Origin of the sequence: Anaerostipes butyraticus, from assembly GCF_016586355.1 — a bacterium.
GTDB classification, from domain to species: domain Bacteria; phylum Bacillota; class Clostridia; order Lachnospirales; family Lachnospiraceae; genus Anaerostipes; species Anaerostipes butyraticus.
Window position 1 is genome coordinate 1 of record NZ_BLYI01000003.1, and the last position, 106410, is coordinate 106410.

Genomic DNA, 106410 nt, shown 5'->3' on the forward strand with positions numbered 1-106410 from the left:
AAACAGAAAAATTGACATAAAAAATGCAGGTTTTATGCGGCCTGCAAGGTATTTTTCTATTATTCAACTGTCAAACTCCCGTAAAAAAAGTAAAAGAAGTTTTGAAAAATCAAATTTCTTAGTTGACGAAACGCAAAAATATGGTATAATAATCTAGTGCAGTAAATTAATACCCAAACAGTCCTCTGCACAAGTATGAGACTGGAGGGGAGGTCAGGAATTAAGAATGTCTAACGTAATCGTTAAAGAAAATGAATCTTTAGATAGCGCTCTTCGCAGATTTAAGAGAAATTGTGCAAAAGCTGGAATTCAGCAGGAAATCCGCAAGAGAGAGCATTACGAAAAGCCAAGTGTAAGACGTAAGAAAAAGTCTGAAGCTGCTCGTAAAAGAAAATCAAAATAATCATGTGGAGCATCCTACACCATTATTGGTATAGGATGCTTTTTTTCTGCATATATTAAACCAAATGCCGCCGGGAGAAATTTCGATATGAAAAGAAAGCCAGGAGAAGCGATAGCAAAAGGCCTTTCACTTCCGCGGGATGTGATCTTTGGAGATTTTATCATCACATTAACGGGAAATCAGGAAGTGCTCGTGGAAAATTACAGAGGCATCTTGTCTTATGATGATGACCATATCTGCGTTCAGGGAAACCGCGTGGTGCTGAAAATCTGCGGGAGAAGGCTGGCCATTGCCTATTATTCCCAGGATGCCATGAAAGTGACGGGAAGAATCGAGCGGCTGGAATATATGTAAAGGAGCAGAAATTGGTAAGGATTTTTCATTTTATCTTTGGACGTTTGTTTTTCCGGATTTCAGGACAGCATGTTGAGCGGTTTTTGAACTTATGTGCAAAACATCAGATGATTCTCTGGGATTTAAAACCGGATGGACAGGGATATTCATTTTACATACGCAGAAGCGCAGATAAGGAGCTTCAGGATCTGGCATCTAAAACAAACGTGAAGCTTCAGCTGGACGGCCAGTATGGTCTGCCTTTCTTCCTTCGGGAACACAGGAAGAGAAAGGCTTTTTTCTTTTCTGCCGGTCTGGCAGTTCTGATCATTTTTGTATTAAGTCAGTTTTTGTGGGAAATTACGGTTTCCGGCAGTGAAGTATATTCAGAAAGTGATATCTTAAAATATGTCACTGCGAATTTTTACCGTCCGGGAACCTGGAAGGGCAGCGTGGACTGCGATCTTTTGGAGGAACATTTAAGGGAAGATTATGATGAAATCGCCTGGGTTTCGTGCTCTCTGACAGGAACCAGACTCCATGTGGAAATCAAAGAAACCCTGGACCGCAAAACGAAACAAAATCCAAAAACACCCTGCGATATTGTGGCCAATAAAACAGGAATTGTTACGGCTTTGTCTGTAAAGAGCGGAACACCGCTGGTTTCTGTAGGAGATCGGGTGAAAAAGGGCAGCACATTGATTTCCGGACTGATCTATTATTACAGTGATGATTTTCAGGTCACAGAAACGGATCAGATCAAAGCAGATGGAGAGATTACCATGAAGACAGAGGAAACTTATAAAGAGACCATTCCGATGGAATACTATGAGAAAAAATTTGGAAAAGAAAAGATCAGGCTGAAGAGCATTTATGCCGGACCGTGGGAATGGAAGCTCCCATTTGGAAAAGAAGAAGGCCGCACAGATGTGATGGAAAAGAGATACCCGCTGAAAATCGGGAAATCATTGTATTTTCCGGTGGGTATTTATATGAGGACGTACCGCCCCTATCATGCTGTGAAAAAAACGTATACAGACGCCCAGGCGAAAAAGAAATTATCAGACCGCCTGCAGCGTTATATTAAAAAGAAAGAAGAGAAGGGAATTCGAATCCTCCATAAAGAAATAAAGTATAAAAAGAGCGGGGAGTCGTATACGGCATCAGGAACAATCACTCAGGAAGAAAAAGCAGGCAAAATCCGAAGCATTAAGGCCCTCACAAAAGAACAGGAAGAAAAAATAGCACCGACAACAGCAGCGCCATAGGAAGGCTTGCTTTACAAAAAGAAAGGCGGATGTTAAAATAGTGGGGAATATACAGCAAAGGAGCAGCGGAATATGAACCCAGTAGAAGTTGAGATGGACTTTCCTGCAGAACATGGAGGAAATGTCTTTGGGCAGTTTGACGCCTATATGAAGAAGATTGAACAGACGCTGCATGTCAGCCTGATATTAAGAGACGGAAGGTTAAAATGCATTGGACAGCAGAAAGCAGTCCAGCAGGCAGTATCTGTGATCGAAGAACTTTTGGAATTATCCAAAAGGGGTAATATAATTACAGAGCAGAATGTAAATTATACATTATCTTTATCAATGGATGACCAGCCGGCGCACCTGATTGAACTGGATGAAGATGTGATCTGTCATACAGTTCAGGGCAAGGCAGTGAAGCCAAAAACACTTGGTCAGAAAAAATACACGGAAAAGATCCGGGATAAGATGATCACTTTCGGAGTCGGACCGGCAGGAACCGGAAAGACATATCTTGCCATGGCCATGGCAATCACAGCCTTTAAGAATGATGAGGTTCAGAGGATCATTCTGACCAGACCGGCCATCGAGGCAGGAGAAAAACTTGGATTTCTTCCGGGAGATCTTCAGAGCAAAGTGGATCCGTATCTGCGTCCACTGTATGATGCTTTGTATGAGATCCTTGGGGCGGATGCTTTTATGAAAAATATGGAAAAAGGGCTGATCGAGGTGGCGCCGCTCGCTTATATGAGAGGACGCACCCTGGATAATGCCTATATCATATTAGATGAGGCTCAGAATACGACACCGGCGCAGATGAAGATGTTTTTGACAAGAATCGGTTTTGGATCCAAGGCGGTTATTACCGGGGATCTGACACAGAAAGACCTTCCATTTGATCATATTTCAGGTCTTGAGGAGGCGCTGAAAGTGCTGGAAAAAGTAAAAGACATCGGCATCTGCAGGCTGACAAACAAGGATGTGGTCCGTCATCCTCTTGTACAGCAGATTGTCGCGGCTTATGATAAATATGAAGCTTCTAAAAATTCGGGAAAAGGAAAGAACGGGCGGAAAAAAACAAAAGACAGGTAGAATATGAGTATTATAATTGAAAATGAGTACAAAGGAACCATTGATATTCCCTATGAAAAGATAGCGGAAGAAGTCATAGCGGCAGCGATTGATTATGAAAACTGCCCATATGAATGTGAGGTGAATCTGCTTCTTACAGATAATGAGGAGATTCACAGGATCAATCTGGAACAAAGACAGATCGACCGGCCGACGGACGTTCTTTCTTTTCCAATGGCGGAGTATGAGAAACCGGCAGATTTTTCTCATCTGGAGGAAGATCCGATGCTTTTTGATCCGGAAAACGGGGAATTTCTGGCAGGAGATATTGTAATTTCCATGGATAAAGTGAAAGAACAGGCAGAGGCGTACGGCCACAGCAGAGCAAGGGAATACGCTTTTCTGATCGCTCACAGCATGCTGCATCTGTTTGGATATGACCACATGGAAGAAGAGGAACGAAAAGTGATGGAAAAAAGGCAGGAAGAGATCCTGACAAAGACAAAATACACAAGAGATGAAAGAGGTTTGATATGAGTAAAAAGAAGAATTCATTTTTGATGCAGGGAATGATTCTTGCCGGAGCATCCATCGTTTGCAGGATTATAGGGCTTTTATATAGAAGCCCTCTTTTTGGGATTATTGGAAAAGCAGGAGTCGGATATTATGGAGTTGCATATAACATTTATAATATCATTCTTCTGATCTCATCTTTCAGTATTCCTCTTGCGGTATCCAAATCTATTTCCGCAAGACTTGCGAAACGCGAATATATTAACGCCCAGAGAATTTTTTACGGTGCGCTGGTATACGCTGCGGTTGTTGGAGGAATTGCGTCTCTGGTCGCATGGTTTGGAGCGCCGTATTTTGTCGGCACCCAGAAAGGGGCGGAGCTTGCGCTGCGGTGTATTTCTCCGACAATCTTTTTCTCTGCGATTCTTGGCGTGCTGAGAGGATATTTTCAGGGACATAATACGATGGTGCCGACTTCTGTTTCGCAGATTATTGAACAGATTTTAAATGCCATTTTCAGTATTTTAATGGCTTATGTCCTGATCCTTCCATTTCTGCCGTCTGACAGTATTACCTATGAGATTGCCCGCCATGGAGCGGCCGGAAGTGCTCTTGGAACAGAAATCGGCGTGATTACCGGACTGATTTTCTGCCTGGCGATCTATAAGCTGTATCAGCCAAAGGCAAAAATCCAGATGCGCCATGACAGAACCAAATATATTGAATCATACCGTAATATTTTAAAGATTCTTTTGATGACGATCACGCCGGTGATTTTAAGTACAGCCATCTATAACTGCTGTCCGACGATTGACATGACACTGTTTAGTTCGATCCTGGTGGATAAAGGAATGAAATCATTTACCGTATCTGAATTGTATGGAGTGTTTTCCGGACAGTATAACGTGCTGATCAATATTCCGCTGGCCATGGCCTCTGCTCTGACCAATGCGGTTATTCCGAATATTTCCGGGGCGTATGCTCTGGGAGATACCAGACGGATGAATGAGAACATTGAAATGGTTATTAAATTTACAATGATGATTGCCATTCCGTGCGCGGTGGGACTGGGAGTGCTGAACGTGCCGATCAACGGGCTGATTTTCGGAGTGGAAAACGGAACCGGACTTGGGGCAAATCTGCTTCGCGTCGGAGCGGTATCCGTCATTTTTACCTGCATGTCAACGGTATCCAATGGTATTTTACAGGGAATGGACCGGATGAAAGTGCCAATCCGCCACGCGGCAGTATCTGTTGTTGTAAATGTGATCGTTCTGTATCTGTGTCTGACTTATACCAGTGTCAATACTTTTGGACTTGTATTTGCGACAACAGCGTTTTCTATCGTTATGTGCTTCTTAAACGCATGGTCTATCCGCAAATACAGCGGATATAAGCAGGAACTGGTGAAAACATTTGTAAAGCCGATCATTTCCGCCGCATTGATGGGCGTCATTGTCGGTCTGATTCAGTTTGTACTGATGAAACTGCTTCCATTTGGAAGAATTGCGTTTATTGTCTGTCTGGTCATTGCGATTCCGGTGGGGGTATTGGTGTATTTTGCGGCAATCATCGGATTGAAAGTCTTTACAGAAGAAGAACTGAAGAATGTGCCAAAGGGAACATTGATCATAAAACTGGCAAAGAAACTGCATTTATTATAAAAACGGACATGCATTTTGAATGAAAAGAACCGGAAACGGGACTGGGACGATCTCCCATGCCTGTTTCCGGTTTCTTTTCCGGAATATTTGTCTCTGTAAAGAGAGTGGTTTCCTATGCTGTGATGGAAGCTGTGTTGACAAATCCGGAGGGTTTCCAATATAATGGATAAACAATTTTACTGAAATTCGAATAATTTTGAAATTATAGGAAACACTTTAGCCAAAGGAGTGTTGCTATGATGAACAAAGTGAATCGGTTTTTATTAATATATATCGTAGTGATTACGGCGCTTTGCGGATATATGTGCTATACGGCGTTTGAAAAACAGGAGAAGGGCAAGGTCATTCATCAGGTGCAGTCAACGGCGGCTCAAAAAGAGAAAGAGGCCTCAACAACGGCGCAGGTGAAGACAACCTATGGACTGGCGATCAAAGAAGGGAGCCTTGTAGTCGTCAATAATCATACAAAGGAAGTGTTTGAATACACGGATATGAAAAAGGAAGATCTTCCTTCGGACATTCTTCAGATGATCCAGGATCATAAAGTCTTTGAAAGCAGGGAGGAAGTGTATCATTTTCTTGAGTCTTACAGCAGTTAGCCGTATAATAAATAGCAAAAGCGTAATCTGTAAACGCAAAATGATTAAGAACGGGAGAAAAATATGAAGTATGACGCAATTGTCGTAGGCGGAGGTCCGTCAGGAATGATGACGGCAATCACGGCAGCCCAGAGAGGAAAGAAAATCCTGCTGCTGGAGCGGATGGAAAAGCTCGGCAAAAAGATTCTGGCAACAGGGAATGGCAGATGCAATCTGTCCAACAGCTATCTGGATGAAGGCTGTTACAGAGGAGAACAGCCGGGATTTCCATACCGGCTCTTAGAAGAATTCGGACTGCAGGAGCTGATACAGTTTTTTGAATCTCTGGGAATGCTGATGACAGAAACCCAGGGATATTATTATCCGGCATCTTTTCAGGCGTCAACAGTGGCAGAGACTCTGATTGGGAAGATCAAAACCCTGCCGATACAGGTAGAGACCGGATTTGAAGCAGAAACAGCTGATAAAAAGAAGGATACTTTCCGGGTGTATGGAAACGGAGTCCGGTATGAAGGGAAAAATCTGGTACTTGCTGCCGGCGGATGTGCACAGGAGAAACTGGGCAGCAACGGAAGCGGTTATCGTCTTGCCAGAGGATTTCACCACAGAGTGACGGATACATTCCCTGCTTTAGTGGCTTTGGAAGGGAAGGGCAGTTATTTTCAGTGGACAGCCGGTGTTAGGAATACCTGCCGTGTCACTGTTTATGCCAATGGAGAAAAGATTGCCGCTGAAAAAGGAGAAGTACAGTTTACAAAATATGGAATTTCCGGAATTCCGGTATTTCAGGTCAGCAGATATGCGATTAACGCTCTGAGAAGAAAAAAGAAGATTACCGTTATGCTGGATCTGATGCCGGATATGCCGACACTGAAAGAAACCGCAGAAGAATTCAGGAAATACTGCGGATATAAGAATACAGAAGAATTCTTCCAGGGATTTTTGAATAAGAAACTGGTTTATGGAATTTTGAAACGGCTGGGGATTCGGCCGGAGATTCCAATCCGGAAACTGCCGGCAAAAGATTTTAGAAATATTCTTCAGATGATCCGAAGATTTGAAATTGAGATTTCCGGCTATAAAGGATACGATATGGCGCAGATTACAGCAGGCGGAGTCTCAACCCGGGAAGTGGTTCCGGAAACTTTGGAGTCGAAAAAACTTCGGGGACTCTATTTTACAGGAGAATTACTGGATGTGGACGGCACCTGCGGAGGATACAATCTCCAGTGGGCGTTTACGTCAGGATATATCGCAGGGAGGCAGATCGGAAAAGATGATACGAATTAATCAGATCAAGCTGCCGGTGGATCATACGAAAAAGCAGCTGGAGAAAAAAATAAAAAAAATAATACATAATACGCCCTGTGTTTCATGGTCCATTCATAAAAAATCCATTGACGCAAGGCATAAAGATGCCATTTCCTATGTATATGCTGTCAATGTAATAATGGATGAAAAACAGGAGACGCTTTTCTTGAAAAGAAACAAAGACAGAAAAATCAGCCGTGTAACAGAAAAAAAATACCGGTTTCCCCAGAACGTGAAATCCGGAAATTATCCTCCGGTGGTCATTGGAATGGGACCGGCTGGTTTATTTGCGGCATTGATGCTTGCCCGCGCCGGTCTCTGCCCTCTTGTTTTGGAACGAGGGCAGGCGGTAGAGCAGAGAACGAAAGATGTGGAAACTTTCTGGGAGACTGGAAAATTAAACACAGAATCCAATGTGCAGTTTGGGGAAGGAGGAGCCGGCACTTTTTCTGATGGGAAACTCAATACCCTCGTGAAAGATAAATTCGGAAGAAACCGGTTTGTCCTGGAGACATTTGTAGAATTTGGCGCGCCGGAAGAAATTCTGTATGAGAGCAAACCTCATATCGGCACAGATCTTTTATGTCAGGTTGTTGCAGGGATGAGGAAAGAAATCCTGCGGCTGGGAGGCCGTGTGCGGTTTGGGGCAAAAGTGACGGATCTGCTCTCTGAGGCTGGAAGGCTTACAGGGCTGGTTGTAAATGATGAGGAAACAATTCCTTGTGACAGAGCCATTCTTGCCCTGGGACACAGCGCCCGTGATACTTTTGAAATGCTGTCCTGTCATAAGATTCCAATGGAAGCCAAGGCATTTGCCATGGGAGTCCGTGTGGAGCATCCAAGAGAAATGATCGATCGTTCTCAGTATGGAGAACTGCCGGAGAATATTCATCTGCCGACGGCTTCTTACAAGCTGACATATCATGCCCAAAATGGACGGAGTGTATATTCTTTCTGCATGTGTCCGGGAGGATATGTGGTAAACGCTTCTTCGGAAGAAGGGCGTCTTACGGTCAATGGAATGAGCAATCATGACCGTATGGGACGAAACTCCAACAGCGCGATCATTGTAAGCGTTACGCCGGATGATTTTGACGGGGAAGGTCCCCTTGCCGGTGTGGAGTTCCAGCGCAGATGGGAAGAAAAAGCGTTTCAGGAAGGAAATGGAAGGATACCGGTCCAGCTGCTTTCAGATTTTCAAAACGGTGTTCCGTCCAAAGAATATGGAGAAATTTATCCCAATACAAAGGGAGAGACTGTCTTTGGAAATCTGAGAAACTGTCTGCCAGAGGAAATCTGTGATTCCATCTGTGAAGGAATGAATGCTTTCGAACATAAGATCAAAGGATTTTCCCGTCCGGATACGATTTTATGCGGAATTGAAGCCAGAACGTCTTCGCCGGTACGTATCTGCCGGAATGAATCTATGGAAAGCAGTCTGAAGGGATTGTACCCCTGCGGGGAAGGAGCCGGATATGCCGGCGGCATTACTTCGGCTGCCATGGATGGAATTAAGGTTGCGGAAGCGCTGGCAACAGTGTAAAATATTAGAGTCGGACAACAGACAGAACATAAGGAGAAGAGAATGAATCATCGTGGAAAACTAAAAGAGAAAAAGAGGATTGTCGTGAAAGTCGGGACCTCTTCACTGATACATAAGAGTACAGGAAATATCAATCTGTTTCGTCTGGAAAAGCTGATTCGTGTCCTGACGGATCTTCATAACAGTGGAAAAGATGTGGTTTTGGTATCTTCCGGAGCCATTGGTGTCGGATTTAAGGCACTGGGGCTGTCCAGGAGACCGGATTCCCTGCCGCTGAAACAGGCCTGCTCCGCAGTAGGGCAGGGGCAGCTGATGATGATTTATCAGAAACTGTTTGCGGAATATAATCAGGGATCTGCCCAGATTCTGATCACCAAGGAGACGATGCTCAATGACGAACGCAGATTTAACGCGAAAAATACGTTTGAACAGCTGCTGAAACTGGGTGTGATTCCCATCGTAAATGAAAATGATACGGTTTCAACGGAGGAAATTGAATTTGGAGACAACGATACTCTTTCAGCCGTGGTTACTTCTGTCGTTGGAGGAGATCTTCTGATTCTGCTGACGGATATTGACGGATTGTATACAGATGATCCGCATAAGAACCAGGCAGCGAAACTGATCACGGAAGTCTCGGTCATTGACGAGCGAATTGAAAACATGGCAAAAGGAGCCGTCACAAAGGTTGGTACAGGCGGAATGGCAACGAAGATTGCGGCAGCGAATATCGTAACAGACGCAGGTGCGGATATGGTAATCGTGAACAGCGATGACCTGAACAATCTGAATCGCGTCATTGCAGGAGAAGAAATCGGAACTTTGTTCCTTGCTCATAAGAGAAAAGATTTCAATTTAAAAAAATATCTGGTGGAAAGACCATATTTCAGGAAAGGTTAGGAAATGGACGCAAGAAAGATTCAAAGAATTAATGAACTTTATCATTTGGAAAAATCTGTGGGCCTGACTGCCCAGCAGAAGAAGGAGCAGAAGAAACTTCGCGCTGAATATATTCAGGCGGTACGGGCCAACTTAAGAGGTCAGCTGAATAATATCAGCATTCAGAACGAAGATGGTTCAATTACTCCTCTCAGGCCAAAAGGTAAAAACTAAAGGAGGTACATATGTTAGAACAGTTAGGAAAACAGGCGAAGGAAGCATCCGTTATTTTAGGAAACGCAGGCATTCTTGAAAAAAACGCAGCACTAAAGAAAACAGCCAAATGTCTGGTGGAAAGTCAGAACTATATTTTATCTGAAAACGCAAAAGATGTAGAAGCTGCAAGGAGCAACGGCATGAAAGAGTCACTGATTGACCGGCTGACTCTGACGATCGACAGGATTGAAGCAATGGCAGAGGGTCTTTGTCAGGTTGCAGATCTGGATGACCCGATCGGATCCATCGAGCATATGAAACCAACGCCGAACGGACTTTTGATCGGAAAGAAAGTAGTTCCGCTGGGAGTCGTAGGAATTATTTATGAATCCAGACCAAATGTAACAGCTGATGCCTTCGCTCTCTGCTTTAAGACAGGAAATGCATGTCTTTTAAGAGGCGGAAGTGATGCCATTCACTCTAATCTGGCAATTACCCAGGTGATTCAGGAAGCCCTGGAGTCCTGCGGAATGCCAAAGTACAGCATTCAGCTTCTGGAAGATACCAGCCGGGAGACTGCCACAAAAATGATGCAGATGAACGAATATCTGGATGTTCTGATCCCAAGAGGGGGAGCAGGGCTGATTCAGAGCGTAATAAAGAACAGTACGGTTCCTGTCATTGAAACTGGAACAGGAAACTGTCATGTATATGTAGATAAAGATGCAGATAAAGATATGGCGGTTAAGATTATTGTGAACGCTAAGACACAGCGTCTTGGAACCTGCAATACATGCGAATCCCTTGTACTTCACAAAGACATTGTGGAAAGTCACGGACCGGCGATCATTGATGCGCTGCTGGAAAAAGGTGTGGAAATCCGCGGAGATGAGGCAGTCTGCGCATTGAATCCTAAAGTTGTTCCTGCAGCAGAAGAAGACTGGGGAACGGAATATCTGGATGCTATCATCTCTGTTAAGACAGTGGACAGTTTTGAAGATGCGGTAAAACATATCAATCATTACAACACCGGACATTCTGAGGCAATCGTTACAGATTCTTATCAGGCAGCCCAGGAATTTCTGGATAAGATTGACGCTGCAGCAGTATATGTCAACGCGTCTACGAGATTTACAGATGGATTTGAGTTTGGGTTTGGAGCGGAAATCGGAATCAGCACCCAGAAGATTCATGCCAGAGGACCGATGGGGCTGGATGCTCTGACAACGACGAAATTTATCATCTATGGAAATGGACAAATCCGCAAATAAGTAAAGAACAGGTAAAGAATTGTTAAAGGAAATTAAAAAAATGTTGAAATATCTGTGAATTTGTGTTATTGTAAGAACTGGTTTCGAAGGAGTTTTCATTCAAAAAGTGATGGAAACTCCTTTTATCGTTTTAATGGAAGAAATTTCCAATAACAGGAACGAGGGAACTTCTTAGAATGAAAAAAATCATAAAAGAAAGGAAGGCTTAAAATGGCATTGTTTACATTTAGCGGCGGAGTACATCCGGACGATGGGAAAGAGTATGCAAAACATGCGCCGATCACCGAATATCTGCCAAAAGGAGATGTTGTCTTACCGGTAGGACAGCATATCGGAGCACCTGCCAAACCAATTGTAAGCAAAGGTGATCATGTGCTTGCAGGGCAGAAGGTTGCGGAAGCCGGCGGATTTGTGTCTGCAAACATTTTCAGTTCTGTGTCCGGAACAGTAAAGGCAGTCGAACCGAGAATAACACCTGCCGGCACAAAAGTGAACGCAATCGTAATTGAAAATGACGGGGAATTCAAAGAGGTAGAATATCATGCGAAACCTTATGATTCCATGTCAAAAGAAGAAGTATTGGGAGCAATTAAGGAGGCAGGGATCGTTGGTCTTGGAGGAGCAGGTTTCCCGACTCATGTAAAACTTGCGCCAAAAGATCCTGACGCGATCGAGTATATTATCGTTAACGGCGCGGAATGTGAGCCTTATATCACAGGCGATTATCGTATGATGATGGAAATGCCGGAGAAGGTGATCGAAGGTTTGAACATCGTACTGGATCTGTTTCCAAAAGCAAAAGGAATTATAGGAATTGAGGATAATAAAAAAGATGCCATCGCTAAGATGGAAGCGCTGGTAAAAGGGGACGCACGCATCAGCGTAGCATCACTGAAAACAAAGTATCCTCAGGGAGCAGAACGTTCCTTAATTTATGCAACGACAGGAAGAAGCATTAATTCCAGTATGCTTCCGGCCGACGCAGGATGTATCGTGGATAATGTAGCAACGATTGCGGCAATTAAAGACGCGGTAAAAGATGGGAAACCATTATTCTCCCGTGTTGTAACAGTTACAGGAGATGCGGTTGCAAATCCTGGAAACTTCCTGGTACGTACCGGAACGAATGTAAATGAGCTGATCGAAGCAGCCGGCGGTTTTAAAAAGCAGCCGGAAAAAGTCATTTCCGGCGGTCCTATGATGGGAATGGCAATGTTTACAACAGATGTTCCGGCAGTGAAGACATTTTCCTGCCTTCTGGCCATGACAAAAGATGAAGTTTCAGCAAATCAGCCAAGCAACTGTATCCGCTGCGGAAGATGTGTCAGTGTCTGTCCTCAGAAACTGATGCCGATGAAGCTGTCTGTGCTTGCGGATCACAATGAGATTGATGAATTTGAAAAACTGCATGGAGCAGAGTGTGTTGAGTGCGGATCTTGTTCCTACATCTGCCCGGCGAAACGGAATCTTGCCCAGTCTATGAAAACAGGACGAAAACAGGTTTTAGCAAACCGTAGAAAGAAATAAAGGAGAGAGATACATATGAGCGAACCATTATATCATGTGTCAGCCAATCCTCATGTAAGAGATAATGGCTCAACACAGAAGATTATGCTGGATGTTATAATCGCATTATTACCCGCTACGATTTTTGGTATCTATATCTTTGGCGCGCCTGCGGCAAAAACAATTGTCATTACGATTGTGACCTGTGTTGCGGCAGAATATATTTACCAGAAACTTATGAAACAGCCAGTCACGATCAGTGACATGAGCGCGGCCCTGACCGGTCTGCTGCTTGCGCTGAACCTTCCGCCGGAAGTACCTTTCTGGCTGCCGATCATCGGAGGCGTTTTCGCGATCATCGTAGTAAAACAGCTTTTTGGAGGATTAGGACAGAACTTCATGAACCCTGCTCTGGGTGCACGTTGTTTCCTTCTGATCTCTTTTGCGGCAAGAATGTCTGCATTTACTTATGACGGGGTAACAACAGCGACTCCGCTTGCATCATTAAAAGCAGGAGAGTCTGTTGATGTGCTTAGAATGTTTGAAGGATTTATTCCGGGAACCATTGGTGAGACTTCAGCCATTCTGCTGATCATCGGAGGAATTTATCTGGTAGCAAGGAAGGTAATTTCGCCAATTATTCCGTGTGTTTATATTGCAACGGTTGCGGTATTTGTAACATTGTTTGGAGGCCATGGCGTAGATATTCAGTATATCGCGGCACACTTATTTGGAGGCGGACTGATGTTAGGAGCTATTTTTATGGCAACAGACTATGTAACATCACCGATCACTAACAAAGGAAAAGTTATTTATGGAATCGTTCTTGGAATTTTAACAGGATTGTTCCGTCTGTTTGGACCAATGGCTGAGGGAGTTTCTTATTCCATCATCATTGCGAACATCCTGGTTCCACTGATCGAGAAGGTAACAATGCCGACTCCGTTTGGAATTGTGAAAGGAGGAAAGAGCAATGAATAAGAGCATTATTTCCGATTGTATTAAATTATGCGTGATCACTGTAATTGCCGGTTTCCTTCTGGGCCTTGTATATAATGTAACAAAGGCTCCAATTGCCGCTCAGGAAGAGAAGACAAAACAAGACGCTTATAAAGCGGTTTTTACAGATGCTTCTGAATTCAAAGAGACAGATCTTGACCAGGATGCAGTCCAGAAAGTGCTGGATGAAAAAGGACTGGGACAAAATACTATTACAGAGATTGCAAAAGCAGTGGATAAAAATGGAGAAACTCTTGGGTATGTATTTTCTGTGACAAATCCGGAAGGATATGGCGGAGACATTTCTCTGTCTGTAGGTGTCAGAAATGATGGAACTGTAAATGGTTATGAAACACTTACCATCAATGAGACGGCCGGACTTGGTATGAAAGCAACAGAAGATGAGTTTAAGAGTCAGTTTAACAATAAAAAAGCAGAACAGTTTGAAGTTGTGAAAGATGGATCCGGAGCGGATGATGACGCTAAAATTGATGCCATCAGCGGTGCAACGATTACAAGCCGTGCGGTAACAAGTGCTGTAAACAGCTGTGTTGCTTATGTAAATAGCCTGAAGGGAGGGGAATAGAATGAATCCAAATCCAATGGAACGTTTGATCAATGGTATTATTAAAGAAAATCCGACCTTCGTCCTGACACTTGGTATGTGTCCGACGCTGGCTGTTACCACATCAGCAATCAATGGTGTTGGTATGGGATTGTCAACGACAGTCGTTCTTATGTTTTCCAATATGGTGATTTCCATGCTAAGAAATATTATACCGGACAGAGCCAGAATCCCTGGCTACATTGTAGTCATCGCTTCTCTGGTAACGGTTGTACAGTTCCTGCTGGAAGGATATGTGCCATCTGTTTATTCTGCGCTGGGACTTTATATTCCGCTGATCGTAGTAAACTGTATCATCCTTGGCCGTGCGGAAGCATTTGCGGCAAAGAATACACCGGTTAATTCTTTCTTTGACGGTCTTGGAATGGGACTTGGATTTACGATCGCCCTGACTTTGATCGGAGCTTTCCGTGAAATCCTTGGCGCTGGACAGCTGTTTGGAATGCAGATCATGCCGGCTTCCTATGAGCCAATCACGATCTTTATTCTTGCGCCGGGAGCTTTCTTCGTTCTGGCATGTCTGATCGCTGCCCAGAATAAGATCCGGACAAAGAAGATCGAAAAAGGTCTTCCGGTACATCCATCTGCAGGATGCGGAGACTGTGCAACTTGTGGAAACCATGCCTGCGGTACAAGATTTTTTAATCTTGATGCGGACAGTAAGAAAGAAAATTAAGGAGGAAGACGATGAAAGAATTATTATTAATCGCAATCGGCTCTGCCCTGGTAAATAACGTCGTATTAAGCCAGTTCCTCGGATTATGTCCTTTCCTTGGAGTTTCCAAGAAGATTGAAACTGCAGGAGGTATGGGAGTTGCCGTAATCTTCGTTATTACGATTGCTTCAGCCGTAACCAATCTGATCTATACGTTTATTCTGGTGCCGACAGGTCTGGAATATCTGGATACGATCGTATTTATCCTTGTAATCGCAGCGCTGGTTCAGTTTGTAGAACTGGTACTTAAGAAATCCATGCCTGCATTATATGAAGCGCTGGGAGTGTATCTTCCATTGATCACAACGAACTGTGCTGTGCTGGGCGTTGCCCTTACCAATGTTCAGAACGGGTATGGATTTGCAGCCAGCGTTGTCAACGGAATCGGAATTTCCGTCGGATTTACGATCGCAATCGTAATCCTTGCCGGAATCCGTGAAAGAAATGAGCATAACAATATACCGGAATCCTTCAAAGGAATGCCGATTACTCTTGTAACTGCAGGACTGATGGCAATCGCTTTCTTTGGATTCTCAGGAATCATATAGGAGGTAGATGGAATGAATATTACAGCGATTATCCTTGCGGCTGTTGTCGTTGGAGGAACCGGACTGATTATTGCGATTCTTCTGGGAATTGCTTCCGAAAAATTTAAAGTTCCTGTAAATGAAAAAGAAGTTGCCGTCAGAGCAGAACTTCCGGGAAATAACTGTGGAGGATGCGGATACGCAGGATGTGACGGACTTGCGGCAGCAATCGCGGCAGGAGATGCTCCAGTGAATGCCTGCCCGGTAGGAGGAGCGCCTGTGGCAGATAAAATCAGCGCTATCATGGGTGTAGAAGCTGGAGAATTTGTAAAAATGACTGCATTTGTCAAATGCGCGGGAACCTGTGAAAAAGCCGGAGATAAATTTAAATACAGCGGAATCGAAAGTTGTGTTGATGCGGCCAATGTGCCTGGAGGAGGACCAAAGGGATGTGAATATGGCTGTATCGGATACGGAAGCTGTGCCAATGTATGTCCGGAAGACGCCATTTCTATTATTAATGGAGTGGCTTATGTGGATCAGGAATCCTGTGTTGCCTGCGGTAAATGTGCCGATATCTGTCCAAAAGGTCTGATCGAGTTAGTCCCTTATGACAAGAAATGCCGTGTGCAGTGCAGTTCCAAAGATTTCGGAAAAGCAGTGATGTCTGTATGTTCTGCCGGATGTATCGGATGCCGTGCATGTGAGAAGGCCTGTAAACTTGGTGCGATTACGGTGGAAAACAACATTGCGCATATTGATTATGATAAATGTGTCGGCTGCGGTCTCTGTGCGGCAAAATGTCCGAAAGGAATCATTACCGGAAAGAGAGAACAGCCAAAGAAAAAAGAGGCATAACCACAGGAAATGCCCCATGATAAAGCATCAGAGGAAAGAGGAATCAAAAAAGATTTCTCTTTTTCTCATTTTATCGCCGGACAATGAATAGAATGATAGAAAAAGGCAGGAGAATATGAAGTTTCTGGAACTGAGGCAGAAAGATGTCGTCAACTGCAATACAGGAGAGAAACTGGGGTTTGTCATTGATCTGGAGTTTGATCCCAGGAACGGATGCATTAATTTTCTGATCGTGCCAAGGATGGGAAAAGGATTCAGATGCATTGGGAAAAACCAGATCTATAAGATTCCTTATAAATGTGTTATAAAAATCGGAAGAGACGCTGTGCTGGTCGATATTGATGAAAAACAATGTTTGAAGTAGCCATAGAAAAATGTTATACTGCAAGCAGAGAAAATGGAGGTACAAAATGATGAAATGTCCGTACTGTGGATGTGAAGGTTCCAGAGTGATTGATTCCAGACCGTCAGAGGATTTAAATGCGATTCGCAGAAGACGTCAGTGTGACGCCTGCGGAAAGCGGTTTACGACATATGAAAAGATTGAAGCAGAGCCGTTAACTGTAATCAAGAAAGACAAGACGAGACAGACCTATGACAGGAATAAGATTCGCCATGGAATTGTCCAGTCCTGTCACAAACTGCCGGTTTCCATGGATCAGATCGATCAGGCCGTGGATGAGATTGAAGCAAAGATTTATAATCTCGGACTGCGGGAAGTAGAGACTTCCCAGATCGGAGAGATCGTCATGGATAAAATCAAAGATCTCGATGAAGTTGCTTATGTGCGGTTTGCGGCAATTTACAGGGAATTTAAGGATGTCAATACTTTTATGAATGAGCTGAAGAAATTATTAAAATAATTGTAATAATTTTCCAAATATGATATGATGACAGTATCATTTTGGAGTCTTCCTGAGAAGAAGGAGTCAGCTATGATGTATCAGGAAGTTATAAGCGGCATCGTCAGAGGCGTTGCCGGACAATTGATCCACGTCGAAGTGGAGATCAGAAACGGTCTGCCATATTTTACCATGGTAGGCTGCTTATCAAAAGAGGCAGCAGAGGCAAAGGAGCGGGTTGCGTCTGCGCTGCGGTCCATCGGGCACCCGCTGCCATCTATGAAACTTACGGTGAATCTATCCCCGGCCAATATAAAAAAGAAGGGCACAGCTTTCGACTTTCCAATTGCTGTGGCTTTTTTGGCGTGTCTTGGTTTGATTCCGGGATCAGAACTGGATAAGATCTGTATTCTGGGAGAACTGGCGCTGAATGGAAAAATTCACGGGGCAGGGTGCTGTCTGCCTATTATTCTGGAAGCAAGAAAAAGAGGCATCCATCGTTTTTTTCTTGCAGCTGAGGATCAGAATTCTCTGGAGGATATGGATGGAATACAGATTATTCCCATGGAACATTTATCTGATGTGCTGGACTATTTTCATGGAACCATGAAAAACAGGACTGGGCTGCGGAAAGAATGGGTTCCGGAAGAGGAAAGTGAAGATTTTTCCGATATCAGAGGGCAGCAGCATTTAAAACGTGCAGTGGAAGCTGCGATAACAGGCCGGCATCATCTGCTGCTGGTGGGATCGCCGGGGTCTGGGAAGACTATGGCGGTAAAGAGAATTCCAACGATTCTTCCTCCTCTTACGGATTCCCAGCGTCTGGAAGTGCAGAGTATTTACGATGCGGCAGGCATCAGCCGCAATATTGCCGACTGGCGCTGCCCTGTGAGGATGCCGCATTCTTCAATTCCCAAAGGCGCATTGATTGGAGGAGGGCAGGAGCCGAAAGCAGGAGAAATCACTTTAGCCCATCATGGGATTCTTGTAATGGATGAGTTAATGGAATTTCGGCAGGAATGTCTGGAGGCACTGCGGCAGCCTTTGGAAGAAAAAAGGATCCAGGTAAATCGTCTTGGATGGAATTATGTATTTCCGGCAGATTTTCAAATGATCGGCACAATGAATCCGTGTCCTTGCGGATTCGCTCTGGAAGATGGAAGATGCCGATGCAGCCAGCTGAAAAAGCGGCAGTACTTAAGAAAATTATCAGGACCGCTTCTGGATCGCTTTGATATGGTTCTTACGGTAAAAGAAGAAAAAGAACCGGCACGGCCGCCGGAGACGTCAAAGGAAATCCGGTCACGCGTCATAAATAACATTCAGCTGGAAAAAGAAAGGCTTGCAGGCACGGGCTGTTCGTTTTTCAGCGAATTAAAAGCAGAGGACGTGATGAGACTGTGCAGACCCTCTGCAGAAGTGAGGAAACTCTTGGAAACCGCGGCAGATATGAAAAAAATTTCCAGAAGAGGGATTCACAAGATCCTGAAACTTTCTATGACATTGTCACTGATGGATGGGGAAGATAACATTTGTCCGGTTCATGTGCTGGAAGCCATGACATTTCGAAATACCGGATTTGTGGAGGAGGTGGCCGGGGATGGAAGATAAGCTTTACTGGTACTGGTTTTGTTCCATGCTTGGCATCAACAGCCGGAAGCAGCATCAGCTGATGGAAATTTTTGCTCACCCTAAGGAATTGTTCCGAACATCACCTAATATAATAGAAGAAAAACTGTCAGAAAAGGCGTTTCAGAGGTTTTGTAAGAGCAGATCCGAGGATCAGATCAAGCGGCAGTATGAAGCTCTAAGAGAAGAGCAGATCCGGTTTTTATTGTCCGTGGAAGCAGGATATCCCAAAAGGCTTAAGAAAATTTATGATTATCCATATGGAATTTTCCAAAAAGGACAAGCCTGGCTGGAGAGAGAACTTGTGATCGCAGTGGTGGGATCCCGTCATCCATCTTCGTATGGGCTGGAGCTTACCCGTTTGTTTGCCGGGAAAATGGCAAAAATTGGAATCGGCATTGTCAGCGGACTGGCAAAAGGAATTGATGGAGCGGCTCACCGGGGAGCCGGATGTGAAAGAGGTGTCACGGCAGGAGTGCTGGGGTGCGGCATTGACCGGATTTATCCATGGGACAATCATCAGCTGTTTTATGAGATGTATGAGAATCAGACTGTTTTTTCGGAGTATCCGCCGGGAGTCAGACCAGATGCGTGGCGTTTTCCGGAACGCAACCGCATCATCAGTGGATTAAGCGACGGCATCCTTGTAATGGAGGCAGAAAAACGAAGCGGTTCGCTGATTACGGCAGATTGCGGGCTGGAGCAGAACAAAGAGATTTTTGCGGTTCCCGGGCCAGTCACATCGGGAAATCATGCCGGGTGCCACGGGCTGATCAAGCAGGGAGCAAAGCTGGTTGAAACGGTGGAAGATATTCTTTCTGAATTTCCTGATTTCACAAAATCTTCGGAAAATATTCAGCATTTTCAGAAAAAATCTCTTGCGAAGCCAGAAAAAAAGGTGTATGATGTGGTAGATTTGTATCCGAGACACCTGAATGAAATTATGAATGAGGCTGGCTTATCTTTTGGTGAGACAGTGTCAGCACTCTTTCTTCTGGAGTCAAAGGGATATATAAAACAGATACACCATAATATCTATATAAAAAATATTTACAAGGGGTAATTGTATATGCCAAAAAATTTAGTCATTGTTGAATCACCGGCGAAAGCAAAAACAATTAAAAAATTCCTTGGTAAAAATTATGAAGTAATGGCATCCAACGGACACGTGCGCGATCTGCCGAAAAGTACGCTGGGTGTGGATATTGAAAATGACTTTGAACCAAAGTATATTACAATCCGAGGAAAAGGAGAGGTGTTAGCTGCTCTTAGAAAGGCAGTGAAGAAGGCAGATAAAGTTTATCTGGCAACTGACCCGGACCGGGAAGGAGAAGCAATTTCATGGCATCTCTATCACGCGTTAAAACTTGAAAACAAAAAATGCAGCCGGATTACCTTCAATGAGATTACGAAATCCGCAGTAAAAGATTCGATCAAACACGCAAGGGAGATCGATATGGATCTCGTAGACGCCCAGCAGGCAAGAAGGGTTTTAGACAGGATCGTAGGTTATCAGATCAGTCCGATCCTCTGGGCTAAAATCAAAAGGGGATTAAGCGCAGGACGCGTTCAGTCAGTAGCTCTTCGTCTGATCTGTGACAGAGAAGAAGAAATCAACCTGTTCATACCACAGGAATACTGGACTCTGACAGCGCTTCTGGATGTTAAAGGAAGCAGGAAGCCTCTGGAAGCCAAGTTTGCAGGAAACCAGGATGGAAAAGTGGAAATTCACAGCAGGGAAGAAATGGATGAACTTCTGGAACATCTGAAAGGAAAGGAATTCCAGGTCGATGGAGTGAAGGTCAGCGAACGGCTGAAAAAAAATCCGCTTCCATTTACTACAAGTACTTTACAGCAGGACGCTTCCAGCAAGCTGAATTTCGCAACGCAGAAAACCATGAGGATTGCGCAGCAGCTCTATGAAGGAGTTGACATCAAAGGAAAAGGAACGGCTGGTCTGATTACTTATCTTCGTACAGATTCTACACGTATTTCCGAAGAAGCAGACGCCAGCGCAAAAGAATATATCAGGGAGCATTATGGCGAGCAGTACGTGGGAAAAGCCAGCCAGGCCAAGAAGAACGATGATAAGAAAGTCCAGGACGCTCATGAGGCAATCCGGCCAACTGACATGAGTCTGTCTCCGGCTTCCATCAAGGAACAGCTGTCAAGAGATCAGTTCAGACTTTATCAGCTGATCTGGAATCGATTTACAGCCAGCAGAATGGCGCCGGCAAGATATGAAAATACATCCGTAAAAATCAGCGCCGGAGAATATCGATTTACAGCGTCTGCGTCAAAAATTGCATTTGACGGGTTTTTATCTGTCTATAACATTAATAATGAAAAATCAGAAGGCAATGGCATGATCAAGTCGATTGATGAAGAGACAGAGCTTAAGCTGAATGATTTTGAGAGCAAGCAGCATTTTACCCAGCCTCCGGCTCATTATACAGAGGCATCTTTGGTTCGAACCCTGGAAGAACTGGGAATCGGAAGGCCAAGCACCTATGCTCCGACGATTTCAACGATCGTTGCAAGGCGTTATGTTGTAAAGGAGAAAAAGAATCTTTATGTAACAGAGCTTGGAGAAGCGGTAAACAATATGATGAAAAAAGCTTTTCCATCTATTGTGGATGTGAATTTTACAGCCATGATGGAAGGACTTCTGGATATGGTGGAAGAAGGAAAAGTCCGCTGGAAATCTGTTATAGAGAATTTCTATCCGGATTTTGAAATTGCGGTGAAAAACGCAGAGAAGGAACTGGAAAAAGTTAAAATTGAAGATGAGGTAACAGATGTGATCTGTGATCAGTGCGGACGTCATATGGTTGTAAAATATGGACCATACGGAAAATTCCTGGCATGCCCGGGATTCCCTGAATGCAGAAATACAAAGCCTCATTTTGAGAAGGTCGGAGTTCCATGTCCGCTGTGCGGCGGAGAAGTGGTTCTTAAGAAAACAAAGAAGGGCCGCAAATATTATGGGTGTGAAAACAATCCGGAATGTGAATTTATTTCATGGCAGAAACCTTCAACCGTGAAATGTGAAAAATGCGGAAGCTATATGATTGAAAAAGGCAAGAAGCTGGTATGTTCTAACAAAGAATGCGGACATGTATGCAAGATGCCGGAGGAAACAGAACAGAAGAAGGCTTCTGCTAATTAAGGAGAGAGGACATAGATGAGTAGTATACAGTTATTAGATAAAACAAGAAAGATCAATAAACTGCTTCATAATAATAATTCGCAGAAAGTCGTATTTAACGATATCTGTAAAGTCTTAACGGAAGTTATGGATTCTAATGTTCTGGTAGTCAGCAAGAAGGGGAAGATTCTGGGAAAGAATGAAGCCGAAGATATTGAAGTGCTCCATCAGCTGATTTCCGGCAATGTAAAAGATTATGTGGATCATTCTTTGAATGAAAGACTGCTGACCATTCTTTCTACCAATGAAAATGTCAGTCTTTCTACTTTAGGATTTGACACGGACATTGATGATTATTATGCGATCATTGCCCCGATCGATATCGCAGGAGAACGATTCGGCACATTGTTTATGTATCGTCAGAACCAGGAATATTCTATTGACGATATTATTTTAGCTGAATATGGAACAACTGTGGTAGGACTTGAGATGCTCCGTTCTGTCAGTGAAGAAATGGAGATGGAACGCAGGAAAAAGCATATTGTCAGCTCTGCCATCAGTACTTTATCTTTTACAGAGCACAAAGCCGTATATCATATACTGGATGAACTGGAAGGAAATGAAGGAGTACTGGTTGCCAGCAAGATTGCCGACCGGTTTGGCATCACTCGTTCCGTTGTTGTCAACGCGCTTCGCAAGCTGGAAAGCGCAGGTGTGATCGAAACGAGGTCTTCCGGAATGAAAGGAACTTATATTAAGGTGACCAATGATTTCATTTTTGATGAGATCACAAAGCAGCCGTAAAAGAAATACCTTGCAATTCAAAGCAAGGTCTGATATACTGTCATAGGTAAAAATAAACACGCCATTGGAATTCCGGTAAGTGCCGCAAGGTTTGCCGGGACGTTGAAAATGGCGGAAGCACAAACTAAAGGAGATTTTATAATGAGCGTAATTTCAATGAAACAGTTACTTGAAGCAGGTGTTCACTTTGGACATCAGACAAGAAGATGGAACCCTAAAATGGCTCCGTACATCTACACAGAGCGTAATGGTATCCACATCATCGACCTTCAGAAATCTGTAGGTATGGTTGACGATGCTTATAACGCAGTGAAAGAATGTGTAGCAGAAGGCGGAAAGATCCTCTTCGTTGGTACAAAGAAGCAGGCACAGGATTCTATCCAGGCAGAAGCAGAACGCTGCGGAATGTTCTACGTAAACCAGAGATGGTTAGGTGGAATGCTGACAAACTTCAAGACCATTGAATCAAGAATCGCAAGATTAAAGAAGATCAAAGAGATGGAAGAAGACGGAACATTCGACGTACTTCCAAAGAAAGAAGTTTTAGAACTTAACAAAGAAAAGAACAAATTACAGAAGAACTTAGGCGGAATCGAAGAGATGGGCGGACTTCCGGACATGATCTTCGTTGTAGACCCTAAGAAAGAAAGCATCTGTGTTCAGGAAGCACATAGTTTAGGAATTCCTCTTGTTGGTATCGCAGATACAAACAGCGATCCTGAAGAATTAGATTACATCATTCCTGGTAATGACGATGCGATCCGTGCGGTAAAACTGATCACTTCCGCAATGGCTGACGCCGTTATCGAAGCAAATCAGGGAATCGATGCTGATGCAGAAGATGAAGCTGCAGAAGATGAAGAATAATTAAAATCTATTTTTAGGAGGAAGAAAGATCATGGCTATTACAGCAGCAATGGTAAAAGAGTTACGTGAAATGACCGGTGCAGGTATGATGGACTGTAAGAAAGCTCTTACAAATACCGACGGAGACATGGACGCAGCAGTAGAATATTTAAGAGAGAACGGTCTTGCAAAGGCAGCAAAGAAAGCTGGACGTATTGCCGCAGAAGGACTTGTAGCAGTAGCGCTTTCCGATGACGCAAAAGAAGCAGCTATCGTAGAAGTTAACTCTGAGACAGACTTCGTAGCAAAGAACGATACATTCCAGGCATATGTTGCAGAAGTTGCAGACCAGGCACTGACAACACAGGCAGCTGATATTGAAGCTTTTCTGGCAGAAGAATCCAAAGCAGAAGCCGGAAAAACTGTAAAAGAAGCATTAGATGGAAAAATCGCTGTTATCGGTGAAAACTTAAATATCCGCAGATTCAGCAAAATGGCAGCAGAAGATGGTTTTGTTGCTTCTTACATTCATGCTGGAGGAAAAATCGGTGTATTAGTTCATGTTGCTACTGATGTAGTGAACGATGAAATCAAAGAGATGGGTAAAAACGTTGCAATGCAGGTTGCAGCAATTGCTCCAAAATACACAAGCAGAGATGAAGTTTCTAAAGATTACATCGATCATGAAACAGAAATCTTAAAGATCCAGGCTAAGAATGAAAATCCGGACAAGCCGGATAATATCATCGAAAAGATGATCATCGGACGTCTGAACAAAGAATTAAAAGAAGTATGTCTGTTAGATCAGGCTTATGTAAAAGCTGAAGATGGAAAACAGGCAGTTGGAAAATACGTAGAGCAGGTTGCAAAAGCAAACGGTGCAAACGTAACAATCAAGGAATTCGTTCGTTTCGAAACTGGTGAAGGAATCGAAAAGAAAGAAGAAAACTTTGCAGAAGAAGTTGCAAAACAGATGGGCAACTAATCTTATAAGAGAATGATAAATCCCTGAAGATCCCAGGTAATGGGTGTCTTCAGGGATTTTTTGGCTCTTTGTCAAGTATTGGGGGTAAATTTAACTGGGATATATTTCCCCCAATTCGCGAGCATCGTCAGGGCCGCATTGAGCTTCTCAAGATCACTGACCTGCGCTGCTAATAAGAAGGTATGGAGTCTCTTCTTTGTGATCTGGTTTGTCTCAGATGCCATGAAATGGTAAAACAGTTCTTTTAAAATGTTTTGATATCAATGACAATCAGGTCTTCTATTTGTAAGAGTTTTGCGATAAAATCATGATAAGGCATAAGAATTTTCCTTTATGTTTTATTGTGGTGATTTAATTATAAAAGAAATAGAAGATTTATGCCTGATTTCCTTGAAAGCAAAAGGTTCTGCTCCTTACTTATCATTCTAAGTAAAGTGTAGAACCATTTTATCATTTGGAATTCGGAAAGGATGAAAGAAGTGAATATAATAAATGAAAAGAAATATTTTATCGTTCCAGGGATTCTGTTGTTTCTGATATCTTTTCTAGATGGATTGTACCAGTTTAATGTTATTTCCTACGCATCATTGATTTATCTTTTGATTGCAGCACTCGTTCTTTATCTTGGAATCATAGGTATCGGGAAAGCCAGGATAATAATGTATGTTTTGTTATGTTATCATATACTGTCAATATGGTATCCATCTTTTTATTCTATGCTGTTTCCATATAATAATATGGAGGAGGATATTATATGGGCCGTCTATGATTTCATCTCTCTTTTTATGATATTTGTGCTTTCGCTTGTTGTTATACTAGTGTTATATTTTCTTAATCATTTTCTTTGGAAAGTCAGAACTCTGTGGCTGTGTAATATGATTATCGGTTCTTTGATAATTATGGAAATTACTGTTCTCATATTTGGAATGATAAAGGGATTGGTACTTCAGAGTTTCGTGAAAGCGGGGCTGTGGATTGCTGCTTTTCTGGTATTATGGCGGCTTACCAGGGGGGATTCAGGATTAGCTTCAAAAAAAAGTAAAATCTTACTGGCTGTTTTTATCTTTCTAGTTCCAGGAATCATATCAGGAATTCTTTTGTTGTCAAAGAACAACGTAAAACCAAAGGTAAAAGAATATCAGGGAAAAGATTTTTCATATCTTGCAGTGGCAACAGATGTGTCTGGATATATTGGAATGATCAATGAATGGGGAGATGAAGTGATTCCGTGTAAATTCACCTCCATTGAGAAAACGAAAGCATGCAAAGATGGATTGTTTATTCTTGCTTATAACGATACAGGGGAATACCTGATGAATGATAAAGGGAAGATACTGGCTGACCAGTATGACAGTTACACATTTCTGGAACAGTCTGATTTAGTTCTCATATCAATATACGATGAGTCTGGCGAGAAATGTGGAGCAGTTAATGTGAACGGAGAACTGGTGATTCCTTTAAAATATGACAGTATAGAAAAACTGTGCGAAACAGAAGGTCTTGATGATACTAAAATAATGGGGACAGATAGGAGAAAGACTGTATATGAAACAGACGATTTAGAAGTTATCGAAAAGAATGAAAAAAAAGGTGTCATCAGAAAAGATGGGAAAGTGATTCTCCCTTTGAAATATTACAGTGTTTTTCTGACAGATACAAATCCAGTCTATATTTGTGCCGGACAGGCAGTGGTTCATAATGAAAATGAAATCATGATAGACAACGCTTTGTTTGACCAGAATGGTAAAGAGCTGATTCCTTTTGAAAATCACAGTATTATCATAAATAATGAGAATGGATGGATTCAGGTAAATAACAGAGAAAAGAATATATATTTTTTGAATCAGAACCTGGAAAAAGTTCTGAATCTTGGAGACCAGTATAAAAGTGTAGGAGTTTTCATGAAAACAAGAAAATAATTTATACGCTTTGCAGTTAGTGTAATAGTTGATCAAAGAGGATATAAAGCCTTTCTGGACAGCAGGAAAACAGGGCGTACAGGATTTGGGAAGCATTGAACTTCCTGTTTCTTATGGCACATTAAATACAAAGGAAGCATGAGGCGCTCTGAAAAACATATAATTCATAAACTTGACAGACCACAGACAAGGGTGTAGTTTTAAATCGATGTTAATAATAAAACGGTGCTGTATTTTTCATAGATGAGTTATGCCGTTCTTTTACTGCGGAAGAAGGGAGACGGAAATGTTAGCAAGATTTAATCAGTTTATAGAAAGGTGGATTTTCCTTGTTACACCAGTCTGTGTGATCCTGGGTGTGGTTTTCTCGGATATTACAATTCACGGAAATGTACTGGTTCCTTATGTATTTGCAGTTATGACGTTTATCGGAGCTTTAAAGTCCAGTTTTCAGGACATTGTTCATGTATTCCGGCATCCTCTGCCGCTGCTTCTGTCTATGGTATGTATTCATATCATTATGCCTGTTCTGGCATTCGGAGCGGGAAGTCTGTTTTTTTCAGACAATATCAATCTGATTACTGGAATGGTGCTGGAGTTTGCGGTGCCAAGCGCTGTAATTGCATTGATGTGGGTGACGATTTATAATGGCAGCAGCGCGTTATCGTTGTCTCTTGTCATTGTGGATACGGTGCTTGCGCCGTTTTTGATTCCATTGACACTTCGGGTGATAGTAGGAAGCAGAGTGCAGATCAATACATCCAGTATGATAGAGGAACTGCTGTTTATGATCGCGCTTCCTGCAGTCGCAGCTATGTGTCTGAACCAGTTCAGCAAAGGGAAAGTCAAGGAAACATGGCCGCCAAAGCTTGCTCCGGTTTCAAAAATTTGTCTGATGTTTATTCAGATTTGTAATTCTTCCAAGGCGGCGCCTTATATCCGGCATATGAACCGGGAACTGCTGGAGGTAATCTTTGCGATTTTGATTCTGGCAGCTTTTGGATATGCTCTTGGCTGGATTGCAGCAGTGCTGTTTAAACAGGATCGAAAAATGACGGTGTCTATGATGTTTGGTGTCGGCATGCGTAATATCAGTGCAGGAGCAGTGATTGCTTCTTCTTATTTTCCGGCAGAAGTAGTGTTTCCAGTCATTACTGCTACATTGTTTCAGCAGGTTCTGGCGGCTGTTTATGGAACGCTTTTTCATAGGATAAAAAAAGAAGCATCATAACAGCTGTATATATCTGCGAAGCAAAAGGATAGATGAAAGAAAAGACAGAGACTGAATTTATAAACGGCAGGAAAGCACTTTGAGCCTTTCCTGCCGTTTTATGATATCAATAAAGGATAGGATACAGATTTTAATTTTATTAAATGTCTAATGCGTTTCTGGCCAATGCCAGTGCGCCGCAGATGCCGGCATTGTCTCCTAATGCCGGATAAACAATATAATCTTTGATTTTATCCGTTGTAATTTCTTTTTTCTGAACATATCCGTTCAATGTTTCCTGAAGATATGTATGAATCATAGGAAATAATTGTTTTTGATGCATAACACCGCCCCCAAGAATGATTTTCTTAGGAGAAAGCGTTAAAATATAGACAGACAGTGCCTGGGCAATGTACCATGCTTCCAGATCCCAGGCAGGATGATCCTGCGGCAGTTCACTTCCTTTCACGCCCCATCTTGCTTCGATTGCCGGCCCGGCTGCTAATCCTTCAAAACATGTTCCATGATATGGACAATTCCCCTGATAGGAATCATCTTTTCTGACCCGCATTAAAATATGGCCCATTTCGGGATGAAGCAGACCATGTATAAGTTTTCCTTCACTGATCATACCGCCGCCGACACCGGTTCCGATGGTTAAATATAAAACACTGTTTAAACCTTTGGCAGCCCCAAAATATGATTCTCCTAAAGCAGCTCCATTGACATCAGTATCAAAACCAATTGGTAAATTCGGATAATGTTTCTGCAGCGTGCCGACAATATCGCGGTTTGCCCAGCCTGGTTTCGGAGTAGTAGTAATGAATCCGTAAGTTGGGCTTTCAATATCAGGATCGATTGGTCCAAAGCATCCCAGACCCAGGCTTTCTATATCTTTTCCATCAAAAAATTTAAAAATATTTGCAATAGTTCCTTCTGGTGTTGTTGTCGGAAAAGAAGCTCTTTCTAAAATATTTCCATTTTCATCTCCGACTGCAGTAATAAACTTTGTTCCACCTGCTTCGATAGCGCCTAGTTTCATTTATTTCTCCTTTTTCGTTTGATATTTTTCGTACAGGAATCCCATCTTGTGAAAAGATGGGATTCTTAAATACACTGTAGTCAGATTACAGTTTCAGATCCCAGATGGACGCCTGCAATTTGGCGTTTCCTTCTGCAAAAAACGTAATTCCCTGACTTTCTTCCTGTGTGTAGATTCTTGTTGTAAAAACTTCCAAACCGTCATTTACGAATATTTCAATACTGGAGGTATCAACAAATATTTGAAGTTTTAAATGATCTTCGTCAAAATCACATTGGCGGATCTGACCATATTCTTCGGCATACAGCCGGCCGGATTTTTCTCTGTTTAATACGAGCTTATTGGTTGTTTTATCCAAATAGAACAGAGTTTCTTCATTTTCGCCAGCACGAAGTTTGACCCCGGCTTTTTTGCATTTTAAATCTGTAAAAGTGCATTCCAGATTGTAAATTTTTCCGCAAAATCCATCAAAAGTCTTTTCTCCTGAAATTTCGGATGCTGCAGATCTTTGATTTTTTCGGATATTTTCAAGTTCTGCAGCAGGTTTCTGATAGAGTCTGCCATCGATAACCTGCAGTTCTCTTGGCAGTGTCAGACAGTGAGCCCATCCATTTTCATCCGTGATACAATCGACTCCAGGAAGACCGAACCATCCAACCAGAATTCTTCTTCCTTTTTCATCCAGTGTTGTCTGAGGCGCATAGAAATCAAATCCGCGGTCTAATTCCTGATATTCGTTTCCGGTGATTTCAGGATGTTTAAAGTCAATTTTATCTCCGATGACATATCCTGCCGGGAAGATATTCCGAAAATGATCTCCATCTGGCTTTTGACCCTGCGCACAAAAGATAAGGATGCCCTGATCGTTTAATTCAAAGTAGTCCGGGCATTCCAGCATAAAACCATTTACAGAAGGAATGTCTAAAGCCCCTTCATACTCCCAGTGAATAAGATCGGCAGAAGAGTAGTATGCCACCACTCCTTTGTTTTCTTTTGTTTCAGCTCCGATCAGACAATAATAAGTGTCATCCTGCTGGAAAACCTTGGGATCTCTGAAGTTGTCGGTATATTCTTTCGGTGAATCACAGATAAGAGGTTCTTCATGTTTGACAATATTCCCTTTTGAATCCATGACTGCCAGACATTGATAAGGGGTTCGAATCCAGTCTTTATCTCTGGTGTTTCCGGTATAAAATAAATAGAGCTGATCGCCTTTTACAAAACCGGTTCCGGAAAAGACACCATGGCTTTCATAATATTTTTCCGGAGATAATCCGATACCGCAGTCTTTCCAGTGTACGAGATCTTTGGAAGAAACATGATACCAATGTTTCAGTCCGTGCACTGGTCCAAGAGGAAACCATTGGTAAAAAAGATGATATTCACCCTGGAAAAAGGAAAAACCGTTGGGGTCATTCAATAGTCCTGTTTTTGGCTGAATATGGTATGTTTCCCTGTAAGGACAATGGTTTACTCTCTCAAGAAGTGAGTTATATTCAGTTTCACTAATATCATTTAATGTTCTGTATCTTTTTGATCTTGGCCATTCCATAAAACTATTTCCTCATATCATTAAATTTGTATGCTTTTTCTTCCGATTGTTTTTCCTAACAAAAAGGTTGCGATAAATGCGCTGATAATTGCGATAATAGCAGAAACCATAAATTGTATCATGCAGTCAGGTCTGATGCAGATAACACCGATAACACCGCAAGGCCCCTGAGAAACAGACAGCACTCTGACCAGGGTTGCATATGCGGCTCCAATACCGCCTCCGATCAATGCACCATAAAATGGATATCTGTATTTTAAGTTAACTCCAAAGATAGCAGGCTCCGTGATTCCAAGCAAAGCGGAAATACCAGACGCTGACGCCATACTTTTTACCTTTGCATCTTTTTTCATCAGGAACATAACAGCTAAAGCAGCAGCACCCTGAGCACAGTTTGCACAGGCAACAACCGCGAATGTCGGGGATCCTCCCAGAGTCTGGATGTTCGCCAAAATCTGTGTTTCTGCAGTAATCAGACTATGATGCATACCTGTGATGACCAGCAGTGGATAGGTTACGCCATAAATCAGTCCTCCTAAAGCACCTAAATCAAAGAATAACCACATAACTGCGTTTGTCATGGCATCACCGACGGTTCTCATGACCGGTCCGATAAACAAGAATGTCAAAGCTGCTGTAATCAGGACAGACAGTAATGGAGTGAGTATATTATCTAACATTGCAGGTACGATTTTACGCAGCCGTTTTTCGATCATAGATAAACAAAAAGCGGAAACAATGACCGGCAGCACAGTACCCTGATAACCTACTTTTGCAACAGGGAAACCGAAAATATGCCAGTATGGAACTGTTCCATCTAACAGTGCCTGGCCATAGCTATAGCCGTTTAACAGATCCGGATGAATCATGATTGCTCCGATAACCGCGCCTAAAATCGGGGTTCCGCCAAAAATTTTAGCGGCAGAAAATCCAATTAAAACCGGCAGGAAAGTAAAGCCGGCATTAGAAGCCAGATTGATCATATCAGCAATGTCCTTGATCTGGGGATATGCGTCGATCAGAGATTTTCCTGAAAAAAACATTCCTTCTGCAGTTAAGATGTTATTAATCCCCATTAATAAACCGGACGCTACAAGAGCAGGAAGGATGGGAACAAAGACATCGGCTAAAGTTTTTAATAATTTTTGAACAGGATTCATTTTTTTGGCTGCTTCCTGTTTTACTTCATCTTTGGTTGATTCGCTGATGTCTGCGATTTTTATAAATTCATCATAAACATTGTTAACAATGCCGGTTCCCAAAATAATCTGGAACTGTCCGCCATTGTTAAAATTGCCCTTAACAAGTTCAATCTTATCTAAAGAATCCAGATTAATCAATGATTCGTCTTTTAGAACTAATCGTAAACGGGTGGCGCAGTGAGCCGCGCTGATAATATTATCACCTCCCCCGACACAGTCTAAAATTTCTTTGGCTGTTTTTGCATATTTATCTGCCATAATGTATTATCCTCCTTTGTATCAGCAGTTATGTTACCGATCATGTTACCGGTAATGATACCGGTAACACAAGCGATATTTTATTCTATTTTCCTTAGGCTGTCAATATATTTTTTGATATTTACTTCATGAATTTGTTTGTGCTATATTAGTAATGTATTTTTATGGCGGGAGAAGATAATATGAATAAAAAGGTAACATTCAGTGATATAGCAAAATATACAAATGTTTCGAAAATGACGGTTTCAAGGTATTTTAATGATCCGGGCTCTCTGACACCCGAGACAAAAGGAAAGATTGAAAAAGCATTAAAAGAACTAAACTACAAATCGAATAAAGTTGCGAAAATACTGGCTAATGGAAGATCTGAATTTATTGGAATTATCATACCGGAACTTTTTTTTGACTACTATTCTCAGGTTTTGAATGAAATACTGACGACGTATAATGATTTTAATTACAAGTTTCTTGTTTTTGCCGGCAATCACGATCAGGAATTAGAAAAGAAATATATAGAAGAGCTTTTAGCGTATCAGGTGGAAGGGCTGATTATTTTAAGTTATACGCTTCCTTCAGAGGTGTTAAAAGAATATAATATTCCGATCGTTACGATAGAAAGAGAAGACCAGTATGTAACCAGCATCAATACAAATAACTATCTTGGTGCACAGCTTGCGGCGGAACATCTAATTCAGGATCAATGCGATATCCTGATTAATATCAATAGTTTTGTCAGGGAAAATGTTCCGGCGTATGACAGAATCAGAGGATTTGAAGATACGTGCCGTCAGAATCAGATCCCCTGCAAAATCATACAGAAAAACTTTAAAAATGATTATGATGTAACTTATGAATTGCTGGACAGTGTTTATCAGCATTTAGAATCTGAATATTCGAATAAAAGAAAAGGTGTCTTTCTTTCCAATGACAATTATGCGAATATCTTTTTAAATATTTTAATCAAAAATAAGAAACAAATACCAGAAGAATATGAAATCATTGGCTTTGATAATACAATTTCAAAAGAATCCATCATTCCGATCACAACAGTCGCGCAGAATATTCAAAAAATAGCACGTTCGGCCGTTGAAGAATTGAAGGAGCAGATAGAATCAAAAGATTCAGAAAAAAAATCAGAAATTCGGCATGTTATCATTGATCCCCAGCTGATCATAAGAGGGACCACAGGAAAGAATTCATATACTGCAGAATAGGCAGGGAGAAACTCTTTTCAAAAAACCGATGACCCTGGGGAAGCAGGATCATCGGTCTTTTAGATTCTGAGATAACAGCGTAAGGAACCGTTTCAGAACTGGATGGTCGTAATCATGCCGGTAATATGCTCCGAAAGAGATGGTCGGGAGATCTGTAACAGGAACATAACACAGGCCTTCTTCCCGGGCAGATGGCAGATCAAGGTATAAAGTATATCCAAGCTGTGCTTTCACAAGAGTCATGGCGCTTTCGATGCTCTCAGTAATAAAACGCTGTTCCGGAGCCAGATTAACAAGTACGCTGCTTTGAATTGTAAAAATAGAGTCAGGAATCTGGCGGGGAGAACAGGCGATCAGATTTGCCTTCAGCTGATCTTTTGTCAGGGCTTTATATTGGGCTAAAGGATGCTCAGGAGAGCAGATACATGCAATGGGAGCTTTGTAAAGTTCTTTAAAAGATAAAGAAGAACTGGTCTGTCCCCCTTTGGTTCCCAGAGTCACATGGATCTGATTATTTTCCACCATACTTATAATGGAAGGAAAAGGAACCAGATGGATGGACGGCCGCAGCAGCGGAAATTCTGCGGAGAGCTGTTTCAAAATTGGAGGAAGAAGATTCAGTTCCATATGATTGTGACATCCAAGCTCAAAAGGAATGAAATGTTCGTATCTGCCCAGCCGTTCTTTGGCGGATAGAGCGGTCTTTAAGATCAGCTGTGCGTCAGCGAGGAATAAAATTCCTTCCTGAGTCAGGGAAACATTCCGGCTGGTTCGGTTAAATAGCTTTACATCCAATTCTTCTTCCAGAGTCTGAATCTGATGGCTGACCGCAGGCTGTGTAATTCTGAGGACCTGGGATGCTTTAGAAAAGTTCAGGTGCTCTGCAACGGTAATAAAACATTCTAATTGTACTGTATTCATATCGCAATCATCCTTTACAAGCAGTTTTAATCATAAACAATAAAAAGACTTGATAGATTATAACATGTATGTATTGAGTTTTCAACTGTCCTGTAAATAAAGAAAACACGCGGATTCCCGGATATTAATAAAAACTTTTTATAGATTATAATTATTTTGAATTTTACATTCGTACAGATAGGCACTAAAATCTTTTATGGATAGATGATTAGGCAGCGAACAGTTTCAACCTGAACAAATCGAAGGAAAAAACTTGAGGGAGGTGCTTATAAGGATGACAGAAGATTTCAGAACAGAAGAGTTGCTTTTCATGATGAAAAAGATCAGTCTGGATCTGACTGCGCAGATGGAACAGAAGCTGAAAAGCAAGGACATCAGCGGCGTCCAGGCATATTTCATGGTGTATATATTAAGGCATCATCCGGAAGGTACGTATCTTACAGAATTAAGCCATGAAATAGGGTTATCTAAATCAACGCTGTCTGCATTGATTAAAAAACTAAAAGAAAAAAACTACATTTGTCTCCAGGAAAATCCGAAGGACGGCAGAAGGAAAAAGGTGGTTCCAACGGCAAAGCTTAAGAAAAAAGGTGATAAACTCATGGAAAAAGCCAGTCAGATGGAATCCGAGATCTGCAGCGTTCTTAATCAGCAGGAAAAAATGCAGCTATGGGATCTGGAGCAAAGGCTCCTTGCACAATTAAACAAAATGGAGCAGACAAAAACAAAAAATGATGGGAGGTTTATGTACCGTGAGAAAAATTTTACAACAGCTGAAACAATATAAGCGGGAGACCTTTCTATGTATCGGTCTGACCGCACTGGAAGTGGTCATGGAAATTTTAATGCCATTTGTCACTGCAATCATCATCGATAAAGGGCTGCAGGCCGGCAACCTGTCCGCTGTTTATCGTTTTGGGGCGCTTATAGTTGTCATGTCATTTCTCAGTCTGACATTTGGAGCGCTGGCAGGAAAGAACGCAGCCGGTGCAGCAGCAGGTTTATCAGCCAATCTGCGTGAGGCAATTTATTCCAATATCCAGACATTTTCATTTTCCAATATCGATAAATTCAGTGTGCCGGGTCTGGTAACACGTATGACAACCGATATTACCAACGTACAGAACGCATTTATGATGTCAATTCGTGTGGCAGTTCGTTCACCGCTGACGTTGATCTTCAGTTTTATTATGTGTATGATCATCAGTCCTCATTTAAGTGCAATGTTTTTGATCGCTATTGCATTCCTGATTGTCGTAATCGGAACGATCATGGTTGTAACACTGAAAATTTTCAGCCAGGTGTTCCGCAGATATGATGACCTGAATGCAAGCGTTCAGGAAAATGTATCCGCGATCCGTGTAGTAAAGGCGTTTGTCCGTGAAGATTATGAAAATGTGAAGTTTTCCAAAGCTTCTAAAATGCTGTATGATCTCTCTGTAAAAGCAGAAGGACTTCTGGCATTTAATAGTCCGGCAATGATGATTGCGGTTTATTTCTGTATTATTTCCGTTTCATGGTTCGGAGCTCAGTTCATTGTGGGCGGATCCATGACGACTGGAGATCTGACCAGCTTATTTAGTTATATTATGTCACTTCTGATGAGTTTGATGATGCTTTCCATGGTCGTTGTAATGATCAGTATGTCTCTGGCAAGCATTCGCCGTATCAGTGAAGTATTAAGTGAGACTCCGGACCTGACAGATCCGGAAAATCCAGTGACAGAAGTTGCCAATGGACAGATCGATTTCAACCATGTGAATTTCTCTTACAAACATGGAAGCGGAAAAAACGCATTATCTGATATTGATCTGCATATTAAGAGCGGAGAAACGATAGGTGTTATCGGCGGTACCGGCTCAGGAAAGAGCAGCCTGGTGAATCTGATCTGCCGTCTGTACGATGTAGATGATGGTTCTGTCTGTGTCGGAGGCGTAGATGTACGAAAATATGATACAGAAGTTTTGAGAAACCAGGTATCCGTAGTTCTTCAGAAAAATACGCTGTTTTCCGGAAGTATTCTGGATAACCTTCGCTGGGGAAATCCGGATGCCACAGATGAAGAGTGCATCGAGGCATGCAAGGCTGCATGTGCGGATGAATTTATTGACCGTATGCCCAATGGCTACAATACGAAAATTGAGCGTGGCGGAGCCAATGTATCCGGAGGACAGAAACAGCGTCTGTGCATTGCCCGTGCTTTGCTGAAAAAACCAAAAGTCCTGATTCTGGATGATTCTACCAGTGCGGTTGATACGGCAACAGATGCCAGCATCCGGGCTGCTTTTGCAAAAGAGATTCCTGGAACAACGAAGATTATCATCGCACAGCGTGTTTCCAGTGTAGAATCCGCAGACAGAATTCTTGTATTAGACGAAGGAAAAGTAAACGCATTTGATACTCACGAGAATCTGCTGAAAAATAATACGATTTATCAGGAAATCTATAATTCACAGCTTGAAGGCAGCGGCGATTTTGACCAGCCGTCATAGATTCAAAGGAAGGAGGAAAACTGATTCATGAAAAAAAGAAAAACAAAGGCTCAGTTTAGTTCAGCTTCTAAAATAATTAAACGAGTCATTAAATATATGCTTCATTATTATAAAATACCATTTTTGCTTGTTGTTGTTTTTATTTTGATTACAGCGATTGCAACGGTTGTTGGTGCAACGTTCCCGCAGACATTGGTGGATGATTATATTACACCGATGCTTGCCAGCGGCTCAAAAGATTTCAGCGGTCTGGCTTCAGATTTATTCCGATTAGCCTGTATCATGGGAACTGGTGTTATTACAGCTTTTGCATATAACCGAATTATGGTTAATGTCAGTCAGGGAACCATGCGGCATTTAAGAGACGACTTGTTCCGCCGTATGGAGGCACTGCCGATCAAGTATTTTGATACCCACGCTCATGGTGACATCATGTCTGTTTACACCAATGACGTTGATACATTAAGACAGCTGTTAAGTCAGAGTATTCCACAGATCATTAACGCTGTAATTACGATGACGGCAACACTGATCACAATGATTTTACTGAATCCGTTTTTGACGATTCTTTCTATTATAACCGCATTTGTTATGTTGACGGTTACAAAGAATTTCTCCAGTATATCCGGAAGATATTATGTACATCAGCAGATTGATCTTGGAAAAGTTGATGGATTTATCGAGGAAATGCTGGATGGACAGAAAGTTGTAAAAGTCTTCTGCCATGAGGAAGCAGCAAAGGCAGACTTTCACAAAGTAAATGAAAGATTAAGAAACAGTACCAACAAGGCAAGCAGCTATGCGAACCTTCTGATGCCGGTCAATGCCAATATCGGCTGGATCAGTTATGCGCTGATGGCAATCCTCGGAGCCATTCTCGGAATCAACGGATGGGCAGGAGTTACCATCGGAACGGTTGTTACATTTGTTGGATTAAACAAGAGTTTTACAAACCCGATCACGCAGGTCAGCCAGCAGATCAACTTCGTTGTCAATGCGGCAGCCGGTGCTCAGCGTGTCTTTGATCTGATGGATCAGAAACCGGAGCTGGATGAAGGATATGTTGAACTCGTCAATGCGAAAGAGGATGAAAACGGCCAGCTGGTAGAAAGCGATGTCAGAACAAATCTCTGGGCATGGAAACATCCTCACAAAGCAGATGGAACTGTAACCTATAAGAAAGTAGAAGGAAGCGTTGTCTTAGATGACGTAGACTTTGGATATACAGAGGATAAAATTGTCCTGCATAATATTAGCCTCTGGGCGAAATCTGGACAGAAAATTGCCTTTGTAGGAGCGACAGGAGCAGGCAAGACAACGATCACGAACCTGATCAACCGTTTCTATGATATCGCAGATGGAAAAATCCGTTATGACGGAATCAACATCAATAAGATTAAGAAAGCAGATCTGAGACGTTCTCTGGGAATCGTACTGCAGGATACTCATCTGTTTACCGGAACTGTTATGGATAATATCCGCTATGGTAAACTGGATGCGACAGATGAAGACTGTATCAATGCGGCAAAACTTGCCAATGCGGACGGATTTATCCGCCGTCTGCCAGATGGATATAACACGATGCTGACCGGAGACGGAGCAAACTTAAGTCAGGGACAGAGACAGCTGCTTGCCATTGCCCGTGCGGCAGTTGCGGATCCGCCGGCTCTGATCCTGGATGAAGCGACTTCTTCCATCGATACCCGTACAGAGAAACTGGTACAGGAAGGTATGGATGCACTGATGAAAGGCCGTACAACATTTGTTATCGCCCATCGTCTGTCTACTGTTAAAAATTCTGACTGTATCATGGTTATGGAACAGGGACGCATCATCGAGAGAGGAACTCATGATGAACTGATTGAAGCAAAAGGAAAGTATTATCAGTTATATACTGGAAACTTTGCAGAATAAAATATGGAAAAGAAATTCCCGGAAATGCCGAAAGCAGCATTCCCGGGAATTTTTATATATGAATGTGGAATTCATTTTGTACTTTTTCCAGAAATTTTTCACAGGCTTTTGAAAAAACATGGTACTTTTTCCATACAAGATTCAGATGTGCTTCGAGACGCGGCTCAAGCGGTTTAAAGCAAAGTTCACTGTTTCCAGTTGTGTTAACTAATTTATCCAGACATAAGGCGTATCCTAATCCTTCAGCAACCAGCAGGGAAGCATTATAAACAAGATTATAGGTAGCAACAATATTGAGCTGATCAAAATCATGTCTGCCCCATCCGGAAAATTCATTGCTGATCATGGACTGATGGGATGTGATCAGGGGAACTTCTTTTAAATGACGGATTTCAATATGATCCAGACGAGCCAGCGGACTGTCTTTTCTCATGAGCACTCCCCATGTGTCTGCAGCAGGAAGACGGAGATAATCATATTTTTCCATGTTGGCTGGCTCAATAAAGATACCAAAATCAAGAAGCCCTTTGTCCAGACGTTCTGCTACATCATCTGCGTTGCCGCTGAACAGGTGATATTTGATAAGAGGATAATCTTCCTGCAGTTTCCTGGCGGCTCTTGCGATCAGGCGCATGGCATCGGTCTCTCCGCCGCCAATATAAATATCTCCGCTGATAATCTCATCCGCAGTGTGGAATTCTGCTTCTGTTTTGTCTGCAAGAGTTACGATTTCTTCTGCCCGCTGACGAAGAAGCATTCCTTCGTCAGTTAAAGTGATCTTTCGATTCTTTTTACCGCGGTTCAGCAGCCGGACGCCCAGTTCTTCTTCCAGTTCCTTCATTTGTCTTGAGAGAGTCGGCTGCGTGATATGTAAATATTCTGCGGCTGCAGAGATGCTTTCTTCACGAACGACCGCAAGAAAATATTTTAAAACCCGGATTTCCATAAACAAACCTCCCATGTGCCTTTATCATTTTAATGACCTTAATTCACCTTATAATTTAGTATAGCAAAAAAAGAAATGCCCGAAAAGCATATAATTTCATTTTATATAAGTATTTGATAATGAAAGAAATGAATATTATAGTGGAAGTAGAAAATGACTACAAACCAAAAGTGAAAAAGAAGGGAGAATGATGAATATGGATCGACAGATGCTGGAAGGTAAAGTTGCGATTGTAACAGGAGCAAGCTACGGAATGGGACAGACCATTGCGGAACTTTTCGCAGAAGAAGGAGCGTCCGTTGTGCTGACTGCCAGAGGACAGGAAAAATTAGATGCAGTTGTGGAAGGAATCCGTGCAAAAGGGCAGAATGCGGTTGGTGTTGTGGCAGATGTATGTTCCACAGAGGATACGAAGAAGGTGTTTGAGACAGCAGTGAAAGAGTTCGGACATCTGGATATTCTTGTCAACAATGCCGGTATCGGAGAGCAGAAAATGATCGATGAAACGGATGACGAATGGATGATGTATGTCATGAATACAAATCTGGGAGGACCAATGCGCTATATCAGAGAAGCGTTGAAGATTTTTCTTCCGCAAAATGACGGGGTGATCATCAATGTATCTTCTGTCAATGGAACCCGGCCTTTCTGTGGAGCGACGTATACTTCCACAAAAGGCGCATTGAATACTCTGACGAAAAATGTTGCCATGCGCCTGGTAGATACGAATATCCGATGCAATGCCATTGCGCCGGGAGCAACGATCACGCCGGCACATCTTGCAAACAAAGCAGGAGAACAGCCTGGAGGAGACAAAATGCTGCAGTACAGCGGACATTATGTTTATTTCCCGGGACCTGAATGTGAAGCGATCGATCAGGCATATGCATGTCTGTATCTTGCCAGCAAGATGGGGAAAGCAGTCCGTGGACAGGTTCTTCAGGTCTGCAACGGTGCATTTCTGTAAGATCTGATCAAGTGGTGCGCAGATAGAAATGGAGGATATCCATGAGAAAAATAGTATTATCTATCATAATGGCGCTGTTATTAACGGCCGGGGCAGCAGGATGTGCAAGGACTGAAACCTCAGAGGAAAAAGAAAGTTCTGTGTCAGAGGAAAATCAGGGAACAGAAGAGCAGACAGAAAATGAAACAAATGGACTCGCTGCATCCGATGGGGCGGAAATGCAGACAGAAGATCCTGAGATGCCTACGAGAGTCATAGAAGACGGTACAAAAATAAATATGTATTTTGGCGATACCGTGGTGCCGGGTATTCTAAATGACAGTGAGACAGCACAGGCGCTGATTGAAATGCTGCCTTATACGGTGCATATGAACCGGTATTCTCATGATTTCTGCGGGGTTATGGATGATCCGTTGCCGTATAAAGAGGAAGATGTGCATTATGGATGGCTGAACGGAGATATTGATTTTGCGACCGATGCGGATTACTTTACGATTTTGTTTGAGGATGAGGAATCGTCTGAACAATACGGATATCAGGTGAATATAGGAGTTATTGACTGTCCATTGGAAAACATCAGCAAACTGACTGGCAGTTATGATGTGCGGATTGAATTAGCGGAAGAATAAAAATGTAAAATTGATGGATTTACCCGGAGAAACGAGCGGATTTGTCTGATCGTTTCTCCGGGCTGCCTATTGACGAAAAGAAATGGAAGAGTTAAGATATGCAAGGCAAAATCGAAAGATTGAAGAAAGGGGATATGACGTTGAAAAAAGGCAAATTTGAGATTGACATGTGCAATGGGTCAATCATGGATAAATTGATTTCCTTTGCTCTTCCATTGATGGCTTCCAGTATTCTTCAGCTGATGTTCAATGCGGTGGATATTATTGTAGTAGGAAGATTCAGCGGAAGGCAGGCACTGGCAGCGGTAGGATCAACCACTGCGCTGATTAATATTTTTACGAATCTGTTTATCGGAATTTCTCTTGGAGCTAATGTTCTGGCAGCAGGATATTTTGCTTCTGGAAAGAAAAAGGAAATGTCGGAAGCGGTACATACGGCAATAGGATTTGCTTTGATCAGCGGAATCTGTATGGCGTTCGTAGGAGTTGCGGCGTCTCATCTTGCGCTTCAGATGATGGATACACCTGCGGATGTGATCGGGCAGTCCACAACCTATATGAGAATCTATTTTATGGGAATGCCTTTTTTTATGCTCTATAATTATGGAGCGGCTGTGTTAAGAGCAGTAGGAGATACAAAAAGACCGCTGCTTTTTCTGATCGTGGCCGGAGCAGCCAACGTAGGCCTGGATCTTCTGCTGGTTATCGTAATTCCTCTGGATGTGGCAGGAGTAGCGATTGGAACGGTGGCATCACAGATGGTTTCCTGTATACTGGTTCTGTGGTGCCTTCACAGGACAGAGAGCAGTTATCAGCTGCGCTTTTCCAGACTGTCAGTAAAATGGATTTATCTGAAACGAATTTTTCAGGTGGGAGTTCCTGCGGGAATCCAGAGTACGGTGATCAATTTTTCCAATGCGATGCTGCAGTCATCAGTGAATTCTTTTGGGGCAACTGCTATGGCGGGATATACAGCGACTAACAATATTCTGGGATTTCTATATGTTGCAGTCAATGCGATTACGCAGGCGTGTATGAGTTTTACCAGCCAGAATTACAGTGTTGGGAAGCAGAAACGAATGGACCGGGTCTTTCTGGACTGTGTGATCTTGTCTGTTGCAGTTGGCGGTGTTTTAGGCATTGGAGCCTATATGTTCGGACCGCAGCTTTTAAGGATTTATACTTCCGATGGAAATGTAATTCAATGCGGAATGGAGATTTTATCGATCACGACCATATTATACTGTCTGTGCGGGATCATGGATCTGATTCCAGGAGCCATGCGTGGAATGGGACATTCTGCGGTGCCGATGGTCTTATCTGTGATCGGAACAGTAGGGACAAGGATTGTATGGATTTATGGATTTTTCCCGCATCACAGATCATTATATTTTCTTTTTATTTCTTATCCGGGGTCCTGGGTCTTTACGATTATCATGCAGGCGGTCTGTTTTTATTTTGTTCGGAAAAAATGCAGGATTCAGTCAGATAGAAATGGGAAATGAAGATAAAATAAGAGGAGAAGCTTTGATCATAAAAGCTTCTCCTCTTTGTCTTCTATAAGTCTTTTCCAGTCAGTAATTTGTATGCCTGAAGATATTTGTCGATCGTTTTATCTACAATATCCTGAGGCAGTTTCCAGTCATGTTCATTTTCTTTTAACCAGTCACGGGCAAACTGTTTATCGAAAGACGGCTGTCCATGACCCGGCTCATAGCTGTCTGCCGGCCAGAAACGGGAGCTGTCAGGAGTCAGCATCTCATCTCCGAGAATGATATTTCCATCTTCATCCAGACCAAACTCGAATTTTGTATCTGCGATGATGATTCCATGTTCTAAAGCGTAATCTGCGCATTTTTTATATAAAGCGATCGTGTAGTCACGGAGTTTTTCCGCATATTCTTTTCCTTTTCCAGGGAATTCTTTCTCCAGAACGTCAATGCTCTGCTCGAAAGAAATATTTTCATCATGATCTCCGATTTCAGCTTTTGTTGATGGAGTATAAATTGGTTCCGGCAGTTTGTCGGATTCTTTCAAACCTTCTGGAAGTTTGATGCCGCATACGGTGCCGTTTTCCTGATAGCTCTTCCAGCCGCTTCCTGTGATATATCCGCGGACGATGCATTCGATTGGAAGCATCTTCAATTTGCGGCACATCATGCTGTTTCCGTCAAATTTTTCCTGCTGGAAGTATTCCGGCATATCTTTTACGTCAACAGAAATCATATGGTTTGGCACGATGTCTTCTGTCATATCAAACCAGAACTTGGACATCTGAGTCAGAACAGTTCCTTTTTTTGTAACGTCATTTTTTAAAATCACATCAAAACAGCTGATACGATCTGTAGCAACCATGATCAGGCTGTCGCCGTTATCATAGATCTCACGTACTTTACCTTCTTTGATCGGTTTTAATTCTTCCATTATTATTACCTCGCTTATCCAGTGTTAAAAAGTTATAGGAAATCAGAATTCCTTTCTCTATATAATATACGGTAAAACGAGGAAAAAATAAAGACCGGATTTGCATTCAGTAAAAACCTGTTGTATATACGGCAAACCAATCAGAAATTCTCAGAAAAAGGATTGGGGGAATTTTTTGAGACGAAAGGGAAAGTTTCTTTGGGCGGTGATGGAAAACTGCTGCACCTACGAGATCTCCTTTTATTGAAATTGATTTTGAAAAGAAAAAGAAACGTGGTATCATAGAATATAAAGCTGAAAAAATGAGGTGATAATTTATGAAAGCAGTCAGCATCATATCCAAGGGCAGTTATCACATTGGAGGGAAAAAAGTAACCATTGAAGGAAGCGCTCCGATTGAGACCAGATTCTGGCCGGGCGGACCTCCGGTAACGTATGATCCCAACGGCGATTTTCAGGCTGGTCAGATGTATGTTCAGTATACAAGACTGGAACATCCGGTCGTGCCATATCCGGTCTGTATGATCCATGGCGGCGGAGCTACCGGCGCATTGTGGGAGAGCACCCAGGACGGAAGACCGGGATGGGAATTTCGGTTTCTGCAGAACGGATTTAACGTTAATGTTTCCGATGGAGTGGAGAGAGGGCGTTCCTCCTGGGCGCAGTTTCCGGAGATCAACGAGGGACTGCCTATGTTTAACAGCTACGGCGAACGGTGGACTACCTACCGGCTGGGACCAAAACCGGGAGTTCCCTATGAGGGAAGCCGCTTTGATTACAGCAGATATGATCAGTTTATGAAGCAGCATGTGCCGAGATGGACCACATCCAATGCTATGGTTCAGGCGGCGTACGATGAGTATTTTGCCAGCATGAAAGAGGGAATGATCGTGCTTGCCCACAGCCAGGGCGGATTGTTTTCTCTGGAAGCAGCGCTTAAAAATGCGGAAAATATAAAGGGAATCATCATGCTGGAAAGTTCTTCTGATCTGGATGTCGATAAGGTGGATGTATCTGTTTTTCGAGACATTCCATTCTTGTTTGTATATGGTGACTTTCTGGGAGAAGAATACTGTATTGATGGTTATAAATGGCCTGGCGCTTTTGCCTGGGAAGGCAGCATGCGAAATCTTCATCACAGACTTCTGGAAATGGGTGGAGACAGCACCTGGATGTCATTGCCTGAGCTTGGCATTTACGGTAATACCCATGCGCTGATGATGGAAGACAACAGTTATGAAATTGCTGATCTGATCTGTGACTGGATCAAGGAACATGTAAAAGCATAATAAAGGAGAGTCAGAACATGGACTACAGAAGCAGCAGAATCATAACAAGTGTTATGAACAGAGAGAAGATTAAGATTGCATATCTTGCAAAGCAATTTCATGTTTCAGAGAGAGTGGTTCGAAAGCTGGTTCGTGAATTAAATGAGGAATTGAAAGAGCAGGGTCTTCCTTCATTAAAAATTGACAGTAAAGGTGTAGTCGATTTTGAAGAAAGAAATCAGTGTCTCCATGAAAATCTGAAAAAATTTCTGAATCATGTGGATTTTTACATTTACCGGTTAAATTCTTCAGAGCGCAAAACCATTTGTGCAATGATCCTGATGAACAGCGAAGGTTATGTGACAGCGGCAGAATTATCAGAGCGTCTTGAGATCAGCAGAAATACAGCCATAGCGGATCTCAACGAATTAAAAGACTGGTTCTCTTCTAATCAGATGGAGTTAAGTTCACAAGTTCAGAAAGGATACAAAGTCAAAGGGAAAGAAGACAATATCCGGAATGGAATCCTGAAGTTAATCGAACTGAATCCGGATTATTCCAATTATGAAAACGGTGAGGTCTGGGATGTCTTTAATCATCTTCTGCTCCAGGGACTGGAATATGAAAAAAGGATGCCGGTCATTCAGAAAATTGTGTCCGAAGAAGAAGGACATTATAATTTTTATTTCTCAGATTTCTCTTTTATGGAGACCGTATTTGAAATACTGATCCTGGTAAAACGATTATCGAAAGGAAAGGTTATGGAAGACATGGATGAATCCATAAAAAGAAGTTCCAAATACCCTTTTAGTGAAGGAATTCTTGATCGGACAGGAGAGGCTTTTTCCATAGAGATTCCGGAATCAGAAAAGAAAAAGTTTGTCCAGTGTCTTCGGAGAAAAAGTTATCTGAAAAGCAGCACAAAAAATGTGGATGAAATTGCGCTTCCGGTTATTATCGGGGAAGCAATCTATCATATTTCAGAAAGTTTTAATATCAGCTTTTATCTGGACTTTGGCCTGTATGATGTATTGGTGGACCATATGAAATCTGCCATTTACCGGGCCAGATCCGGAGAATATCTGAGAAATCCTTTTGGAAGTGAAATTGAGACAAAGTATCCTGAAGTGTTTCGCGTGGTAGACGAATGTGTTAAGCCATTGGAAAAATATATAGGAAAACAGTTTCAGAAAGATGAGATTTCATTTCTGGCAATGTATTTTGCCTCTATGATCGAAAAACAGAAAATGGAGCAGACAAAAGAGCAGAAAGTTCCGGTCATGCTGGTCGGAGCCATGGGAAGAGGAACCATGAAACTTTTTGAAACAGAGATGGAACACTTTGATGATATTCTTGAAATTGTGGAAATACGATCTTCTCATGAAAATACCGAGATCAGCCATAAAAACATTCGTATGATCATATCCATGGTTCCTTATCATTCTGAAGGAATCCCCTGTGTTAAAATCAGCGGCCCGATTTTGAAAAAGGATGAAATTTATGACATCCGTATGACGGCCATGGATGTTCTGGAAGAGATGCAGAGAGAGAGGGCATTTCCAGAACAGGAAACAAAAGATCTTACGTTGAAAAAAGAAGGGGAATCTTTCCTGAAAGAAGACGGTATTTTGCTGAATGCAGAGGCAGAAAACTGGGAGGAGGCAGTGCGGATTTCCGGAAGACTTCTTTACAGGACCGGAATGGTGAAAGAATCTTATATTGAAGCAATGGTAGATACCATACGCGAAAACGGGGATTATGTTGTGATTTATCCGGATCTTGCAATTCCTCATGCGGAAGCGGAAAAAGGCGCGGTTAAAGAAGGAATCAGTTTTGTAAGGTTAAAGAAACCTGTCTGCTTTTTAGATCATAAGGATAAATCAGTTACTTATGTTATCGGATTAAGTGTACTAAATGCAGACAGTATCAATGATATATTGTATAACCTTGTCAAAATGTTCAGCAATGATGCATTCAAAGAAAAATTAAATGCAATCAAAACAGAAAAAGAAATGTATGAGCTGATCCGGGACAAGATTTAGAAAGAGGAAGTTATGTGCGGGAGATATTATGAAGATGAAAAAAGCATCCGGTCACTGAAGACATTTGCAAATCATTTGGAAGAGGAAGAAGCAGGCTGGCAGGAACGTGATGTGACGCCGGCGCAGACAGCTGTCGTATTATGCCGTGAAAACGATCATATCGCAGGCCGCCGCATGCTATGGGGATTTCCGGGATTCCATGGGAAGGGGTGCATCATCAATGCCAGAGCGGAAAGCGCAGTAGAAAAGAAAATGTTTCGGGACAGTGTGCTGCACAGAAGATGTGTGATCGCGGCAAAGGGATTTTACGAATGGTCCAAAGCCAGAGAGAAATACACCTTTGAGCGGAAGGATTCCGATGTACTGTTTCTGGCAGGCTGCTTCAAAATGCAGGAAGGGCAGGAATGCTTTGTGATTCTGACGACCCAGGCCAATGCGTCTGTGGAACCGGTTCATGACCGGATGCCGCTGATTCTGGAACGGGAAGAAGTGGAAACATGGATCCTGGATGATAAGGCGGCAGAGTATTTGCTGCACAAAACGCCGATTCTGCTGGAACGCAGCACAGAATATGAACAGCTGAGTTTCTTTTAAGCAAAGGAAGGATGAAGAAAAGCAAAAATAGTTTTGATGTTTATCATTTGGATATAAAAAAAGGACACCGCATTCCCCGCCTCCTAATAAGAAAACATGAGCAAGTCCAGTAAAATCAATGTTTTCAGAGGCAAGGAACACGATGTGAAGTCAAAAATTTAATACTGGCAGGACAAAGGGTGCTGATATGAAATGTCAGCACCCTTTTCCTGTCCCAAACGCCATAGGTAACACAAACCTGTGGCGTTTTTTTATGCCCTGCTGGGGGCACCCAAAACTGTATGAAAACGGGTGGGAAATCCCCTGTTTTTTCGCCTGTGGGCGGCGCAAACGAAGCCGCCCATATTCTTTCCCTCATGGGAGGCCGGACGGTGATACAGGGGCGCAAAACCACCGAAACGAACACTTTTCAAAACCGAAGGAAGGAGGTATCCAACATGGCGGTATTCCGCATTGAGAAAACCCGCGACTACACGGTGATGTCCAACCACCACCTGCGGGACAAGTCGCTCTCGCTGAAAGCGAAGGGCCTTCTCTCCCTCATGCTCTCCTTGCCGGAGGAATGGGACTATACCACCAAGGGGCTGGCTCGGATCTGCAAAGATGGCGTTGACAGCATCTGCGCCGGGGTGCGGGAGCTGGAGGAACACGGCTATGTGATCCGCCAGCGGGTCCGCAACGCAAACGGTCAGCTCGGCGCCATCGAGTACACGATTCTGGAGCAGCCCAGACCGCCGGAACCTAAACCGGGAAAACCTGAACGGGATAATCCAGTCTTGGATAATCCTGAACAGGCTTTACCTGTCTTGGCAGAACCTGAACAGGAAAACCCCGCACAATTAAATACTAAAGAATCAAGTAAAGATAAATCAAAAAAAGATTTATCAAGTACGGAAGGATCAAATCCTATCCTATCAAGCCCCCAAACCCCCAGGGGCTCGGATAGGGCCGGACGGGATTGGATGCGGGAGCGAGAGAGCTATCGGGAATTGATTTTGGAGAACATCGAGTATGACATCCTCGTACAGAATGAGCGCCTGGACCGTGACCGTCTGGATGAACTGGTGGAGCTCATGGTGGACACGGTCTGCTCCCACCGAGAGATGATCCGCATTGCCGGAGACGACTATCCGGCGGAGGTGGTCAAATCCCGGTTCCTGAAGCTGAACAGTTCCCATATCGAGTATGTGCTGGACCGTATGCGGGAGAACACCACCTATGTCCGTAACATCAAGAAATATCTGCTGGCTGCCCTGTATAACGCTCCGGCCACTATTGACAGCTACTACACTTCCCTGGTGAGCCACGATATGTACGGCAGCGGAGAACGGAGGTGATGTGAGTGCAGGAAGAAATCACCCAGGGCGTGGTCTCCCTCTCGGTGGAGGCGGGCAAGATGACCGCGGACCTGCTCCAAAAGGCCGTGAAGAAGGTGCTGGAGGAGATGCAGAAAAAGCCCTCCCAGCGCAGCTTACACCAGGGAAAACAGACCCTGCACCAGCTCAAACAGCATGGTGCCTCCCTGACCAACATCGAGATCACGGAGCAGAACATCAAGGCGTTTTCGGCGGTGGCGAAAAAGTATGACATCGACTATGCCCTGAAAAAAGACCCCACAACCGACCCGCCGCACTACTATGTGTTCTTCAAGGCGAAGGACAAGGACCAGCTCCAGCCGGCCTTCAAGGAGTTCACCGCCATGACCCTGGGCCGGGAGAATCGCCCCACCATCCGGGAGAGGCTGGCCCAGGCTCAGGAACAGTCAAAGACCAAACACCGGGAACGGGAGAAGGTCAAGACCAAGGACCGGGAGGTGGCGCGATGACCGACAAGCTGAAAAAGCAGATCATCCTCAACCTCCCGTATCTCATCTTCGTGTATCTCTTTGACAAGCTCTGCCAGGGGATACGGCTGGCGCCTGGGGCGGACGCCTCGGAGAAGCTGCTCCACATCGGGCAGGGCTTTTCGGCGGCCTTTGCCAGCCTGGCGCCCAGCTTCCATCTGCTGGACCTGTGCATGGGCGCCGCCGGCGCGGTGCTGATCCGGCTGGCGGTCTACTCCAAAGGCAAGAACGCGAAGAAATACCGCCGGGGGATCGAGTACGGGAGCGCCCGCTGGGGCACCCCGGCCGACATCGCTCCCTACGCAGACCCGGACTTCTTCCAGAACGTCCTCCTCACTCAGACGGAACGGATCACCATGTCGAGCCGCCCCAAGGAGCCCAAGTATGCCAGGAATAAAAACATTTTGGTCATTGGCGGTTCCGGCAGCGGAAAGACAAGGTTCTTTGTCAAGCCCAACCTGCTCCAGTGCCATTCCTCCTATGTGGTCACTGACCCGAAAGGCACCATCCTGAACGAGGTAGGAGCCCTGCTGGAGCGCAAGGGATACCGCATCAAAAGCCTGAACCTCATCAACTTCAAGAAGTCCATGCGGTATAACCCTCTGGCGTACATCCGCAGCGAGAAGGATATTTTGAAGCTGGTGAACGCCCTGATCCTCAACACCAAAGGCGAGGGCGAAAAGTCCAGTGAAGATTTCTGGGTGAAGGCCGAGCGGCTGTACTATTCCGCCCTCATCGGGTACATCTGGTACGAGGCGGAGCCGAAGGAGCGCAACTTTATCACCCTGCTGGACCTCATCAACGCCAGTGAGGCGCGGGAGGACGACGAGGAGTTCCAAAGCCCGGTGGACATTCTGTTCGCCAAGCTGGAAAAGGAGCACCCGGACCACTTTGCTGTGAAGCAGTACCGCAAATTCAAAATGGCGGCGGGCAAAACTTTGAAGTCAATCCTGATTTCCTGCGGCGCCCGCTTGGCGCCCTTTGACATCGCGGAGCTGCGGGACCTCATGGCGGAGGACGAGCTGGAGCTGGATACCCTGGGCGACCGGAAATCGGCGCTGTTTGTCATCCTCTCGGATACGGACAGCACTTTTAATTTCGTGGCGGCGCTCATGTACTCCCAGCTTTTCAACCTCCTGTGCGACAAGGCGGACGACTTCTACGGCGGCCGCCTGCCGGTCCATGTGCGGTGCCTGCTGGACGAGTTTGCGAATATTGGGCAAATTCCAAACTTCGAGAAATTGATTGCTACCATCCGAAGCCGTGAAATATCGGCTTCTATTATTTTGCAGAGCCAAAGCCAGTTAAAGACCATCTACAAGGACGCGGCGGATACCATCGTGGGTAACTGCGACAGCACCTTGTTTTTGGGAGGCAAGGAGAAATCGACCCTGAAAGAAATTTCGGAGCTGCTGGGCAAGGAGACCATCGACAGCTTCAATCAATCCGAGAACCGGGGCAGCCAGGTTTCTCACGGCCTCACTTATCAGAAATTGGGAAAGGAGTTGATGACCCAGGACGAATTGGCGGTAATGGACGGAGGCAAGTGTATCTTCATGCTGCGGGGCGTGCGTCCATTCCTCTCGGACAAGTACGACCTGACGAAGCACCCCAACTACAAGTACACCGCCGACGCCGACAAGAAATACCTCTTTGATATGGAACGGTACATGAAACGCAAACCGGCCATCGTAAAGCCGGATGAGCCTTTCGAGATGTACGAATTGACAGCAATGGACCTTCAATAACAATTCTACACCGAAGAAAGGAAATATGATTTATGGATTTTTTCACTAACGCTATTGACGTGTTGCAGACTCTGGTGATTGCCCTGGGCGGCGGCCTGTGCGTGTGGGGCGGCATCAACCTCCTGGAAGGTTATGGCCAGGACAACCCTGCCTCCAATGCTCATGTGCCATAAAGTAACACATAAGAATTGATAGACAGCAGCCCACTATTCCGCAGCAACAGCGAGTTGCTTGTTAAAACCCCATTTTGAAGTTATAATGAGTAAAAACAACCTTTAGGAGGGACGGGCATGGAAATACAAGGTATTCTTAAAAATTTACGCGAGAAAAACAACCTTACGCAAGAACAACTGGCTGAACGTGTGCAAGTTACCCGACAGGCGGTTAGTCGCTGGGAAACAGGCGAAACGCAGCCAAATACAGATACCTTAAAACTGTTATCACGAGTTTTTGATGTGTCAATCAATACGCTTCTGGGTTCTCCACGGCAACTTGTTTGTCAGTGTTGCGGAATGCCATTGAATGAAGATGGTCTGATTAGCCGAGAACCAGACGGAAGCTATAACGAGGACTATTGTAAATGGTGCTATGCTAATGGGAAATTTGCATATCAATCCAAGGAATCTTTATTGGATTATCTGGTTGCGAATATGCCAAATCCCGATAACGCAGATGAAGAAACCAGACGTAATCAGTTTGATTTGTACCTTTCGCAATTAAAGCACTGGAAATAACTATATTGTCATAGCAAAGCCAGCCGAGCCAGTCAACGGTCAAGATGAACGGCGCGTACCGCGCCGCCGTTGACAGCCCCGCCCGCCTTTGCTGGTAGGCAATCAAGGGGCGACAGCAAGGAGTGCTGCCGCCCCGCACTATTATCAGAGAGGGGGAATTTCCATGACCGAAGATGAAGCCTACAAAGTGCATATCCAGTACACCTTTAACGCCTTTTGCAAGGTTGTCATTCGTCACGCCGCCATAGATATAATTTTGAAGCTGCGCCGGAGGTGGGAACGGGAAGTTTCCCTTGACTATCTGATGAATGAGAAGTTTGTCCAGCTTGCCGAGCCGGAGCAGCTTGAAGAATATCTTTTTACCGCCTGCGGCCAGACCGCCGTTCTGTACCATGCGGAACTCGCCGCCGCCCTTGCCCTTTTGCCAGAGCAGACACAGGAAGAAATTTTCCGTTACTATTTCCTGCGCCAGCCGCAGCGGGTGATCGGCGTACATATCGGACGGACACGCAGCACAGCAGGGCGGCATATCCAGCTTGCCTTGAAGCGGCTCCGGCGGCTCATGGAGGGAAAACGCTATGAGTAAACTTCTCCCCTATGAAACAATCGTCAAGGCGCATGAGGGCGACCCGGACGCAATCGACACCGTTCTTTCCCACTACGTCGGATATATCCGATACTGTTCCAAAGTACACGGGAAAGTCAGCGCCGAGGTTGAGGAACATATAAAACAGAAGCTAATCGCCGCGCTGTTCAAATTTCGCTTTGACCGATAAGCAAAGAACGAACACCGACTGTCATTAGCGATTTTCACCAGCAAGTTTACAATTCATCTATTCCCATAAGTAAGCGGTCATAGTATAATAAAGCCATCGACAAATGCAAATTATATTTTTTGAAAGAATTCTATAGAGTAAAAATATTTTGTCTTCTATGTTTTAGAAAATGTGCAACAGTCGTTCCGTGAGACTGGTATGTGCCCAAAAAAAATGGTCTATGCAAGAAAATAGATACAACAATAGTGAGCAAATGATTCAGGTAAAGATCAGATATATAATATTTTAAAGTAATTGTACATTTTTTAAGAAATTACAATGGTCATTCATCGTGTTTGAAAGAATAGGTTATTGGCGCACTTTACTTATATATCGTTTTACAGGGGCTGTTTTTTATGCAACGTTAGGGCTTACTCGTATATAGTTATGAAAATAAATAGAGAATGAGGTGCGATTAGATGAAAAATCTTGGATATTCACAAAATTTTTTGGTTAATAAAAAGTTGGTAGAACGTTTAATAAGCAAGTCAAATATTGATGTAACAGATTATGTTATTGAAATTGGTCCTGGAAAAGGGATAATAACAGATGTACTTTCTCAGCATGCTGGAGAGGTTGTTGCAGTTGAATATGATCAAGAATTATATAATAATTTAGTAAGATATCACAGTCATGATAATGTTACATATATATTTGGTGATTTTTTAAAATATAAGTTGCCTTTAAATCGCAGATATAAAATATTCTCCAATATTCCTTTTCAGATAACAGCGGATATTATTAGGAAATTAACAGACGATGTAAATCCACCATCAGATATAAATATCATAATTCAAAGAGAGGCAGCTAAAAAGAATTGCGGTATTCCATTACAAAAATATGAAGGTTTTCGTGCTGCTATAATAAAGGCACAATATAAGGTAGAAATTACACATAGTTTTAAAAGGAGCGATTTTTTTCCTTCGCCTAATGTTGATACAGTTATGCTTCATATGCAGTTATGGGATGATAGATTGAGTGGTGATGATCTTCAAAATTATAAAGATTTAGTGGCTTTTTTTTACACTAATATTAAAGGAGAGACTGCTAAAGAGAGACTTTCTATTTTATTTTCTAATGAGCAAATCAAAAGATTGGGAAAAGCCAATAGAATTAGTCTTTCAAATTCATATACGTTAATCACGGCCGAGCAGTGGATGAATATTTATTATTACTCCAAAATTGGATTGACAGATGAAAAGAAAAAAAAGTTTCAAGATGCATATAAAAAACTTCAAAAAATGAATAAAAAATTGAAAAAGCAAAACAGAACATCTTTACGAAAGTCTAGTAGCAATAAGAAATGTAGAACAAGGATTGATACTTCTAATGGTACAAAAAATAGATAGTATTGATAATTTCTATAAAAATGTGCATGGTAGTGCGAAAATCTGAGAAGAGAATTTAATGCTGGATTTTGTTGATAGTAGATTTCAATGAGTTAACCATAAAAGTATATTAGAAAGTAAAAACAACAGGGGTAGTAGAATATATTTGTTAGATACAAGAAGGAGAGATTGAATTTAAGGTCATCTAATACTCGCGGAATAGTGATAATAATGGTAAGCTGTATTGAAAAAAAACAAAATAACTAACATTATGGGATTATTTCGGTATGAATTGATGTTTTATCATCTTACATAGAAAATTTAATTTTTATTTTAAGTATAAGAATGTAATAGAGGTGATACATGAAAGTTGCAAAAATAATAAATGAAGAATCAGAACTCCGTTTATTACGCGATAAGAATAAAAATAAAAAAATTGTGCTAACATCAGGGTGTTTTGATTTACTTCATTACGGACATATTTGTCATTTAGAAGAGTCTAAGAATTGTGGGGACTATTTGGTTGTAGCAGTAAATTCTGATGATTCTGTAAAACGATTAAAAGGTAATACGAAACCAGTTGTTCCAGAGAATCAGCGTATCAAAATATTGCAAGCATTACGTTTTGTGGATGCTGTTTTTGTCTTTGATGAAGATGATGTCTGTAAATATTTTGAAATATTGAAACCAGATTGCTTTACTATTGGAGAAGAAAGCGCAATTGATTATTATAATGAGATTGTTGCTGCCCAAAATAGTAAAACTTTGGTTCATATAATAAAAAGACGGAAAGATTATTCGACAACCAAAATCATAAATAAAATTAAGGAGGAGAACTATCGTGAGTAGGTATATAAATAGTAAATTTGAAAAATTAAAAGAGGACTAAGTTTATGAGAACCCTGTTCTTAACTTCAAGTGGCTTAAACGAAAAGACTATGGTATTATTTTGGAAATGTATCGGAAAAGAACCGATTAACACAAAAGCGATTTTGGTTCCATCCGCCGCAGTTGGAAATGATGGTGCGCGAGAAGGAATCATTGTATGTATGGAGCGCCTTATGAATATGGGAATACCTATGAATAATATTCTTATATATAATCTTGCGTTTTTACTTTCCGATGGATATAAAAGAACATATTCAAGTTATATTAGTGACATACCTGTACCGTTTCGCTTAATGAGTGTTCAAGAACTCACTCAATATGACATGATTGCTTTTTGTGGAGGAAATGCCCATACGCTTCTTAGCGAAATAAACAGAACAGGATTTTCGAAGCCCCTAAAGCAAGCAATAGAGAATGGATTGGTGTATCTGGGAATTAGCGCAGGTAGTATGATTGCTGCCGGAAATTTTTCCGATGGATTAGGATATTTAGCAAATCCGTTGATACCACACGCTGAAAAAGAGAGCCCTTTTGGAGATATATCGAAGAACGATTTGATTGAATTGGCTGACGGTCAAACTGTATTGATTAAAGGGAATCGACAGGAAATTATTTAATAAATTGAATACTGTTGTTTTTTTATCTTCGGGGCACCCTGACCCGAACTTTCAAAACTGAATATCAGCCGCCCACCAGCGGCCAGCGAAAGCAGTAAGTCTGAAAAAGATTTGCTGCTTTTTTTGTGTCCATTTGGCAAAATCGAAAATCACCCGTAGTAGGTAGGTGAAGCCAGAAAAAACTGCCTGCTCCGTTTGGCAAATTTCTAAGAGCGGTGGTGTGGGGAGTGAAAGGAAAAATTCTCTGCCCCGCCGGTTGCCAAAATCCTGTTGCCCGGATTACTAAGGCAAAAGAAATTTTGAAAAATCCCCGTCCAGCGGGTAGCTGGCGGCCTTTGAAATGTATCTTTAGCGGAAAGGGAAAAAGCCGCAGCCAGCGGGCAGCAAAGCCCCGTTCCGGCGTCATATTGGCGAAAGGAAAAAAGGCCGCCCACAGCGGGCCGCAAGCCCTGTCCTGTCCGTTCTATGTACGGAAAAACCAGACAGGGGCAGTCTGCGGCAGTCTTAGAGCAAGTTTCTACCACGGTGCCAAAATCCGCAATTCTGCGGTTTTGTCCCTCGCGGGAAACTTGTTGGGGAGTGCCTTCCCCAAACCCTGCTATGGCGGCTTGCGCCGCAAAAAGATTTCCGTTCGGCAGGCCGTTTTTTTGCGAGAACTGCCCCGGAAATACCTAACAGACCAGCCTATTTTTTGTGATAAGTGAAAGGAGGTTTACAGCCCATGCCGAAGCGATACAACACGCCCCACCGCAGCCGCGTTGTGAAAACCCGGCTGTCCGAAGATGAATACGCCGACTTCACAGCGCGGCTTGCGCCCTATGGTATCAGCCAGTCCGAATTTCTCCGGCAGGCGATACGGCGCACCGCCATACGCCCAATTATCCATGTGTCGGCGGTCAATGACGAGCTGCTTTCCGCTGTCGGGAAACTCACAGCCGAGTACGGCAGGATCGGCGGCAACCTCAACCAGATTGCCCGGTATCTGAACGAGTACGGCGTACCCTACAATGCGCTGTCCGGCGAGGTACGCGCCGCCATAGCCGACCTTGCCGCCCTCAAGTATGAAATCTTACAGAAAGTAGGTGACGCGGTTGGCAACACTCAAGCATATCAACTCTAAAAACGCCGACTACGGAGCCGCCGAACAATACCTGCTTTTTGAGCATGACGAGTTTACCATGAAGCCCGTCCTTGATGAAACCGGCAGGCTTATCCCCCGCGAGGACTACCGGCTGTCCACGCTGAACTGCGGCGGGGAGGATTTTGCCGTTGCCTGTATGCGGGCAAATCTCCGCTATGAGAAAAACCAACGGCGGGAAGATGTGAAAAGTCACCACTATATCATCAGCTTTGACCCACGGGACGGCCCGGACAACGGCCTGACCGTAGACCGGGCGCAGGAATTGGGCGAGAAGTTTTGCGCCGAGCATTTCCCCGGCCACCAAGCCCTTGTATGCACCCACCCGGACGGGCATAACCACAGCGGCAATATCCATGTGCATATCGTTATCAATTCGCTGCGGATAGAGGAAGTCCCGTTCCTGCCCTACATGGACAGGCCAGCCGACACGAAAGCCGGGTGCAAGCACCGCTGTACCGACGCGGCCTTGCGCTACTTCAAGTCCGAAGTCATGGAGATGTGCCACCGGGAGGGGCTTTACCAAATCGACCTCTTGAACGGCAGCAAGAACCGCGTCACAGACCGGGAGTATTGGGCGCAGAAAAAGGGACAGGCCGCGCTGGACAAGCAGAACGCCCCCATGATTGCAGGCGGTATCACGCCCCGGCAGACCAAGTTTGAAACGAACAAAGAGAAGCTGCGGCAGACCATACGCGCCGCGCTGTCTGCGGCGGCCTCATTCGAGGATTTTTCCTCTCTGCTGCTGCGGGAGGGCGTGACCGTCAAGGAGAGCCGGGGGCGGCTTAGTTACCTCACGCCGGACAGGACAAAGCCCATTTCCGCCCGCAAGCTGGGCGACGATTTTGACCGCGCCGCTGTCCTTGCCGTTTTGGAGCAGAACGCCGCCAGAGCCGCAGAAAAGGCCGCGGCTATATCCAGCACCCCGCCCTCTATCCAAGACCAACTGCGGGCAGACAGAGCCGCCCGAACCGCCCCGAATGTGCAGCGGCTTGTGGACATTGAGCAGAAGAAAGCCGAGGGGAAAGGCCGGGGCTATGAACGCTGGGCGACCATGCACAACCTCAAACAGATGGCCGCGACGCTGAATGTGTATCAGGAATACGGCTTCACTTCCCCGGAGCAGTTAGAAGCCGCCGTTGATACCGCCTATCAGGAAATGCGCCAGACCAGCGGCGAACTGAAAGCACTGGAAACGAAGCTGCAAGGGAAAAAGGAATTGCAGCGACAGGTGCTGGCCTACGCCAAGACCAAACCCGTCCGCGACGGCCTGAAAGCGCAGAAATCCCCCAAAGCCCGCGAAGCATACCGGCAGGCGCATGAGAGCGATTTTATCATAGCCGACGCAGCCGCCCGGTATTTCAAGGCACATGGCATTACCAGGCTGCCCGCCCGGAAAGCGTTGCAGGACGAGATCGAGCAGCTTGTTTCCAAGAAATCCGGCCTGTATAACACCTATCACGCACAGAAACAGCGGTTTAAGGAGTTGCAGACCGTCAAGCGGAACATCGACCAGATTTTGCGCCGGGAGGAACCCCGCCGCAGAAAGGAGCAGAGCCATGAGCGATAACCTGCCCCGCATGGACTACCGCCAGCACCGGCGGGCGCGGCGGCTGGTGCATGAGTGCTGTAACTACGACGAGGGGAACTGCCTGCTGTTGGACGACGGGGAGCCTTGCGTATGCGTCCAGAGCATTTCCTTTTCCCTCATGTGCCGCTGGTTCCGTGTGGCTGTCCTGCCCCTTGACGGGGAGCTGGCCGCAGCCCTCTTGTACCGGGGGAGCCGGAAACGGTGCGCCGTCTGCGGCGCGGCCTTTGTCCCCAAATCCAACCGGGGAAAATACTGCCCCGGCTGCGCCGGACGCATGAAGAAAATCAAAGCCGCCGAGCGAAAGCAGAAACAAAGGCAGAAATGTCACGCTTTAGAGCCTTTCAAACCCGCATAAATCAAGGCTTTTTTCGTGGGTGTCAAAGGGTACGCGATACATTTATCCTTTTCCCCCGGAAACAGCGTTCTAAATGCGTACAAACCGTCAAAATCAACCCGAACACAGGGAGGTGATCCTATCGCTGATTATATCATGGCAGACACGAAGCTGCCCGCCTATCTGCCCTATCCCCGTTTCCTGCTGAAAATGGAGATTTCCCAGACCGCCAAGCTGCTCTATGCGCTGCTGTTAGACCGCTCCACCCTCTCCCAGAAGAACAAGTGGCAGGACGGCGAGGGCAGGATTTATATTATCTATCCCATCGCGGAGATAGCCGAAATACTGGATAAAGGCAGCACCACCATAAAGGGGGCGCTGAATGAACTGGACATGGCGGGGCTGCTGGAACGGGAACGGGGCGGCTTCTCCGCACCGAACCGACTGTATGTGAAAGTGCCGCGTGTGCCACAGGTACAGTTTTCCGACCAACTGATGGCCGGAAAACCGACCCTCATAGAGCCGGAAAACCGACCAACTGATGGTCAGAAAACCGACCTTATGATGGTCGGAAAACCGTCCCCTAACCAAACTACTATAAACAACCTTACAGAGAACCAAACAAAGGGAGTGAGTGGGGAGCCGCCCGCGCCCTATGGCCGATACCAGAATATTTTTCTGTCACAGACCGAATACGACGAGTTGCAGGCAGAGTACCCCGACAGGCTGGAACGGTTCATCGAGGAAATGAGCCGCTACCTTGCCGCCAGCGGGAAAAGCTACCAGAACTATGCCGCCGCCCTTCGGATATGGGCGGGGAACGACAAAAAGGGCGCCCCGAAAAAGGGCATCCCTGACTACTCATGCAAGGAGGGCGAGAGTTTATGAAGAACGAAATCAACGCTGTTTTGGAGAATATGACGACTGCCACCCCGGAGCCGGAGGACTACACCGGCGAGGACGGTTTACTGTACTGCGGCAGGTGCCGCAAGCCGAAAGAAGCCTATTTTGCGCCGGATAAGGCCGCTATCTTTGGCCGCGACCGCCACCCGGCAGAGTGCGACTGCCAGAGAGCCGCCCGCGAGGAACGGGAGGCCGCCGAGAAGCGGCGCAGGCACTTTGACACCGTGGAGGAACTGAAACGCCGGGGCTTTACCGACCCCACCATGCGGGACTGGACTTTTGAGAACGACAACGGCAGGAACCCGCAGGCCGGGATTGCCCGCCGGTATGTGGAACACTGGGAGGATATGCGAGCCGACAATATCGGCTGCCTGTTCTGGGGCGGCGTGGGAACCGGGAAAAGCTACCTTGCGGGCTGTATCGCAAACGCCCTTATGGAGAAAGAAATCCCCGTCCACATGACGAATTTTGCCCTTATCCTCAACGACCTTGCCGCCAGCTTTGAGAACCGCAACGAGTACATTTCCCGCCTTTGCCGCTATCCGCTGCTTATCATTGACGACTTCGGCATGGAGCGCGGCACCGAGTACGGGCTGGAACAGGTTTTCAATGTGATTGACAGCCGTTACCGCAGCGGCAAGCCGCTGATCGTCACGACCAACCTCACGCTGGACGACCTGCGGAACCCGGAGGACACCGCCCATTCCCGGATTTATGACCGCCTGCTTTCCATGTGCGTCCCGGTACGCTTTACCGGCGACAACTTCCGGCAGGAAGCCGCGCAGCGGAAAATGGAGAGCATGAAGAAACTGATTACCGACTGAAAGGAGTATTGCCTATGACAGATAACAAGCAGCACGACACCCGCACCGCCCGCCGCCCCGACTGCGTGACGGAAATCCGCATGGGCAATTCCGTCCTTGTCGTGTCCGGCTATTTCAAGAAAGACACTACCACCACCGCCGCCGACAAAATGGCGCGGGTACTGGAAGCGGAAGCCGCTGCTACACAAAAACCGGCAATTTGACAAACCATAAAGAAGCAGATTTTACACTTTTGCCGCTATACAGCCCCCGCTATTCCGTGGTACAATAAAGCTACGGAATAGTGGGGCTGGCTGTCGGAAACGGAGGATTTTATGTTAAGACAAGCCACCCAAAACCTCATTACCGCCCTTTATCCGAGATTGTCCCATGAGGACGAATTGCAAGGTGAGAGTAATTCCATATCGAACCAAAAAAGGATACTCGAAGCCTTTGCAAAACAGAATGGCTTTACCAACCTGCGCTGGTACACCGACGACGGCTTTTCCGGCGCGAACTTCCAGCGCCCCGGTTTTCAAGCCATGCTTGCAGACATTGAAGCCGGGAAAGTGGGTACGGTCATCGTCAAGGACATGAGCCGGTTAGGGCGAAACTACTTGCAGGTAGGGTTTTACACGGAAATGCTGTTCCCTCAAAAGGGAGTGCGTTTTATCGCTGTCAACGACAATGTGGACAGCGCAAACGGCGGCATGGACAACGATTTTACCCCTCTGCGAAATCTGTTCAACGAATGGCTGGTGAGAGATACGAGCAAGAAAATCAAAGCAGTAAAACGAGCAAAAGGCATGAGCGGCAAGCCCGTTACCAGCAAGCCGGTCTATGGCTATCTCATGGACGAGGACGAGAACTATCTCGTTGACGAGGAAACCGCGCCGGTTGTCCAGCAGATATACCAGCTTTGCCTTGCCGGGAATGGCCCGACCAAGATTGCCCGTATGCTTACGGAGCAGCAAATCCCTACGCCGGGAACGCTGGAATACCGCAGGACGGGCAGCACCCGCCGCTACCACCCCGGCTATGAGTGCAAATGGGCGACGAACACCGTTGTTCATATCCTCGAAAACCGGGAGTACACCGGCTGTCTGGTAAACTTCAAGACGGAGAAGCCCTCTTACAAGGTCAAGCACAGTGTAGAGAACCCCGTAGAGAAGCAGGCCATTTTTGAGAACCACCATGAGCCTATCATAGACCGGGAAACATGGGAGCGCGTGCAGGAGTTACGCAAGCAGCGCAAACGCCCGAACCGCTATGATGAAGTGGGGCTGTTCTCCGGTATGCTGTTCTGCGCCGACTGCGGTCATGTGATGTACCAGCAGCGGTATCAGAACAAGAACCGCAAGCAGGACTGTTACATCTGCGGCAGCTACAAGAAGCGCACCCGCGACTGTACGGCGCACTTTATCCGCACCGACCTGTTGACCGCCGGTGTCCTCTCCAATCTCCGGCAAGTGACCGAATACGCCGCCAAGCACGAGAGCCGCTTTGTGAAGCTGCTTATCCAGCAGAACGAGATCGGCGGCAAGAGAAAGACCGCCGCAGCCACCAAGCAGCTTGAACAGGCGCAGGAGCGCATTGCCGAAGTGAGCCGCATTATCAAGCGGCTGTATGAGGACAATGTGAACGGCAAAATCAGCGACGAGCGTTTCATGGAACTGTCGGCAGACTATGAGCAGGAACAGCGGGAACTGAAAGACCGCGCCGCCGCTTTGCAGGCCGAACTGGACAAGTCGCAGGCCGCCACCGTCAACGCGGAAAAGTTTATGGGTATCGTCCGAAAGCACCTTGCCTTTGAGGAACTTACCCCCACCCTCTTGCGGGAAATGATTGAGAAAATCGTCGTGCATGAGTGTAGCTATGACGAGAACGGCACCCGCAGGCAGGACATTGAGATTTATTACAGCTTTGTCGGCAAGATTGACTTGCCCGAAGCCTAACGCCCGACCTATCCGACACAATGGCCAAGTGCCGGATAGGAACGGCAAAATTTTTTACACTTCTATTACTTCTTTATCACACATAAGCAAAAAGCCAGGGCATCAAGCAGGTTATGGCTAATTAGATGTAAATAAAAGCGGAAAGGAAAAGCACAATCCAGACGGAACCGGCGAGCCGTCAAGAAATATTGCGAGTTAGCAAGAAAACTGCTATAATGGGAAGCACGAACCCCAGCACTGGGAGAAAGGCAGGACGATAAATGCACATAAGCTATCAACCGCTTTGGAATACATTGAAAGAGCGGAACATGAGAAAAGAGGACTTGCGGCTTGCCGCAGGACTCACCACAAACCAGATTGCCAATATGGGAAAGGGATTGCATATCAGCATGGAAACCCTGCTTCGTATCTGCGGGGCGTTGGATTGTGATATTTCAGATGTGATTGAACTGGAACGAGAAAAATCTTCTTCTGGTGAAGCAGAAGATAGAATCAAAAAGTCGAAAATTCCTTGCTGAAGAATAGCAATATTCCAACATTGAAAATATAACAAAGTTAGGACGTGGAGGATAAATGTACAAAGTATTTTCATTTACAAACACCGATGAAGCTGCTCCTTATATGGATAAAAAGATTCTTCGGTATATTGATGAACAGATTACGGACAGTTTTGAGTGTTTTAAGGACTGCGATATCCTTGCATTTGACTGGTACGATGTTCAGAGTGAAAAAAAAGAGGATTTTAAGATGCTCTTATATCTGGACGGAAAGGATTTGCTGGTATTTTGTGAAACCTCTGAGGCAGAAGAAAAAGCAAATATGATTCTGCATACGATGACAGGGGAAGAAGGAGCAACAAATGAGCGGCTTTTCTACCATTTTTTTTCGTTACTGCTGAAAGGAGACATGGATTTTTTGAATAATCTTGAGGAAGAAATCAGCAATAATGAAGACAAGGTGCTGTCCGGCGACAAGGCATCCTATTTGAAATACATTACTGCATGGAGGCAGGAACTGTTGCGCCTGAAACGCTACTATGAGCAGCTTAATTTCATTTTTGATGAAATGACCGTGAATGACAACCAACTATTTAGCGAAGACGGAGTCCGCAGATTGATGACTTTGAGGAATAGAACGGACCGTTACCTGAGTGCCGTTAAGAATTTGCAGGAAATGGTGTCCCAGCTCCGGGAAGCATATCAATCCCAGCTGGCGATTGAGCAGAATGATCTGATGAAAATTTTTACAGTGGTGACAGTAATATTTCTCCCGCTTTCGCTTCTGGCAGGGTGGTACGGGATGAATTTTTCACATATACCGGAACTCAAATGGAAATATGGATATCCATTGGTAATTCTGGTGAGCATTGTGACAGTCGCAGCGTTAATTTGGAAATTCAAAAAGAAAAAATGGTTATGATTCGCTTTTTAAGAGGACACAAAAAGTTCACAAAAAAATTAGCACTCACCATTGACAAATGCTAACAAGCGTGCTATAACACAGATAGAACAAAGGAAAGGGAAACGGAACAGATGAGAGGTTCCGATTTCTTCCCAAGTATTCTTGGTTCTGATTGACAATTCGGTTTTAACATTAAAAAAGGAGCGATGACTTATGATGTTACCTAGTGTTTTTGGTGAAAACTTATTTGATGATGTTTTTGATGATTTTTGGGGGTTCCCGTCATTTGATGATAAAGCAATGCGTAAAGCAGAGCGGAAGTTATACGGGCACCATGCAGCAAAAATGATGAAGACGGATGTGCAGGAGCACGATGACCATTATGAGGTGGATATTGACCTGCCTGGTTTCAAGAAGGATGAGATTACTCTGGAACTGAAGGACGGCTATCTGGTAATCAGCGCCGCAAAGGGCCTTGACAAGGATGAGAAGGAAAAAGAAACAGGCAAATTTGTACGTCAGGAACGTTATGCAGGCAGTATGAGCCGTTCTTTCTACATCGGCGAGAATGTGAAAGAGGACGATATCCATGCAAAATATGAAAGCGGGGTATTGAAGATTAACATTCCAAAAGAAGAAGCGAAAGAACCGGAAGCTGAAAAAAAGAAATACATTGCCATCGAGGGATAACGGCACCTCTTAACATAGAATAAAAGGATATTGCCCGGAGCGGGAAGCTGTGAAGTTGCCCGTTCTGGGCTTTTCTATATCATTTAAACAAAAAACAATTCAGCCAGCCGGAACCGGCTGGCTGTCCTACTGTTCATTATGCTCCAACACCGCTTTTATCATAGCAACGGCAAGCTCCTGTTTGCTGGGCGACACGTCTTTCCAGAGTGCTTCCAGCTCCTTGATTTTGCTGATTTCGTTTTCTTCCAATTCATCTTGAAGCAGATAATCAGGGGAAATCCGCAGGGAGTTACAAATATCTATGAATACCGGCAGACTGGGCATTTTCACACCGCCCTCAATCTGACGAAGATACGTTGCGTTGATATTGCATAATTCCGAGAGCTTGTCTGCGGTAAAGCCCCGGTCTTTTCGTACCTCATTGATACGCTTTCCTAATCCTTTTCTCTCCATTGCCACCACCCGTTTGTTAGCTGTCAGTTATTATTTTGTACACCATAAGCCTATAATATGATTGTCATTTATCATAGATTCTGTTAGACTATGTTATATTAGCTAATAGCTAAACGGAGGGCATGAGATGAAAAGAATGTGGGAAAAAGTAAAGGAAACATGGCGGGAATTTTGGTTCGTTTATGAGGACGAGGAAGATTCCACACAACACCTAAGCCGGTCAGATAAGCAAAGTATCTGGTGCGGCTCATTTCTTATGTGTGCGTTCACGGCGGTTCTATGTATGGCTGGAATTGCAATCGGGAATATCCGTAACAACCGCCAGTATGAGCAGGACGTGGAAGAAACACTAAATATGATAGCAACCTACTTTGCCACCGCCACCGAGGACGAGTATGACGAGATAGCCCAGACTATCCGCCATGATTTGGTATTCAGTGAATACGGCAGGGATATGGAGAATTTGATACAGTACATTCCGAACACGTCCGAGAGCTGCCCCACCTGCCAGGAAAGCTATCCGGCACAGGCATTTCTTGTTTGTGTCAATACAGGAGAAACCTATTCCCTTGACGTGTATCACACAGACGAAAGCCCGGATGATGAATACGGCGGTATGCGCCTGTCCTTTGGTTATGATGAAATCAGCGAAGCGAGTATTCATGTAACATCATATCCGGGAGAACAAGACGGCTATGCAGAGATTTTCCGGGGGCGGCGGATTGTCAGCGCCCACAAGATGAAGTCTGTTTTTTGTGACGATTGTATCAGGGAGATTCTAAACACGATTGACGGGCAGCTATTGGAGGAAGTTGTTCTTTTTGACGCAGAACAAAAAGCCTTTTATCCGGTCAAGGACGAGGAAACGCTTCAAATCGGAAGCTATGGGCTGGCTGTCAGCTATGACAGCGGGGATTTCAGGATTGATATAGAATATGTCAGCGAATAAAGGCGCTGCCGTTGCAGGAACCGCAATTCCAACAACGGCAGTTTTTATTTTCTCCTGCGCCGGAAATTCAAAGGATTGTTTTTAATGACCGGCGATTTTGCCAGCACTTTTTTCAAGACTTTCTGCTCATCAGGGGGCAGCTTGTCAAAGTCGATACCCAGCATATTTAAAATGACTTTCCAGATTTTTGTCAGGTGGTCGCCGGGGAATTTCAGGGCGTTTTGAATATCTTGCGCCATTTTCTTTGCGAGGGAGAAATCCGGCGTGCTGTCAATGTCGTGTTCATGGGCTTTCCGTATATCGTGGAGAATGGAATCCCATGTTTTATGCGTTATATGGCAGAAAAAATCTTCTTCCTCTAATTGGGCGGCAAGAAGCGTTTCCGAATATAAATCCCCGTCCACATAGCGGTGCTTCTGAATGAGGGCAAGCCGCTGTTCTTCCAGCCCTTCGTTCATATCCCGGAAGCGGGCGGTCGCATGACCGTCTATGTAAATTTCCGTATCGGTCATCAGCCGCTCAAACTTTCCGTGGGTGATAATCTCACAGAGCAGACGGTTATTGATTTTGCCGCTTTTCAAAAGCTCCACTGTTTCATCATTCAGGTGCAGCTCCATTAAGGGCGTGTTTACCTGCTCCCTGTTTTCTGTCCGGCACAGCAGGTAATCAAGGGACACCCCGTAGAAGTCCGCCAGAATAACGAGGTTGCCATGATTGATTTCTTTGTAATCGTCCGCTTCATAGCTGCCAAGGGCAGACTTTGAAATGCCGGTCAGGTTTGATAGTTCTTCCAGCTTCAGCTTTCTCTCTGTGCGTAAATCCTTTAGCCGTTCCTGTATGCTAAGGCGTGATTTCATAGGCGAATGGCTCCTTTCCGGCGGCTCCCCCGCCGCTCTCTAAAGATTATACCACACCATTTCCGAGAACGTGGAAATTTTCGATTTTCAGCTGGATTTCCTACTTTATGGATATACGGAGCAGGGTACAAAAATGTTCTATCATACAAGTAGTTCATCGGTGAATCAATTCAACCGAATGACCGGCTTGTGTGGGATATGCGCCCCGGAGATGTAGCGCCGTGACCTGCGGCAGGGAAATGGAGGAACCCTGACCGCAGCGAGCGTACCAAGGGGAGCGAAACGCCGCCGTGAGAATCGGGGGCAGGAACGACACCGGGGAGAACCGGCAAAATGGACACCAAAACGATACCAAAAACCAACAATCGGGCAAGGTATAGCCTACCCTGCCCGTAATACCACGGGGGATTTTCGGGCGGCTCTATGGCTTGAATTTCCCTGAAAATCGCCCCGAAATGCAACACAAAAATCTGCTATCCGTCCACCGGCGGCTGTTACCGCCAGCATGGGCGGATTTTTCATTAAGGAGGCACTATGCCGAGAATGTCAAAGAAGTTGAAGAAAGAGCTTGCTTTCTTCTTAAACGAGCGTGGACGCAGGAGCTACAACGAGCTTTGCCGGAAATGCCAGCATGATTGCAAGCAGAGCTTCCGGGCGGTCATTGTGGCTTGCCCCCGCTATCTTTCCAAACGCTCAAAACAGAAAAAGGAGGACACCAACTGAATGGAATATGAATTTATGACGATTGACACACCCCTGCCGCCCAGTATGCCTCTGCCGAGAGCCATGCTGCGGCTCCCGATCAGCAGCACCGCAAAAATCATGTACGCCCGTATGCTGGACGATGTTCTGGCAAATGGCATAGAGGACATGAACGGGATTTTATTTATCTGTTTCCCGATTGTGGAATTGTCGGCGGCGCTCTCCCGCAGCACCATGACCGTGAAGCGTTCCTTAAACGAGCTGGAAGCTGCCGGACTGATTGTGCGGGTGCGTCAAGGCTTTGGGGAGCCGAACAAGATATATGTACTCATTCCCAGAACGGAGGGCTGACGCTATGAGTGAAAAGCTGGAAAAACTCAATCAGGAAATAGAGAAAACCGAAGCAAAGTTGCGGAGGGCGCAGCATGAGGAAAAGATTCTGGAACACCAGATAAAGACGCTGACCCGAAAAGAGCGGACGCACCGGCTCTGTACCAGAGGGGCGGAGTTGGAAAGATACCTGCCCCACCCGGAGCTTTTGCCGGAGGAACAGGTCAAACTGTTCTTGAAGCTGCTCTTTCATCGGGACAGCACCCGGCAGCTCATAGAACAGATATTTGCCGGAACCGGCACAGAAAAGGAGGACACGGAATGAATGTGAAATTTTCAAAGGACGAGCTGGCTATGGTTTACCAGTACGCCGCCGCCACGAAACAGGAAACTCTTGCCGGACTTCGGGAAATCGTGCCGGTCATTCGTGACAGGCAGGCGAGGGAGATTGTGGAAAGCACAATCCGAAAGCTGGACGCTATCCCGGAGCCGGAGTGCCGCCGCTTTATCGCTGACACCAGACAGCGGTTTATCCAGAAGCGGGACAATTCAATCCGGCGCAGGCTGGCGGAAGCAAAGGCGCAGACGAGGGAGAAAACGCCCCATTCCAAGAGAAAAGAGCCAGACCGGGAACGGTCATAATAGCTTCCAGAGCGGTAAGCGTGGCTTCCCCCTCTGAAAGAGGGCGCAATTATACACCACTTCGGGAAGTGGTGCATTGCGCCCTGCCGGAGGCGTCCTGCGGACAGCAGATGATTTCCGTAGATTTTCAATCTGCTCCAATCATCACAGGGGAAGTTACCCTTCCCCTGCGCTGGCTTACGCCAGCTACCCCTTTGTGGACTTGCCGCCCGGAATTATCTTGCGTTGCAAGTTGTTTCCATCTGACAAGTTTGCTGAAATTCGGCTATACTTTTTTTATGAGATAGCGTATAATGGAGCCGGTGACAAATCGGAGTTTGGAGGTGAGAATATGACAGCGCATATGAGATTAAGATAACACCGCGGGTTATGTTGCGGTGAATCAGTATTGCATAGCTCGCTTATTGGGCAAGTAATGTAATAACGGAGGGAATAATGAATAAAATACTTAGATTTAGTGACAGTGAAAAAGTTTTTCAATGTCCTATATGTAAAACAGATTTAAAATTGAAACAAAAAAGTTTATTTTGTTCTAATCATCATTGTTTCGATATTTCAAAAACGGGTTATGTGAACTTTGCTGTAGGAACAAAATCTTCAAAACATTATAGCAGAGAGACTTTTCAAATTAGGCGGGAGGTTTTAGAAAAAGGCTATTATTCACATATCCTGAATGAAGTGGTGCAGCTTATAAAAAGCTTTAGCAGCATTGATACAATACTTGATATTGGCTGCGGTGAAGGATATTATTCAAAGCAGATAAAAGAAGTATCAGGTGATAAAGAAATTATTGCATTTGATATTTCTAAAGATGCTGTTCAGCTTGCAGCAAAAAGTGATTTCAGTAATTCTATCAAATGGTTTGTGGGAAATTTGGAAGAAATGCCCATAAAAGACAAAAGGATAGATTGCATATTAGATATTTTTACTCCTGCTAACTATTCCGAATTTAACAGAGTTTTGAAAGAAGGCGGTTATGTAATTAAGGTAATTCCGGGAAATGCTCATCTTAAGGAGCTTCGAGAGACGGCAAAAGAACAATTGAAAAGCAATCAATATTCTAATGCGGCTGTCGTAGATTATTTCCAAAAGAAGTATTCCGTTGTTTATCACAAGAAAGTTTCAGCAACGTATACAATGACATCCGAGGAAATAAAAACCTTTGCGGATATGACTCCACTACTGTTTTGTGTAAATAAAGATGGAATAGATTTAAAAAAAACAAAAGAAATCACTATTGATGCAGAGATATTTGCAGGGAAATTATAAATTCAATTTCAATTTGTCGAATTGACAAACTATTAAAAAATTAAATAACCCGCCGCCCATCAACGGCACACCCAAGCAGGAAATCTGAAAAGGTATCCTGCTATTTTTTTGCCCCGAATCCGGGAGAAAGGAGGACGTACTCTTGCCATGCCCGCATTGTAAAATCACCATCATCAAGCGGAGCAACAATGAATCCGCTGTTTCTGCCGCCGCCTACCAGAGCGGCGAGAAGCTGTTCTCTGAATATGACCAGGAACAGAAATACTATCCCTACAAGAACGAAGTCACCCACAAAGAAATCATGCTCCCGCCCCATGTGCCGCCGGAGTTTGCAGACCGCAATACTTTATGGAACTCAGCCGAAGCGCAGGAAAAACAATGGAACTCCCAGCTTGCCCGGAGATTCGTGCTTGCCATCCCAAGGGAAATCCCGCCGGGACAGTACGCCGACCTTATCCGTGACTACTGCCGGGAGTTTTTTGTTTCCAAAGGCATGATTGCCGACTTTGCCATCCATGACAAGGGGGACGGCAACCCACACGCCCATATCCTGCTCACCATGCGGGCGATGGACGAAAAAGGCAAATGGCTCCCCAAGAGCCGTAAAGTGTACGACCTTGACAAGAACGGGGAGCGCATCCGGCTTGCGTCCGGCAGATGGAAAAGCCATAAGGAGAACACAGTAGACTGGAACAACCGGAAGTACGCCGAAATCTGGCGGCAGGGATGGGCGGACACGGCCAACCGCTATCTGGAAGCCAATGACCGCCCGGAACGGCTTGACCTGCGCTCCTATGCCCGACAGGGGATTGACCAAATCCCTACCGTCCACATGGGAGCGGCCGCCTGCCAGATGGAGAAGAAAGGAATCCAGACCAACATCGGCAATCTGAACCGGGACATCAAAACCGCCAACCGGCTCATGCAGTCCATCCGGCAGATGGTACGGAGCCTAAAGGGATGGCTGTCTGACTTAAAAGAGAAAAAGGCTGTATTACTGGAAGCATTGGAGCAGGCGAAGGAGCCGACACTCCCGGAACTGTTATTCCGGTATCTGGAACAGCGGAGTGGGGAACGTGCCGACTGGACTTCCAGAGGGAAGCTGAAAGGAACCGTTGCCGATTACAATAAAGTGCAGGCGGCGATGGACTTCCTGCGGAAAAAGGGAATCTCCACCGTGGAGAGCCTTGACACCCGGCTGGATGAAATCGGCCAGACCGCTGTTTCCGTCATGGGGAGCATGAAAAAAAGCGAGAAGCGGATAAAAGCCATCAATACCATGCTCTCCTACATTGACAAATACGAAGCCGCCAAGCCAGTCCATGCGGAGTATGCCGCCATCGGCTGGAAGAAGAAAAAGGAGAAGTTTGCGGAGAGCCACCGGGAGGAACTGGACGCTTATAATGCCGCCATCCGGTATTTGAAAGCCAACCTGAAAGGCAATTCCTACTCCCGCAAAGATTTGGAAGCGGAACGGGAACAGCTTGCCGCCGCCCTGCCCGGACAAAAGAAGGAACTGGAAGCGGTTCAGGCAGATGTGAAGGTGCTGCGTGACGTGCGCCACTGGCTGAATCAGGTTTTGCCATCCGAGCAGTACCGCCAGACCGCCGAGCCGGGGAAGAAACCATCCGTACAGGAGAGCCTGAAAGGGCGGCAGGAACGCATCCGGCAGGAGCAGGCAGGGAAACAGAAGCCGCCCCGGACACAGAAGCCGCCCCGGACACAGAAACAACAGAATATGGAACTTTAAACAGGCACTTGTTTTGTGATTTGAAATCGCTGGCAGGTGCCTTTTTCATTATCAGGAGGGAACGCCTATTGAACGTATTTGAAGCCGTGAAGCAGTCCGTCACCACAAGGCAGGCTGCGGAGCGTTATGGAATCAAAGTAAACCGGAACGGGATGTGCGTCTGCCCGTTCCACAACGATAAGAACCCAAGCATGAAGGTTGACCGCCGCTTTTACTGTTTCGGCTGCGGAGCCACCGGGGACGTGATAGATTTTGTTTCCCGGCTCCATGGTATCAGCAGCAAAGAAGCCGCCCTTATGCTGGCACAGGACTTCTCTATCCCTTATGAGGATGGGAGGAACGGCAAAAAGCAGCCCATAAGGCCACGCTTGCGAAAAGAAACGGAGGAACAGAAATTCAGGCACATGGAGCGGCACTGCTTCCGGGTGCTGTCCGACTATTACCATCTCCTGCGCCGCTGGAAGGAGGAATACGCCCCACGCCAGCCGGATGAAGCGTGGAACCCCCGGTTTGTGGAAGCCCTGCAGAACATGAGCCGGGTGGAATACCTGATGGACGTGCTTCTCTCCGGGGACATTCAGGAGCGGGCAGCCCTTATCACAGGACACGGAAAGGAAGTGAGGAACCTTGAAAGACGGATGGCAGAATTTACCGCCCCAGATACGGCAGGAAACAGCGAACATGGCAGACAGCGCAGAGCCGCCCCGGAGCGTTGAGGAAGTGAAGGCCATGCTGGAAACCACCGAAAAAGGCGGCTTCCGCAACAGCATGAGCAACTGCCTGACCGTGTTCCAGTGCGACCCGCTCCTTTCCGGGGCGGTTGCCTACAACCTGCTGACCGACCGCACCGATATTTTAAAGCCAATCGGCTACAAAAGAACTGCCGGAAGCCCCATGACCGACACGGACATGAAATATATCCGGCTGTATCTGGAAAAGACCTATGGCCTGACAAGCGAGAAAAAGATACAGGACGCCGCCGCCCTTGCCGCCGATGAGAACAGCTACCACCCTGTCCGGGATTATTTAAACGGCCTGACATGGGACGGAACCGAACGGATACGCTCCTGCCTGCGTCACTTTCTGGGAGCCGGTGAGGACGAGTATACTTTCCAATCCCTGCGCCTGTTTTTGTTGGGAGCCATCCACCGGGCATTTTCCCCCGGCTGCAAGTTTGAAGTCATGCTCTGTCTGGTGGGCGGGCAGGGAGCCGGGAAGTCCACCTTCTTCCGCCTGCTGGCAGTCAAAGACGAGTGGTTCTCCGATGACCTGCGGAAGCTGGACGATGACAACGTATACCGCAAACTCCAAGGCCACTGGATAATCGAGATGTCGGAGATGATTGCCACCGCAAACGCCAGGAGCATAGAGGAAATCAAGTCATTTTTGAGCCGCCAGAAGGAAGTCTACAAGATACCCTATGAAACCCACCCGGCAGACCGTCCAAGGCAGTGCGTGTTCGGCGGGACATCCAATGCCCTTGACTTCCTGCCCCTTGACCGTTCAGGAAACCGCCGCTTCATTCCTATACAGGTATGCCCGGAACAGGCGGAAACACACATTTTAGAGGACGAAGCCGCTTCCAGAGCCTATCTGAATCAGGTATGGGCGGAAGCGATGGAGATTTACAGGAGCGGCAGGTGGAAGCTGACATTCAGCCCGGAAATGGTGCGCCATTTAAAGGAACACCAGCGGGACTTCATGCCGGAGGACACCAAGGCCGGTATGATACAGGCTTTCCTTGACAGCTACCCCGGCGATACCGTCTGCTCCAAACAGCTTTACAAAGAAGCCCTGAACCATGACTTTGACGAGCCGAAACAATGGGAGATACGGGAAATCAACGAGATAATGAACCAGTGCATCACTGGCTGGAATTATTTCTCCAACCCCCGGATGTTTGCCGGGTACGGCAGGCAGAAAGGATGGGAACGGGAAAACGCACGGACAGAACCGGCAACGGACAGCGGCAACGGGACGGAAAAAATCCCGGAAGGATTTACGCCGGTGCCGGAACAGATGGAGCTTCCATTCTGAAAAAATCCGGGCAGGGACAGCCCGTTGCACACTCCGTTGCTATCCCGTTGCCGACCCGGTTGCCGGGAAAAATCCCGTAACTGCGGGCTTTTCTCCCCTTTAACAACCAAAGCAACAGAAAAATAAAAGAAAAAGTATAAAATAACCCAACTGCCAGACAAGGATTAGCTCCAAGGTTTTTTGAAGCCCGTTGCCGGACTTCGTTGCCGCTATCCCCTGTCTGGCTTATTTCATGTATGGAGGACAACTGCCTATGGCGAAAAATAAAACAGAGATTCATGTCACCACAGTATTTGACGGCGAACTGGACGCTACGGACGTTTTCGTGAGCCTTATCGCACAGAAACACACCAGAAAAACAGATAAAGAATATCTTGCTAAAACGCAAGAAATGAGATATAATAAAGACGAGGTTCAAAGTGACCGTGTTCCGTCTGGATTGTGTGGGTAAACGGTTATGATGAACGGATTAGATTATGACGTGATTGGCACGGCGCTTGCCGGGGGATTCCGGGCAGCTATCTATTGCAGGCTCTCGAAAGACGATGACCTTCAGGGCGAGAGTGCCAGCATCGCAAACCAGCGGGATATGCTGGAAAAGTTCTGTGAAAAGCAGGGATGGGAGGTTGCGGCAGTCTATCAGGACGACGGCTTCACCGGCCTGAACATGGAACGCCCCGACCTGAAACGGATGTTGAAGGCCATTGAGCGGAAGCAGATAAACCTTGTCATTACGAAAGATTTATCAAGGTTAGGGCGGAACTACTTGCAGACCGGGCAGCTTATCGAGGACTTCTTCCCAAGGAACGGCGTGCGCTATATCGCCATGAATGACGGTATCGACACCATGCGGGACAACAACGACATTGCGCCCTTCAAAAATATCCTGAATGAGATGTACAGCAAGGATATTTCCAAGAAAGTCCATTCTTCCTATGTGCTGAAAGCCCAGAAAGGCCAGTTCACCGGCTGCCTTGCCCCCTTCGGCTACAAAAAAGACCCGGAGGACAGGAACCGCCTGCTGGTAGACGAGGAAACCGCCCCGGTTGTCCGGCTGATTTTCGGGTATGCGCTGGACGGGCACGGCCCCAACTACATCCGGCGCAGGCTGGAGGAAGAAAAGCACCCCTGCCCCACATGGTGGAACCGGCAGCGTGGGCACAGGAACATCCGCACCAAATGGGAGAAGAAAGACCCGGAGAATGGGCGGTACATCTGGGATTTTACAGTGATTAAGGAAATCCTGATGAACCCCGTCTACACCGGCGCAATCGCTTCCCAAAAGACCGAGTACCGCTTTAAAATCGGCACTATCCGGGACAAGAAGCCGGAGGACTGGATTGTGGTGGAAGGGACGCATGAGCCGCTGGTGGACAAAAAGAGTTTTGCCATCGTGCAGGAGAAGCTGAAATCCCGCCAGCGGCCGGGGCAGTCCGGGGAGCCGAGCCTGTTTGCCGGACTTCTCAAATGTGGTGAGTGCGGAAAGTCCCTGACTGTCCGCTACACCAATGCCAAGCACCCCCAGAGGATTTATTCCTGCAAGACTTACAATGCCTTTGGGAAACAGCACTGCACCCAGCACCGGATTGATTATGACACGCTCTATGCCCTTGTGCTGAATAAAATCCGGGAGTGCGCCGCCGCTGCCCTGACCGACAGTGAAGCGGTGGCCGGGCGGCTGACCGACACCTGCGAAGCCGAGCAGAAAGGCCAGAGGGAAGCGATGGAGCGCACCCTTGCCAAAGACGAGGAACGGATTGAAGTGTTGGAAAAGATGGTGCTGCGGCTCTATGAGGACATGGTTGCCGGACGAATCACAGACGCAAACTTCAATCTCCTGCTGGAAAAGACGCAGAAGGAACAGGCGGAATTAAAGGCAAAAGTCGAGAAAGGCAGGAAGCACCTTGCCGATGAAATCCGGCTTGCCGTGGACGCAAGGCAGTGGGTGGAATCCATACAGGAATACCGGGACATCACCGAACTGGACGCTTCCACCTTAAACCGCCTGATTAAAGAAATCGTTGTCCATGAAACCATAGGCAGCGATAAGACAAGACACATTTCTATCGAAATTCATTTTAATCTCAAACCCATACCGGAAGTGGAGCAGGTCACAGGCTGACCGCTCCCCGCTCCGGGGAGGTTCTTTAAAAACTCCATATATATTTCTTGACGTGCCGCCGCCCGCCAGAAAGCTGTATTGTTCCTACTAATTGGGGATAACACAGCTCATGGCCGGCGGGGGTGTCGCCCTCATCGGCGTGACCCTGATCCCGCTGCTGTCCGGCCTGCTGGGCTGATGGCTCCCCATAACACCCGCGGGAGGTCCCGGTACACGGGGCCTCCCGCAAAGGAGGTGATCCCCGTTGATCTTTGACGCGATACAGGAGTGGTTCCAGGAACTGCTCATTGACGGTATCATATCTAACCTGACCGGGATGTTTGATACCCTGAATACCAAGGTGGGAGAGATCGCCGGGGAGGTGGGCATGACGCCCTCTGCGTGGAGCAGCGGCATTTTCAACATGGTCCGCAACCTCTCGGAGACCGTGATCGTCCCCATCGCCGGCATTGTCCTCACCTTTGTCATGTGCTATGAGCTCATCCAGCTCATCGTAGAAAAGAACAACCTTCACGACTTCGACACCTGGATCTTTTTCAAGTGGATCTTCAAGACCTTCTGCGCGGTGCTCATCGTCACCAACACCTGGAACATCGTCATGGCTGTGTTCGATGTGGCGCAGAACGTGGTAAGCCAGAGCGCCGGCGTCATCATTTCGGACGCGGGCATCGACATATCCGGCGTGACCGCCGACCTGGAGACCCAGCTCGCGGACTGGAGTATCGGCGCCCTGCTGGGGCTGTGGTTCCAGAGCATCTTTGTGGGCCTGTGTACGCAGATCCTCTCCATCTGCATCTTCCTGGTGATCTATGGCAGGATGATCGAGGTGTATTTGGTGACCTCGATAGGTCCCATCCCCTTTGCCACGATGGTGAACCGGGAATGGGGCAACACGGGGCAGAACTATCTCCGCTCCCTGCTGGCCCTGGGCTTCCAGGCGTTCCTCATTATGATCTGCGTGGGCATCTACGCGGTGCTGGTGGAGGGCATCTCCCTGAGCGGCGACAACATTTCCGGCGCCATCTGGGGGTGCATGGGGTACACGGTGCTCCTGTGCTTCACCCTCTTTAAGACCGGTAGCCTCGCAAAGTCCCTATTCGGGGCGCATTAGGGAGGGGCCGGTATGGAGAAGAAATACAATGTCATCTACGCGGACCCGCCCTGGTCCTACAAGGTATGGAGCAAAAAGGGCGCGGGCCGGAGCGCGGAAAGCCATTATCCCACCATGAGCATAGAGGCCATCAAGGCGCTGCCCGTGTCCCGGCTTGCGGCCAGGGACTGCGCCCTGTTCCTCTGGATCACCTTCCCCATGCTCCGGGAGGGCTGGAGCGTTATGGACGCCTGGGGCTTCACCTTCAAGACGGTGGCCTTCGTGTGGGTGAAGCAGTGCCGCAAATCGGATAACATCTTCACCGGGATGGGATACTGGACCCGCGCCAATGCGGAGATTTGCCTGCTGGCGACCCGCGGGCACCCGAAACGGGCGGCCAGGGACGTCAAGCAGGTCATCCTCTCCCATGTTGAGGAGCACAGCAAAAAGCCGGATGAGGCGCGGCGCCGGATTGAGGCCCTGATGGGGGACGTCCCCCGGATCGAGCTGTTCGCCCGGCAGGCGCCCCCCGGCTGGGATGTATGGGGAAATGAAGTAGCAAGCGACATCCAGCTTGCGGAAAGGAGCTGATTTTATTGGCCTATGTAACGATCCCGAAGGACCTGAGCAAGGTACAGAGCAAGGTCCTGTTCGGGCTGACCAAACGGCAGGTGATATGTTTCGGAGCGGCGGCGCTGATCGGCGTGCCGCTTTTCTTTTTGACCAAAGGGGCGCTGGGCACCACCACGGCGGCCCTGTGCATGATCCTGGTGATGCTTCCCTTCTTCCTGTTCGCCATGTACGAGAAGAACGGGCAGCCCCTGGAGGTGTTCCTGGGACATCTCATTGAAAACAAATTTATCCGCCCAAAGACGCGGATCTACCAGACCAACAACCTGTACTCCGCCCTGGTGCGGCAGTACGAATTGGAACAGGAGGTGAGAGCGATTGCAGGCAAAAACGGCAAGACCCGCAAAACCGGCAGGGGCAAGGCGCAAGCTGACCCGCGCCGAGCGTAAGCAGATCGAGGCGGTGGTCCGCCAGGCCAAGGGGGACGGGAAAGCCCATACAGTGCAGGAAAGCATCCCCTTCCGCAATATGTTCCCGGACGGCCTGTGCCGGCTGGAGGGCGGGACCTTCTCCAAGACCATCGCCTTCGAGGATGTCAACTACCGCCTGGCTTCGCCGGAGGGCCAGCGGGATATATTTGAACACCTCTGCGATTTCTACAACGGCTACGACCCCACCATCGGGGTGCAGCTGTCGCTCAGCAGCCGGTATGTGGAGCATGGGCCGGAGGAGGACCTGTTCGGCATCCGTCCCCAGGGTGACGACCTGGACCCTGTCCGGGAGGATGCGGCCGGGATACTCCGCTTCCAGTATGAGCGGGGCAGCAACGGCTATGTGAAAACCAAGTATGTGACCCTGACCATCGAGGCGGAGAACCTTCCGGCGGCGCGGGCGCGGTTCGCCCGTATCGAGACCGACACTCTCAACCGCTTCAAGGTCATGGGCGCCGCCGCCCATGTGCTGGACGGGAAAGAGCGGCTGGAGCTGCTTCACGGTATCCTCCACCCGGCAGACGGCCGCCGTCCGGAGGGCGGGAAGTTCGCCTTTGACTGGGACTGGCTGGCGCCCAGCGGGCTGTCGGTCAAGGACTTCATCGCCCCGTCCTCCTTCCACTTCGGGGAGACCCGCACCTTCCGCATTGGCGAGATGTACGGGGCGGTGAGCTTTTTGCAGATCACCGCCCCGGAGATCCACGACCGCATTTTGGCGGAGTTTATGGAGACCGAGGGCAACATCCTGGTAACTATGCACATCCGGGGCATCAACCAGAACGAGGCCATCAAGATGGTCAAGCGCAAGATCACGGATTTGGACGCCATGAAGATCGCGGAGCAGAAGCGGGCGGTACGCAGCGGCTACGACATGGACATCCTCCCCAGCGACCTTGCCACCTACGGCGGCGCGGCAAAGACCATCCTCCAGGACCTGCAAAGCAGGAATGAGCGAATGTTCAATCTGACCTTCCTGGTCATGCACATGGCGGAGACCAAGCAGAAGCTGGAGATTGCCGTGTCCCAGGCGGCCAGCGTGGCGCAGACCTACAACTGCCTCCTCACCCGGCTGGACTTCCAGCAGGAGGACGGACTGATGAGCAGCCTTCCCCTGGGGCTCAACCGTATCAAAATCGAGCGGAGCCTCACCACTTCGGCGCTGGCGGTGTTCGTCCCCTTCGTCACCCAGGAGCTGTTTATGGGCGGGGACGCCATGTACTACGGCCTCAACGCTTTGAGTAACAACATGATCCTTCTGGACCGTAAACAGTCCAGAAGCCCCAACGGGCTGGTGTTCGGCACGCCGGGCAGCGGCAAGTCCATGAGCTGCAAGCGGGAGATCACTTTCATCATCCTGACCACAAAAGATAATGTCATCATCTGCGACCCGGAGGACGAGTATTCGCCCCTGGTGCGCCGGCTGGGCGGGCAGGTGATCCGGCTGTCCCCGTCCAGCACCGACTATGTGAACCCCCTGGACATCAACCTCAACTACTCCGACGAGGAGAACCCCCTGGCGCTGAAAAGTGACTTCGTGCTTTCCTTCTGTGAGCTCATCATGGGGAGCAAGACCGGGCTGGAAGCCATCGAGAAAACCGTCATCGACCGGGCGGTGCAGAAGATCTACCAGCCCTACTTCGCCGACCCCAGGCCGGAGAATATGCCCATCCTGGGCGACCTGAAGGAGGCGCTGCTGGCGCAGGGCATCCCGGAGGCCGACCGTGTGGCCCAGGCATTGGACCTGTATGTGAACGGCTCCCTCAACTTCTTCAACCACCGCACCACGGTGGACATCCGCAACCGCCTTGTCTGCTTTGACATCAAGGGCCTGGGGAAAAACCTGAAAAAGCCGGGAATGCTCATCGTCCAGGACGCGGTGTGGAATACCGTCACCATCAACCGAGCCATCGGGCGCTCCACCTGGTATTTCGTGGACGAGTTCCATCTTCTGCTGAAGGAGGAGCAGACGGCGGCCTATTCGGCGGAGATCTGGAAACGGTTTAGAAAATGGGGCGGGGTGCCCACCGGGGCGACCCAGAACCCCAAGGACTTACTCTCCTCCCCGGAGATCGAGAACATCCTGGAAAACAGCGACTTCATCTATATGCTCAACCAGGCCGCCGGCGACCGCAAGATTTTGGCGGAGCGGCTGGGCATTTCGGCGGAGCAGCTTGCCTATGTGACCAACTCCGAGCCGGGCCACGGGCTGCTGTTCTTCAACAATGTTATCCTGCCCTTTGCGGACGATTTCCCGAAGGACACGGAACTTTACAAGCTGCTCACCACCAAGCCCAGCGAGGTGGAGCACGCGGCGGAAACGGAGGAATGACTATGAAAAACAAGATTTACATTATCGACGGCAAGACCTATCTCTCCCACATCAACGATGAGGTCCACCTGTACGGCCTTCTCCACCAGCTCGCCTTCCTGGCGGGCCGGATCAAGGACGAGGAGGACGTGTTCCATGTGCTGGGCGCGGCGAAGCGCTACGGCGAGATCGCCGAGGAGAAATTCCAGGGCTGGGGCATCCCCGGCCGCTACCTGGTATTCGGCGACCCCAAAGACCTGAAGGACCTTATGGCAAAGGAGCTGGCGGAGGCCACCCCGGTGCCCGTGGAGGAGCCGAAGCCCAAGAAGTATAAGGATGAGTACATCATCCCCGGCTATGGCTTCCGTATGCTGGTGGGCGACATCCACCACCTGATCGTCCTCTACTATTCGCTGGCCCGCCGCCTGTCCGAGGCGGAAACGGAGAAGGACTTCCTCCGGCTGAAGAAAAAGGCCGGCGGCTATGAAAAGGTGCTGAAAAAGCTCTTCCGCAGCCTGGGCCTCCCGGAGGACAGCAATGCCGCCCAGGACGTCCTGGAGGAGTCCATCATCCGCCGCCATAACCTGGTCCGCCTGGAGGATGTGGAGGAGCCCCAGGACGAGGGAGACCTTGAAGGGGACGAGGTATGGAGCGACTGACCCATGTGAGCCTGTTCTCCGGCATCGGCGGTCTGGACCTGGCGGCGGAGGCGGCCGGGTTCGAGACCGTCTGCCAGTGTGAATGGGCGGACTACCCCTATTCCGTCCTGGAGCGGCACTGGCCGGACGTGCCGAAGTTCCGGGACATCACCACATTCACGAAGGAGGCGTTTTTTGAGAAAACAGGACTTGAAACAGTCACCATCATCTCCGGCGGCTTCCCCTGCCAGCCCTTCTCCACCGCGGGAAAGCGGAAGGGCTTTGCGGATGAACGCTACCTGTGGCCGGAAATGTGCAGAGTTATTACCGAGCTGCGGCCCCGTTGGGTGCTTGGGGAAAATGTTGCTGGCTTCATCAATATGGGGCTCGACAAAACGATTTTTGACCTGGCAAAAGCGGGATACGCTGTTCTCCCATTCGTATTTCCGGCTTGCGGCGTCGGCGCGTGGCATGAGCGCCAGCGAACTTTTATCGTCGCGGCTGATGTTTCCCACGCCCCTTGCCTCCGACAAATCCACCTGCAGGGACGCGGCAAACCTGGATGTGTACCTGTCGGACAATGGGATCTTCCGCAAGCGGAACAGGGACGGGACGATCTGGAGCCTGAGCCTTTCGGCGGCGGTGTTCTACCTGACGCCGGCGGCGTCGGAGGGCTACCGCTCCACCCTGAAACCCACGGCCTTCCAGGGCAAGTCCCCGTCCAGCAACCTGTCGGCCCAGGTGATCCACCAGGAGCAGCCCCTGTCGGAGAAGGCGGCACTGAACCCGGATTGGGTGGAATGGCTCATGGGCTTCCCGAAAGGATGGACGGCCGTATCCTCTGGCGAGAGGAACCCGCAGATGTCCCCCGCATAACTGATGACACGAAGGACCGGGCCCTGCGCCTGAAAACCCTGGGCAACGCAGTCTGCCCGCCCCAGGCCTATCCCATTTTTCACTATATCGCGGCGATTGAGACCGGGGCGTGCGCCAGCATCTGCCCCTATGGAGGAGGTGACGGATAAATGCAGGAATGGAAAGCCTCCGAGAAGGAGGCCCAGAAGATGACCCGTGACGGGGCCATTTCGGTGAACCTGGTGACCGGCGAGGCCACCCACATTTCGGACCGCCCCCAGGAACAGGACTATTCCTCTGCTGATGAAACGGCGGGGACATTGAGCCGGGCGGTGGACGAGGTGGAGGGCCATGTGGAACGGCGCCAGGCGAAAAAAGCGCGGCGCAAGCGGCGCGACACCTTCCGGGAGGGTGAGGCGGCCAGGGACCGCCCTTCCTCCCGTTTGCAGTTTTCCGAGACAGACCAGGCGGCACCGGAACTGAAAAAGGCCATCCGCAAGTCGGACAAGGCGGCGGATCGGCTGGACACGGCGAAAGCTGCTGTCCCCATCAAGCCTCCCAGCAAGGAGCATGGCAACCCATTGTCCAGGCCGGTGCAGGAAATACGGTCCACCCTCCACGGCGAAGTGAGCAAGGTGGAGGGCGATAACTCCGGTGTTCAGGCCGGCCACCTGGGAGAACGGCAGATTGAGAAGACCGTGGGCTATGGCAATCGGCGTTTCCATCAGGCGTGTGCGGACCGGAAACTGAAACCCTGGCGGGATGTGAAGCAGGCGGAGCAGGCAGCGGTGAAAGCCAATGCCGATTTCTACTGGCGGAAGTCCGTTCTGGAAAATCCCCAGCTTGCGTCCAGCAATCCCATCTCCCGCCTATGGCAGAAGAAACGGCTGCAAAAACAGTACGCCGCTGCCCACCGGGCAGGGACCGGCGCGGCCCAGGCTGCGGGAAAGGCGTCCCAGACCGCCGCTTCCGCAGCGAAGAAAGGCGGCGGGACCATCGCCCAGAAGCTGGGCGGCCTTGTGACGAAGAACAAACACACCCTTCTCATTGTGGGAGGGATCGGCTTGATCCTCATGCTCATCATGGGGCTGATGCAGTCCTGCACTTCCATGTTCGGGGGCGGGACTTCCGGCCTGGTGGCGTCCTCCTATCTCTCCGAGGACGCGGATCTGACCGGGGCCGAGGCCGCCTACTGCGAGATGGAGGCGGAGCTGCAAGAATATCTGAACACCTACGAGGCCACCCATGACTATGACGAGTACCACTTTGACCTGGATGAGATCGAGCATGACCCTTATGTGCTGCTGTCCATCCTGTCGGCGCTCCACGAAGGGGTGTTCACCCTGGACGAGGTGCAAGGGGATCTGGAAATGCTCTTTGACAAGCAGTACATCCTCACCGAAACTGTGACCACCGAAACAAGGTATCGGACGGAAACCCGGACAGACAGCGAGGGCAACGAGTACGAGGTGGAGGTTCCCTACACCTGGTACATCTGCACCGTCACGCTGGAGAATTTCGACCTCTCCCATGTGCCGGTCTACATCATGGGCGAGGACCAGCTCTCCATGTATGCCGTGTATATGTCCACCCTGGGCAACCGGCCGGACCTGTTCCCGTCCTCCGGGTATGTGGGCAAGTACATTGAGAACCCGCCCACGGCCTGGGACATCCCCGCCGAGTACCTGACGGATGAGCGGTTCGCCACCCTCATCACCGAGGCGGAGAAATACCTGGGATACCCTTATGTCTGGGGCGGGAGCAGCCCGGAGACCTCCTTTGACTGTTCCGGCTTCGTCAGCTATGTGCTGACCAATACCGGCCTGTGCAACACCGGGCGGCTGGGCGCCCAGGGGCTCTATAACATCTCCACGCCGGTCTCCGACCCCCAGCCGGGCGACCTGGTGTTCTTTGTGGGCACCTATGACACCAGCGGTATCTCCCATGTGGGTATTTATGTGGGCGACAATATGATGTTGCACTGTGGAGATCCGATTTCCTACACCAATTTGAACACCAGCTACTGGCAGTCTCACTTTTATGCCTACGGCCGGCCGCCGTACAACTGATGGGAGGTGAAACACACATCAATATGGTTTCCTATGGGGGCGGTGTCAACAGCACCGCCCTTTTAGTCGGTCTGCACCAGCACCGTATCCCGGTAGACCTGATCCTCTTTGCGGATACCGGGGCGGAGCATCCCCACACCTATGCCTACCTGGACATTATGGACCGCTGGCTGAAGGACCACGGGATGCCGCCCATCACCAGAGTGTATAAGACCACGCGTGACGGAAAGCGGCTGACCTTGGAACAGGAGTGTTTGCAGAGCGGCACCCTGCCTTCTATGGCCTATGGCTTCAAGCGGTGTTCCCTGAAACACAAGATCGGACCGCAGGAAAAGTTCTGCAACCATTATCCGCCGTGTCAAAAGGTATGGGCGGCGGGCAAACGGGTGGTCAAGTTCATCGGCTACGACGCCGGCGAAGGCTACCGCAGCGACAAGGTGTTGCTGGGGGATCTGGCCGACCCCAAGTACAGCAAGTGGTATCCCCTGATGGAATGGGGATGGGACCGGGCGGCCTGTCAGCAGGCCATTGAGGATGCGGGCCTGCTCCAGCCGGGCAAATCCTCCTGCTTCTTCTGCCCCAGCATGAGGGCGGAGGAGATCATCCACCTGCGGGACCACCACACGGACCTGTTCCGAAGGGCCATTGCCCTGGAGGACAACGCCCGCCCCAATTTGAAAACGGTCCAGGGCCTGGGCCGCAACTATTCATGGAAAGAACGATTTGGAAAGGAGTTTTGCGAACATGGCAACTGTTGAGAAGATCCGCCGCGACATTGAAAAGACCAGGGAGAAAATCTCCGAGCAGCAGAAGCGCCTCCGCGCCCTGGAGGCCCAGCTCACCGAGGAGGAGAACCTGGAGATCGTCCGCATGGTCAAGGCGGTGAAGATGGACAACCGGGAGTTGACGGCCTTCCTGAAGGCCTACGCCAGCGGCCTCATCACCCTGCCGGATGGCATGATGGAGGCGGAGGCCGCGGCGGACCCCGGCGACGAAGATATGGAGGATAACGAGTATGAGGAATAAGAAGATCATCCGCCTGTTTACGGCGGCTCTGGCCGTGGCGCTCTGTGCCACGGCCTTTGCTGTCCCCGCCTTCGCCGGCGGCGGGGATGGCGAACCCTACTACACGGAAACGGCCGGGACAGAGACCGCTCCCACGTGGGATGCCGAGTCCCCGGAGGTCACTGTGACCGATGATGAAGATACTGCTGGCAACAATGATACGCAGGCCGACGGTGATGCCCTGGACCAGCTTGCCGAGCTGCTGGGCGGTCTGGGGACTGTCACGGTCACCGAGGAGGGTATCCAGTTCACCCCTGACGCGGAGGGATTGGAGACCCAGCAGATCGGGACTGTGACCACCTGCGGGGGAAACCTGAATGTCCGCACCGGCGCGGGACTGGAAAACGACGCATTTACCCAGCTTCCCAACGGGGCGCAGGTGGAGGTCATCGGCACCGAGGGCGAATGGGTCAAAGTGCTTCTGCCGGAGCGTGAGGGCTATGTCCATTCCGATTACCTGACCATCACGGACACGGGCAGCTTCTCCCTCTCCCTGGACGGGACGGACCTCTCCGCCCTGCTGGAGCTGTTCGCCTCCGGCCTCTCCGGGGGCGGAGGGGCAGCCCTGACCCCGGATGGGAACCTGTCCCTCATTGACGACCTGGGCGGGACATCCTCCGGCAAGCAGTTCATCACGGTGGAGACAAAGGGCGGCAACGTGTTCTATCTCATCATCGACCGGGATGACGAGGGGGCGCAGACCGTCCACTTCCTGAACCAGGTGGACGAGGCGGACCTCCTGGCACTGATGGAGGATGGCGAGGCCCAGGAGGCGCCGGCGGTCTGCACCTGTACGGAGAAATGCCAGGCCGGGGCGGTGAACACCTCCTGCGAGGTGTGCGCGGTGAATATGGCCGAGTGCGCCGGCGCGGAGCCGGAGCCGGAACCCGAACCGGAGCCGGAGGCGGAGAAGTCCGGGGGCATGGGCGCCCTGGCGCTGGTCCTGGCGCTGGTGGTGCTGGGCGGCGGCGGAGCCTTCGCCTATATCAAGTTTATCCGTCCCAAGCAGGCGTCCAAGGTCAGCGCAGACCCGGACGACTATGATTTTGCGGATGAGGAGGAGTATATCAACGAGGACGAACCGGAACCGGAGGAAGAAACGGAGGATACGAAATGAAGCTGGTGATCTGTGAGAAACCGAGTGTTGCAAAAGCCGTCGCGTCGGCCCTGGGTGTCACATCCAGGGCCGATGGCTGTTTTGAAGGAAATGGGCTCATCGTTTCCTGGTGCGTGGGGCATTTGGTGTCCCCGATGGACGCAGCCGGGTACGACCTTGGTTATAAGAAATGGAAGTATGATGACCTTCCCATCCTGCCGGAGCCCTTCCGCTATGTGCTGGCGAAGGGCAAGGAGGACGCCTTCCAGAACTTGAAGCACCTCATGGAGCGAGAGGACGTCACCGAGCTGGTCAACGCCTGCGACGCCGGGCGGGAGGGCGAGCTCATCTTCCGGCTGGTCTATGAGATGGCGGGATGCCAGAAGCCCTTCTCCCGTCTGTGGATCTCTTCCATGGAGGACGCGGCGATCCGGGAGGGCTTCCAGGACCTGCGCCCCGGCGCGGAGTATGACCCGCTGTACCAGTCCGCCCTCTGCCGCCAGAAAGCAGACTGGCTCATTGGGATCAACGCCACAAGACTTTTTTCTGTCCTCTACCACCGCACCCTGAATGTGGGGCGGGTGCAGACCCCCACCCTTGCCATGCTGGTGGACCGGGACAGCAAAATCACAATGTTCCGCAAAGAGAAATACCATCATGTGCGCCTGACCCTGGGCGGGGCCGAGGCGGTGTCGGAGAAGATCGCCGCCCCGGAGGAGGCGGAGGCCCTGAGGGCGGCCTGTGCCGGCGCGGAGGCAGTCTGCGCTTCCGTCACCCGTGAACAGAAGAAAGAGGCACCGCCCAGGCTCTACGACCTGACCACCCTCCAGCGGGAGACCAACCGCATCTTCGGCTACACGGCGAAACAGACGCTGGACTACGCACAATCCCTCTATGAGAAAAAGCTGCTGACCTATCCCCGGACGGACAGCCGGTTTTTGACCGCCGACATGGCGGAGACCGCTTCGGTGGTCCTCCACCTGGCGGCCAAGGTACCGCCCTTTGACGGGTGCGGGGAGTTCTTCCCGGATGTGTCCTTGCTGGTAAATGACAAGAAGGTGTCCGACCACCACGCCATCATCCCTACCCTGGAGCTGGAGAAGGTCGACCTGTCCGAACTGCCCGTGGGTGAGCGCAATATCCTTCTGCTGGTGTGCCGGGAGCTGCTGTGCGCGGTTGCGGAGCCCTATGTGTACGAGGCGGTGACGGCGACCTTTACCTGCGGCGGGCAGACCTTCACCGCCAAGGGGCGGCGCATCCTCTCCGAGGGCTGGCGTGAGATCGACCACATTTTCCGCGCTTCCCTGAAGGAGCAGCCGGAGGGCGAGGCGGAACCCGCCGCTCTGCCGGACTTCACCGAGGGTCAACTTTTTGACCAGGTGGAGGCCGCTGTCACCGAACACTTCACCGCCCCGCCCAAGGCGTACACGGAGGACACCCTCCTGGCGGCGATGGAGACTGCCGGGAAAGAGGAGATGCCGGAGGACGCCGAGCGCAAGGGCCTGGGCACCCCGGCCACCAGGGCGGCGATCCTGGAGAAGCTGGTGGCGGCCGGGTTTGTGGAGCGCAAAGGGAAAAGTCTCATCCCTACCAAGGCGGGGATCAACCTGGTCACCATCCTGCCGGATACTTTGACCTCTCCCATGCTCACGGCGGAGTGGGAGCAGAAGCTGACCGCCATCGCCAGGGGTGAGGGCGATCCCGCCGCGTTCATGGCGGGGATCTCTGACATGGCGCGGGAGTTGGTGAAAACCTATTCCCACATCTCCGAGGAGGGGCAAAAGCTGTTTGCCCCGGAGCGCGAGACCATGGGCCTCTGTCCCCGCTGCGGCAAGCCAGTCTATGAGGGCAAAAAGAATTTTTACTGCTCCGACCGCTCCTGCCGCTTTGTCCTTTGGAAGGATGACCGTTTCTGGACCTCCCGCAAAAAGGAGCTAACAAAGAAGATGGCCGCCGACCTTTTGAAGAAGGGCCGCACCTCCGTCAAGGGGATGTGGTCTGAAAAGAAGGGTTCCACCTATGACGCGGTGGTGGTGCTGGATGATACTGGCGGGAAGTATGTCCGCTTCAAATTGGAGTTCCCCAAACGGAAGGAGGGCGTGAATGGCAGATAAAGCAATCCCGGATATTTCCCTGGGCGGCGCTGAACAGAACATGAGCCGGGAGGAGCTGGCGGCGGTAGCGAAAGCCGTTGCCGCCCTATCCCAGGAGGACCGGGACCTTCTGGCTGCTGTCCAGGAGTCCCCCTATCGGCTGACCACGGCGGAGCAGTTCCTGGAATTTGAGAAAAATGTGGACTGCTTCGTGCTGGAGCCCCATGTTCGGACCCTGGAGGACCTGGGCTGGGAGTACCTGGAGGAGAAACTGACCATCGGCCTGACGGACGACCTCCGGGCCGCCATTGACCCCGCCCCCTTCGGCCGGCGCGCCCTGGAGGAGAACCGGGGATGTTTCACCAGCCGGGGGTATCTGTTCCCCACGGATGACCCATGGCAGCACGACCGCCCCCAGGCGAAGCAGGCGGACCGCAAGCCCTCCATCAGGGAGCGGCTGGAACAGAGCAAACAGGAGTGCAGGAACAAAAATAAGGCCCAGGCGCCCCGCAAGGGGAAGTCTGAGCCGGAGCTGTAAGGAGGTGCGTATATGCCCCATTATGAATATGACAAGGATTATCCCTTTGCCGCCTTCATCACCAACCTGGGCAAGTACAACGAGGGCGACCTGGTGGGCGAATGGGTGAAGTTCCCCACCACGCCAGAGGAGATGCAGAAGGTGTTTGAACGGATCGGCATTGGGCAGAAGGATGACTTCGGCCAGCCCTACGAGGAGTGGTTCATCACTGACTATGACTGCTATGTGGACGGCCTCTATGACAAGCTGGGCGAGTATGAGAGCCTGGACGAGCTCAACTACCTGGCTTCCAAGCTGGACGAGATGAGCCAGGGTGAGTACGAACAGTTCCAAGCGGCGATGGAGATCGGCGACCACTCGGGCAGTTTGCAGGAGATCATCAACCTGACCGAGAACCTGGACTGCTATGATATTTACCCCGACATCCACGACCACGACGACCTGGGCCGGTATTACATCGAGGAGCTGGACGCCATGCAGGTGCCGGAGCATCTGCGGAACTACATCGACTATGAGGCCTACGGCCGGGACGTCGCCCTGGAGGAGGGCGGCGAGTTCACCGACCTGGGGTATGTGCGGGACACCGGGAGCAGCTTCCATGAGTATTACGATGGGGAGCATGGCAGCATCCCGGAGGAATACCGGGTGATGACCTTCCAGGACGCGGAGGAGCTGACCGAGGAGGAAAAATCCGAATGGGCGATGGACATCGCCTACGATATGGACGAGTTCTTCCGCCAGCACGACCCGCAGTACGCCGCCGAGCCGCCGAGCACCCGGAGGAGCACGCGGCCAAGGAGGAGATCTACGAAAACCTGATGGCCGGCCGCATTTCCGCCCTGGATGAGAAGCTGGCCGCCCTGGGGCAGACCCAGGAGGACTACCTGCCTTCCGAGATCGAGAAGTTCAAAGACGCCACCGGGTATGAGGAATTTCTCGATGTAGACCCTGTGGCGATCCGGGAGGCCATCCAGAACCCGGACAAGTCCCATGTGGACGAGATGCTGGCCTTTGCAGAGCAGGCGGGCCGGGAGTATGAGGCGGAGCTGTCCGGGCAGGCCCCGGCGCCCTCCCCGGATGACCGGGAGACCGGCGAAACGGTACGGACCCCCAGGGGCACCTTTTATGTGACAGATATGAGCCGGGAGCAGATGGAGGCGGCCGGGTACGGCTTCCACCATCAGTCTGACGATGGGAAGTATCTCATCATGGGCAATGGTTCCCGCTCCTTCGCCATCCGAAACGAGGAGACCCAAGAGCACGCCGCCCCGGAGAAGATGACCGTCCTGGTGGTGGAACCGATGAAGGAGCCCTATGTGAAGGAGATCGCCCCCGGCCTCCATTCGTTACAGGCAGAAGTGGGCGGCGATATTGCCGCCACTTATCCCTTCTCCGACCCGGTGGGGCTGGTCTGTAACGATGAGGGCAAGCTCATCGGTTTGGAGCTGAACCGGGGCCTGCGGGATGAGCATGGGGAGATTTACGATATTATGGCCGGCACCTTCCTGGTGGTGGGGTTGAGTGAGGACAGTTTCACCTCCCTGACCCCGGAGCAGGTGCAGAAATACACGGAACACTTCAAGCAGCCGGAGCAGTTCATCAGTCTGAACGGGCAGATCGTCGCCCTGCCGGTGGAGCCGGAGAACCCGCTCCGCACCGCAGAGATGACCCTGGAGGATGACTACGGGATGATTGACGGGGTGCTGAACAACGGCCGCAGGGGTGAGGAGCTGGAGAAGGCCCAGGGTGAGGTGCGCAGGACCACGCCGGAGAAGAAGCCCTCCATCCGGGAACGACTGGCGGAGGCGAAAAAGGAGTGCAGCGAGCGCAAGCCCCCGGACAAGGCCCACCAGAAGAAGCCCCCGGAGCACGACCTATGAGCCGGAGCAAGAAGTGGCGGCTGGAATGGGCTTTCTTCCTGGGGGAGAACGGCCGCCGCAAGTACAACAAGGTCTGCAAGGGCTGTGTCCATCCCTGCAAGCAGAGCTTCCGGGCAGTTCTTATCTCCTGCCCTCATTACCAGTCCACACGCTCGAAAAAGTGCAGAGATAAGGGTTGAAAATAGGACGGAAAATCGCCTGTGGCGGCTTTTTCGGGAGTAGCCTTTATGATTTCCCATGTGGGCGTGCCCCTCCGATTTGAGGGGTGCAAAGCCCCGGTTTTGAACACTTTTTCATAGCAGAGCGGGAGTGCCGCCTTCGGTTTGAGCCGAGGGTGACGCTCCCGCTTCTTTTTTGTTCTCTCTTTTTCTTTCAATCAGGATCGGACAGGATAGGAAGGATATTCGCCGTAGCAGGCGCTGTGGGAATGTGAGTAAACGGTCACGCTTGCGGAGCTGTGGGAAACGATGTTTGCGGGCTGTGGGAAAGCCGGCGGCTTTTCCATCGGGCCGTGAATGTCTGTTTTCCATCGGCGGAGCGGCCGTTTTCCACATTTCCATAGTGCGGTTATCCCACGATCAGGCGGTAGATGGTGAGGGGCACATACCACGCCGCCACCAGCAGGCGCCATACCAGGACGAAGCCCCCGATGAGGCCGCCGATGATGAAGTTCAGCACGAACAGCGCGGCACCGCCGCCCAGGGAGCCGCCGCCCGGCACGATCCAGACGCACATCCGATGGATGCCGAAGGGCAGGCCGCAGAGTATCCAGAGCCAGAGAAGATCCAGCTCTCCATTCCTGATGCAGGCGGATTTGAAAATGCAGTACAGCAGCCCGGCGATGGCGACGGGCAAAACTGCCTTCTTGAAAAATTCCTTGATGGCCTCGGTTCTCGTCATTGGCGGCACCTCCATTCCTGCCTCCATTATACCGGGAAAATTGAAACGCGCCCAGGGGTTTTTGAAAAGTCTGGTAAAGGCATACAACTGCCGCTATTCCAGCTCGTTATTTCGCTGTCTCTGCGGTTCGGCCTCCCGCGGCTTTTCCAGCAGGGCCTCCACATTCTGGCGGAGGGTGTCGTACTCCCGTTCCTCCCGCTGGACCTTCCTATATTCCGATTGCAGGGCGGTCCTTCTGGCGGTGAGCTCGTCCATCTCGGCCCGGAGACGCTGGGTGGCAGGCAGGGGTACGGCGTCCAGGCGTTTCAGTTCTCTTGCCGCCGCCTCAAACAGGATGATCTCCCCCTCATGCCCCCGCAGGAATTTCTCCTTGTCCCTGGACTGGCGGTATTGGTCATACAGGGGACGGAGCTGGCGGTAGGTGGCAGCGTGCTTCATGGTGAGGGTCAGCCGCTCCATTTCCTTCTCCGTTGCCCGGAGGTCTGCCTTCACCTTGGCGGTAGCGGCCGCCGCCCCGTCGCAACGCTCGGACAGCTCCTCATAGCTGGAGATCCCGTGTTCGGTCAGGAAGTTCAGCGTTTCAGCGGCCCGCTTCAAATTCTCGATGGTCGCCCAGTGTTTGTAGCCGGCACTCTGCTGGGCTTTGAGATTGTTCTGGATGTCAATGAGCAGGCTGGGCTTCCCGGTGCGCTGTTTCGGCTGGCGGGAGGGCCTGGGCCTTTCGGCGATCCGGGCGGTCAGTGCCTCGTCGGCATAATCAGCGCCCAGGGTTTTCAGTCGGGTGAACCTCTCCTGGCCCGGAGCCCTGGCGGATATGTACTTGCCCCGTTTCAGCTCGTACCCTTCCCGCTGGAGGCGGCGGAGCAGGTCCTCCAGGTCAGAGCAGCCGGGCAGGAGCCGGTCGATGGCGGCGCGCAGCTTCGCCTTGTAGCTGGTGCCGTTCTGTTCCGCCTGATGCTCGATGTAGCTCTTGCCCTTGTCCCGGCCGGGGACGATGACAGACAGGCCGTGTTCTTTGCAGATCCGGTCACTGGTGCGGCGGATGAAGTGATAGCTCCGCTTATTGGAGTGATAGTGCTTGTGGTCCTGAAAGCTGACCGCATTGAAAATCAGGTGGTTATGAACGTGGTCTTTGTCTATGTGGGTGGTGAGGACAAATTCATATTTGCCGCCCAGGACCTCCCGCGCCAGCTCCATACCGATCCGGTGGGCCTCCTCTGGCGTGACCTCCCCAGGTTCAAACGCCTGGATGAGGTGCCGGCCCAGGTTCGTGCCCTTGTCGATGGCATGGCGGCGGGTCCAGGCAAATTCGATGTCGGCGGTCTCTGCGGAGCAGCCGAAGGAGGACACCAGCAGCTTACCGTCCGTCTTGTCGGGATTGCAGATATAGTCAATGGCCGCTTTCAGCGTTGACTTAATAGGATGCGTCTTTGTAACTGCCATATCTGGTCCATCCTCTCCCGGATCTCCTCCATGTCGGCCTGGTAGGCCGGGCCGCCGGCGTTCAACCGCTTGGCGATCTGGTTGATGTTCCGGCCGATGGCAGAGAGGGCGCGGGTCATCTCCTTGATGTCGGTGGTGTCCACCTGGATGATGTACCCATCAATCGCCATCTTGCGGAGATAAGCGCCGATCCGCTTTGTATGGAGCTGGGCCATCTTCTGTTCTATCAGGGCCCGTTCCTCTGCTGTCACCGGGCAGCGCAGGACGATGGGCCGTTTGCGGTTTGCCATAGTGTATGCCTCCGTTTCCTCATAAGGGTCTGGGACTATCCCAGCAAGCAATTTTTGTGTTTAGGGGCAAGGGGTTCCCTAAACCGAAAATTCGCAAGTGTGGCTACACTTGCTGTGCTTGCTATCGTTTCTTTTCCCGTACCTATGTAATACCGAAACCTTCACTTTTGCTACCTTCCGGGCAAAGAAAAACGCTACAAACGGTATTCATTCATAGCGTCATTTAATCCATATTCAATTGTGCCGGGAACATCATTCTTCATCCTCCGCTCTGGCATCCAACATAGCCTGAACGGTGGCAGTGATGATTTTGATTTCTTTCTCACTCAGGCCATCAAGCAGGGTATCAAGCTGCCGGCGGGCTGTGGTCTTGCCGTCTGCGTGATCTTCAAAGAGAAACTGATCCACCGAGATATGATAGCGGGAAACAAGCTCAAAGAAAATCTGGAGGCTTGGATGTTGTCCCTTATTTTCAATATTGGCAAGATAACGGGGCGAGAGATACATTTCGTCTCCCACCTTGTTCCTGGACTCCTTGCGTCCGTTCCTTGCCGCTTTGATTGCGTCCCCGAAGGGCTTAAAATTATATTTTGGTACTGGTCTTTTTGCCATATTCATTCACCCTACTACATTTTACTGTTCACCTTTCTCTCTGGATATGTCCACACAGTTCTTATCGATAGCTAAAATAATTCATATTTTGGCTTAGCATTTCACGATAATCGTAAAATATCCTATTGACCGAATCGGTTATTTATGATATACTTGCCTTGAATGACCGAATCGGTTATTTAGAAAGGAGAGTATACCAGCAATGGATAAGTTTTTGGCACTTACAGAAGAAAAGCAAACAACGATCCGCAATGCAGCTCTGGCCTGTTTTGCAAAGCATGGATATGAAAAGGCATCCATCAACGATATTGCCGTAGCGGCTGGCATTTCTAAGGCTTCTATCTTCCAGTATTTTGGAACGAAGCAGGCCCTCTACGAGTACCTGTTTTATTACTGCTCATCACAAATGAAGCAAGCATACGATCTGAGCACCTTAGATGCAAACGCAGACTTTTTTGACCGGGTGTGGGCAGCCAGCGTAATGAAGGTAAAGAATTTAAAAGAGAATCCTTACATTGCGGCTTTTATTGGCAGTGCCGCAACAGAGCAGTCACCAGATTTAAAAGACATTTTGACCTCCGCAATGGAAGAAGGTAAGAGATTTACAGAAGTATTGGTTCTGCATGAACAAGATAGCGTAAAATTCAAACGTCCAGAGGACGCAAAGCTGGTTTTTCAGATGCTGATGCTATTGGCAGATGGGATCGTGTCCCGGTTTGAAAACGGAATCGACTATGACAGCATCATGTCGGAATTTGAAAGCATTCTGCATATGCTGAAGTACAATTTTTATAAGGAGGAATATCTGCTATGAGTGAACCCATGATTGTTTTAGAGGGACTGACAAAAAGCTATGGAAAGCACCGTGGAATCGAAAACATTAGTTTCTCAGTCAATTCGGGAGAGGTTTTCGGCTTTATTGGACCAAATGGAGCCGGAAAATCTACTACAATCCGCACTCTGATGGGACTGTTAAAGCCCACTGGAGGTTGTGCTTCCATTTTTGGATTGGATTGTGGACAGTATGCGGCTGAGATAGCAAAAGACGTGGGCTATCTACCCAGCGAGAACTGCTATTACAATGATCTGAAAGTTAGAGAAATGCTCCAGTATACAGCGGATTTGTACGGTATGGATTGCAACAGCAGGATGGAGGAACTGGCAGAACGGCTGAATTTGGACTTGTCACGAAAGATACAGGATTTGTCCCTGGGTAACAAGAAGAAAGTCGGTATTGTATCGGCTCTGCTGCCCTCACCCAAACTGCTCATTATGGACGAGCCTACCAGCGGACTTGACCCGCTGATCCAGCAGACGTTCTATGAAATCTTGCGAGAAGAAAATAAAAGGGGCATGACCGTCTTTTTGTCATCCCATGTATTGAGTGAGGTACAAAAGCTGTGCGACCGTGTTGCAATCTTACGGGAAGGAAAGCTGATAGATGTTCAATCTATGGAGGAGCTTCGTGGAAATGGATATAAAAAAATTTCACTGACCACAAAGGAACCCATCATGAAGGGCTTCTTCTCTATTCCTGGAGTGGCAAATCTGAAACAGGGGCAGGAATGTACCTCTGCATCCTTTATGTTCAGCGGGAACACCATGACCATCATGGACAAACTTCACCAGTTGAAACTGGAGGATATTTTCATTGAGGAACCTTCACTTGAAGAAATATTCCTCCATTATTACGAGTAGGAGGATAGGGATATGGTTGTCTTTCAATATGAATGGAAACGCAGTAAAAAAAGCATCTTGATTTGGGCCATTGTTCTTGCGGTTTGTATTTTCTTTATGACACCAGTTTATTACGGTCTGATAGGAATGACGGATTCTCTGCCAGAGAATTTTGCGCAAGGCGGTTTTTTTGAAACTGTTGGGGTGTCTCTTGATCTATTGATGAAACCGCTGGGAATGTATTCATTTCTTACTGGCTTTTTTATGATTGCTGGTGGGATTTTCGGGATGCACTTCGGCTTATCCCTGCATACTAAAGAGTGTACAGAAAATACGTCAGAATATTTGTTTACAAAACCTTGTGGACGTCGAATGATCTACCGGGGAAAGACACAATGCTTGCTTGGCGGCGTGTGTGTAGTAGGAGGCGCTTATCTTGTGGCATCACTTGTAACGATGCTACTGTTCAAGCCCGGATTTTCGTTAGGAGAGTTTTTCCTGTTGGCAATCTCCTTTTTCCTTGTTACCTTGTTTTTTGGAGCATTGGGGCTGTTATTAGGAAGCTGCAAGCCAAACAATCGATCTCCTCTATTGACGGCAGGCTTAATTGTATTCCTGGAATATTGCATCACAGCCTTTTCCAGAACGGTAAGTAATCGTATGATTGGATTTCTGTCTCCATTTTCTTTTTTCAACCCCTCAGAAATACACAAGCTGAGATTTTATGAATGGGATTACTTGATTTGGTATATTTTTCTGGTGGCGGCTTTTTTGATCCTGTCCCATGCAGTATTGATGAAGCGGGATATTAAATTTGTGGCATAGGAGGTAGGAGAATGAAAGCATTGATAAAAAAAGAATTGCGTCTATCAAGGAAGTTTTTGCTAATCTGGATGGGAATTGTTCTGCTCCTTTGCTGCTTTGCTTATTTTGAATTCCTCTCAATGCGGAACACTCTTGGAGAACTGGCGGAAATGATGAATGCCTTTCCCAAAATTCTTATGATTATGTTCGGGATAGGTGAAAAACTGGATTCTGCTTTAGGTTGGTACGGCTGCATTTATTTCTGGGTAGCTATCCTAACTTACAGTTATGCAGTCTATCTTGGCATTTCCAGTGTTGCAAAAGAGAAGTCGCAGGGAACGGCGGAATATCTGTTTACAAAGCCAGTGAGCCGAAAAAAAATCGTTGAAGCAAAGGCTTTAGCCTGTGTGTGCAATTTGTTTATACTTGCAGTATTTAGTGGATTGTGCAACTATTTTACCTCCATCCTGCCTTTGGGAGGACTGGAGCAAAAGGGGGCTGCTGTTACGACTACAATCGGCTTGTTCTTAACGGAGGTCATACTGTTTGCCCTGGCTCTTTTGATATCTGGCATTAACCAAAACTATAAAAGAGCGATTCGTCTGGGAGCAGGGTTGTTGCTGGGATTCTATGGTATTTATATCGTGGCTGAATATCTGGAAATTCCGGCGTTGTATTACTTGACGCCGCTGAAATATTTTGATGTTTATGCGGTAGCTAGAGAAGGAATCAATATTGCTTTTTTGTTGTTAGCGGCTGTCATTGTTGCAATTTCGATTGCTGTGGCAAGAAAGAAATGGGCAGGCAGAGAAATGTAAGATTGAGGGAAAAAAGCATTCCATAATAAGGAGAAAGGAACGCCATATGAGTAACTCTATAAAAGCGGCTATGCAGAATTTTGCGGTCAGTCAAGCCCTGAAGTACATAGAGGGCAATCCAGAGGAAAATATCCCTAAACTGATGGAATTGGTCGATAAATATACGCCTGAGGATTGGTATTCCAGCCAACGTAATGCTATCCGCGAAGCTATTGAAGAAAAAAGCAATTGGTATCAGCTAATCCTGCGACTGTATGAACTTGCCCCCGGCGTCCGCAAAGCGTTCTTCCAAAATTTCCTGTTTAACGCCAGCCTAAAGGGAGGCGCCATTCAGGAAGAAGCAAAGGAGAAGTATGGCTGTAATATTCCTTGGGCTATCCTTCTCGACCCTACTTCCGCTTGCAATCTATGTTGTACTGGCTGCTGGGCAGCGGAGTATGGTAATAAATTAAACCTCAGTTTGGAAGATATCAACTCCATTGTCCGTCAGGGCAAGGAGCTGGGTACCTATATGTACATCTACACAGGCGGTGAACCGCTGGTGCGGAAAAAAGACATTATTAAACTGTGCGAGATGCACCCGGACTGTGAGTTCCTGGCGTTTACCAATGGTACGCTCATTGACGAGGAATTTTGTCATGAGATGCTCCGGGTTAAGAATTTCGTTCCTGCCATTTCTCTGGAGGGCTTTGAGAAAGCTAATGACAGCCGGCGAGGTCAGGGAATCTATCAGAAAGTGCAGGATGCTATGGCCCGGATGAAAGCTCACAAGCTGCCCTTCGGCGTTTCCACCTGTTACACTAACCGGAATGTGGAGGATGTGAGCAGTGAAAAATACTTTGACCTAATGATCGACAGCGGTGCACTGTTTGTATGGTTTTTTCACTATATGCCAGTAGGTAATGACGCTGCGCTGGAACTGCTTCCAACCCCGGAGCAGCGGGAGGAAATGTATCACCGCATCCGAGCTTTCCGGCAGACAAAGGCTATTTTCAGTATTGATTTCCAGAATGATGCGTAATATGTAGGTGGCTGCATCGCCGGAGGGCGGAGTTATCTACATATCAATGCCAAGGGTGATGTAGAGCCATGTGTGTTTATTCATTACTCTAATACTAATATCCATGATGTCGCTTTGTTGGATGTCCTTCGCAGTCCGTTGTTCATGGCATATCACGATGGACAACCCTTCAACGAAAATATGCTTTGTCCATGTCCCATGCTGGAAAATCCGGAAAAGCTGCGGAAGATAGTAGCAGACACCGGAGCGGTGAACACAGACTATCAAAGTCCAGAGAGCGCCAACCACCTGTGCGACAAGACCACGCCCTATGCTGAGAACTGGAAGGATACGGCAGACAGGCTATGGCACGATCATGGAGTGTGCACGAGCAGTGGCGGGGAGCTGTGATACATTAACATTATCTATTACAACAAATAATGGAACTTCTGTTACTGTGGCAAAAAAATCTGGGCAGGCAGAGAACAGTAAATTCAGTTTGAACATTATTGTTGGGGGTGGCGATAAGAAAAATGATACATAATGCCTCGATAGGGGATTTTGAGTGGTTATTATGTCCTTTTTGCAGTAGCAAAACACGCATCAAAATGCGCTCGGATACAGAATTAAAAAACTTCCCTTTATTTTGCCCTAAGTGCAAAAAGGAAATGTTAATCAATGTGAAAAATCTGAAAATTTTAGTTATCACAGAGCCAGACGCACAGACGCAGAGCCGATAACGCGCAACTAAAAAGCGGTTATTGGCTCTGCATTTTTGATAGATTATGTGACTGCCAACCGCATATAACACAAAATCGTTGTTTGTTGGTTGGCTTTGTTTGAACACAACGGCGGTTTTGAAAAATCAAGGCCGCCGTTCTTTTGTCCTCCAAAGGAATGACGTCCTGGTGCTGACAAACACGGCGGCTTATGGAGGGAGCCGCCGTGTTTCAGAAATGCTATCGACATAAACCGACAGACAATAAACTGTCAAAAAAAGTGTAGCTCCCCCATCGGGTCATTCCGGTCACAACTATGAACACATAAATCATGTAAATACTCTTAATAATTCCTTTACGCCCGTCTGCGTTTTGCAGACGGGCGCTTTTTTCTGTTTATGCGAGCCTTCGCTATCCAGCGGAGCCTTTCATAAAAATTTTCTTCCCTTTGCGGTTGCTGATTTGGCGATCCCTGCATTACTGAGGCGAAAAGGGAGGAAATCACCACCCCGCACCTGCGGGCGCGAAGGGAGGTGAGAAAATGAAAGACTCCAATGAGCAGCGTATTCAAAATCAGTTTGGCGCTTTTTGTACCACGGTTTTGAAAAACGAGGCAAGGTGTATTCAGCGTGAATGCGCCCGCCGCCGGGAACAGGAAAAGCCCCTGGACGAGCTGACAGCTTCCGAGCTGGAGCAGACCGCCACATGGGACAAGTATTTCATGGACGAGCATGTCTTTGAGGTACAGGGTCTCCCGGTAGTCGTGACCGGCAATCTTCTGGCCGAGGCCATAGCGCAGTTGCCGGAGGGCAAACGGGACGTGATCCTACTGTCCTACTTCCTGGGTATGAGTGATCGCGAGATTAGCGAGCGGCTGAATGTCGTCCGTCAGACCATATCCAAACGGCGGCTTGTCACGCTGAAAGAATTGCGCGAGTATCTGATGAAGGAGGGATTTGAATGGCCGGACAAGTGAAACCTATCCCGGTGCCTGTGATCCTGGCAGCCGTGGCCGGCGACGAGGATGCCCTTGCCGCCGTGGTCGCTCACTATCAGAATTACATCCGGGCTCTTGCCACCAGGCCGCTGAAGGACGAATACGGGAATACATACCTGTATGTCGATGAAGATATGCGGCTCAGGCTTGAAACGAAGCTGATCCACAGCATCGTGACGGGCTTCAAGGTATTGTCGGCCTAAAACCGTTGGGGCAAGTTTCACTCCCTTTCCTTGCCCCGATGGTCCGGCAATGAAGCTCCATGCTCTTTGAAAAAGAAAGCCCGGTGGGAGGCCTCCGGTGCAGTATAAGGCAGACAGATACATTCTGTTCTGTATCGAGCCATACGGCCGGTGCGCCATGACCTCCCAGGAGTGAGCGACCCACACCAGGCCGCAAAGCAGGCGTGGCAGCTTGCGGGCGACGACATACAGGCAGGTTAAAGATACTCGCGCGTTGAACGCCCACAAAGCATTGCGCGCCGCACCCATAAGCATGGGCCGGGGTGAGACTCCCGTGGAGCTGTGCCAGCAGCCGTCCGTTTTGCCTCTTTTATTCGTTATTCAACTTGCAAATAATGAAAGGGGTAATTTATGCAAGAAGATAGAACCTTTGAAAAGAAAGATATAAAATATGCCCCGCCTGTGCGGAGCGAAAAGAAAATCGGAAATACAACCTTCATCGTCAATTCCTTCTTTCCTGAGCAGGCAAAAGACGGTGTGGTTTCTAAAATAGAAAGGCTTATCAAGGACGAAGTCCGAAAAAAAGCCATAACAACTTGACCTCCATAGGCAGACAAAACCCAAAAAGCGCGGTAAAATAAGTGTAGAACTTCATACCGTGTTTGACTGCCAGATTGGAGGTTATTATGTTTTATCAGTCAAACACCGCTGCCGCGCTTCAATTCCCTTACGCAATTATGAGCGCCGAAGAAATCACCGCTTTATATTGCAGATTGTCCCAGGACGATAAACTGGAGGGCGACAGCAACAGTATTATCAATCAGAAGAAAATCCTGCAAAAATACGCTCTTGAACATGGATATACCTACTTCCGCTTTTACATTGACGACGGTATTTCAGGTACGACATTTAATCGCCCTGGGTTTCAGGAAATGATTTCCGATATTGAGGCTGGTATCGTCAAACGTGTTATCATCAAGGATATGTCCCGTTTCGGCCGTGACTATCTGCAGGTGGGTATGTATACGGAAATCATGTTCCCGGAGCACGATGTTCACTTTATCGCCGTGAATGATGGTGTGGACAGCGCCCAGGGCGACAATGAGTTTACCCCTTTCCGCAATATCATCAATGAGTGGTATGCGAAGGACACCAGCAAGAAAATCCGAGCTGTGATGAAAGTTAAGGGAAACGCCGGAGAGCATTTGACAAGCAATCCGCCTTACGGGTACATGAAATCCCCTGACGATCCGAAACATTGGATCAAGGAGGATGAACCGGCCCAGGTGATGTATGAGATTGGCCTTTATATCATGGACGGTCTCGGGCCTTCACAGATTGCGCGAAAGCTGAAGGAAAGAAAAATCCTTACTCCGGCTGCCTACTACGAAAGCAAAGGGATGAAAACCAATGTCAAGAAACAAGGTGATCCCTACGCTTGGGACTCCTCCACCATAGCGGATATGATGGGCCGCTGGCGTGAATACCTGGGCCATACGGTGAACTTCAAAACCCGGAAGAAATCCTACAAGAGCAAAAAGACCATCCAAAACCCTGAAAGTGAATGGGCCATCTTTGAGAATACCCATGAACCTATCTGGACGGAGGCAATGGCCGATGCGGCAAGGTTGGCAAGACAGACCAGGCGCCGCCCGACAAAGATGGGAGAAATGGGGATGTTCTCCGGCATGATGTATTGTGCCGACTGTGGCTCGATCATGTATCAGTGCAGGGCGACAGGTTTCCGCAGGGATCAGGAATACTATATCTGTTCCGGGTATCGCAAAGGGAAAGATGTGTGTGGGGAGACCCATTCCATCCGAACCGTTATCCTGGAGGAATTGATCCTTGATAACCTCCGGGAGATCGTTTCCTTCGCGAGACAGCACAAAGAGCGGTTTGTTCAGATGGTCATGGATATGGACCTGAAGGAGCGTAACAAGGGACTTGCCAAAAAGAAAAGATTGTTGGCTGATGCTGAAAAGCGGATTGCAGAGCTTGACAACATTTTCAAGAGACTGTATGAGGACAACATTTCTGGCAAGCTCACGGACGAGCGTTTCCGCAAATTGTCCCAGGACTATGAGGGCGAGCAAGGCGGCCTGAAAAATCAAGTGCTTCTGCTCCGTGAGGAAATCGAGGCAGTTGAAAGCAAGAGTGCTAATGTTGACAGGTTTCTATCCATCGTTGACAGGTATACGGAAATCCCGGAGTTGACGCCCCACATCCTGCATGAGTTTGTTGAGAAGATCGTCATTTACGCAGCGACCGATCCGCACAGCAAGGTAAATCGCAGGCAGCAGGTAGATATCTACTACAAGGGCATCGGTATCCTGGAAATCTCGAAAGTTTTTGATACACGGCATAAATGAAAGAAACGGCATAGCCGTAAGCTATACCGTTTCTCTCTCGCCCTACAATGTTTTCTTATTAGGATTGCACATTTGGTGTTCTTTTTTTATTTCATAAAAAACTTCGTTCCTATGAAATAAAATGCTTCGCTTCTAATCTTCTGTATCTTTTAAAATACAATAGCCCAATTTCATGTCGCGGCAGCGGGAAGGTCTTGTTCTTTATGAGATACAATCCAGAGAATATAATGAAGTTAGATAAAAAAGAAAAGGAAAAAGAAAGGAGGAAAGTATGTTTTGGGACAAGCTTAGTGAGCAGCTGATTTTTGCCGGCATGGAAGCGGAGTCATCAGATGATATCTTCGAAAAAATGGGAAGTGCGTTGATTGATTCCGGCAAATGCAGAGAAAGTTATATCGAGGCTTTAAAAGAACGTGAGAAAGTGTTCCCGACAGGAATTTTAGTGCAGGATACAGGAGTCGCAATTCCTCATACGGATCCGGAACATGTAATCGATTCAGCCATTGCGATTGCTGTTTTGAAAAATCCGGTGGAATTTTATCATATGGGGACCAATCCTTCGGAAGGAATGAAAGTTTCGGTTACTTTTGTTATCATGCTTGCGATTGCAGGAAAACAGCATCTGGAAATGCTCCAGAAAGCAATCCAGCTGATCCAGGATCAGGACGTGCTGCAGAACCTGATTCAGGCAGAAGATGCTGCACATATGATTCAGATTATAAAAGATAAGGAGGAGAAAGAACATGAGAACAGTTAAGATTTTATCAGCGTGCGGAACCGGTGTAGCGACATCGACGGTAGCGGCGGAAACCTGCAGACGCCTGCTGGCGGAAAGAGGCATTCCATCCGTTGACATTACAGAGTGTAAGGCGATTGAAATCGTGGCGCGTGCGGAAATGATAAATCCGGATCTGATTATTCATACGGCAGAAGTGCCGTTGGATAAATTGAAAGATTATAAGTGCTTTCGGGTATTGGAATTTATTACCGGATTTGGAGCAGAGGAGGTAGCGGATCAGATTGCGGATTATATCAAAGCAACGGTAAAAGACTAGATAAGGAGGATATATATGGAAATATTAAATTACATACTGGATATGGGCGGTTCCGTTGTCATGCCGATCATCATAACGATCATAGGTCTGATTTTCGGACAGAAATTCAGCAAAGCATTCCGTTCAGGAATGACCATTGGAATCGGACTCATCGGAATCAACCTGATCACCGGGCTGATGGGAGACTATGTAAGTCCGGCAGCCCAGGCTATGGTAGAACGATTTGGCATTAATCTTTCCGTTGTGGATGTTGGATGGCCGGTAAGTTCAGCGATTGCGTTCGCTACAACGATCGTGCCATGGGTGTTTGTTACATGTTTTGTATTAAATATCATTATGCTTGCTACCAATACGACAAAGACTCTGAATATTGATATCTGGAATTACTGGCATTTTATCCTGACAGGTTCTCTTGTACAGACGGCAACTGGAAGCCTGATTCTTGGAATCATCGCATCCGGCCTTACGTTTATCATCGTTATGAAATTTGCAGATTACTCTGCGCCAAGAGTGCAGGAATATTTCGGACTTCCAAATGTATCAACGCCGCATACAGAAACCGTCAGCTGGGCGCCGTTATGTATCCTGCTGGATAAAATATATGATAAAATTCCTGGTTTCAATAAGATTAAATTTGATGGAGACACCATTCAGGAAAAACTGGGATTTCTGGGAGATCCAATCGTGCTGGGACTGATTCTTGGAGCTTTTATCGGTCTTTTGGCAGGATATGAGCCAAATGCTTTGATTACCCTTGCGGTACAGATGTCTGCGGTTATGTTCCTGCTGCCGAGAATGGTAAAAATCCTGATGGAAGGTTTAATGCCGCTTAGTGAAGATGCCAAGAAATTTATGGCGAAACGATTCCCGGGAAAAGAAGTCTATATCGGAATGGATGCGGCAATTGCCACAGGATCTCCAATGGTTGTTTCCGCAGCTCTGCTGATGATCCCGATTACACTGCTGTTAGCTGTGGCGCTTCCAGGCAACAAGCTGCTTCCGCTGGTAGACTTGTCAACACTTCCTTTCTTTATGATCTGGCCGGTTGTAGCATCCAGAGGAAATCTGCTGCGGGCGATTATCACTGGATGTCTGATGATGACAGCAATCCTTTATATTGGAACAGATCTTGCGGGAACAGCAACGGCAGTAGCACAGGCAACAAATTTTGCGTTCCCGGAAGGAGCAACGGCTATTTCATCTCTGGACATTGGAGCGCATCTGGTACCATACATCATTTACAAGATTTTGGCATTATTCTAAGAAGGAGGGATTTTGTGTATGCTGCTTGAAAATGAACGAAAAAAAGTCATTGAGATTGCATTAAAAATTAAGGCGGAGAAGTTAATTCCTTTGACATTTGGAAATTTCAGCCTGAGGGATCCGGAAACCGGTTATATTTGTATCACGCCGAGCGGGATGCCTTACGACACACTGCATCCGTCAGATATTGTAGTCGTGGATGTGGATAATAATATCATTGACGGAGAACGGAAACCATCCATTGAAACGCCTCTTCATACATCTATGTATAAAAAGAGACCAGATGTAAACGGGGTAGTGCATACTCATTCTACTTACTGCACCGCATGGGCCTGCAGGGATGGCGGAATGCCATGTATTACATCTGAAGCAGCGGAACTGGTCGGCGGCAAAGTAAATCTGGCATCGTTTGTCCCGCCTGGTTCTAAAGAGCTGGCAGAAGTAACATCCGAGGCAATCGGACAGGATAAAGCAGTGCTTATGGGAAATCATGGAGTGATCTGCGTGGATGAAACGATCGATAAAGCATTCAATGACGCGATCATCGTTGAGGAAAGCGCGAAAGTCGCATATATTGCTTATCAGATGGGAGAAGTTAATACACTGGAAGACCAGATGATTAAGTTTCTGAAGGAAGACGCAGATCAGAATTATGGGCAGAAATAAGATCATAAAGGAGGATACTATGCAGGGAAAAATGAAAGCTCAGATGTTTTATGCACCAGGGGATGTCAGATTTGAGGAAACAGACATTCCGCAGATTACAGATGATGAAATTCTGGTAAAAGTAAAAGCCGCACTTACATGCGGAACAGATTTAAAAACATATCGAAGAGGCCATCCGACGATTATTCAGTCAGTGCCATCTACTTTTGGACATGAATTTGCCAGCGAGGTTGTAGAAGTTGGAAAAAATGTTACCAAATTTAAAGTAGGCGACAGAGTCGTAGGAGCCAACACAGCGCCATGTTTCGAATGTGAGAACTGTAAAAATAAACGTTACAGTCTGTGTACAAATCTGCAGTATCTGAATGGAGCATATTCTGAATATGTGGCAGTGCCGTCCCACATCTTAAAATATAATTTTTATAAAATACCGGATCATCTGCCATATGAACAGGCAGCTCTGCTGGAACCTTTGGCATGTGCAGTGCATGGCGTGGACCGGATTCCGGCCAAAGTAGGAGATAAAGTAGCTGTCATCGGCGCCGGACCGATCGGACTGATGTTTATGAACCTCCTGGTATTGAAGGGATGTCAGGTGATCGCTGTGGATCTGTCGGACTACAGGCTGAACATTGCAAAAGAGAAATTCGGAGTTTATGAAACAGTAAATGCAAAAGAAGATTCTCATATTCAGGAAGTAAGGGATCTCTGCGGCGGATCAGGAGCAGATGTGGTGGTCGAAGCAACCGGTTTTCCAAACGTCTGGGAAAATGCCATCAATATGGTACGGCCGGGAGGAACCGTGCTGGCCTTTGGAGGAACCAAAGCAGGAACAACCATCACAGTGGACTGCCAGAAATTCCATTACGAGGAAATTACATTGATGGCAGTTTACCATCATACGCCATATCATGTAAATCTTGCTCTGAAACTGCTTTCCAACGGGCTCATCGATGGAAGCAAATATATTTCCGGATACTATCCTCTGGAAAAAACCATTGATGCACTGGAGAGCATTGGAAGACAGGAAGGAATCAAATATGTTATTCTGCCGGAAGGCACGGATAAATAGCAGAACAGAACCAGAGAAGGGCGGCGGACAGATGCCGCCTTTCGTCTTGTCCGGGCAGAGAATGTATGTTATCCTGTAAACGTAAAAGACACTAAGGTTCCAGAAAAAGGATGGTGCGTGCAATGAAAGACGGATTAGAACGATTTGTATCTGCCCAGGAGAAGTCTTACGATACTGCCCTTCAGGAGATTCGGACAGGAAGGAAACGAAGCCACTGGATGTGGTATATTTTTCCTCAGATTGCCGGACTGGGGCACAGCCAGACCGCCCGCTATTATGCCATAAAGGATATGGAGGAAGCCAGAGCGTATATGAAACATGAGATTCTTGGAAAGAATCTGATTGAGATTTCCCAGGCGCTCCTTCAGACGCCTTCCAGTGACCCGGGAGAGGTGATGGGATGGCCGGATGATATGAAGCTGAAATCATCCATGACTCTTTTTTTGCTGGCAGCGCCGGAATGCAATGTGTTCCAAAAGGTACTGGACAAATTTTTTCATGGAGAGAAGGATAAAAATACCATCAGAATTTTAAAAAACAGCTGAAAAACGCTGCCGCATTTTCTGGTGTGCTCCCCGTCAAGTAGACAGTGAAAAAAATATAAGTTTTTCTGCCAGTTGGTTTTACCAGCTGGCAGTTTTTTTATGCTGCCTGTAAATAACTCTTATGCTTTTCCATTGGCGTCATGACTCCGAGATTCCGTTGTAACCGTCGTCCATTATAATACGCTATGTATTCTTCTATCATGGACACGAGCATCTCTCTGCTTGTAAAACGCCTGCCATAATAACGTTCCCTTTTTATGATCCCCCAG

The 106410-nt window shown here is 47.7% G+C and carries 112 protein-coding genes and 4 pseudogenes; 103 read left to right on the plus strand and 13 right to left on the minus strand.

The features are described from left to right. Positions 1-226 precede the first annotated feature (226 nt). From rpsU to JMF81_RS00420, 28 genes are all read left to right on the plus strand, one after another. Complete coding sequence (rpsU, locus tag JMF81_RS00285) at positions 227-403, plus strand: 30S ribosomal protein S21 (protein ID WP_015530429.1); 177 nt, start codon at positions 227-229, stop codon at positions 401-403. Between the two features lie 87 nt (positions 404-490). Next, entirely contained in the window at positions 491-757 is a 267-nt protein-coding gene (locus JMF81_RS00290; RefSeq protein ID WP_201309527.1) for a YabP/YqfC family sporulation protein, read from the plus strand. Between the two features lie 11 nt (positions 758-768). Continuing rightward, positions 769-2004: a sporulation protein YqfD gene (locus JMF81_RS00295; RefSeq protein ID WP_201309528.1), complete on the plus strand. Its 1236-nt coding sequence runs from the start codon at positions 769-771 to the stop codon at positions 2002-2004. A gap of 72 nt (positions 2005-2076) precedes the next feature. Further along, a complete protein-coding gene (locus tag JMF81_RS00300; RefSeq protein WP_201309529.1) occupies positions 2077-3081 on the plus strand; it encodes a PhoH family protein in 1005 nt (334 codons plus the stop codon). A gap of 3 nt (positions 3082-3084) precedes the next feature. Next, the gene (gene ybeY / locus JMF81_RS00305) at positions 3085-3597 is read left to right on the plus strand and encodes an rRNA maturation RNase YbeY (protein ID WP_201309530.1); all 513 of its coding nucleotides are present in this window, start codon (positions 3085-3087) and stop codon (positions 3595-3597) included. After that, positions 3594-5237, plus strand: coding sequence for a putative polysaccharide biosynthesis protein (locus JMF81_RS00310; protein ID WP_201309531.1), 1644 nt, complete (start codon positions 3594-3596; stop codon positions 5235-5237). Before ybeY ends, JMF81_RS00310 begins: the two co-directional genes overlap by 4 nt. A 236-nt stretch (positions 5238-5473) precedes the next feature. Beyond that, positions 5474-5836 (plus strand): hypothetical protein, encoded by a 363-nt coding sequence (locus JMF81_RS00315; protein ID WP_243282492.1) that lies wholly within the window; start codon positions 5474-5476, stop codon positions 5834-5836. Positions 5837-5899: 63 nt separating this feature from the next. Continuing rightward, on the plus strand, positions 5900-7126 hold the full coding sequence (locus JMF81_RS00320; protein ID WP_201309532.1) for a BaiN/RdsA family NAD(P)/FAD-dependent oxidoreductase: 1227 nt from the start codon (positions 5900-5902) through the stop codon (positions 7124-7126). Beyond that, on the plus strand, positions 7113-8690 hold the full coding sequence (locus JMF81_RS00325; protein WP_201309533.1) for an NAD(P)/FAD-dependent oxidoreductase: 1578 nt from the start codon (positions 7113-7115) through the stop codon (positions 8688-8690). Before JMF81_RS00320 ends, JMF81_RS00325 begins: the two co-directional genes overlap by 14 nt. A 42-nt stretch (positions 8691-8732) precedes the next feature. Continuing rightward, positions 8733-9590: a glutamate 5-kinase gene (proB, locus tag JMF81_RS00330; RefSeq protein ID WP_201309534.1), complete on the plus strand. Its 858-nt coding sequence runs from the start codon at positions 8733-8735 to the stop codon at positions 9588-9590. Between the two features lie 3 nt (positions 9591-9593). Next, a complete protein-coding gene (locus tag JMF81_RS00335; RefSeq protein WP_201309535.1) occupies positions 9594-9803 on the plus strand; it encodes a DUF896 domain-containing protein in 210 nt (69 codons plus the stop codon). A gap of 11 nt (positions 9804-9814) precedes the next feature. After that, positions 9815-11056, plus strand: coding sequence for a glutamate-5-semialdehyde dehydrogenase (locus tag JMF81_RS00340; RefSeq protein ID WP_201309536.1), 1242 nt, complete (start codon positions 9815-9817; stop codon positions 11054-11056). A gap of 210 nt (positions 11057-11266) precedes the next feature. Further along, complete coding sequence (gene rsxC / locus JMF81_RS00345) at positions 11267-12583, plus strand: electron transport complex subunit RsxC (protein WP_201309537.1); 1317 nt, start codon at positions 11267-11269, stop codon at positions 12581-12583. A 15-nt stretch (positions 12584-12598) separates the two neighbouring features. Then, positions 12599-13543: an RnfABCDGE type electron transport complex subunit D gene (locus tag JMF81_RS00350; protein ID WP_201309538.1), complete on the plus strand. Its 945-nt coding sequence runs from the start codon at positions 12599-12601 to the stop codon at positions 13541-13543. Continuing rightward, positions 13536-14147 carry an RnfABCDGE type electron transport complex subunit G gene (locus tag JMF81_RS00355; protein ID WP_201309539.1) on the plus strand — a complete coding sequence of 204 codons (612 nt, stop codon included), beginning with the start codon at positions 13536-13538 and terminating at the stop codon, positions 14145-14147. The genes JMF81_RS00350 and JMF81_RS00355 overlap by 8 nt, the downstream gene beginning before the upstream one ends. Before the next feature lies 1 nt (position 14148). Further along, the gene (gene rsxE, locus JMF81_RS00360) at positions 14149-14862 is read left to right on the plus strand and encodes an electron transport complex subunit RsxE (RefSeq protein ID WP_201309540.1); all 714 of its coding nucleotides are present in this window, start codon (positions 14149-14151) and stop codon (positions 14860-14862) included. A gap of 11 nt (positions 14863-14873) precedes the next feature. Then, a complete protein-coding gene (rsxA, locus tag JMF81_RS00365; RefSeq protein WP_201309541.1) occupies positions 14874-15449 on the plus strand; it encodes an electron transport complex subunit RsxA in 576 nt (191 codons plus the stop codon). 12 nt (positions 15450-15461) lie between these two features. Continuing rightward, the gene (locus JMF81_RS00370; RefSeq protein ID WP_201309542.1) at positions 15462-16286 is read left to right on the plus strand and encodes an RnfABCDGE type electron transport complex subunit B; all 825 of its coding nucleotides are present in this window, start codon (positions 15462-15464) and stop codon (positions 16284-16286) included. Between the two features lie 115 nt (positions 16287-16401). Then, on the plus strand, positions 16402-16650 hold the full coding sequence (locus JMF81_RS00375) for a YlmC/YmxH family sporulation protein (protein ID WP_201309543.1): 249 nt from the start codon (positions 16402-16404) through the stop codon (positions 16648-16650). Positions 16651-16699: 49 nt separating this feature from the next. After that, a complete protein-coding gene (gene nrdR / locus JMF81_RS00380) occupies positions 16700-17149 on the plus strand; it encodes a transcriptional regulator NrdR (RefSeq protein WP_201309588.1) in 450 nt (149 codons plus the stop codon). Between the two features lie 72 nt (positions 17150-17221). Further along, the gene (locus JMF81_RS00385) at positions 17222-18739 is read left to right on the plus strand and encodes a YifB family Mg chelatase-like AAA ATPase (RefSeq protein ID WP_243282493.1); all 1518 of its coding nucleotides are present in this window, start codon (positions 17222-17224) and stop codon (positions 18737-18739) included. Next, positions 18729-19820 carry a DNA-processing protein DprA gene (gene dprA, locus JMF81_RS00390; protein WP_201309544.1) on the plus strand — a complete coding sequence of 364 codons (1092 nt, stop codon included), beginning with the start codon at positions 18729-18731 and terminating at the stop codon, positions 19818-19820. Before JMF81_RS00385 ends, dprA begins: the two co-directional genes overlap by 11 nt. A gap of 6 nt (positions 19821-19826) precedes the next feature. Then, positions 19827-21926: a type I DNA topoisomerase gene (topA, locus tag JMF81_RS00395; protein ID WP_201309545.1), complete on the plus strand. Its 2100-nt coding sequence runs from the start codon at positions 19827-19829 to the stop codon at positions 21924-21926. Positions 21927-21941: 15 nt separating this feature from the next. Beyond that, positions 21942-22709: a GTP-sensing pleiotropic transcriptional regulator CodY gene (gene codY, locus JMF81_RS00400; protein ID WP_201309546.1), complete on the plus strand. Its 768-nt coding sequence runs from the start codon at positions 21942-21944 to the stop codon at positions 22707-22709. A gap of 141 nt (positions 22710-22850) precedes the next feature. After that, positions 22851-23576, plus strand: a complete 726-nt coding sequence (gene rpsB / locus JMF81_RS00405) for a 30S ribosomal protein S2 (RefSeq protein ID WP_201309547.1) — start codon at positions 22851-22853, stop codon at positions 23574-23576. Between the two features lie 31 nt (positions 23577-23607). After that, a complete protein-coding gene (gene tsf / locus JMF81_RS00410; RefSeq protein WP_201309548.1) occupies positions 23608-24540 on the plus strand; it encodes a translation elongation factor Ts in 933 nt (310 codons plus the stop codon). Positions 24541-25640: 1100 nt separating this feature from the next. Next, a complete protein-coding gene (locus tag JMF81_RS00415) occupies positions 25641-26459 on the plus strand; it encodes a WG repeat-containing protein (protein WP_201309549.1) in 819 nt (272 codons plus the stop codon). A 286-nt stretch (positions 26460-26745) separates the two neighbouring features. Next, on the plus strand, positions 26746-27690 hold the full coding sequence (locus JMF81_RS00420) for a bile acid:sodium symporter family protein (RefSeq protein ID WP_201309550.1): 945 nt from the start codon (positions 26746-26748) through the stop codon (positions 27688-27690). 139 nt (positions 27691-27829) lie between these two features. Here the strand turns inward: JMF81_RS00420 and JMF81_RS00425 are convergent, their stop codons facing one another. From JMF81_RS00425 to JMF81_RS00435, 3 genes are all read right to left on the minus strand, one after another. After that, positions 27830-28711 carry an ROK family protein gene (locus tag JMF81_RS00425; protein ID WP_201309551.1) on the minus strand — a complete coding sequence of 294 codons (882 nt, stop codon included), beginning with the start codon at positions 28709-28711 and terminating at the stop codon, positions 27830-27832. Between the two features lie 85 nt (positions 28712-28796). Beyond that, on the minus strand, positions 28797-30263 hold the full coding sequence (locus tag JMF81_RS00430; protein WP_201309552.1) for a glycoside hydrolase family 32 protein: 1467 nt from the start codon (positions 30261-30263) through the stop codon (positions 28797-28799). Positions 30264-30283: 20 nt separating this feature from the next. Then, positions 30284-31723: a sucrose-specific PTS transporter subunit IIBC gene (locus JMF81_RS00435; protein WP_201309553.1), complete on the minus strand. Its 1440-nt coding sequence runs from the start codon at positions 31721-31723 to the stop codon at positions 30284-30286. A gap of 182 nt (positions 31724-31905) precedes the next feature. Here JMF81_RS00435 and JMF81_RS00440 point away from each other — a divergent pair, with 182 nt between their 5' ends. Then, on the plus strand, positions 31906-32937 hold the full coding sequence (locus JMF81_RS00440) for a LacI family DNA-binding transcriptional regulator (protein ID WP_201309554.1): 1032 nt from the start codon (positions 31906-31908) through the stop codon (positions 32935-32937). Between the two features lie 48 nt (positions 32938-32985). Here JMF81_RS00440 and JMF81_RS00445 read toward each other — a convergent pair whose 3' ends face one another. Beyond that, positions 32986-33858, minus strand: a complete 873-nt coding sequence (locus tag JMF81_RS00445; RefSeq protein ID WP_201309555.1) for a LysR family transcriptional regulator — start codon at positions 33856-33858, stop codon at positions 32986-32988. Between the two features lie 274 nt (positions 33859-34132). On the opposite strand from JMF81_RS00445, the gene JMF81_RS00450 reads away from it, so the two are divergent. Genes JMF81_RS00450 through JMF81_RS00460 form a run of 3 tightly spaced genes read left to right on the plus strand, consistent with a single transcriptional unit; the run spans position 34133 to position 38264 of the window. Continuing rightward, entirely contained in the window at positions 34133-34645 is a 513-nt protein-coding gene (locus JMF81_RS00450; protein ID WP_201309556.1) for a MarR family winged helix-turn-helix transcriptional regulator, read from the plus strand. After that, positions 34593-36350, plus strand: a complete 1758-nt coding sequence (locus JMF81_RS00455) for an ABC transporter ATP-binding protein (protein WP_378171644.1) — start codon at positions 34593-34595, stop codon at positions 36348-36350. Before JMF81_RS00450 ends, JMF81_RS00455 begins: the two co-directional genes overlap by 53 nt. 27 nt (positions 36351-36377) lie before the next feature. After that, positions 36378-38264 (plus strand): ABC transporter ATP-binding protein, encoded by a 1887-nt coding sequence (locus JMF81_RS00460; RefSeq protein ID WP_201309558.1) that lies wholly within the window; start codon positions 36378-36380, stop codon positions 38262-38264. Between the two features lie 52 nt (positions 38265-38316). Here JMF81_RS00460 and JMF81_RS00465 read toward each other — a convergent pair whose 3' ends face one another. Continuing rightward, positions 38317-39210, minus strand: coding sequence for a LysR family transcriptional regulator (locus JMF81_RS00465; RefSeq protein ID WP_201309559.1), 894 nt, complete (start codon positions 39208-39210; stop codon positions 38317-38319). A gap of 196 nt (positions 39211-39406) precedes the next feature. Here JMF81_RS00465 and JMF81_RS00470 point away from each other — a divergent pair, with 196 nt between their 5' ends. The 3 genes from JMF81_RS00470 (at position 39407) to JMF81_RS00480 (ending at position 42311) form a co-directional block, all read left to right on the plus strand. Next, positions 39407-40177, plus strand: coding sequence for an SDR family NAD(P)-dependent oxidoreductase (locus JMF81_RS00470; protein WP_201309560.1), 771 nt, complete (start codon positions 39407-39409; stop codon positions 40175-40177). A 41-nt stretch (positions 40178-40218) separates the two neighbouring features. Then, positions 40219-40806 (plus strand): cyclophilin-like fold protein, encoded by a 588-nt coding sequence (locus tag JMF81_RS00475; protein ID WP_201309561.1) that lies wholly within the window; start codon positions 40219-40221, stop codon positions 40804-40806. Positions 40807-40940: 134 nt separating this feature from the next. Continuing rightward, positions 40941-42311, plus strand: a complete 1371-nt coding sequence (locus tag JMF81_RS00480; RefSeq protein WP_243282494.1) for an MATE family efflux transporter — start codon at positions 40941-40943, stop codon at positions 42309-42311. A gap of 52 nt (positions 42312-42363) precedes the next feature. Here the strand turns inward: JMF81_RS00480 and JMF81_RS00485 are convergent, their stop codons facing one another. Further along, positions 42364-43230: a phosphoribosylaminoimidazolesuccinocarboxamide synthase gene (locus JMF81_RS00485; RefSeq protein WP_201309563.1), complete on the minus strand. Its 867-nt coding sequence runs from the start codon at positions 43228-43230 to the stop codon at positions 42364-42366. Between the two features lie 317 nt (positions 43231-43547). Here JMF81_RS00485 and JMF81_RS00490 point away from each other — a divergent pair, with 317 nt between their 5' ends. The 25 genes and pseudogenes from JMF81_RS00490 (at position 43548) to JMF81_RS00605 (ending at position 63922) form a co-directional block, all read left to right on the plus strand. After that, positions 43548-44519, plus strand: a complete 972-nt coding sequence (locus JMF81_RS00490) for an alpha/beta hydrolase family protein (protein ID WP_201309564.1) — start codon at positions 43548-43550, stop codon at positions 44517-44519. Between the two features lie 17 nt (positions 44520-44536). Further along, the gene (locus tag JMF81_RS00495; protein ID WP_201309565.1) at positions 44537-46540 is read left to right on the plus strand and encodes a BglG family transcription antiterminator; all 2004 of its coding nucleotides are present in this window, start codon (positions 44537-44539) and stop codon (positions 46538-46540) included. 12 nt (positions 46541-46552) lie between these two features. After that, positions 46553-47134, plus strand: a complete 582-nt coding sequence (locus tag JMF81_RS00500; protein ID WP_201309566.1) for an SOS response-associated peptidase — start codon at positions 46553-46555, stop codon at positions 47132-47134. A 437-nt stretch (positions 47135-47571) separates the two neighbouring features. Next, positions 47572-48471: a DUF6017 domain-containing protein gene (locus JMF81_RS00505; protein WP_201309590.1), complete on the plus strand. Its 900-nt coding sequence runs from the start codon at positions 47572-47574 to the stop codon at positions 48469-48471. Positions 48472-48476: 5 nt separating this feature from the next. Continuing rightward, a complete protein-coding gene (locus JMF81_RS00510; RefSeq protein WP_071430357.1) occupies positions 48477-48959 on the plus strand; it encodes a PcfB family protein in 483 nt (160 codons plus the stop codon). Then, a complete protein-coding gene (locus tag JMF81_RS00515) occupies positions 48956-50725 on the plus strand; it encodes a VirD4-like conjugal transfer protein, CD1115 family (RefSeq protein ID WP_201309567.1) in 1770 nt (589 codons plus the stop codon). Before JMF81_RS00510 ends, JMF81_RS00515 begins: the two co-directional genes overlap by 4 nt. 32 nt (positions 50726-50757) lie before the next feature. Then, positions 50758-50898: a Maff2 family mobile element protein gene (locus tag JMF81_RS00520; protein ID WP_087232610.1), complete on the plus strand. Its 141-nt coding sequence runs from the start codon at positions 50758-50760 to the stop codon at positions 50896-50898. A gap of 117 nt (positions 50899-51015) precedes the next feature. Next, positions 51016-51459, plus strand: a complete 444-nt coding sequence (locus JMF81_RS00525; RefSeq protein WP_002571021.1) for a zinc ribbon domain-containing protein — start codon at positions 51016-51018, stop codon at positions 51457-51459. Between the two features lie 163 nt (positions 51460-51622). Next, complete coding sequence (locus JMF81_RS00530; protein WP_002571020.1) at positions 51623-52045, plus strand: RNA polymerase sigma factor; 423 nt, start codon at positions 51623-51625, stop codon at positions 52043-52045. Then, a complete protein-coding gene (locus JMF81_RS00535) occupies positions 52038-52235 on the plus strand; it encodes a helix-turn-helix domain-containing protein (RefSeq protein WP_002571019.1) in 198 nt (65 codons plus the stop codon). The genes JMF81_RS00530 and JMF81_RS00535 overlap by 8 nt, the downstream gene beginning before the upstream one ends. Positions 52236-52693: 458 nt before the next feature. Further along, positions 52694-53623: a 23S rRNA (adenine(2058)-N(6))-methyltransferase Erm(52) gene (gene erm(52), locus JMF81_RS00540; RefSeq protein ID WP_002571018.1), complete on the plus strand. Its 930-nt coding sequence runs from the start codon at positions 52694-52696 to the stop codon at positions 53621-53623. Positions 53624-53965: 342 nt separating this feature from the next. Beyond that, entirely contained in the window at positions 53966-54451 is a 486-nt protein-coding gene (locus JMF81_RS00545) for an adenylyltransferase/cytidyltransferase family protein (protein WP_052465172.1), read from the plus strand. A gap of 44 nt (positions 54452-54495) precedes the next feature. Continuing rightward, complete coding sequence (locus tag JMF81_RS00550) at positions 54496-55107, plus strand: Type 1 glutamine amidotransferase-like domain-containing protein (protein ID WP_002571017.1); 612 nt, start codon at positions 54496-54498, stop codon at positions 55105-55107. A 227-nt stretch (positions 55108-55334) separates the two neighbouring features. Continuing rightward, positions 55335-55811, plus strand: coding sequence for a hypothetical protein (locus JMF81_RS00555; protein ID WP_040013272.1), 477 nt, complete (start codon positions 55335-55337; stop codon positions 55809-55811). 17 nt (positions 55812-55828) lie between these two features. After that, positions 55829-56227, plus strand: a complete 399-nt coding sequence (locus tag JMF81_RS00560) for a plasmid mobilization protein (RefSeq protein WP_002578912.1) — start codon at positions 55829-55831, stop codon at positions 56225-56227. Further along, positions 56199-57815, plus strand: coding sequence for a relaxase/mobilization nuclease domain-containing protein (locus tag JMF81_RS00565; protein ID WP_002571015.1), 1617 nt, complete (start codon positions 56199-56201; stop codon positions 57813-57815). Before JMF81_RS00560 ends, JMF81_RS00565 begins: the two co-directional genes overlap by 29 nt. Continuing rightward, positions 57805-58191 (plus strand): cysteine-rich VLP domain-containing protein, encoded by a 387-nt coding sequence (locus tag JMF81_RS00570; protein ID WP_002571014.1) that lies wholly within the window; start codon positions 57805-57807, stop codon positions 58189-58191. The genes JMF81_RS00565 and JMF81_RS00570 overlap by 11 nt, the downstream gene beginning before the upstream one ends. A gap of 132 nt (positions 58192-58323) precedes the next feature. After that, positions 58324-59058, plus strand: coding sequence for a replication initiator protein A (locus JMF81_RS00575; RefSeq protein ID WP_038283483.1), 735 nt, complete (start codon positions 58324-58326; stop codon positions 59056-59058). Next, entirely contained in the window at positions 59055-59897 is an 843-nt protein-coding gene (locus JMF81_RS00580; RefSeq protein WP_002571012.1) for an ATP-binding protein, read from the plus strand. Before JMF81_RS00575 ends, JMF81_RS00580 begins: the two co-directional genes overlap by 4 nt. Positions 59898-59911: 14 nt before the next feature. After that, complete coding sequence (locus JMF81_RS00585) at positions 59912-60100, plus strand: transposon-encoded TnpW family protein (RefSeq protein WP_002571011.1); 189 nt, start codon at positions 59912-59914, stop codon at positions 60098-60100. A gap of 111 nt (positions 60101-60211) precedes the next feature. Continuing rightward, complete coding sequence (locus JMF81_RS00590; RefSeq protein ID WP_002571010.1) at positions 60212-61831, plus strand: recombinase family protein; 1620 nt, start codon at positions 60212-60214, stop codon at positions 61829-61831. A 20-nt stretch (positions 61832-61851) separates the two neighbouring features. Next, positions 61852-61914 (plus strand): annotated as a pseudogene (locus tag JMF81_RS16970) (Maff2 family mobile element protein); the annotation flags it as partial. A gap of 177 nt (positions 61915-62091) precedes the next feature. Then, the gene (locus JMF81_RS00595; protein ID WP_070470271.1) at positions 62092-62349 is read left to right on the plus strand and encodes a helix-turn-helix domain-containing protein; all 258 of its coding nucleotides are present in this window, start codon (positions 62092-62094) and stop codon (positions 62347-62349) included. A 55-nt stretch (positions 62350-62404) separates the two neighbouring features. Further along, positions 62405-63250, plus strand: coding sequence for a magnesium transporter CorA family protein (locus JMF81_RS00600; RefSeq protein WP_070470268.1), 846 nt, complete (start codon positions 62405-62407; stop codon positions 63248-63250). A 195-nt stretch (positions 63251-63445) separates the two neighbouring features. Further along, positions 63446-63922 carry an Hsp20/alpha crystallin family protein gene (locus JMF81_RS00605; protein ID WP_070470264.1) on the plus strand — a complete coding sequence of 159 codons (477 nt, stop codon included), beginning with the start codon at positions 63446-63448 and terminating at the stop codon, positions 63920-63922. Positions 63923-64048: 126 nt separating this feature from the next. On the opposite strand, the gene JMF81_RS00610 is transcribed toward JMF81_RS00605, so the two are convergent. Next, positions 64049-64375 (minus strand): helix-turn-helix domain-containing protein, encoded by a 327-nt coding sequence (locus JMF81_RS00610; RefSeq protein WP_070470262.1) that lies wholly within the window; start codon positions 64373-64375, stop codon positions 64049-64051. Positions 64376-64502: 127 nt separating this feature from the next. Here JMF81_RS00610 and JMF81_RS00615 point away from each other — a divergent pair, with 127 nt between their 5' ends. Then, positions 64503-65324, plus strand: a complete 822-nt coding sequence (locus JMF81_RS00615; RefSeq protein WP_070470260.1) for an RING finger protein — start codon at positions 64503-64505, stop codon at positions 65322-65324. A 44-nt stretch (positions 65325-65368) separates the two neighbouring features. Here the strand turns inward: JMF81_RS00615 and JMF81_RS00620 are convergent, their stop codons facing one another. Beyond that, a complete protein-coding gene (locus JMF81_RS00620; protein ID WP_070470257.1) occupies positions 65369-66181 on the minus strand; it encodes a helix-turn-helix domain-containing protein in 813 nt (270 codons plus the stop codon). Positions 66182-66715: 534 nt separating this feature from the next. Here JMF81_RS00620 and JMF81_RS00625 point away from each other — a divergent pair. The 25 genes and pseudogenes from JMF81_RS00625 (at position 66716) to JMF81_RS16610 (ending at position 89726) form a co-directional block, all read left to right on the plus strand. Then, positions 66716-66904, plus strand: coding sequence for a hypothetical protein (locus JMF81_RS00625; RefSeq protein ID WP_083283837.1), 189 nt, complete (start codon positions 66716-66718; stop codon positions 66902-66904). Beyond that, positions 66905-67234: a DeoR family transcriptional regulator gene (locus JMF81_RS00630; protein ID WP_070470252.1), complete on the plus strand. Its 330-nt coding sequence runs from the start codon at positions 66905-66907 to the stop codon at positions 67232-67234. 4 nt (positions 67235-67238) lie between these two features. Further along, positions 67239-67538 (plus strand): DUF3847 domain-containing protein, encoded by a 300-nt coding sequence (locus JMF81_RS00635; RefSeq protein ID WP_070470249.1) that lies wholly within the window; start codon positions 67239-67241, stop codon positions 67536-67538. Beyond that, complete coding sequence (locus tag JMF81_RS00640) at positions 67535-67855, plus strand: transposon-transfer assisting family protein (RefSeq protein WP_070470246.1); 321 nt, start codon at positions 67535-67537, stop codon at positions 67853-67855. Before JMF81_RS00635 ends, JMF81_RS00640 begins: the two co-directional genes overlap by 4 nt. A 435-nt stretch (positions 67856-68290) precedes the next feature. Beyond that, entirely contained in the window at positions 68291-69124 is an 834-nt protein-coding gene (locus JMF81_RS00645) for a methyltransferase domain-containing protein (protein WP_002592690.1), read from the plus strand. Between the two features lie 142 nt (positions 69125-69266). After that, the gene (mobQ, locus tag JMF81_RS00650; protein WP_070470244.1) at positions 69267-70874 is read left to right on the plus strand and encodes a MobQ family relaxase; all 1608 of its coding nucleotides are present in this window, start codon (positions 69267-69269) and stop codon (positions 70872-70874) included. Between the two features lie 68 nt (positions 70875-70942). Beyond that, complete coding sequence (locus JMF81_RS00655) at positions 70943-71590, plus strand: CHC2 zinc finger domain-containing protein (RefSeq protein ID WP_044478888.1); 648 nt, start codon at positions 70943-70945, stop codon at positions 71588-71590. Then, positions 71556-72911 (plus strand): virulence-associated E family protein, encoded by a 1356-nt coding sequence (locus tag JMF81_RS00660; RefSeq protein WP_072853254.1) that lies wholly within the window; start codon positions 71556-71558, stop codon positions 72909-72911. Before JMF81_RS00655 ends, JMF81_RS00660 begins: the two co-directional genes overlap by 35 nt. A 253-nt stretch (positions 72912-73164) precedes the next feature. Then, entirely contained in the window at positions 73165-73362 is a 198-nt protein-coding gene (locus JMF81_RS00665; protein ID WP_070470237.1) for a hypothetical protein, read from the plus strand. 6 nt (positions 73363-73368) lie between these two features. Next, the gene (locus tag JMF81_RS00670; protein ID WP_044478882.1) at positions 73369-75033 is read left to right on the plus strand and encodes a recombinase family protein; all 1665 of its coding nucleotides are present in this window, start codon (positions 73369-73371) and stop codon (positions 75031-75033) included. A gap of 94 nt (positions 75034-75127) precedes the next feature. Further along, positions 75128-75211, plus strand: a pseudogene (locus tag JMF81_RS00675) (Maff2 family mobile element protein); the annotation flags it as partial. Positions 75212-75277: 66 nt separating this feature from the next. Then, entirely contained in the window at positions 75278-76144 is an 867-nt protein-coding gene (locus JMF81_RS00680) for a VirB6/TrbL-like conjugal transfer protein, CD1112 family (RefSeq protein WP_201309568.1), read from the plus strand. Between the two features lie 12 nt (positions 76145-76156). Further along, on the plus strand, positions 76157-76714 hold the full coding sequence (locus JMF81_RS00685; protein WP_117750642.1) for an MT-A70 family methyltransferase: 558 nt from the start codon (positions 76157-76159) through the stop codon (positions 76712-76714). Positions 76715-76719: 5 nt separating this feature from the next. Beyond that, entirely contained in the window at positions 76720-77142 is a 423-nt protein-coding gene (locus JMF81_RS00690; RefSeq protein WP_119980773.1) for a PrgI family protein, read from the plus strand. Beyond that, on the plus strand, positions 77072-79513 hold the full coding sequence (locus tag JMF81_RS00695; RefSeq protein WP_201309569.1) for a VirB4-like conjugal transfer ATPase, CD1110 family: 2442 nt from the start codon (positions 77072-77074) through the stop codon (positions 79511-79513). Before JMF81_RS00690 ends, JMF81_RS00695 begins: the two co-directional genes overlap by 71 nt. 2 nt (positions 79514-79515) lie before the next feature. Continuing rightward, complete coding sequence (locus JMF81_RS00700) at positions 79516-80151, plus strand: hypothetical protein (protein ID WP_201309570.1); 636 nt, start codon at positions 79516-79518, stop codon at positions 80149-80151. Further along, entirely contained in the window at positions 80139-81155 is a 1017-nt protein-coding gene (locus JMF81_RS00705) for a DNA cytosine methyltransferase (RefSeq protein ID WP_201309571.1), read from the plus strand. The genes JMF81_RS00700 and JMF81_RS00705 overlap by 13 nt, the downstream gene beginning before the upstream one ends. Next, positions 81156-83054 (plus strand): CD1108 family mobile element protein, encoded by a 1899-nt coding sequence (locus tag JMF81_RS00710; RefSeq protein WP_201309572.1) that lies wholly within the window; start codon positions 81156-81158, stop codon positions 83052-83054. Next, positions 83054-83812: a phosphoadenosine phosphosulfate reductase gene (locus JMF81_RS00715; protein ID WP_330611396.1), complete on the plus strand. Its 759-nt coding sequence runs from the start codon at positions 83054-83056 to the stop codon at positions 83810-83812. The genes JMF81_RS00710 and JMF81_RS00715 overlap by 1 nt, the downstream gene beginning before the upstream one ends. Further along, positions 83799-84080, plus strand: a complete 282-nt coding sequence (locus JMF81_RS00720) for a DUF4315 family protein (protein WP_201309573.1) — start codon at positions 83799-83801, stop codon at positions 84078-84080. The genes JMF81_RS00715 and JMF81_RS00720 overlap by 14 nt, the downstream gene beginning before the upstream one ends. Next, the gene (locus tag JMF81_RS16975; protein WP_201309574.1) at positions 84070-85236 is read left to right on the plus strand and encodes a CD1107 family mobile element protein; all 1167 of its coding nucleotides are present in this window, start codon (positions 84070-84072) and stop codon (positions 85234-85236) included. Before JMF81_RS00720 ends, JMF81_RS16975 begins: the two co-directional genes overlap by 11 nt. Next, entirely contained in the window at positions 85233-87329 is a 2097-nt protein-coding gene (locus JMF81_RS00730; protein ID WP_201309575.1) for a type IA DNA topoisomerase, read from the plus strand. Before JMF81_RS16975 ends, JMF81_RS00730 begins: the two co-directional genes overlap by 4 nt. Continuing rightward, a complete protein-coding gene (locus tag JMF81_RS00735) occupies positions 87319-87846 on the plus strand; it encodes a hypothetical protein (RefSeq protein ID WP_201309576.1) in 528 nt (175 codons plus the stop codon). Before JMF81_RS00730 ends, JMF81_RS00735 begins: the two co-directional genes overlap by 11 nt. Before the next feature lie 12 nt (positions 87847-87858). Then, positions 87859-89088 (plus strand): annotated as a pseudogene (locus JMF81_RS16605) (antirestriction protein ArdA); the annotation flags it as partial. 35 nt (positions 89089-89123) lie between these two features. After that, entirely contained in the window at positions 89124-89726 is a 603-nt protein-coding gene (locus tag JMF81_RS16610; RefSeq protein WP_330611400.1) for a DUF3846 domain-containing protein, read from the plus strand. 567 nt (positions 89727-90293) lie between these two features. On the opposite strand, the gene JMF81_RS00745 is transcribed toward JMF81_RS16610, so the two are convergent. The 4 genes from JMF81_RS00745 to JMF81_RS00760 form a co-directional block, all read right to left on the minus strand. After that, positions 90294-90641, minus strand: a complete 348-nt coding sequence (locus tag JMF81_RS00745; RefSeq protein WP_330611397.1) for a DUF6050 family protein — start codon at positions 90639-90641, stop codon at positions 90294-90296. Between the two features lie 78 nt (positions 90642-90719). Continuing rightward, entirely contained in the window at positions 90720-92069 is a 1350-nt protein-coding gene (locus tag JMF81_RS00750) for a relaxase/mobilization nuclease domain-containing protein (RefSeq protein ID WP_201309577.1), read from the minus strand. Further along, the gene (locus JMF81_RS00755) at positions 92030-92359 is read right to left on the minus strand and encodes a plasmid mobilization protein (protein WP_201309578.1); all 330 of its coding nucleotides are present in this window, start codon (positions 92357-92359) and stop codon (positions 92030-92032) included. Before JMF81_RS00755 ends, JMF81_RS00750 begins: the two co-directional genes overlap by 40 nt. Before the next feature lie 252 nt (positions 92360-92611). Then, positions 92612-92971 (minus strand): helix-turn-helix transcriptional regulator, encoded by a 360-nt coding sequence (locus JMF81_RS00760; RefSeq protein WP_087282230.1) that lies wholly within the window; start codon positions 92969-92971, stop codon positions 92612-92614. 202 nt (positions 92972-93173) lie between these two features. Between JMF81_RS00760 and JMF81_RS00765 the strand changes: the two genes are divergently transcribed. The 17 genes and pseudogenes from JMF81_RS00765 (at position 93174) to JMF81_RS00845 (ending at position 106141) form a co-directional block, all read left to right on the plus strand. Then, positions 93174-93785: a TetR/AcrR family transcriptional regulator gene (locus JMF81_RS00765; RefSeq protein ID WP_201309579.1), complete on the plus strand. Its 612-nt coding sequence runs from the start codon at positions 93174-93176 to the stop codon at positions 93783-93785. After that, positions 93782-94669 (plus strand): ABC transporter ATP-binding protein, encoded by an 888-nt coding sequence (locus tag JMF81_RS00770; RefSeq protein ID WP_087282234.1) that lies wholly within the window; start codon positions 93782-93784, stop codon positions 94667-94669. The genes JMF81_RS00765 and JMF81_RS00770 overlap by 4 nt, the downstream gene beginning before the upstream one ends. 12 nt (positions 94670-94681) lie before the next feature. Then, positions 94682-95473 (plus strand): ABC transporter permease subunit, encoded by a 792-nt coding sequence (locus JMF81_RS00775; protein ID WP_087282236.1) that lies wholly within the window; start codon positions 94682-94684, stop codon positions 95471-95473. Between the two features lie 20 nt (positions 95474-95493). Beyond that, positions 95494-96270: an ABC transporter permease gene (locus JMF81_RS00780; RefSeq protein WP_446681710.1), complete on the plus strand. Its 777-nt coding sequence runs from the start codon at positions 95494-95496 to the stop codon at positions 96268-96270. A gap of 46 nt (positions 96271-96316) precedes the next feature. Continuing rightward, a pseudogene (locus JMF81_RS00785) lies at positions 96317-97681 on the plus strand (radical SAM protein). Further along, positions 97602-97814, plus strand: coding sequence for a hypothetical protein (locus tag JMF81_RS00790; RefSeq protein WP_201309593.1), 213 nt, complete (start codon positions 97602-97604; stop codon positions 97812-97814). The pseudogene JMF81_RS00785 and the gene JMF81_RS00790 overlap by 80 nt, the downstream one beginning before the upstream one ends. Next, a complete protein-coding gene (locus JMF81_RS00795; protein ID WP_087282242.1) occupies positions 97804-98010 on the plus strand; it encodes a cysteine-rich KTR domain-containing protein in 207 nt (68 codons plus the stop codon). The genes JMF81_RS00790 and JMF81_RS00795 overlap by 11 nt, the downstream gene beginning before the upstream one ends. 520 nt (positions 98011-98530) lie before the next feature. Further along, the gene (locus JMF81_RS00800) at positions 98531-98965 is read left to right on the plus strand and encodes an RNA polymerase sigma factor (RefSeq protein WP_087282243.1); all 435 of its coding nucleotides are present in this window, start codon (positions 98531-98533) and stop codon (positions 98963-98965) included. After that, complete coding sequence (locus JMF81_RS00805; RefSeq protein ID WP_087282245.1) at positions 98950-99189, plus strand: helix-turn-helix domain-containing protein; 240 nt, start codon at positions 98950-98952, stop codon at positions 99187-99189. Before JMF81_RS00800 ends, JMF81_RS00805 begins: the two co-directional genes overlap by 16 nt. A 390-nt stretch (positions 99190-99579) precedes the next feature. Further along, the gene (locus JMF81_RS00810) at positions 99580-99768 is read left to right on the plus strand and encodes a transposon-encoded TnpW family protein (protein WP_087282247.1); all 189 of its coding nucleotides are present in this window, start codon (positions 99580-99582) and stop codon (positions 99766-99768) included. An 86-nt stretch (positions 99769-99854) separates the two neighbouring features. Then, positions 99855-101540, plus strand: a complete 1686-nt coding sequence (locus tag JMF81_RS00815) for a recombinase family protein (protein WP_182466491.1) — start codon at positions 99855-99857, stop codon at positions 101538-101540. A gap of 271 nt (positions 101541-101811) precedes the next feature. Next, positions 101812-102297, plus strand: coding sequence for a PTS sugar transporter subunit IIA (locus tag JMF81_RS00820; RefSeq protein ID WP_201309580.1), 486 nt, complete (start codon positions 101812-101814; stop codon positions 102295-102297). Next, the gene (locus JMF81_RS00825) at positions 102284-102595 is read left to right on the plus strand and encodes a PTS sugar transporter subunit IIB (RefSeq protein WP_201309581.1); all 312 of its coding nucleotides are present in this window, start codon (positions 102284-102286) and stop codon (positions 102593-102595) included. Before JMF81_RS00820 ends, JMF81_RS00825 begins: the two co-directional genes overlap by 14 nt. A gap of 15 nt (positions 102596-102610) precedes the next feature. Continuing rightward, on the plus strand, positions 102611-103858 hold the full coding sequence (locus tag JMF81_RS00830) for a PTS galactitol transporter subunit IIC (protein ID WP_201309582.1): 1248 nt from the start codon (positions 102611-102613) through the stop codon (positions 103856-103858). An 18-nt stretch (positions 103859-103876) separates the two neighbouring features. Next, a complete protein-coding gene (locus JMF81_RS00835) occupies positions 103877-104524 on the plus strand; it encodes a class II aldolase/adducin family protein (RefSeq protein ID WP_201309583.1) in 648 nt (215 codons plus the stop codon). A 19-nt stretch (positions 104525-104543) separates the two neighbouring features. Beyond that, a complete protein-coding gene (locus JMF81_RS00840) occupies positions 104544-105596 on the plus strand; it encodes a zinc-dependent alcohol dehydrogenase (RefSeq protein WP_201309584.1) in 1053 nt (350 codons plus the stop codon). A gap of 122 nt (positions 105597-105718) precedes the next feature. Beyond that, complete coding sequence (locus JMF81_RS00845; protein ID WP_201309585.1) at positions 105719-106141, plus strand: DUF1810 domain-containing protein; 423 nt, start codon at positions 105719-105721, stop codon at positions 106139-106141. 97 nt (positions 106142-106238) lie between these two features. On the opposite strand, the gene JMF81_RS16725 is transcribed toward JMF81_RS00845, so the two are convergent. Next, positions 106239-106403, minus strand: a complete 165-nt coding sequence (locus tag JMF81_RS16725; RefSeq protein WP_308805581.1) for an IS3 family transposase — start codon at positions 106401-106403, stop codon at positions 106239-106241. Positions 106404-106410 lie beyond the last annotated feature (7 nt).

Bases quoted from the DNA above. Each gene is read 5' to 3' on its own strand.
- rpsU (WP_015530429.1), top strand. From the start codon at position 227: ATGTCTAACGTAATCGTTAAAGAAAATGAATCTTTAGATAGCGCTCTT.
- JMF81_RS00290 (WP_201309527.1), top strand. From the start codon at position 491: ATGAAAAGAAAGCCAGGAGAAGCGATAGCAAAAGGCCTTTCACTTCCG.
- JMF81_RS00300 (WP_201309529.1), top strand. From the start codon at position 2,077: ATGAACCCAGTAGAAGTTGAGATGGACTTTCCTGCAGAACATGGAGGA.
- ybeY (WP_201309530.1), top strand. From the start codon at position 3,085: ATGAGTATTATAATTGAAAATGAGTACAAAGGAACCATTGATATTCCC.
- JMF81_RS00310 (WP_201309531.1), top strand. From the start codon at position 3,594: ATGAGTAAAAAGAAGAATTCATTTTTGATGCAGGGAATGATTCTTGCC.
- JMF81_RS00315 (WP_243282492.1), top strand. From the start codon at position 5,474: ATGATGAACAAAGTGAATCGGTTTTTATTAATATATATCGTAGTGATT.
- JMF81_RS00320 (WP_201309532.1), top strand. From the start codon at position 5,900: ATGAAGTATGACGCAATTGTCGTAGGCGGAGGTCCGTCAGGAATGATG.
- JMF81_RS00325 (WP_201309533.1), top strand. From the start codon at position 7,113: ATGATACGAATTAATCAGATCAAGCTGCCGGTGGATCATACGAAAAAG.
- proB (WP_201309534.1), top strand. From the start codon at position 8,733: ATGAATCATCGTGGAAAACTAAAAGAGAAAAAGAGGATTGTCGTGAAA.
- JMF81_RS00335 (WP_201309535.1), top strand. From the start codon at position 9,594: ATGGACGCAAGAAAGATTCAAAGAATTAATGAACTTTATCATTTGGAA.
- JMF81_RS00340 (WP_201309536.1), top strand. From the start codon at position 9,815: ATGTTAGAACAGTTAGGAAAACAGGCGAAGGAAGCATCCGTTATTTTA.
- rsxC (WP_201309537.1), top strand. From the start codon at position 11,267: ATGGCATTGTTTACATTTAGCGGCGGAGTACATCCGGACGATGGGAAA.
- JMF81_RS00350 (WP_201309538.1), top strand. From the start codon at position 12,599: ATGAGCGAACCATTATATCATGTGTCAGCCAATCCTCATGTAAGAGAT.
- JMF81_RS00355 (WP_201309539.1), top strand. From the start codon at position 13,536: ATGAATAAGAGCATTATTTCCGATTGTATTAAATTATGCGTGATCACT.
- rsxE (WP_201309540.1), top strand. From the start codon at position 14,149: ATGAATCCAAATCCAATGGAACGTTTGATCAATGGTATTATTAAAGAA.
- rsxA (WP_201309541.1), top strand. From the start codon at position 14,874: ATGAAAGAATTATTATTAATCGCAATCGGCTCTGCCCTGGTAAATAAC.
- JMF81_RS00370 (WP_201309542.1), top strand. From the start codon at position 15,462: ATGAATATTACAGCGATTATCCTTGCGGCTGTTGTCGTTGGAGGAACC.
- JMF81_RS00375 (WP_201309543.1), top strand. From the start codon at position 16,402: ATGAAGTTTCTGGAACTGAGGCAGAAAGATGTCGTCAACTGCAATACA.
- nrdR (WP_201309588.1), top strand. From the start codon at position 16,700: ATGAAATGTCCGTACTGTGGATGTGAAGGTTCCAGAGTGATTGATTCC.
- JMF81_RS00385 (WP_243282493.1), top strand. From the start codon at position 17,222: ATGATGTATCAGGAAGTTATAAGCGGCATCGTCAGAGGCGTTGCCGGA.
- dprA (WP_201309544.1), top strand. From the start codon at position 18,729: ATGGAAGATAAGCTTTACTGGTACTGGTTTTGTTCCATGCTTGGCATC.
- topA (WP_201309545.1), top strand. From the start codon at position 19,827: ATGCCAAAAAATTTAGTCATTGTTGAATCACCGGCGAAAGCAAAAACA.
- codY (WP_201309546.1), top strand. From the start codon at position 21,942: ATGAGTAGTATACAGTTATTAGATAAAACAAGAAAGATCAATAAACTG.
- rpsB (WP_201309547.1), top strand. From the start codon at position 22,851: ATGAGCGTAATTTCAATGAAACAGTTACTTGAAGCAGGTGTTCACTTT.
- tsf (WP_201309548.1), top strand. From the start codon at position 23,608: ATGGCTATTACAGCAGCAATGGTAAAAGAGTTACGTGAAATGACCGGT.
- JMF81_RS00420 (WP_201309550.1), top strand. From the start codon at position 26,746: ATGTTAGCAAGATTTAATCAGTTTATAGAAAGGTGGATTTTCCTTGTT.
- JMF81_RS00425 (WP_201309551.1), bottom strand. From the start codon at position 28,711: ATGAAACTAGGCGCTATCGAAGCAGGTGGAACAAAGTTTATTACTGCA.
- JMF81_RS00430 (WP_201309552.1), bottom strand. From the start codon at position 30,263: ATGGAATGGCCAAGATCAAAAAGATACAGAACATTAAATGATATTAGT.
- JMF81_RS00435 (WP_201309553.1), bottom strand. From the start codon at position 31,723: ATGGCAGATAAATATGCAAAAACAGCCAAAGAAATTTTAGACTGTGTC.
- JMF81_RS00440 (WP_201309554.1), top strand. From the start codon at position 31,906: ATGAATAAAAAGGTAACATTCAGTGATATAGCAAAATATACAAATGTT.
- JMF81_RS00445 (WP_201309555.1), bottom strand. From the start codon at position 33,858: ATGAATACAGTACAATTAGAATGTTTTATTACCGTTGCAGAGCACCTG.
- JMF81_RS00450 (WP_201309556.1), top strand. From the start codon at position 34,133: ATGACAGAAGATTTCAGAACAGAAGAGTTGCTTTTCATGATGAAAAAG.
- JMF81_RS00455 (WP_378171644.1), top strand. From the start codon at position 34,593: ATGGGAGGTTTATGTACCGTGAGAAAAATTTTACAACAGCTGAAACAA.
- JMF81_RS00460 (WP_201309558.1), top strand. From the start codon at position 36,378: ATGAAAAAAAGAAAAACAAAGGCTCAGTTTAGTTCAGCTTCTAAAATA.
- JMF81_RS00465 (WP_201309559.1), bottom strand. From the start codon at position 39,210: ATGGAAATCCGGGTTTTAAAATATTTTCTTGCGGTCGTTCGTGAAGAA.
- JMF81_RS00470 (WP_201309560.1), top strand. From the start codon at position 39,407: ATGGATCGACAGATGCTGGAAGGTAAAGTTGCGATTGTAACAGGAGCA.
- JMF81_RS00475 (WP_201309561.1), top strand. From the start codon at position 40,219: ATGAGAAAAATAGTATTATCTATCATAATGGCGCTGTTATTAACGGCC.
- JMF81_RS00480 (WP_243282494.1), top strand. From the start codon at position 40,941: ATGACGTTGAAAAAAGGCAAATTTGAGATTGACATGTGCAATGGGTCA.
- JMF81_RS00485 (WP_201309563.1), bottom strand. From the start codon at position 43,230: ATGGAAGAATTAAAACCGATCAAAGAAGGTAAAGTACGTGAGATCTAT.
- JMF81_RS00490 (WP_201309564.1), top strand. From the start codon at position 43,548: ATGAAAGCAGTCAGCATCATATCCAAGGGCAGTTATCACATTGGAGGG.
- JMF81_RS00495 (WP_201309565.1), top strand. From the start codon at position 44,537: ATGGACTACAGAAGCAGCAGAATCATAACAAGTGTTATGAACAGAGAG.
- JMF81_RS00500 (WP_201309566.1), top strand. From the start codon at position 46,553: ATGTGCGGGAGATATTATGAAGATGAAAAAAGCATCCGGTCACTGAAG.
- JMF81_RS00505 (WP_201309590.1), top strand. From the start codon at position 47,572: ATGGCGGTATTCCGCATTGAGAAAACCCGCGACTACACGGTGATGTCC.
- JMF81_RS00515 (WP_201309567.1), top strand. From the start codon at position 48,956: ATGACCGACAAGCTGAAAAAGCAGATCATCCTCAACCTCCCGTATCTC.
- JMF81_RS00520 (WP_087232610.1), top strand. From the start codon at position 50,758: ATGGATTTTTTCACTAACGCTATTGACGTGTTGCAGACTCTGGTGATT.
- JMF81_RS00525 (WP_002571021.1), top strand. From the start codon at position 51,016: ATGGAAATACAAGGTATTCTTAAAAATTTACGCGAGAAAAACAACCTT.
- JMF81_RS00530 (WP_002571020.1), top strand. From the start codon at position 51,623: ATGACCGAAGATGAAGCCTACAAAGTGCATATCCAGTACACCTTTAAC.
- JMF81_RS00535 (WP_002571019.1), top strand. From the start codon at position 52,038: ATGAGTAAACTTCTCCCCTATGAAACAATCGTCAAGGCGCATGAGGGC.
- JMF81_RS00545 (WP_052465172.1), top strand. From the start codon at position 53,966: ATGAAAGTTGCAAAAATAATAAATGAAGAATCAGAACTCCGTTTATTA.
- JMF81_RS00550 (WP_002571017.1), top strand. From the start codon at position 54,496: ATGAGAACCCTGTTCTTAACTTCAAGTGGCTTAAACGAAAAGACTATG.
- JMF81_RS00560 (WP_002578912.1), top strand. From the start codon at position 55,829: ATGCCGAAGCGATACAACACGCCCCACCGCAGCCGCGTTGTGAAAACC.
- JMF81_RS00570 (WP_002571014.1), top strand. From the start codon at position 57,805: ATGAGCGATAACCTGCCCCGCATGGACTACCGCCAGCACCGGCGGGCG.
- JMF81_RS00580 (WP_002571012.1), top strand. From the start codon at position 59,055: ATGAAGAACGAAATCAACGCTGTTTTGGAGAATATGACGACTGCCACC.
- JMF81_RS00585 (WP_002571011.1), top strand. From the start codon at position 59,912: ATGACAGATAACAAGCAGCACGACACCCGCACCGCCCGCCGCCCCGAC.
- JMF81_RS00590 (WP_002571010.1), top strand. From the start codon at position 60,212: ATGTTAAGACAAGCCACCCAAAACCTCATTACCGCCCTTTATCCGAGA.
- JMF81_RS00595 (WP_070470271.1), top strand. From the start codon at position 62,092: ATGCACATAAGCTATCAACCGCTTTGGAATACATTGAAAGAGCGGAAC.
- JMF81_RS00600 (WP_070470268.1), top strand. From the start codon at position 62,405: ATGTACAAAGTATTTTCATTTACAAACACCGATGAAGCTGCTCCTTAT.
- JMF81_RS00605 (WP_070470264.1), top strand. From the start codon at position 63,446: ATGATGTTACCTAGTGTTTTTGGTGAAAACTTATTTGATGATGTTTTT.
- JMF81_RS00610 (WP_070470262.1), bottom strand. From the start codon at position 64,375: ATGGAGAGAAAAGGATTAGGAAAGCGTATCAATGAGGTACGAAAAGAC.
- JMF81_RS00615 (WP_070470260.1), top strand. From the start codon at position 64,503: ATGAAAAGAATGTGGGAAAAAGTAAAGGAAACATGGCGGGAATTTTGG.
- JMF81_RS00620 (WP_070470257.1), bottom strand. From the start codon at position 66,181: ATGAAATCACGCCTTAGCATACAGGAACGGCTAAAGGATTTACGCACA.
- JMF81_RS00625 (WP_083283837.1), top strand. From the start codon at position 66,716: ATGCCGAGAATGTCAAAGAAGTTGAAGAAAGAGCTTGCTTTCTTCTTA.
- JMF81_RS00630 (WP_070470252.1), top strand. From the start codon at position 66,905: ATGGAATATGAATTTATGACGATTGACACACCCCTGCCGCCCAGTATG.
- JMF81_RS00635 (WP_070470249.1), top strand. From the start codon at position 67,239: ATGAGTGAAAAGCTGGAAAAACTCAATCAGGAAATAGAGAAAACCGAA.
- JMF81_RS00640 (WP_070470246.1), top strand. From the start codon at position 67,535: ATGAATGTGAAATTTTCAAAGGACGAGCTGGCTATGGTTTACCAGTAC.
- JMF81_RS00645 (WP_002592690.1), top strand. From the start codon at position 68,291: ATGAATAAAATACTTAGATTTAGTGACAGTGAAAAAGTTTTTCAATGT.
- JMF81_RS00660 (WP_072853254.1), top strand. From the start codon at position 71,556: ATGGCAGACAGCGCAGAGCCGCCCCGGAGCGTTGAGGAAGTGAAGGCC.
- JMF81_RS00665 (WP_070470237.1), top strand. From the start codon at position 73,165: ATGGCGAAAAATAAAACAGAGATTCATGTCACCACAGTATTTGACGGC.
- JMF81_RS00670 (WP_044478882.1), top strand. From the start codon at position 73,369: ATGATGAACGGATTAGATTATGACGTGATTGGCACGGCGCTTGCCGGG.
- JMF81_RS00685 (WP_117750642.1), top strand. From the start codon at position 76,157: ATGGAGAAGAAATACAATGTCATCTACGCGGACCCGCCCTGGTCCTAC.
- JMF81_RS00700 (WP_201309570.1), top strand. From the start codon at position 79,516: ATGAAAAACAAGATTTACATTATCGACGGCAAGACCTATCTCTCCCAC.
- JMF81_RS00705 (WP_201309571.1), top strand. From the start codon at position 80,139: ATGGAGCGACTGACCCATGTGAGCCTGTTCTCCGGCATCGGCGGTCTG.
- JMF81_RS00710 (WP_201309572.1), top strand. From the start codon at position 81,156: ATGCAGGAATGGAAAGCCTCCGAGAAGGAGGCCCAGAAGATGACCCGT.
- JMF81_RS00715 (WP_330611396.1), top strand. From the start codon at position 83,054: ATGGGAGGTGAAACACACATCAATATGGTTTCCTATGGGGGCGGTGTC.
- JMF81_RS00720 (WP_201309573.1), top strand. From the start codon at position 83,799: ATGGCAACTGTTGAGAAGATCCGCCGCGACATTGAAAAGACCAGGGAG.
- JMF81_RS16975 (WP_201309574.1), top strand. From the start codon at position 84,070: ATGAGGAATAAGAAGATCATCCGCCTGTTTACGGCGGCTCTGGCCGTG.
- JMF81_RS00730 (WP_201309575.1), top strand. From the start codon at position 85,233: ATGAAGCTGGTGATCTGTGAGAAACCGAGTGTTGCAAAAGCCGTCGCG.
- JMF81_RS00735 (WP_201309576.1), top strand. From the start codon at position 87,319: ATGGCAGATAAAGCAATCCCGGATATTTCCCTGGGCGGCGCTGAACAG.
- JMF81_RS16610 (WP_330611400.1), top strand. From the start codon at position 89,124: ATGACCGTCCTGGTGGTGGAACCGATGAAGGAGCCCTATGTGAAGGAG.
- JMF81_RS00745 (WP_330611397.1), bottom strand. From the start codon at position 90,641: ATGGAGGTGCCGCCAATGACGAGAACCGAGGCCATCAAGGAATTTTTC.
- JMF81_RS00750 (WP_201309577.1), bottom strand. From the start codon at position 92,069: ATGGCAGTTACAAAGACGCATCCTATTAAGTCAACGCTGAAAGCGGCC.
- JMF81_RS00755 (WP_201309578.1), bottom strand. From the start codon at position 92,359: ATGGCAAACCGCAAACGGCCCATCGTCCTGCGCTGCCCGGTGACAGCA.
- JMF81_RS00760 (WP_087282230.1), bottom strand. From the start codon at position 92,971: ATGGCAAAAAGACCAGTACCAAAATATAATTTTAAGCCCTTCGGGGAC.
- JMF81_RS00765 (WP_201309579.1), top strand. From the start codon at position 93,174: ATGGATAAGTTTTTGGCACTTACAGAAGAAAAGCAAACAACGATCCGC.
- JMF81_RS00770 (WP_087282234.1), top strand. From the start codon at position 93,782: ATGAGTGAACCCATGATTGTTTTAGAGGGACTGACAAAAAGCTATGGA.
- JMF81_RS00775 (WP_087282236.1), top strand. From the start codon at position 94,682: ATGGTTGTCTTTCAATATGAATGGAAACGCAGTAAAAAAAGCATCTTG.
- JMF81_RS00790 (WP_201309593.1), top strand. From the start codon at position 97,602: ATGCTGAGAACTGGAAGGATACGGCAGACAGGCTATGGCACGATCATG.
- JMF81_RS00795 (WP_087282242.1), top strand. From the start codon at position 97,804: ATGATACATAATGCCTCGATAGGGGATTTTGAGTGGTTATTATGTCCT.
- JMF81_RS00800 (WP_087282243.1), top strand. From the start codon at position 98,531: ATGAAAGACTCCAATGAGCAGCGTATTCAAAATCAGTTTGGCGCTTTT.
- JMF81_RS00805 (WP_087282245.1), top strand. From the start codon at position 98,950: ATGGCCGGACAAGTGAAACCTATCCCGGTGCCTGTGATCCTGGCAGCC.
- JMF81_RS00810 (WP_087282247.1), top strand. From the start codon at position 99,580: ATGCAAGAAGATAGAACCTTTGAAAAGAAAGATATAAAATATGCCCCG.
- JMF81_RS00815 (WP_182466491.1), top strand. From the start codon at position 99,855: ATGTTTTATCAGTCAAACACCGCTGCCGCGCTTCAATTCCCTTACGCA.
- JMF81_RS00820 (WP_201309580.1), top strand. From the start codon at position 101,812: ATGTTTTGGGACAAGCTTAGTGAGCAGCTGATTTTTGCCGGCATGGAA.
- JMF81_RS00825 (WP_201309581.1), top strand. From the start codon at position 102,284: ATGAGAACAGTTAAGATTTTATCAGCGTGCGGAACCGGTGTAGCGACA.
- JMF81_RS00830 (WP_201309582.1), top strand. From the start codon at position 102,611: ATGGAAATATTAAATTACATACTGGATATGGGCGGTTCCGTTGTCATG.
- JMF81_RS00835 (WP_201309583.1), top strand. From the start codon at position 103,877: ATGCTGCTTGAAAATGAACGAAAAAAAGTCATTGAGATTGCATTAAAA.
- JMF81_RS00840 (WP_201309584.1), top strand. From the start codon at position 104,544: ATGCAGGGAAAAATGAAAGCTCAGATGTTTTATGCACCAGGGGATGTC.
- JMF81_RS00845 (WP_201309585.1), top strand. From the start codon at position 105,719: ATGAAAGACGGATTAGAACGATTTGTATCTGCCCAGGAGAAGTCTTAC.